The following is a 115,343-nucleotide window of genomic DNA, read 5'->3' as shown; positions in this document are numbered from 1 at the left end:
CGTTTGTTGGAATTTTTAAAGTTCTTCCGGCACGAATATTATTTGATTTCAGATTATTTGCTCTTTTTATTTCGGCTACTGAAATATTGTATTTGTCTGCAATTACCGAAATTGCTTCTCCTTTTTTAATTTTATGTGTAATTACTTTTCGCTCTGTCGACTGAATAATATTGGTTTGAGATGATATTGCCAAATCAAACATATTCTGGTTTTGAGGCGTAATAATATGGATAGAATTAAATTTGTATGCCGCATCTTTTATACTCAATTGTACTGCAAAACCTCCATTATCTCTCCACAATCCAATTCCGCTTAAACCGATGGGTCTGTTTTTTACCGGATAAATATTTCGATAACTTTCCCAGACTCTGTTCGAATAAAATCTTTCGTTATAAGACCCATTTGTTTTTGCCAATTGATACGGAAAAACAAAACCACGGCCTGCATTTCCGAATTGCTGCTGCAAAATTTTTCTAATTTTATTGGTCATTAAATCTCCCTGAATGTGAGAGTCGCCAATATGTACAATATTTATTTTTTGTTTATTATCGCCTTCGTTTTCTTTTAATCTTTTAAAAACACTTTCTAATACTTCTGCATTATAAATGTGATTACCCATGTAAGATTCAATCGTTGCGCTATCGATTTTACTAATCATATTTTTAGTTATTAAAAGTGAGACTGACTTTTGCGCCTGATTATTTATCGAGAAAAAAAGACAACAAAAGAGGATAATAAGTTTATTCATTTACACTATCTTTTTTAACAGATACAGAATCTGCCTTTGCTCTTCTGACTGTTTTGGGTTTAGCGACAACATCGCGTTTTTCGCGCAGCGCTTTATATTGTTCGTATCCTTTGTTTAGCTGATCATACAATAAATTACCAATTGCTTTTGCACCACGTTGATTAAAATGTGTGTAATCTTTATTGGCTTTTGCCGGAGCTTCATCAACCCATTTCACCATCGATCCGTCTCCGCCCATTAGCGTGTATAAATTTACAAATCCCGACTCAGTTTCAAGTGAATATCTTTTTTGTGCCTTCATTAAAGGAACAACGGCCGAATCTGTTTTCATTTCCAAATCATATTTGGTTGATTTATCAGCGGTTGAAACAATTAATATAGAAACTCCCGGAAAAGATTCTTTGATTTTATTTACGGTTTTTTTCATTCCTTTTTCGTACCATGAATAATTTTTGGTTCCGTAATTTAACACATTTGTTCCGTAATGAAGTACAACCAGATCATACTTTAAATGGTTGTTAAAAGCCTGCATCACATTGGCATCAAACATAGAAATTGGCAGCCCGGAATTTCCTCTTTGCGAGAAGTTATCTACATGAACTCCGCTTCCGTTATCAAAATTAAAACCATAAATAGGAATTGAATCTGCCTGAACGAAATTGGCCTTAAAGGCTTTGATACTCCCTGACGTTACTTTTAGGGTATTGACTAAGTTATTGGGAACTAGATTTTTTCGCAATGTATCTTTTCCTATAATAAAATTGACATTTCCTTTTCGATGCGATTTTCCGTAAAACAAAGTTGGATTATCTAATACAGATACGTGTTTATTAAGTCCGGCTTCGTATTGCACCCAGGTTGGATTTGCCTTATCATTTGCAAAGAAAACGTGCCCGTTTACACCAAAAGGGTTTATTGGATGTTTTACATTGAGATACGATTGTGCTTTCCAGTTTTTAGAATAAGACGATTTCACCGAGCCTCTGGACGCAGCAGATTCTGAAGTTATAGAAACGAAACCAACTCCGTTTCCGCCAAAACGTTCCTGATAATTATTTCGAACATCCTGAACAATTAAATCACCATCAGTCATCGAATCACCGTAATAAGCAATTCTTACTTTGGCTTGCGGATTTTTTTCTAACTGATATAATTTCTCGTAAAAAGAGATCAGGTATTGGTATCCTTTATAGTTTTCAAAAGTTTCTGTTGGAAATTCAATTCCTTCTGTTGCATCAAAAACAATTTTTTCCTGAGCTTCCTTTTTCTCAATTTCGGCAATACTGTCGCTTTCTTCAGATAAAGAATCATTTGCAACCGACTCCAGAAGTAAGCTGTCTATAAGTACACTTTTAGAATCGATCTTGCTGTCCGGAAATATCTTATTCGGCAACACTTGTTTAAATCCTATAAAAGCTATAAATGCTAATGCAACAATGGCAAAAGACTGAAAAAAATATGATTTTGTGTTCACTTAGTAATTATAAATTTTGAAGAATAGACTCACAAAAATTTCATCTTAATTTTTGTTAATTCCTTATAAAAAATACCTGCAAAGATAGAATTAAACCTTAATTTATTATTCTTTTTAACAATAAAAAAAGAGGTCAGATAAATCTGACCTCTCTCAAAAAAAATAAAAAAAACAAAGCTAATGATTAACTAGATTTTTGAATGTTGTTTATTATTTTACTACAACAAAATATTTCTTAGAATGTAGTTGTGCTATTAGCCTGGTAAGCAAAATTGAATGTGAAATATCTTGCTACAGCTGTTGCTGGATCTGGATTTGCAGGTGCACCTTGATAGTAGCTTAAAATTTCGAATTTTGCATATTTACCATCATGTGTTTTTACTACAAATACTTTTCCTGCAAGTGGAGAAATAATGTTTGTTGAAGTATTATAGTTGTACCATCCGTTTCCACTACCTGTCGGAATTGCATAAACAGTCGCACCATCTTGTTGGAAAGTTGTTGCTACTGGAAATGCAGTTACACTAGCAAATGTACCAGAAACGATACTTACAGCACCAGATCCTGTTCTTGTTGGTTCATCTGTAATACCAATTTCGTCTCCTCCATTTACAATAATTGTAGTTCCGCGGAAAGCAATATCCCAATTATCGTTTGTCACGATTTTGTTTTCAGAAAAACTGAATTTTGTAAATGCACCACCAACTGCTTGTCCTTGTCCTCCTGTTTGGGGAGCATAAAGATCTGAAACTTTTACAGTTTCAACTGCTGGAATTGTATCGTTTTTATCATCATCACTACTACAAGATGCAGTAAAAATCATTAATGCTAAAAGAGAAAGTTTTAAAAATTTTGTTTTCATGGTAAAGGTGTTTAAATAAATGTTTATTAAAAATTATATTGAATTCGTGCAAAAAGCTGCCTTCCTGCCAGATTAGTAATTTCACCCGGATCTGTAAAATCAAGTAAATTATTAGCTCCGGCCTGAAGTATTAATTTATCGGTAATGTATTTTGAAATTGACAAATTGGTTATAAAATAATCACCAACAAATTGGTCGTACTTGTCAAGAATTTGATTTGCATTACTATCAAACATCCCGTATTTACTTCTATAGAAAATACGCAAATTGATATCTGTTTTTATTTTTGAAATATTGTAATCAAATTTAATGTTGGCCGTATGCTTGGATCTATTGTATAATCCGAAATAATCTGATTTATTAATTTGAATTGTTTGCAATTGGTCATTGCGGATATATTGATAATCTTCAAAATTGTCAATAACAGATTTATCTTTAGCGATTAAATATTGATATCCCAGTGATACTGAAAATTCTTTCGTAAAATCGTAGGTAGAATTATACTCAACACCGTAAGTAAAAATTTTACTAATGTTGAAGTAACTAAAAACATTTTGTCCATTTGTTTTTTGTGCTATTACTCTAGTATCAATTAAATTAGATATTGAATTATAGAAAGCATTTATGTCTAATCTTAATTTATTTTTCTTGTAAAAAGTTCCAAAATTAAAGTTAACAGAACTTTCTGCTTCCAATGGTTTATTAAAACTTATGCCTTCAACTCTATATAAAAGCTGACCTTGCGTATCAAGTTGATTCAGACGGTCTTCAGCAACGTTGTAACCTAATACAGTATATCCCACTGATGGATTTGTAAAATCAAAAAACAGCTGACGGAAATCTGGCGCTTTATAACCATATCCTACCGAACCTTTTAAAGAGAAGTTATTGTTGAATTTATAGTTTACTGCTAATTTCGGACTTAACTGCGATGCGTATTCACTATGACTATCATATCTAAATCCAGCAAGAATATTTATCTTATCTGTTGGATTAAAATCGTATTGTAGAAAAACATATTGAGAATTAAAATTCACATTTTTATCAAAATAGGTTCTATCCAAAGTTTCATAATTTAGCCCAATTCCTCCCGTTAATTTGTCATTTTTAATTGACCATGTAGTTCTAGCTTCTGGTCGAAAAAGCCATTGATTGTAATATGTGTTTTCAAAAAGCACATTGTTTTCATCATTTAAAAAAGCATTATTTTTATAATTTGTAGTGTACAATTCATATTCAGAATAAAACTTAGAATTCCATTTGTGCTCTAACTTAATTTGTGAATTCCACTCATTTTCTTTTGCATCTCCTTTATAATTTGCAGATTCAATAATAGCCACATTATTCATGTTCTGGTTATAAAAACGATTGCTTACTGTTAATTTTAAATTTTCTGAAAAATCATAATACAGTTTTGGCTGAATTGTGGTATTATAATATCTTTCTACGTTTTGTAGTGGAGTACTTTTATCTAAATCATATCCATCAGATGAATAAAAATTTGCGAACAAATTGGCTGCAAACTTCTTCTTTTTCCAAAGTAAATTAGCATTCGCATCATTAGTATTGAATGTACCATAGCGATATGAAAGGCTACCTGAAAACATATCTTTTTTAGGTCTTTTTGTAATTACATTAATTACTCCACCCATAGCTTCTGAACCATATAAAGCAGATGAAGCACCTTTTACAATCTCAATTCTCTCTATATTTCCAACAGAAACTCGTGATAAATCCAAAACTCCTGAACTTCTTCCAACAAGCGGAACTCCATCAATAAGAATCATTGTATACGCCGCATCTAAGCCTTGCATCTGAACCCCTTCAAATCCGCTTTCGTCTGGAATCAAAATAATTCCCGTCTGTTCATTTAGAATTTCATTTAATCTTGTAACACCTGTTTTTGCAATTGCCTCAGATGTAATTACTGTCATCGGTAGTGGTAATGACGAAAGTACCCTCTCAGTTCTTGTTCCTGTAACAACCTTGACTTCTGATAATTCATTTGTGGCAGTACTGTCTTTTTTCTCTTCCTGAGCAACAGAAATCTGACAAAAAAGAAACGCAGCAAAAAGAGTAATTTTAATTTTCATTATTTTTATTCAGTCTTAATAATGGAGCAAATATATAAACTATTTTTATTTGTTCTAAATAAAATGTATATATTTGCGAAAATTAAAAACAAAACAATTTAAGTTATGATTTCAAAAAGTCTTTATTTTTCAGCCGTAATGGCTTTGGCGTGCAGTCTTGGCTTTAGTCAGGATAAAAAGCAACAAGACATTAAATCGATTAAATCGATGTGTGGTTGTTATGAAGTAAAATTCAATTTTACTGAAACTTTTCAATACCCAAAGGATTCTCTTACTTATAAGCCTTCAGAAACTAAACACGAATCTGCATTGGAATGGGTTGAGTTACTTGAAGACACTCCAAACAAAATCGTAATGCAACACTTATTAATTGTAAGTGACGACATGATTATCAAACACTGGAGACAAGACTGGCTTTATGAAAACACAGACTTATATTCATTTGACAAGGGCACCTCTTGGAAATATAAAAAATTAGACAAGAAAGCCGTTAAAGGTCAATGGACTCAAAAAGTATTTCAAGTAGACGATAGTCCAAGATATGAAGGATCTTCAACTTGGGTACATGTTGATGGAGAAAATTACTGGTCAAACGTTGCTGATGCTCCTCTGCCAAGAAGAGAACAAACCAAGCGTAACGACTATAATGTATTAAAAAGAAGAAACATTCACGAAATCACTGCTACAGGTTGGAACCACGAACAAGACAACGCTAAACTCATTAGAGATGAAAGTGGAAAAGATGTTTTATTAGCAGAAGAAAAAGGAATGGATATTTATACTAAAGTTCCGGACATTAAATGTATTGCCGGTCAAAAATGGTGGAAGGAAAATAGTGCCCTTTGGAAAAATGTTCGTGACAAATGGCAAACTCTTTTTGACAGACACCAAGACCTAAACCTGGAAGCTAAAGTGGACAGAAAAGCTCTTTATTCTCTTTTGTTTGATTTGAAACCAAATGCTACAAAAGCAGAAACTGATGCAATCATCAACAAGTTTGTAAAATAAAATATTTGAGTTAGTTGCAAAAAGCCGATAGTTCTGGAACTATCGGCTTTTTTTATTTAATGAAACCTTAGACTTTGCAATCTCAAAATTTAACACATTGCTATTCATCTTCACTAAAACCAGTTCTTCTACTTCCTTCATAAGAATAGAGTACTCCTGGCTCATTACTGAATTCTGCTTTAAAGGAAATCTTATCAACTTTATGACCTCCTTTGGAAACAGCAGCTTCTTTTTCAACTTTACCATTTGTAATAGTTACTGTTACAGAACCATATTCATTTGAAGCAGATGAAGCTGAAAATGAACCTTCTTTCTCAAAAGTAACTTTGATTTTGAATTTTTTAAACGAATTCTGATCGTCTAGCCACAAAGTATTATTGTTGGCTGCCGTATTATAAGTAGAAAATAATTCGTGTTCTGAAACTTTTCCAGATGCATCAGACGCATCAATAAACCATTCACCTGCCAAATTTTTAGCTGATGTTCCTCCCGTAGTAGTTTCACCAACTTCGTCACAAGCCATAAATGAAGAAAGTATAAGTACTGTTGCAATTATGCTTGTTGTAAATTGTTTTATTTTTTTCATTTTAAAAATTTTAATTTGATCGTGTAAATTTTCTATCTGCTGTTCCAAAGGTTGATGAAGCAATAATAGACCATTGCCAATGGTTCGGGTCTGTTATAATTCCGTTGTTGCTTTCTGCAGAAATACCAGATGTAGAAGTTTTTTCCTGATATGGCGCATAAATTTGTTTATCATCTATATTATAGAATTCTAAAGTTATTTTATTATCATTAACATCAAATCCCGTAGCATTATCGCATTTGTACTTTCTATCACCCAGTTTTGTGACAATATTGTTGTTACCGCTTCTCACAAAGGTACCAGACAAATCTATTGTGCTTGGCTTATCACTTAAAACAATTACGGTACGTGTTATATAAGCTGGAAATCCATCACTATTTATTGCAGCGTATTTAATTTTATATACAGCTGGTTTACTTGTATCAACTGTACCATCAATTTTAACATCTAATTTTTCTCCACTAGATTCAGCTTCAGCCCCTTGTTCTGTATATGTTTCGCCTTGCGTTAAAACAACGAGCGCATCACCATTCATGGACATATTTGCGTAATGCGTTATTTGCGATACGTGGTCTGTAGAATCTGTTTCACAAGAAGTAAACAATAGTCCGGAAACTATCATTGCTAGTATAAATATTTTTTTCATTTTTTGCTTTTTTTAGTTAACATTCCACCATACCGGAGCCGTTATTGCCTGTAAAGCCGGTGCATTTGGATTTCTTGATTTTACGATACTAGGCAAAACAATCCTTTTTGGGAATTTCCCTCCTGTTACATTTTCTACAGATACTGCAAATTGTCCGGGAACATAAGATTCGCTAACTTGAGAAACATTAGATATTTTTGGGTATCCGGTTCTATTTTGCTCCAGAAAAGATTCATATCCATTTCCGGGGAAACTTGCAATCCATTTTTGAGTAATAATTGCCTCAATTTGTGCATCAGTCCCTGTTGCGGGAAATTCGTATTTACCTCCGGCAGCAACAAATGTTTCTGCGTTTCCTCCAAATCTTGTTATTGAAGCCTGAACGCCTAAATCGTATTTAGCTTTAGCTCCCGCTCCACCATAATATCTTGTTAGTGCTTCTGCTTGTAAAAAACTGCTCTCTTCCTTACTGATAAAAAATACAGGTGTTAACGGGCTTAATAATACTTGGGAAAGATTGGTTGCTTTATTTTCAAAATCACCTTGATTATTTGGACTTCCGGCTCCATAATATTTATTTAAACGAGGATCAGCGTTAACTTGTAGATAAGAGTACAATGTTTTACTAGCCTTAAGGTTCAAAGTACTATTTAATTTTCTTCTGTCAGACTCATATAATGGGTTACTTTGATCGGCTGCATCTACAAATTGAGTCAATGCGGCATCAACATCTAAAAATTGGGCACCTGAATCGATTAATGCTTTTATTCCTGATTCGGCTAGTGCCGGGTCAGCTGCTGTTAATCTCATGTGTAATTTTAGCAATAAAGTATTACCAAATTTTGTCCAGTTAGCCATTTCACCTTTAAAAAGTAAATCATCAGCTGCAGGTGCAGTTCCCTTAGAAGAACTTAGGTCTTTTGATAGCGCTAATTTTAAATCAGCAATCATAAGATTGTATGTTTCTTTGCCTGTATTGAATTTTGGCTGCAAAATATTTATATTATTTGCTTCAGCGTACGGAATAGCATCATATAAATCGGTCATTACCTGAGAGCCTTCTACTTCAAGAATTGTTGCCATTAAGTAATAATTCCAGTTTTCTTCTGCTAATGCCTGTATTTTTACAACTCTGATATCATTCAAAGCATCGTACATAGCAGTCCATGCTGGTTGATAATCGTTTGTTCCAATAGTATAAGAATCAACATTTTTATATTGATTGGAAGTATTATTTTGTGTCCAAAATTGAGACCAAAATCCGCCAATTAAAGCGTAATAAGATCCTTGCGCACCTGCAAGACCCACTATACCTGCAGGAAGGATAGTACTATTTGCTTGTCCGGAAGGCAAAGTATCGGGATTTCTATTAATATCAAATGTTTCATCACATGAGACTAATAAGAATAGTACTGTAATTAATGTTGCTATTTTTTTCATTTTTCTATATAATTTTAGAATGATAATTTTAAAACTCCACCTAAAGATCTTTGTGAAGGGTTAGATCCAAATTCTCCAAAGTCTGAAAGTACACCAGTTCCATAAGTTCCTACTTCAGGATCTGTATATGGATTATCTCCCGGAGTCCACATGAATAAGTTTCTTCCATAAATACCAAGTGACATTTTGTTTAATCCGATATTTTTGGTAAAATCAGAAGAGAAGTTGTAAGTCAAATTAATTTCTCTTAATCTTATGTATGTTTTATCAATTACATGAGTTGGTTCGATGCCCGGATTATTTGAGGTATTGTAAAAGGTAGATACTTTATCCCAAGCTATAGGAGTTGTGTTTTCTGTATAAGTGATAACTTTTTTTTCTTCATTTGTTACAACATCTTTTACAACATCAATGTGTTCATTAACAGAATTAGGAACAATAAATGGATTTCTGTCATTATAAGTAGTTTCAATACCATTTCCTGTGAAATGAGATAGTCTTTTAGTATATGAATAAAATTCACCCCCTTGTTTCCAGTCTAATGAGAACCCTAGATTAAAGTTTTTGTATTTGAAAGTATTTTGAAGTCCCATTACAAAATCACGTTGCGAATTCCCAATTTTTTGAAGATCACCACTTACTTCATACAATCCTGTATCTGCGTTTACTACATATTGTCCTGCAGCATTAATTTTTGGAACTTGAGAATAAAATGTACCTATTGGCTCTCCTTTAGCAGCCGAATAAGTAATACCATAGGCCGTTGCTAAATCAATTCGGTCAAAACCATCAGCTAATTTAGTAACTTCATTAAGGTTTTTAGTGAAAGTGTAAGTCACGCTCCAGGAGAAATTTGTATTTTTGATTGGACTTGCAGTAATAGAAAGCTCAATACCTTTATTTACAAGATCTCCGGCATTAATCGCCTTAGTTGTAAATCCGGTTGAGGGATCCAAAGGCAAGTTCACAATCAAATCAGAAGTTGTTTTATGATATAAAGCAATATCATAATTGATTCTGTTTTTGAAAAATGATCCTTCTGCTCCAACTTCATATTCAATTGTAGTTTCTGGCTTTAATTCCGAATTACCAAGTTTTCCTGCGGCTTCATAGTAACTAATACCTCCAAGCGGAGATAAAATTTGTCCAAAATTAGCAGAAGCAACCCCTGAAACATATGAGTTTTCAGTTGAATAAGGACTAGTATCATTTGCAATTTTAGAAGCTGAACCTCTTAATTTTAAAAAAGTATCCCCATTATCAATTACGATAGCACCTAAAGATAAAGCTGGGTAAAAATAGGCATTGTTGCCAATCGGTAAAGTAGATGTAATGTCTTCCCTGCCCGTTAATGTAGCAAAATATTTATTTTTGAAAGCAAACTCTGCAGATGCATAAACCGCCCCGGTTTTTCTTAAAGTGTTAGTTTGCAAAATTTTTGCTCTAAATGGAGTGTTTGAAAGCTCATAGTAATTAGCAACTCCAAGATTTGTTATTGAATTTGTTAATTCATCAGATTCCCTTTTGTTATAGTTGAAACCTCCTAAAAGATTAAAATTCCAATTCTCTCCTAAATTAGTATTATAGTTAACATTGAAAAATGTATCAAACTCACTATATTCAGATCTGCCTTCTGTAACTCCACCTACAACTTTATTGGTTTTTGCAATAGCCTGTGGAGTTCCTGGAAGATAATCTACAATAGCTCCGTAACTTTTCAATCTTTCTTGTCTTAAGTTACCGCCCACTTGCCATGAAGCTGTTATTTTATCTGTTATTTTATAACTTAAATTTACGTTTCCAAAAATATTATTTCCATATATTTTTGTACTGTTCTCATTAATTGAGAAATAAGGATTTGAAGAATAAGGAGTGAAATAATAATCAGGAGTATTAAAAACATTTCCTTTGTAATCTCTTAAATCTACCACACTAATATCTCTCGGAATCTGTAATAAATCCTGTTGTAATGTAGATCCTTGGCCAGCATCATCACCTTGTCCTGTGTTTACAGCACTTTGATTTTTGTAAACATAATTCAACGCGGTTCTTAATGTGAATTTTTTCGATTTCAAACCACCATTAAAACCTAACGATTGTTTTCTGTATAAATCAGCATCAGTTGGTATAATTCCATCACTATTTACATTTGAAAACACCAAAGAGAAATCTGAAGCATCTCCTCCACCGCTAAGATTTATCGATTGTGTAGATAATAAACCTGTATCGTAAAAATCTCTAATATTATTTTTTAATCCAACATAAGGTTTAATTTGCTGACTGTTATTATATACTGTTCCCCAAGGTCTCACTTCTCCATTAAATGCAGGTCCCCAAGAACCATTTTCATTACTGTATGTGTTAGTTCCTGAATATCCAACGCCATTCCAGCCTTGTCCAAATTGATTTTGTAAGTGAGAAACTCTTGCTGCTTCGCTTAATTCTGTTGAAGCAAGCATATCAACTTTTATTCCTGAATTAGATTTTCCTTTTTTAGTTGTAATGATAATAACTCCGCCACCTGCTCTTGAACCATATAAGGCAGATGCTGCAGCTCCTTTAAGAACTGTCATGCTTTCTATATTATTAGGATCAATATCACTTACACCATTTCCTGAATCATAAGATCTTTTAGAAGAAGCAACTCCGTCATTACTCGTTCCTGTTGCTGTATTATTAATTGGAGATCCGTCAACAATATATAGAGGACCTGAATTTCCTGTTATGGTATTCAAACCACGAATAACAACTTTAGTAGAAGCTCCAGGCTGCGAGGGTGCAGTAATATCAACCCCGGCAATTTTTCCTGAAAGTGTTTCAAATGGATTTGTATTAACTACAGCCGTAAGCTGTTCTGATTTTAAGGTTGTCGTAGCATAACCCAAAGATTTTTTTTGTCTCTTAATACCAAAAGCAGTTACAACAACGCTTTCAAGTTCTTGTGCGGCAGCATCTGCTAATTTTACATTAATAACCGAGGAACTTGCCGCAATTTCCTGCGTTTTCATTCCAATATAACTAAATATTAAAATTTGATTTGATTCCGCTTTAATTGCATATTTTCCATCAAAATCAGTTTGCGCACCGGTTTGAGTTCCTTTAATTAATACAGTTACCCCCGGCAATGGTATGCCTGTATTGTCTGAAACGGTTCCTGTAATTTTTTTCTCTTGTGCAAATGTAAGCTGCATAGCAAAAGCAAAAAAAAGCATCCCAAATACCTTCATTTTTTGTTTCATTATTTTATCATTTTGATTAATTGAGCGCAACTTATCAAATTAATACAATTTTAACAAGAAAATATTATCATTTAACATTTAAAAAAGTAACCAAAATATTACTTTTAATTCTGAATTTTAAGTGGAGTTTATGGTAACATATTTTCAACAAAACAGTTATGTCATAAATAAGGATTCTGCTTTGTACGAATATTTTTTTAATCAACAAATTCTATTAAAACTAAAAATGATAGTTTTTAAGATTTTTTATGTCGAAAAACAATTAATAATTTTTAGAATCCCATCTTACAAAACTTTAAAAAAAGACATAAAAAAAACCGTTCAAAAATTAATTCAAACGGTGGTCCTTTTATAATCTTCACTAAATAGGGTACTAATTCAAAATAGTTAAAAATAAATATAAGGAGGGTATTTTTAACAGACTGAAATCTGTATTTATTTCTATAATAAAATGCAAAAGTAATATTAGACTGAAAGTATTTGTAGGGATAATACGTTTAAATAATAACAAATAAAGCCGATAGTTTTAAAACTATCGGCTTCTCTATTTAAAAATAAATGTGTTTTATAATGGACTTTGATCAATTAATGGGTTGGCATCTATTTCTGCTTGTGGAACCTGGAATATGAACCTGTTATCTCCAACAGGAATATTAAATTTTCCAAAGGTTGCATGATTTGAGCCTGGATAATCTCTTGTCAGCGGCACCTTTAATCGTTTCATATCAAACCAGGCATATCCTTCACCCCATAGTTCAATCCTTTTTTGAAGTATGATTTCATCTATTAAAGCTGTTCCACTATTGGTAGACAGGACATATGATGGATCTCTTGTTATAGTAATATCATATAAAACTTGTCTTGCACCAGGCTCATTTCCTGATTTTGCAAGAGCTTCAGCTTCTATATAATACATTGCAGCAGATCTTAAATAAATATAATCGCCGGCATCAACCGTTGGATCTCTAAATTTTATATTGGCATATTCCGGTAATGAAGGATATATTGTACTTCCGCCCGGTGCAACAAAAGCAGTTTTTCTATAATCAGTATCTGATATGCTATTATACAGATTTTTGTCAATGTTTTTATAAATTTCTAATCCTCCCGCATATCCATCAGCGTTTGTATTGTCAAAATGAGAAAAGAAACTGGCCACAAAACTACTTTGTGCAGAAGTTATCGTTGCACCCCACATGGTATCTCCGTTAAGTGTAAGATCGTAAAAACCATTTAACCATACACTTTTTGACAACAATGGATAATTTTGTCTGGCGGCGTTAGCAAGTGGTGCAGCTTCAGCATATTTCCCCATTTCCAGGTAAACATCAGCCAAAAATGCTTGTGCAACACTTTGATTTACAGCAGCAACACCTCCACTGGGAATTCCTTCTAATAATTGAATAGATTCTAATAAATCTTTTTCAATGACAGCATACACTTCTGCCACAGTTGATCTTGGTGCACCTTCTAGAGTCACCTGAGTATAAAGCGGCACAGAAAGTTCATCTTCATTTCCAATATATGTTGGTCCATACATGCGGGCTAACATAAAATAAAAATAACCTCTTAATGCCAAAGCCTCTCCTCTAATTTTCTTCAGCTCATCGTCGGTCGCAGCATCGGCCGGAACCGCAGTCAATACCACGTTTACTGTTTTAATTTGTGGATAGTAGATACTCCACGCTAATCTCGATCTGCTGTTTGTTTGTTGTCTTCCCAAATAATTATAAAAAGAACCATACCAGCTTGATTTGGTCATTAGCATATCATTTGACATCATGTCTGTTGCTGCAAGTATTGATTTGTGTCCATAATCTTCATGGTTTCCAGACACCGATAATCCATAAGATCTAAGTGCAGAATAAACTCCGTTTATAATCGCTGCATTTGCAGCAGCAGATGTGGCAAGTTGTTCATCATTGATAGTTGACTCAGGCACTGTATCTAAAAAATCGTCAGAACAACCTGTGAATATGAACAATGACAATGTAAGTATAATTAATTTTCTCATGTTCTTAAAAATTTACTGTTAAACCAAAGGAAATAGTTTTCATAACTCCATATACATTTAAGGATTGCCCATTATTGGTTCTTGACCCCAGATTATTTAACCTTGGATCCATCCCTTTTCTTTCTGACCACAATGCTAAATTGGAACCCATTAAACTAAATTTAGTAGATTGAATTCCGATATCTTCAAGTCTGCTATTTTTAAAATCATATGATATGGAAACATCCTGTATGCTTAGATAATCTGATTTTATTAAGAAATAATCTGAAGCTGACATTTGTAAAGTTGAAATATGATCAATTCTCGGAATATCAGAATTTGGATTATCAACAGACCATGCTTTTTGTACATCTTTGTGATAATTTTGTCCAATATTGTCTGAACCTGAATACATGGCAGTTTGATAAACACCATCAAACATATACCCTCCAAATTGATAAGCAAAACTAGCCTGGAATGTTATGTTTTTATATCTAAAGATTGTTCCAAATCCACCATATACATCCGGGTTTGCATCTTTATCGCTTAAATATTGCGTTGAATTTCCGTAAACATTTGTTGTGGTTCGACCAGTTACGTTTCCGGAAGCATCTTTTACATCCATATACCATAGTGCATCTCCATTTGTTTTATCAACGCCTGCAAATTCTCTCAAATAAAATGCGTAAGCCGGAGCTCCTTCTTCAAAACGAAAAATTCCGTTTGTAAATGGACTTGGCAATGATGTCACTTCATTTTTATAATGAGTCCCGTTAACCCAAATATTAAAGTCAATATCTTCTGTTTTAATGGCATCAATTCCTATATTAACCTCTACACCTTTATTATTCATGTCACCGACATTCTCAGTAACAAATGAAACCCCTGTTGAAGGCGAATTTGGTTTATTATAAATTAAATCACTCACCTTTCTTTCAAAATATTCAGCTTCTATATTCACTCTGTTGAATAATTCAATTTCAAAACCAACATTCATATTGGCAGATTTCTCCCATTTAATATCCCTATTTCCCTGATATACTGTTAGAACACTTGCATTTCCATCAGCGTCTGGTACAATTTCATACTGGGTTTGGTAAGCATAGTAATTTCGTGCACTTCCAAAATAAGAACGATGGCTTATTTGTGATGTTCCCGGATAAAATATATTATCATTTCCTTGTTCACCATAACTACCTTTTATTCTTAAGTTTGTAATCACTTTTGACTTAGGGAAGAAAGATTCCTTCATTATCGACCAGGCTGCCCCAAAACCATAGAAATTACCCCATCGGTTTTCAGGTGCAAATACAGACGATCCGTCTCGTCTGAAACTGGCATTGATAAAATATTTTTCTTTGTAATTATAGTTTAACCTTGAAAAATAACCTTCAACATTATACAAATCGTTATATCCATCTACGTATACATATTTTGTTCCGTTGCTTAAAATAGGCAAATTTGGAATAACCGCACCAGATTTTTGGCCCGCTAACATTTTTGATTTGTAATCAGATGATTCATGTCCGACAAGGATATCCAGTGAATGACTTCCGAATGTTTTTTTCCAGGATAAAAGCTGCTGGTTTGTAATGGTGTAATCGTTTGATGTTGCGGTAGAATTTCGACCATTTACACCTTCATCGTCTCCTCCTTCTCCGGTAGTGATATTTAAATAATACCCGGACAATAAATCATATCCAAGATTATATCTAAAATTAAAATCCTTGAAAAAATCAATCGAAACATATCCTCTCGCTCCAAATTTATTCTCTTCGTTTAAATTTGTATTTAATAATGTTGTGGCATAAGGATTAAGATTTGCTCCATATGGACGATCTCCTGAATCATTAAAATCATAAGCCCTATTTCCATCCTGGTCATTTACAAAATTTCCGCTGGCGTCTCTTTCCCAAACAGGATAAATTGGCGCAATATTTCTCGCCCAGCTAAATAAATTGCTATAAGTAGCAGATCCAACCTGAGATATTGGTGCGTTTTGATCTGTATTGGCAAAGTTTAAATTTGTTCCCACTTTTATTTTGCTGGTAACATTGTAATCGACATTTGCTCTAACTGTTGCACGTTTAAAATTTGAATTAATTGTATATCCTTCATCTTTAAGATAGCCCACAGATAAATAGGAACTAAGATTATCTGTGCTGGATGATAAACTTAAAAAATGTTCTGTTCTTGTAGCGTCTCTAAACAATTCTTTGGCCCAGTCATCGTGATATAATAATCTGGCATTAGGATTAAGTTGTCCTGTGGCAGGATCTATTACCTGATCATTAGGCACATTGTAATTGTTATATCCTAAAGAATAAGTATCCCCAGTAATTAAGGTTTGTGCTGCGATTGTTGATGCATCGGCAGCTGTTTCACCGTCGTAAATCAAACCATTTCTAATACGGTTATAGACTGTTTTATAATAATCTCCTGGATCTGTAATCATATTGTATTCAGGAACAGCTCTTGAGTTAACTCCTATTTTAGTTTCGTAAGTAACTTTTAATTTCCCTTTTTTTCCTTTTTTTGTTGTAACAATAATAACTCCGTTTGCTCCTCTGCTACCATATAATGCGTTTGATGAGGCATCTTTCAGGAAACTGATAGATTCGATATCCTGAGTGGCTATGGCATTTATATCTCCGTTGTACGGAAAACCATCTACAACGTACAATGGCGTATTTGAGGAAGAAATTGATCCGATACCTCTAAAACGTACCTGAGGCGGATCTCCGGGTTGTCCTGAGTTTGCACTAATTTGCACCCCCGAAACTTTACCGGTTAAAGATTGAATTGCATTTGAGGCCTGAGTATTTTCTAAAGCTGCGGCATCAATTTTAGTAACCGCACCGGTAATCTCAGATTTTTTTTGAGTTCCGAAAGCTACTACAACCACGCCTTCGAGTTCCATAGCGTCTCCAAGTAGTTTTGCATTCACTGTAGTAGATGATGCAGGTTCTTCATTTGCTTTCATACCGATGTAGGTAAATAACAAAATTTGATCTGGTGAAGCCTTTATAGAGTACTTACCATCAAAATCAGTTTGTGTTGCATTATTTGTTCCCTTAACTGATACGGTAACACCCGGAATTGGCATACCTGCATTATCAGAAACGGTTCCCGAAACAGTTCTTTCTTGTGAAAATGCTAATTGAGATAGCATTAAAAGAAATACTATAAATCCTTTTAATTGTTGTTTCATCATTAATATTGTTTAAGGTTATTCATGCAAATTATTAAAAAATAACAATTTTAACAATATTTTAGCAGCGTTTAACAAATTAAAACGATGAATTTACTTATTTAATTAGGATAATCAATTTGTGTTAACAGAATTTACGGGAAGAATTTATGAATATTCGATGTTTCAAAAAAATAAAAAAAACCGTCTAAAATCCCTATTTCAGACGGTTTCACCTTTTATTTTTACTAAAAGCTTACTAATTCAAAATAGATAAAAATAAAAAATAAGTTCCCTATCATAGAACTATTTAGTCATATAATAAAATTACTACAAAAAAAATAGATTTACAAAATTAATCTACTAATTAACAGTATTTTACAAATAACACTTTAAATTATTAAACATAAAAAAGCCGATAGTTTTTCAACTATCGGCTTCAAATAAAATTATTTTATTTCTACATTCTTTCCGGAACTTCGATTCCTAGCAAAGTAAATGCTGCTTTAATTACCTCAGCCACTTTTTGAGAAAGCTGTACTCTGAATATTTTTTTTGTTAAATCTGTTTCACCTAAAATATGAACTGACTGATAGAATGAGTTATATTCCTTTACCAAATCATACGTGTAATTTGCAATTAAGGCCGGACTATGATTTTGCGCCGCATTTTGAATTACTTCCGGGAAAAGTTCAATTTGTTTTACCAATTCTTTTTCTTTTTCATGAAGCTCTTCTATTGCTGTTTTAGCTGAAAAATCAAAATCAGCTTTACGAATAATGGATTGGATTCTCGCGTATGTATATTGTATAAACGGGCCTGTATTTCCGGCAAAATCAACAGATTCTTCAGGATTAAATAAAATACGTTTTTTTGGATCTACTTTTAAAATATAATATTTCAAAGCACCAAGACCAATCGTTTTATATAGTTTTGCTTTTTCTTCTGCAGAATAACTATCCAGTTTTCCTAACCCTTCAGAAATTTGTTTGGCTGTATCTGTCATATCCTGCATCAAATCATCGGCATCTACAACAGTTCCTTCACGGCTTTTCATTTTTCCTGATGGTAAATCCACCATTCCGTATGATAAATGATATAAACTTGAAGCCCAGTCAAAACCAAGTTTTTTCAGGATTAAAAACAAAACTTTAAAGTGGTAATCCTGTTCGTTTCCAACCGTATAAACCATACCACCAACATCCGGCATATCTTTTACACGCTGAATTGCTGTTCCAATATCCTGAGTCATGTAAACTGCAGTTCCGTCTGAACGCAATACAATTTTACGGTCTAAACCTTCATCGGTTAAATCAATCCAAACTGAACCATCCGGATCTTTTTCGAAAACACCTTTATCAAGCCCAACCTGAACAACATCTTTTCCTAATAAATAAGTATTGCTTTCGTAGTAATATTTATCAAAATTAACTCCAAGATTGGTATAAGTGGTAGCAAAACCATCATAAACCCATTGGTTCATCATTTTCCAAAGATCTATTACTTTTTCATCACCAGCTTCCCATTTTTTCAGCATATCTTGTGCTTCAACAATAATTGGCGCTTGTTTTTTTGCTTCTTCTTCGGTTTTACCTGCTTGTACTAATTGATTGATTTCGGCTTTATAAGCTTTATCAAATTCAACATAATACTTACCAACTAATTTATCACCTTTTAAATTTGAACTTTCTGGAGTTTCTCCGTTTCCGAATTTTTCCCAGGCAAGCATTGATTTACAAATATGAATTCCACGATCATTGATAATTTGGGTTTTATAGACTTTTTTACCCGACGCTTTAATAATTTCAGCAACAGAATATCCTAATAAATTATTACGAACGTGACCTAAATGCAAAGGCTTATTAGTATTTGGCGAAGAGTATTCCACCATAATTGCTTTTTCATTCGGATTCGGCGCTACATATCCAAATTTTAAATTGTCTTTGATTTCATTAAAGAAATTCAAATAATAACTATCAGAAATTACAATATTCAAAAAGCCAGACACAACATTAAAGCGCGCCACTTCGGTTACATTTTCAACCAGATAATTCCCAATTTTATTTCCTAATTCAGCAGGATTGCTTTTAGTCATTTTTAACAAAGGAAAAATTACCATTGTAATATCGCCTTCAAACTCTTTTCTGGTAGTTTGAAATTCGATTTTATCAACAGTAACATCAAATAGTGCTTGTATTGATTTTTGTATAGAAGGTGTAAGAATTTGTGATAATGACATGTAAACTTATTTTTAAAGTGAGCAAAGATACTGCTTATTCACCAATTACAGAAAACGAAAAAGATATAAAATAACATATCCCGATTCGAATTTCTCAAAAAACGAATTGTTTTAGTTGTTAAAATTATCAAAAAATTAAAACGCTAATCTCTTATAAAATAGAGTATCTACGAAAATTTTAATTTTTAATTAATATTTTCCTGTAACAAATCGTTAAGGAAAGAGTCTTACTTAGAAAATCAAAAATAATTATACAAAGAAAATTACAAACAAAAATCATCATCAATCAATCAAAATAATCATTTACTAAACTATGAAATTAAAATTCTTTCTGTTCGTATTACTAGGGGTAATAACAACAGCACAAGCCCAAAATTCAGGAACAGTCTCGGGAAAAATTATCGAAAAATCGACTAACACACCAATTTCTTATGCTACAGTTTCGATTAAAGATAACGGAAAAGTAGTTTCCGGAGTTAATACCGATGACAATGGAGATTTCAGTATTAAAAACTTAGCTTTAAAAAGTTATACTATCGAAATTCAGTACATTGGATTTAGAAAATATATTGGCTCTGTTATTTTAAGTGATAACAAAAAAACAGCAACAGTAAATATCTCTCTTGAGGAAGAAGCAACTCAGCTAAAAGGCGTGAACATCGTTAGTGAACGCTCAACAATTGAACAAAAAATCGACAGAAAAGTAATTACTGTTGGTAAAGATCTGACTACTGCGGGAGCTTCAGCATCAGACATTATGAACAATATTCCTTCTGTTAATGTTGATCAGGACGGAAAACTTTCACTTCGTGGAAATGATAATGTGCGTGTTTTAATTGACGGAAGACCATCAAATATTGATCCGGCACAATTGCTAAAACAAATTCCGTCAACTTCAATCAAAAAAATTGAATTGATTACAAACCCTAGTGCTAAATACAATCCGGAAGGAATGTCCGGAATTATCAATATCATATTACACAAGAATGCAAATACCGGATTTAACGGAAGTTATAGCGGCGGAATCACTTTTGGGGAAACTGCAAAATACAATCAATCGTTAGATTTGAATTACAAAACAGGTAAAGTAAACTTCTTCGGAAATGTGGGGCAAAATTTCGGAACATATTATAATGATGGATTTATAAAAAGAGCAGATCAGGATATCGTTCAAAAAATTGATGTTGTAAATGATAATGATTCTTACCTGTATAAAATTGGAATGGACTATTTGATCAACGACCATAATACGCTTTCAATTTATACGAATCAAAATAAATCGAATGGAAAAGGTTTTGTAAACACCGATATTGATTACAATAATGTAACGGATACTGATATATCAAATATTTATCAAAAATCAAAATATACAGGTCCTGATCAGGTAGGAACTTATAATTTAGCTTTCAAACACATCTTTAAAAAAGAAGGTCATACTTTAGATTTTGAAGCAAATTACAGCGACAATAAAGAAACTCAAAATGCTTCTTTTGATACGCAGTCAACAAAAATTGACAATACTGTCAATAGCGTAATTTATGATGATTATATTAAAGGAACTCGTAAATTAAGCACTGTGAATATTGATTATGTAAATCCGTTAAACGAAAAAACTACTCTTGAAGCCGGTGCCGAAGCCAGAATTACAAGAACAGGTAATGATTATATTACCGGAAACCCACTTGCTGCACTTGCGGTTTCTGACTACACTTACGATACTGATATTTATTCTGCATACGTAACATTTGGTCAGAAATACAAAAAATTCAGTTATCAGTTAGGTGCTCGTTTTGAAAGTTATAAAGTAGCCGCCAATTTAAATCATGGTCTTGAAAAATTTGATGATGACTACATTACTTTATATCCATCAGCCTATTTTACTTATAACCTGAACGAGAAAAACACACTTCAATTTAGCTATAGCCGTCGTGTAGATCGCCCAAGCTTAGAGCAGACAAAACCTATTCGTGAGTTTTCTACACCACTTGTAACTTCATTAGGAAATCCTGAGTTAAGACCTCAGTTTACAAACTCTGTGGAAGTAAATTATACTAAAACTTTAGAAAAAGGAAGTTTTACTGCAGGTGTTTTCGTTAGAAGTATCAATGATCAGATTAGCAGAATATTATACCCTGATGAAACAGATCCTAGCCAGGAAAAACAGATTATGACCTTCACCAATTATGATCATAATACAGCTTATGGTTTTGAGGTTTCATTTAATTATAAAATTACAAAATGGTGGGATATACAGCCATCTATTGATTTCTCAAGCATTAACCAACAAGGTGTTGTGTTTTTATATGATCCTCTGACAAAAACAAGTAGTCCTTTAGAAAGAAAAATTACTGTGTCTGCTTTTAACGGGCGTATGAACTCAAACTTTAAAGTAAATAAACGTTTAAGCTTTTTATTATTCGGTTTTTACAGAGGTGCTGTTGACGGATTGCAAAATAATAGCCATGAAATGTACAAAATGGACATTGGTTCACGTTATACATTGTTAGACAACAAGATGAATATCAGTTTACGTTTCAATGACGTATTTAATACAATGAAATATGCGTTTGACACTATGTATCCTTATCCACAATCTGGACAATTTAAATGGGAGAGTCAAACTGTTTATTTAGGATTAACATACAACTTTGGAGGTGCAACAATCAAAAACCTGCAACGTAAACAAAGAGAAGATAACACTAATAAAGGTGGTGGTGGAATGTTTTAAATCCGTCTTTTATTAGTAGATTTTAATAGTTCTTGTAGAAAAGAAAAGCCTGGAGTATGCCAACTCCAGGCTTTTCTTGTTTTACTAATCGCCTTATAAAAAATTCTTCAGTTCTTTTATTTCTTCCGGATTGGCGGTTTCAGTCTTTCCGGTAATGGCAGATGAATGATAAAATGTAGGTTCTAATTGTTCCTGCAATAATTCAATATTTGAAGATCGCAAACCTCCTCCAGGCATGATTTCAATTCTGTCTTTTGCTAATTGCTGAATTTTGGCCAAAGTAAAAATCCCCTCTTCTACATTTATTCCCTGTCCTGAAGTTAAAATTGTTTTAAAACCACAATCAATTACATCTTCCAACGATTTTTCAATATCCTTAACTACATCAAAAGCCCGATGAAAAGTACAGGAAAGTGGATGTGCTAAATGCACTAATTCTTTATTTTGTTTTTTGTTGACACTTCCATCCTCTTTTAAAATTCCAAAAACAAAACCATCAACGCCTAGTTTTTTATACTGTTTAATGTCTTGCTTCATCTCTGTAAGTTCCTCATCAGAATAAACGAAATTTCCACCGCGAGGTCTTATAATCACATGCATTTTAATACTCAGATTTTCACGTACTTTGACTACCAAAATTGAATTTGGAGTTGTTCCGCCAAGTTGCATGTTTTCGCATAACTCAATTCGATCTGCCCCGTTTTCCTGAGCAATTAACGCTGATTCATAATTAAAGCACGCTATTTCTAGTTGATTTTTTTTCATTTTATTAAACACTCTAAATTAGTTTGTCATTTCTGTAAAACTCCATAACAAAATACTAAATTATAAAAAAACCTGCTCCATTCCAGAGCAGGTTTTAAATATTATTTCAAACGAATCAAACTACCATTTAATAATAGCACTTGCCCACGTAAATCCACTACCAAAAGCAGCTAAAACAACGGTATCTCCAGATTTGATTTTTCCTTGTTCCCAAGCTTCTGTTAAAGCAATCGGAATAGAGGCTGCAGTCGTATTTCCATACTTTTGAATATTATTGTGTACCTGATCATCCGATAATTTGAACTTATTTTGAATGAACTGAGAAATTCTCAAATTTGCCTGGTGCGGAATCAACATATCAATATCTGAAACCTGTAAGCCATTTGCTTCTAAACCTTCGTTAATTACCTCAGCAAAACGAACTACAGCATTTTTAAATACAAACTGACCGTTCATATAAGGATAATAACTTTCGTCATTTGGGTCATTATCAGCCAAAATATCAGTTACCCAGCGCGCTCCCATTCCTGGTGCCTGCAACGCCAATTCTTCGGCATGCTGTCCTTCTGAATGCAAGTGTGTAGATAGAATCCCTTTTGTTAAATCTTCTTCACGGCTTAAAACGGCTGCTCCTGCTCCATCTCCAAAAATTACCGAAACACCGCGTCCACGGGTTGTCATATCTAGTCCTGTTGAATGAACCTCTGAACCAATTACCAAAATATTTTTATACATTCCGGTTTTAATGTATTGATCAGCAACTGAAATTGCATAAACAAAACCTGAACATTGGTTTCTAACATCTAATGCTCCTACAGTTCTTAATCCTAAATCACGTTGCACTAAAACTCCGGGGCCAGGAAAATAATAATCAGGGCTTAATGTGGCAAAAACTACAAAATCAATATCTTCTTTGGCAACGCCAGAACGTTCTATTGCAATTTTAGCTGCTTTTACACCCATTGAAGTCGTAGTATCTTCTCCACGAATAATATGTCTTCGCTCCTGAATTCCGGTTCTTTCCTGAATCCATTCATCATTGGTATCAATTAACTTAGACAAATCATCATTGGTGACAACATTTGAAGGAACATAATATCCTAAGCCCGCTATTTTTGAATGATACATATTCTTTTTATTATTTGTTAAAAATTTGGATTGCAAATTTAAGTATACTTTAAAACATAAGCGTACAAATTACTATTTTTTTCGTTATTAGCAATTTAATTAAGTTTAATTATAAAGTAGATACTATTCTTTTATTGAAAGAATAGCAGATTTTGGGACAAAAAACAGCAATAAATTAAAAAAGCCACAAACACCTTTTAATGTTTATGGCTTTTGTTTCTTATAAATAATTTAAGGCTAGAAAAACATTCTCTTCAAGCGGTAAATCAATTTCACTTTCAAAAAATACTAATTGTCTTTTATAAACTGATTCTATCAAATAATGATTTCCTCTAAAGTAAGTTCTTCGAATTTTTACAGGTAATTTAGATTCCGGAACCATTTTAAATTGGTGCGGATAAACCAGCGTTTTATGCGTTTCATCTTCGTAAGAAACTAACAAATGAGTTGCAATTTCGTTTACCTCTCCAAAAAGGGAGGCTACGTATTTAGTTTCGGGATTTTCGTAAATTTTTGTTGGATTGTCTTTTATGACAACTTCACCGTTTCGCATTACAATTGCTTCATCAGCAAACGATAAAGCATCTGTACTATCGTGAGTTGCAATAATAACAGTAATTCCTTTTTGTTTTAAATATCGAAATAAATTTCTTCGTAAAGCATTTTTACGAAAAGCATCTATTTGACTAAATGGTTCATCGAGTAGAATAACTTCCGGCTCTAAAGCCAAAACACGAACCAATGCTACTCTTTGCTGTTGTCCACCACTTAAAAACTTTGCTTTTACATTAGAGAATTGATCCATTTCAACCATTTCCAATAATTCCTGAACACGAAGTTTTTTCATATTTGCAAAACCATTCGAAAGAAACTTTCCAACATTTTCTGCTACGGTTTCAAACGGAGACAAATCAAAATCCTGCGCCAGATATTTCATGAATGGCATTCCCGGAACTAAATTATATTTTGGACCTAAAATAGGTTTTTCATTATAGAAAATCTCACCTTCATCAAGATCATATAAACCATACATAAGTTTAAGCAGCGTACTTTTTCCGCAGCCACTTTCGCCAATAATAGCAATATTCTGACCTTTTTCTATGGTAAAAGAAACGTTATTAATAACCGATTTATCTGTATACGAAAAAGAAATATTTTTTATGTCGAGCATGAGTTATAATTGAGAGAGCAAATTTACAATGTTTAATTTCTAATGTCAAAAAAAAGCTGCTTCAATTGAAACAGCTTTTTTAAAATTATATTGTGATGGAAATTATTTTCCAGCTTCTGCTTTTGCATCATTTACCATCTTGTCGTTTGCAGTAATTGAAAACTCAACTCGACGGTTTTGAGATCTTCCTTCCGGAGTATCATTTGTTGCAATAGGATCTGCTATTCCTAAACCTGAAGTTTTGAAACGGCTTGATTTTAAACCTTTTGAAACCAAATAAGCCTGTACAGACGCAGCTCTTTGTCCAGAAAGTGTCAAGTTATATTCTGGTTTACCAGTATTATCAGTATAACCAAAAATTTGAATATCAGTATCTCCGTAATCATTAAATACAGGAACTAATTTATCTAAATTTGCCTTTGCCTGAGTAGTCAAAGTAGATTTATTTGTATCAAAACGTACAGCATTTTCATTAAGAGTTAAGTGAATCCCTTCTCCTACTCTTTCAACATCTGCACCTGGTAAAGCCTGATCGATTTCACGGGCTTGTTTGTCCATTTTGTTTCCAATAAGAGCTCCTGTTCCACCACCAACGGCAGCACCAATTGCAGCACCTAAAGCAGCGTTACCGCCTTTTCCTAAATTATTTCCTAAAATACCACCAATAAGTCCACCGGCTACTACACCAATTCCTGCACCTTTTTGGGTATTATTTGCATTTTTAACTGAATCGCAACTTGCAAAAAAACTAACTAACACAAGTAAACTGCTCAATCCTAAAACTGTTATCTTTTTCATCTTTTATTCTTTTTAATATTAATTAGCTCTTTGAAATTGGTAAGTTACATCTTTAGTTTGTCCGCCAACGTTAATGTTGTCTATTAACTGAAAAGAGTTGTCAGTTAATCCTGCTACTTTTAGCAAATATCCAGATTTTACATTTTTTGCTTTTAATCCCGGATCTACAATTTTAAGAACAAAAAGTCCCTGATTGTTAATACTCCATACAATTGGAGATGTAAATGCAGTACAACTTGGAGCATTTAATGTCATCGTACCTTTATTATTATTTGAAATAAAATTCCAGGTACTACCAATGAAACATTTAGAATCTGCAAGATCAAAAGAATTTACCTTGATATAATCAGAACCTGGGTAAGAAACATTGGTAAGAACCCAATTTCCTTTAAGCGCTACCTGAGTGGGCCTGTCAAGTTTAGTCGAAAGCGTAGTCGCCTCATTTGAAGCAGTTGACGAAGATGATTTACACGCAAAAAACATCGTGGCGATCATGCAAATGAAAATGATTTTCTTCATTTTGTACATATTTTTTAAGTTAATACTTACACATTTAACAATTATTGTACCACAAAGATACAATTCATTGAAATAAGTTGGGTTTTAAAATCTAATTATTTTCTTTCAAAATTAACACTTACGCCATTTTGTCATCTTAAAAACAATTGGTATTCTATTTGAAGAAATGAAAATCATCACGTTAAACTAAATTTATAAAATATGACAACAGGTAAAATTAATGTTTCAGTAGAAAACATCTTTCCCTTAATCAAAAAGTTCTTATACAGCGATCACGAGATTTTCTTACGTGAATTGGTTTCAAATGGAACCGATGCTACTTTAAAACTAAAACACCTAATAAGCATTGGTGAAGCTAAAGTAGAATACGGAAATCCTACTATTGAAATCAAAGTTGATAAAGAAGGTAAAAAGATCCACATTATCGACCAGGGTTTGGGTATGACTGCTGATGAAGTAGAAAAATACATCAATCAGGTTGCGTTTTCAGGAGCCGAAGAGTTTCTTGATAAATACAAAGATTCTGCTAAAGATTCTGGAATTATCGGACACTTTGGTCTTGGTTTCTATTCTGCTTTTATGGTTGCTGAAAAAGTAGAAATTATTACAAAATCATACAAAGACGAGCCAGCTGCACATTGGACATGCGACGGAAGTCCTGAATTTACTTTAGAGCCAGCTGACAAAACTTCACGCGGAACTGAAATCATATTACATGTTGCCGAAGATTCTTTAGAATTTTTAGAAGATTCTAAAATCAGTGGTTTATTAAATAAGTACAATAAATTTATGCCTATTCCGATTAAATTCGGAACAAGAACAGAAACACTTCCTAAACCGGAAGATGCTCCTGAGGACTACGTAAACGAAACTGTTGAAACAGATAATATCATCAATAATCCAAACCCGGCGTGGACAAAACAACCAACTGAATTATCTGACGAAGATTATAAAAACTTCTACAGAGAGTTGTATCCAATGCAGTTTGAAGATCCGTTATTCAACATTCACTTAAATGTAGATTATCCGTTTAACTTAACCGGAATTTTATATTTCCCTAAGTTAGGTTCTGACATGCAAATTCAGAAAGATAAAATTCAATTGTACCAAAACCAGGTTTACGTTACAGATAATGTAGAAGGAATTGTACCTGAATTTTTGACAATGCTAAAAGGGGTAATCGATTCTCCGGATATTCCATTGAACGTTTCTCGTTCTGGCTTACAAGCGGATGGTGCGGTTAAGAAAATCTCAAACTACATTACCCGTAAAGTTGCTGACAAATTAAAAGCATTATTCAACGAAAACCGTGCTGATTTTGAAGCAAAATGGAACGATATTAAAATCGTTTTAGAATACGGAATGCTTTCTGAAGATAAATTCTATGAAAAAGCAGGTGCATTTGTTTTATACCCAACTGTAGATGATACTTACTTTACTCTTGAAGAATTAAAAGAGAAATTAAAAGAAAAACAAACCGACAAAGACGGAAAATTAGTAGTTCTTTATGCAGGAAATAAAGATGCTCAGCACTCTTATATCGAAACTGCAAAAGATAAAGGATATGAAGTATTGCTTTTAGATTCTCCGATTATTTCGCACTTGATTCAAAAAATTGAAGGTGATAATAAAGATGTAACTTTTGTACGTGTTGACTCTGATCATATTGATAATTTGATCAAAAAAGACGAAAACACAATTTCTAAGTTATCTGACGAAGAAAAAGAAACGTTAAAAACTTCATTAGAAGCTTATATTCCAAAAGCATATTCTGTACAGTTAGAAGCTATGGACAGCCAGGCAGCTCCCTTTATTATTACGCAACCTGAATTTATGCGTAGAATGAAAGAAATGAGCCAATCTGGTGGCGGCGGAATGTTCGGAATGGGTAATATGCCTGAAATGTATAATTTAGTAGTTAATACCAATTCTGATTTGGCTACCAGTATTTTGAATACGGAAGACAAAACACATCAGGAACATTTGGTAAAACAAGCTTTAGATTTAGCTAAATTATCGCAAAATTTACTAAAAGGAGAAGCTTTAACAGCTTTCGTAAAAAGAAGTTTTGAAATGATTAAATAAGATTTTTTAAATCTACTTTAAATACAAAACCTGCAAGTAATATACTTGCAGGTTTTTTTTATTTATAAAAAACTTACAATCAATTATTTAACAATAATTCACCTCTGAAAAAAGGGTGTTTATACTCTATTTTTTAAATAACTATTTCTCTAATTTTATTTCTTCAAAAAATCGCAAGTTACTGATTATCAATATTTAAATAAAAATATTATGGATAAGAGAAAATTTACTGAAAATGGAGAAGTCTTAGCAATATTAAGGGATTTGAGAAAGGAAATAAATGGTAAAAAATTTTCAGATATTATCGATCTCAACAACAACCAATATGTTGATCTGGTTCAGGAAGGAGGTGGCGTATTAGGAATTGCTTTAGTTGGCTATGTTTATGTTTTAGAACAAATGGGTATTCGGTTTTTAAGTCTGGCCGGCACTTCTGCCGGAAGCATTAACACCATGCTTATGGCCGCTGCCGGAACTTGCGATATCGAAAAATCAGAATGGATATTAGACTGTTTATGTAATAAAAACTTAAATGATTTTGTAGATGGAGATCACGATGCCCGCGAATTTATTGATGCTTTACTAAGTGATTCGGGAAACTTAAAATTAATTATGAAAGGATGTCAGGTAGTGGATAATTTTAAAGATGATCTTGGATTAAATCCCGGCAATAATTTCTATCAATGGATTTCGAATCTTCTTTCACAAAAAGGAATAAAAAATTATGCCGATTTAAAGGCTTTACGTTTGAAAGGTGTTTCAGATCAAAATAAATTGTACTTAATCAATAAGGTTCAACAAGGCGACAGAGAAGAATACACCAGAGCGGATCATTGGAGTAATATGGCAATAATTACTGCTGATATTACTACCGAAAGTAAAATTGTGTTCCCTAAAATGATTGATTTGTTTTACTCAAACCCTGATGTTCAAAACCCTGCCGATTTTGTGAGAGCCTCCATGTCAATACCTCTGTTTTTTAGTCCGTTTAGAATTAAAAACATTCCGACAGGCGTTGAATCCTGGGAAAAATGGAATGAAGCCACAGGGTTACGAACTTCTGTGCCATCTGAAGTTATTTTTATGGATGGCGGTATCATTTCAAATTTTCCGATTGATATTTTTCATGAAAATTTAACTGTGCCGGCCTCACCTACTTTTGGCGTAAAACTGGGTTATGACAAAAATGAAGTTAATAAAAATGAAAAAATAACCAATATAATTAGTTCCATGTTTGACACAGCAAGATATGGTTATGATTCAGAATTTTTAATAAAAAATCCCGATTTTAGAAACCTGATAGGATACATTGATACGGGCGGTCATAATTGGCTTAATTTCAATATGACCGAAGATGCTAAAATTGATCTCTTCATTCGAGGTGCCCAAAAAGCCTCAGAATTCTTAACCAAATTTGACTGGGAGAAATATAAAGATATACGAAAAGCAAAGAGCAAATACTATAGAACTGTTTAATTTTCAACCAGATAGCAAAATTTGGTTGAAAATGATTTGCAATTTTCCTGAAACCTGAAGTTTTCATAAACTTAAAACAAATCCAATGTCAAACAAAATAGGAATTTATATTACAGGTCTCGGTCAATCTATTGACAACGAAACAGTCGAAAAATATGTGGAAAGACTTAAAAATGAATTAAGTTTTAAAACAGATGGCACTTTTTATTATCTTAAAATTGAAAAAAAAATCTATCCCATAGATAAAGAATGTACAGTTGTTAATCTTTACAGAAAAAGTAGAAAGGATAAAGACAACAAAAACGTTGAGGGGCAACTAATTTATAAAATGTATGATTTTCAGTACCATCAAATTCTAACTAATAGATTTGAACGTCACAATATCATTATAAAAAATCTACTCTTATTTACGTTAATTATAAAAAAACTCCCTCAGATCACGTTGCGATTATTCAATGGAGATGGTTTTAGCAGACCATATCAAACCTTGTATGCTTTTCTAATGTTATTTACAATCTCATTATGTATCCTTTTTTTAGTCCCGGCATGCATTGAAATAATTTTAAACAGCACAAATAATGGCTCCGGTTTAATAGAAAAAACTAATGCAGCTCTTCGCTTCTTTAATATAAAAAAAATAATTTGTGTTACTGAAAGCAATAAAACCCTGAGCGCTATTGGAAAGACAATACTTTCAATAACAACTTTAGTACTTTTGTTTGCACCAAAATCTAAAACAATACTAACTTCACTTGCCACCGAATTTTCCTGTGTCGACAGTTATATTACAAACGGAGATCAAAGTCAGATATTATTAGGAAATCTGGATCAGTTAATTGAATACATCGCAGAGAATGAACCTAATCCTGAAATTCATTTTCACACCTATAGTTTTGGATGCATACTTGCCATTGATGCCCTTTTTCCAATTGCAGAAATTCCTCCATCTGATAATATTCAAAAATTAACGAAACTCCTTATCACGATCGGAAATCCATTCGAATTTATTAATGCTTACTACCCAATATTTTACGAAAGAAGGTGCAGCGTAATGAAAGATAAACTGAATTGGATAAATGTTTATTCTATTTTGGACGTTTTCTCAACCAATTTCAGAAGGGATGACAAACGAGGTGAAGCCGAATTTGGTATAAAAGACATTCCGCGTACTCCGGAAAACATCAATTATGAAATCACATCAGACCGTTCTGGGTTAGTAACTTTTTTTTCATTAAATAGCATTAAAATGCATAAATGTTATTGGGATTACAGCACAATAGGACAAAGCTGTATGAAAGTAATATTACCTAGTTTGTTAGAAAAAAAATCAATTTCTTTATAAAATATTTTTACATAAATATCTATATATAATCCTGTAAATAAGCCAACAGGATTTTTTTTAGGCTAATTTCTTTTTTTTCTTATTTTTGATGGCCCTTATTTCTAACTTAAACCAAAATCATTATGAGGAAAATTATTCTTTTAACCCTAACTATTTGTACAACAGCACTGATTTATGTTTCCTGTTCCAGCAGTGATGATATTGTTAATCAAACAGATCCATCTGCCGTTGGTGCTTCTGTTGCAATTGACGCAGCAAACGAAATGGATGTTAAAACGGGTTTATCTGTAACTGTTTCTGCCGAAACCGCAAAAACCACTGAAACCGGACCAATAACCTGCGCTACAATTACAGTAGCAATGCCAAACGGAACAGCCTATCCAAAAGTATTTACAGTAGATTACGGCACAGGCTGTACTATCAATCAGCTTGAAAGAAAGGGAAAACTAAAAATTACTCTTACTGGCCCGATTATTACGCCTGGAAGCAAAATGACAATCGAAAGAATCAATTACTCTATTGCAGGTTTAAAACTTGAAGGAACAATTGAGTATACCAACACAACAACTATTGCCACAGTACCACAATGGACAAGAAAAGTAACTAACGGAAAATTTACGGATTTACAAGGAAGAGTTTTTTTAAATTCAGGAACGTTTACCACAAAACAAACAGCAGGTGTTGATACGCCATACGTATTAGAAGATAATATTTATGAAATACCTGATGGAACCCACACAGTAACCACCGAAAAAGGAGGAACTTTGACATTGACCGTTAAAGAAACATTAGTTAAAAAATACTCCTGCGAGTTTATTTCAAAAGGAGAATTGCAAGTTGTGGGAGGTTATTTGAATGGAATTGTAGATTACGGAAACAACGAATGTGACAATAAATACACTTACTATCACGAGAATGGAACTGCCTATAATTTATCTATGTAACAGATTCATTTTTAAAAAAATAAACAAATCCCAATTTAGAAATAGATTGGGATTTTATTTTTATTAAAAATTAAACAGCTACATCTTCACATTCAAACTATTTTCTTTATTTTGCAGCAAAATCTAAAAACCAATGAAAAAATCAATTATTGCCTTTGCTGCGATTGCACTTTTAGCATCATGCAGCAAAAAAGAATCTACTGACGGTTTACACTTAACAGGAAATATTAAAGGATTAAAAAACGGAACTTTATATATCCAAAGAGTTGTTGATACTTCACTTATTGCAATTGACTCTATTAAAATAGACGGAAACTCGTCTTTTGAAAGTAATATTAAATTAGAATCACCAGAAGTACTATATTTATTCCTTGATCGCGGAGTAACCAATTCATTAGACAATAATATTTTATTCTTTGCTGAACCAGGCGATATGAATATTGATACCAACCTTGACAATTTCATTTACGGAGCTAAAATTACAGGATCTAAAAATCAGGAATTATACGAAGAATACAAAAAAATCAATTCACGCTTTAATGACGAAAACCTTTCTTTGGTTGAATCAAAATTTAATGCAATAAAAAGACAAGACCAGAAAGCAGTTGATAGTATAGACACAAAACAACAGTCTAATATCAAAAGAAGATATCTATACGCTACCAACTTTGCAATAAACCATAAAGATCACGAAATAGCACCTTATATTGCTTTGGCAGAAATTTATGACATCAATGTAAAGTTTCTTGATACCATTCAAAAATCAATGACTCCAAAAGTTGCACAGTCACTTTACGGTAAAAAATTAACCAAGTTTGTTGCTGAAATAAAAAAAGAAGAACAAAAATAATTTTGCACAACCTTAAAAATCAGCAATTTAACTAAAAAATAGCTGTTTTATTTATACCTTTTCATCCTGTTCTTATTAATAGAACAGGATTTTTTTATTGCCTTTTTTTCATATTTTAATAGAAAAATCATAAATACCTGATAATTAAATAATTATATGTTAAAAAGTAAAAATCAATAATTATTTTATTTTTATTTTGTAGTAACTTAGCTTCATAAAATAATAAATTATGAAGAATCCACTTAGTATTATCAGTTATGGAAAATATGATTTTATTAATTCATTAGCTATTGAAAAACTAGAATCCTATCATCCACAATCTAATTTAGAATTAGAAAAAGTTCCTATACAGGATCCGTACTCAAAAAACGGACAAGAATTACGTTTAAATTTTATTCGGCAGCACTTAAAATCAAATGTTGATTATTTGTCTGGAGAAAAAACATTTAACGACAATCAAAGCTTAAAAGGCAATATTGAGAATTATATCGGCATGAGCCAGATTCCTACAGGAATTATTGGTCCATTATTAATAAATGGAAGTTCTGCTCAAGGCCCGTTTTATGTTCCTCTTGCCACTACCGAAGGAGCTTTAATTGCATCCTATAACAGAGGCACAAAAGCTTGCAGAGAATCTGGAACAATTACTGTAATTACATTACAAGAAGGTGTACAAAGAACACCGACATTCAAATTTAAAAATTTAATTGATCTGGCAAAATTTGTTGCCTGGGTATCAGAAAACAAAGAAATATTCTCTATTTTAACCCGCGAAACCAGTAATTATGCAGTCCTTAACGATTTGGGGATAAGCATAGAAGGAAATATTTTAATTCTCAAATTTGAATATACTTCAGGAGATGCATCAGGTCAAAATATGGTTACTATTTGTACAGATAAAATTTGCAAGTATATTCTAAGTAATTGCCCAATTGAACCTGTTTATTGGACCATTGAAGGAAATACATCGGGAGATAAAAAAGTAACTCCATTAACCACAAAAGTTCGAGGAAAAAAAGTCACTGCCGAAATCACATTAAAAAGAGATGTCATTGAATCTGTACTTAAGACAACTGCAGAACTATTATGCCAACAATGGAAAATAAGCTCATCTGGGTGTTTAAAAGTTGGCGCAAGTGGTATTGCAACACAGACTGCTAATGCACTTGCTGCTTTATTTATAGCATGCGGACAAGATGTTGCCTGTACCGGCGAGGCTGCTACTGCAATTACAAGAATGGAGATCGATGAAAATAACGATTTGTACTGTTCAATTACCATGTCTAACATAATTGTAGGCAGTGTTGGCGGTGGAACTTCGTTTCCGACACAAAAAGAATGTCTTGAATTAATGGATTGCTATGGTCCCGGAAAAAGCGGGAAACTTGCCGAAATAGCAGTTGCTGTATGCCTGGCAGGTGAAATTTCAATTTTATCAGCAATGTCATCGGGGCATTTTACATCTGCGCATCAAACACTTGGAAGATAAAAAACAGATATAGATTTTAGTAACAAACTACCTTAAAATCCTTTTACAACTTTTATCACAAGCTTGCAATACAAATATAAAAGCAGCACAATTAAACAAACAAACCAAAAAGCAGCAAACACAAGTGCAAAATAGTTTACCAGCCCGGGTAGTGCAACAATTTCTGTAGATGATGTCAGAGTTTCGATTAAAGGTCCTTGCAGCATTAAAATAAGTGCAGTAAAAATCATGATTCCGAAACCTGTAAAACCAACAATAGCAAGAATATTACGCTTTTTAGGCAATACTTTTACATATTCATTGACAGAGTTATCAATCTTAAATTCACTTTTCTCAAAAACCGAAACATTCCCCATTTGTATATCTGCATAAAAATACAAATGTAAGAATTTTATTTCAAATAAAAATTATCTAGAATTGTAAAAAATAAAAATCCCTTGTAGTATTTAAACAAAAAAACCATCACTTTTCAGTGATGGTTTTATGTTGAGCCGGCGGAGGGACTCGAACCCACGACCTGCTGATTACAAATCAGCTGCTCTAGCCAACTGAGCTACGCTGGCGACTCATTACGGGTGCAAAGATAAAATGGTTTTTTATATTTCCAAAATAAATTTACAAGTATTTTAAAGAAAAAACCACCACTAAAAGTGATGGTTTTGTTGAGCCGGCGGAGGGACTCGAACCCACGACCTGCTGATTACAAATCAGCTGCTCTAGCCAACTGAGCTACGCTGGCGACTCATTACGGGTGCAAAGATAAGCCTGTTTTTCGTTTTTCCAAATAAAAAATCAAACTTTTTATACTTTTTTTTGCTTACAATTCGTTGATTTTAGCAATCAATTGATTAGCAGTTTCTTCCAATTCAACATTTATTTGTTTGAAGTGTGCTTTTTTGTTTTCAACGTTCTTTGCATTCACTTTTGTGATCAAAGTATCAAAAGCAGCTATAGCCTGGTCGATCAAAGCATTCGTTTCCGGAGTAGGATTTCCTGTTGTAGACATTTCAAATAAGTAAATTGCCTCAATAATATCCCCTAATACGAAATTGATGTCTTTCTTTAAATTCTTAACGTTTGCCATTTTTATTTTAATTTTAATTTGCGACTGCAAAAGTACATATAATCTTTTTATTACGTGCTATGAAATGTAAATTTCTAAAATTGAAGCATTTCCACTCAAAATAAATGCATTAATCTCAGCAGGAACCAAAATAGTATCTCCTTTTATATAAGTTTGTTTAAAACCATTGTATTCAATTTCAAAACTTCCTTCAATACACATATAAACAGTAAAACTTGCTCCAGATTTAGAAACTTCCAATTTATTTTCTAAAGGAAGAAAATTGGTCGTAAAATAAGGACAATCAACTACAACATTTGATGTATTTGTTTTTGTCTCGTATTTTTTCTGTGTATTTACTTTATTATAATTAATAGCATCAAGTGCTAAATCTACGTGAAGTTCTCTCGTGTTTCCCTGCGCATCTTTACGATCAAAATCGTACAAACGATACGTAATATCAGATGTTTGCTGAATTTCGGCAACAACCAAACCTGCACCAATCGCGTGAACGGTTCCTGTTTCTAAAAAGAAAACATCTCCCGGCTTTGCTTTTACAGTATCTAAAATCGAAACTAACGTTTTATCATTTAAGTGTTTTAAATATTCTTCTTTGCTTGAATCTTCTTTAAATCCAACAATAATTCTTGCATCGGCATCAGCTTGCGTTACATACCACATTTCGGTTTTACCAAAAGAATTATGACGCTCTTTTGCTAATTTATCGTTTGGATGAACTTGTATCGAAAGATCTTCTCTTGCGTCTAAATATTTAAAAAGCAACGGAAATTGTTTTCCAAAACGGTTGTAAACTTCTGTTCCCAGAATTTCATTTGGTGATTCGTCAATAAGTTCCATTAACGACTTGCCTTTTAACTCACCATTCGCCACAACACTCACGTCTCCTTCTACAGTTGATAATTCCCAGCTTTCGCCAGTTATTTTAGAAGTAATTGGTTTGTTAAGAATAGTTTTTAGTTTTTCTCCTCCCCAGATTCTTTCTTTTAAAATTGGTTCAAATTGTAAAGGGTACATTTTTGGTTCCATAAGTTTTCTTTTTTGGCAAATATTTTAATTAATTATTGTTGTGTTCTAATTGTATTTTATGATACTAATTCTTTAATGGTCTCTAATGCTTTCGGAATGTGTTTTGCTGCATTCATATTATCAAAAATATAAATTACAACCCCATTTCTGTCAATAATATAAGTAACTCTTCCCGGCAACAAACCAAATAAATTATTCTTTACTCCAAAAAGCTGTCTTAATCTTTTATCCTGATCAGACAACAAAATGAATGGCAATTCATGTTTTTTGGCAAATTTGTGATGTGATTTTACACTATCACTGCTTATTCCGATTACTTCGGCACCTAAATCTTTAAAATCTTCGTATTGGTCTCTAAAGCTGCAAGCCTCAGTAGTACAACCCGGCGTATTATCTTTTGGGTAAAAATAAATCACAAGTGGCTTTCTTCCTAAAACATTTCGGCTTTCAAAAAGTTCTCCGTGACTATCTTTTGCAGTAAAATTCGGAACTATATCTCCTATTTTTAATGACATTTATTATTCTCCTTTATAAGTTACAAAATTGCGGTCCGTTTCATTCAAAACGATTTCTAAGTCAAAATCAGGCTGAATTCTTTTTCTAATTTTATTCCATATCACAACGGCAATATTTTCTGCTGTTGGATTCAAATCCTGAAATTCCGGAACATCCAGATTCAGGTTTTTGTGATCAAACGGAATTTCTACCTCTTCCAGTATAATATCCGCTAATACTTTCACATCTAAAACAAAACCAGTTTCGGGGTCAATTTTCCCTGTAACACTTACTGTTAAACCATAATTATGACCATGAAAATTGGCGTTATTGCATTTTCCAAAAACAGCATCGTTTTTTTCAAATGTCCAATCTTTTCTGTGCAATCGATGTGCAGCATTAAAATGTGCTTTTCTTGATATGGTTACTCTCATTTAGGTTTGGTTGGTATAATTAAATTTTATGGTCTTCTAAATAATGATAAAATTCATCAAAAATTATTTTAAACCATACAGTATAAATTTCAGGCTTTTGTTCAATATCTGCTTTAATATCTTCAATTTTCATCCATTTCCAATCTTCGACTTCCTCTAAATTGATGGCAGGATTGTCATTATAATAGCCTATCATAACATGATCGAGTTCGTGTTCAGTCAAACCATTATCAAAAGGTGCTTTATAAATAAAATGAAAAAGTTCTTTCAACTCTGCTTTAAAACCCATTTCCTCAAACAATCTTCTGCTTCCGGCTTCTATATTTGTTTCGCCTTCACGTTGATGACTGCAACATGTATTCGTCCAGAGTAAAGGAGAATGATATTTTTGATGCGCACGCTGCTGCAACATGATTTCATTTTTACTATTTAAAATAAAAACCGAAAATGCACGGTGTAAAAGTGCTTTTTCATGCGCTTCTAATTTTGGCATTAAGCCAATTTGTTCATCGTTTTGATTGACTAATATTACGTTTTCTTCTATCATATGTAGTTTTGTACAAACAAAAATACGAAAAAAGAAATGGCTTGAAAATCCTAAAAAAGATTGTGAAAAGTTTAACGAGCTGCCATTCTTTACAAGCATTTCATATTCAAAACTTTATAAATATATTTTAATTTTAAAACACCTTAAAAATAAGTCTAAAAAACTAAACCGATTGCTTTTACGTAAATAAAAAAAAGTTAAAACATACTTAAAAAAAACTCAATTGTAAATTAGCCGACATTTCTAAGCCAACTCTCGTCGTATCTTTGATTTACAATTAAAAAGCCTCATAAAACATGAAAACAAGAACTCAATTTTTTAGCCTTTGCCTTTTGCTTCCGCTCTTTATTTTTCAGGCATGCGGGCAATCATCAAAAAAACAAAATACAAAAACTGTTGTTATGGAAAATAAAATCGATAAACCCGGAAATCCTTATTATTCAAATACAGATACCACAAAACTAAACGTAAGTGATGCCGAATGGAAAAAAGTGCTTCCGGAAGATGTTTATGCTGTTATGCGTCAAGCGGATACGGAGAGACCTTTTACAGGAAAATACTGGAACACCGATGAAAAAGGAACTTATTACTGCGCGTCATGCGGAAACCTGCTTTTTAGATCAGGAGCCAAATTTTCAAGCAGCTGCGGATGGCCAAGCTTTTTTGAACAGGACAATAAAAAAAGTGTCGTTTATAAAAATGATAATTCATTGGGAATGGAAAGAATCGAAGCACTTTGCGGACGTTGCGGAGGGCATTTAGGTCATTTATTTGATGATGGTCCTGCACCAACCGGAAAACGTTATTGCATGAACTCGATTGCTCTTGATTTTATTCCTGATTCACAAAATAAATAATTCTTAAAATGAAAAATACAATTTTAATTTGCCTTTTTGCATTATCCCTTAACGGATTTGCGCAAACAAAAAAAACTTCAAATCTTGAAACCATTACCGTTGGCGGTGGCTGTTATTGGTGTGTAGAAGCCGTTTATGAAAATTTAAACGGGGTAAAATCTGTAGTTTCGGGATTTTCTGGAGGAAAAGTAGCTAACCCAACTTATGAAGAAGTTTGCACAGGAACAACTGGTCACGCCGAAGTGGTACAAATTACGTATGACAAAAACGTGACAGACCTCAACGAAATTTTCAAAGTATTTTTTACCGTTCACGATCCTACAACTTTAAACAGACAAGGAGCTGATGTTGGTACACAATATCGTTCTGTGATTTTTTATAAAAACGAAGAGCAAAAAAAAGCCGCTCAAAGTATTATCGCCGAGCTAAATAAAGCAAAAGTTTACGATAGTCCAATTGTTACCAAAGTAGAACCTTTTACAAAGTTTTATAAAGCCGAAGATTATCATCAAAATTATTATGCAAACAATAAAAATCAGCCGTATTGCAAAATGGTGATTCAGCCGAAAATAGAAAAATTCGAAAAAGTCTTTAAAGACAAATTAAAAAAGAGTAAAGCATAAAAAAATAGCGAAATGAATTAAATCATTTCGCTATTTTTTTTAAGTCAATTTTTGAATTTAAATTATTTCGCTGCTTTTTTAAATCTCATCATCGGCACATCGCCTTGAATTAAATTTAGTTTTCCGTCTTTGTCAATAGAATAACTTGTGATTTTTTTCATCTGCTGTAAAAATTGCGCTTCTCCTCCACCATCACAAAACATCATTGTAGTTGGTCCCGGCTCTCCAAAAGTCAGAGAATTTCCATTTAAAGTAAATGGCGCGCTGTAGCCATTACATCCGTTATTACCAAAAACATTTTTTTCTTTCTGATCAAAAGTAATTTGTGGTTTTTTATTCGGATACAATCCTTCAAAAGCAATTCTTGGTCCTGAAATATATTCTAATTCCCAAGTTGTATCATAAATACCGGCAGCGCTTTTATTTTCTTTTGATGCCATACATGAAGCAAGTAATAAGGTTAAAACCGAAACGATTGCGATGGTATGTTTTTTCATAATTTGTTTTTTTTTGAATTAAACATTTTGTTTTTTTTGAAGATTAAAATTAGTCTCTAACATTCCTTTCTCAATATTCATGCCCGTTTTTAAGTTTTAAATAGAAAAACTTTAACCATTAAGTTGACATATTTTCATCTCTAAGTTACATATTTTTCTTAAAAACAATATTAATACAAGATTTAAATTCCATTACGTAATTGTATTTTTTTGTAATTTGCATCACATAAAAAACAAATTCATCATCAAAAAATCAAAAAAATGAAGCGACTGCTCTTACTTTTTGCCTTCTTAATTACAATCAATCAAGTACAATCTCAGGAAAATTTACCAACCGATTATCTTTCCAAAGAATTTCATAAAGGCAGAAGAGAAGCTTTTAGAGCTTTAATGCCTGCAAATTCTGTAGCGGTTATTTTTTCATATCCTGAAAGAGTTTTTTCAAAAGACATAAATTATAATTATCATCAAAATCCAGATTTGTTTTATTTAGCAGGTTATAAGGAACCAGATGGTGTTTTATTGCTTTTTAAAGAAAATCAGGGAAGTGACGAAAAATACAACGAAGTTCTTTTTGTGAGAGAAAAAAATGCCAATCGCGAAATGTGGACAGGAAGACGTTTAGGAACCGATGGAGCAAAATCTAAATTAGGTTTTTCAACAGCTTACAACGGCAAGGATTTTAAGGATTTCGCTATTGATTTTCAAAAATTTGACAAAATTATTTACGACAAAATCTCAACAGATCTTGGAAAAGACAAAAGCGGTTTTGATCTTTTTGGCTTATTAGAAACTTTTAAAACTAAAGCAGGAATTACTACTGAAAACGAAGCTTCATTAGAACTTTTCAGAACAATTACAAACTCGCTTAGAGAAATAAAAACGCCGGAAGAAATGGTTTTAATGCGTAAAACCGTAAAACTTTCCTGCGTTGCCCACAACGAAGTCATGAAAGCAGTTGGTCCAGATATGAGCGAAAACGAAGCTGACGGAATTCATGCTTACATTCACAAACATTATGGTGCCGAAGGCGAAGGTTATCCGCCAATTATAGGCGCCGGAGCAAACGGATGTATTTTACATTACGGAGAAAATAATGCCACAAAAATTGACAATCAATTGTTGTTGATGGATGTTGGTTCTGAGTATCACGGTTATTCTGCCGACGTTACAAGAACAATTCCGGCAAACGGAAAATTTACCGAAGAGCAAAAAGCCATTTATCAATTGGTTTACGACGCGCAGGAAGAGGTTTTTAAAATCTGTAAAGAAGGAACACCAATTCAGGATTTAAATAAAAAATCGAAAGAAGTTATTGCTGCCGGATTAATTAAACTGGGAATTATCACAGATCCTGCAGATGTAAAAATCTACTATCCGCATGGCTGTTCGCATTTTCTTGGTTTAGATGTTCACGATAAAGGAAATTATATGGGCAGCTTAAAAGAAAATATGATCCTGACTGTTGAACCTGGAATCTATATTCCGGCAAACAGTAAATGTGATAAAAAATGGTGGAATATTGGAGTTCGTATCGAAGATGATATTCTCATCAAAAAAAATTCATATGAAAATCTATCAGCTGAATCTCCAAGAAAATGGGATGAAATTGAAAAATTGGCAGCTCAAAAAAGCACTTTCAATGAAATGAAATTCCCTAAAATATAATTTTATTTTTGCCACAGATTATAAGATTAAAATGATTTTAAAATCTGGGGCAGTTTGCCACGAATTTCACGAATCTACACTAATTAATTCGTGCTCATTCGTGAAATTCGTGGCGAAAAAATCATTTTAATCTTATAATCTGTGGCTATAAAACTAAAACCTCGTTTCATCTGAAGCGAGGTTTTTTATTCACTTTTAAGACAAGCTTTTATATCTACAGCTGATTTTTCACGTACTTTGTATTTCTAAAAATATAAAAAAATGAAAGCACTTACCTTCTCTACTTTCGGAGATTCGGATGTTTTAGAATATATAGAAATTCCAAATCCGGAATTAAAAAGCGATGAAATTTTAGTCGAAATGAAAGCCATCGGATTAAATTTTGCCGATGTTTACAGACGAAAAGGAAATTATCATTTAAAAGGAAATCCACCTTTTATCGCCGGTTATGAAGGTGCAGGAATTATTGTCGATGCTAACAATCATCCGGAATATAAAGTGGGCGATCGTGTGGCTTTCGCCGATGTTCCTTTTGCAAATGCAGAATTCGTTGCTGTGAATACCAATCATGTTTTGCCTTTGCCTGAAGCGATCTCTTTTGAAACCGCGGCTTCTATTTTACTTCAGGGTTTAACAGCTCATTATTTAGCAACCGACAGTCATAAAACAGCAAAAGGTGAAACAATTTTAATTCACGCCGTTGCGGGTGGAGTTGGCCAGATTTTAACTCAAATAAGTAAATTGTTAGGCGCCAATGTTATTGGTTTAACCTCATCTTCAGACAAAGCAAAGGTTGCTTTTGAACAAGGCGCAGATCATGTTTTTCTATATAATAACGATTGGAAATCAGATGTTTTAAAAATAATCCCAAATGGCGTTGATGTCGTTTACGATAGTATCGGAAGCACATTAATGGACAGTTTTGAGATCACAAAAGAATGCGGACAAGTTGTTTTCTTCGGAATGGCGGGCGGTGATCCGGCACCTGTAGATCCGAGAATGTTAATGGATGGTTCTAAAACTTTGACCGGAGGTGATTTATGGAGCTATCTAAATTCAAAAGAAGAAAGAATCAAAAGAGCCAATCAATTATTTCAATGGATTATAGAAGGAAAAATAACCCTTTCAACACCAACATCTTTCAAATTATCAGAAGGAAAATTGGCGCATGATTATATTGAAAGCAGAAAAAGTACAGGAAAAATAATTTTGATTCCGTAAATTAAAGATTTATATAAAGTTTTTCGCCACAAATTCAAGAATTAGTTTTGAAATAATTCGTGAATTCGTGGCGATTATTTTTTTTTAAGCCTTATTCTACAACTGATTAACCTCAATTTTCGTCAACTCAGACAATGCTAAAATTCTGCCTACATCACTTTTATTTGCCACAAAAAACAAATAATTATCACCATGTGTATCATAAGTCATTAGTTCCAAATCTAATTTCTCTAATGCTGATTGAATGTACGGAAACAAATTATGACTATAGGTTTCTTCCGGATAGGCAAAATTAAGATCCTGGCCAATCATTTCCGAAATGAAATATTCAGCATCTTCGGGATCAAATTTCCAATCGCTGTTCCAGCAATCCACGCTATCAAAAATGCCCCAATGTGCTTCAATCGATTCGGGATAATTATCCGGTCCTTTTTTAAAATTCTTTAAAAGCTTTTTTGATTGTTTTTTAACCAGTTTATCATCTGCATTTCCTCTTGAAACAAGATTAATAAATTCTTCAAAAGTTTCTGCTGTAACCTCTTCATCAACTAATAAATTTTCTTGAGAAGGAAGTTCTACACCTTCCGGAATTTCAATATTTACATATTGGCAAATTCCCTGTAAAATTGTCTTAAACTCATTAAAACCTATTTCTTGAATGTCGTTTTTAGGTGTATTTATATCAATAAATTCAGCTTCCAGAATCCCTTTTATATAATCAAAAAAATGACCAAACTTGTACATAATCCTGAAATCATTAGTTTCCAAACTATTTGTACAGCAAAAAAAGATGTAAAAATTATGAAAAATATATTTCATTTCTTTTTTGATACGCTCCGGTGGTTTGGTATAAAACTGAATATGCAAATAATCAAATTCTAATTCCTGCTCAATCTTATCTGGAGTAATTGGATCGATATTTATTTTTTTGTAAAGCTCATTTAAAACTTCATACGAGTTTTTAAACCCATTTTTTTCAAGTTCTTTTTGAGTTTCTTCATAACCATCAAAGGAGGTTGGAAAAGTAAACAAATTGACAGAAACTGCGTTGTGTACATTTTTCATTTCAAACTCAAATTGACTTTCGACATAGTATAAATGCGAATAAAGTGCATCCATAACATCAAAAGAAACAATTGATTTTGGATCGTTGTTTCTACCAAACAAATTAGAAAAGAAATTTTTCATAGGCTTATATTATTTTAGTGTTTCGGCAATCATTAAAGCGCATTTTTCGCCATCGATAGCAGCAGATATAATTCCGCCGGCATAACCAGCGCCTTCTCCACACGGATACAAACCTTTTATTTGCAAATGTTCATACGTTAAAGGATCTCTCGGAATTCTAACCGGTGATGAAGTTCTGCTCTCCGGAGCATGCAAAATAGCTTCGTTGGTTAAATAACCTCGCATTGATTTTCCAAATTCCTTAAAACCTTCGCGCAAAATCTGCGATAAAAATCCGGGAAAAACCTGTCCCATTTCTACCGAAGTCGTTCCGGGAACGTAAGATGTTTTTGGAATATCTGCTGAAACTTTATTTTGTGTAAAATCGATCATTCGCTGTGCCGGAACTTTTTGAGTTTCTCCAGCCAAATGCCACGCTTTTTGCTCTATACTTTTTTGAAATTCCATTCCGGCCAAAGCACCAAATTTTGCAAAAGGTTTAAAATCTTCCAATTTTAATTCAATTACAATTCCTGAATTTGCCGTAACCTGATCCCGTTTTGATGGCGACCAGCCGTTTGTAACTACTTCACCCGGACTTGTCGCACAAGGTGCTATTACACCACCAGGACACATACAGAAAGAATACATTCCGCGCCCGTTAACTTGTTTTACAATCGAATATGGTGCCGGTGGCAAATGTTCACCACGATAATCACAGCTGTATTGAATACTGTCTATTAATTCCTGTGAATGCTCTGCACGAACTCCTAATGCAAAAGGTTTTGCCTCGATTAGAATTTTCTTTTTATCTAATAATTCAAAAATATCACGCGCCGAATGCCCTGTTGCTAAGATTAATTTATTAGCAAGAATGGTATCTCCATTTTGAGTTACGATTCCTTCAACTTCATTATTTTTTACTAAAATATCAGTTACTCTGGTATCAAACAAAACCTGACCACCAAATTCGATTATCTTGTTTCGAATGTCTTCAATGATTTTTGGCAATTTATTTGTTCCGATGTGTGGATGGGCTTCTACCAATATATCTTCTGAAGCTCCAAAAGCTACTAAAAGCTCTAAAATTCTGGTAACATCGCCACGTTTTTTAGAACGTGTGTATAATTTTCCGTCAGAATAGGTTCCTGCTCCTCCTTCACCAAAACAGTAATTAGAATCTTCGTTTACCAAATGATCTACGTTGATTGCTTTTAAGTCACGACGGCGTCCGCGAACATCTTTTCCGCGTTCGATTACAATTGGCTTTAAGCCTAATTCTATCAATTGCAAAGCTGCAAAAAGTCCGGCTGGGCCAGCACCAACAACAATCACTTCCTGCGCCGATGAAACGTCCTTATATATAGGTAGCTCAATTTTGGTTTCCTGAAAAGGTTCGCCTTTTAAATATATAGTAACTTTCAAATTGATTTTTATTGCTTTTTGGCGGGCATCAATTGAACGTTTTAAAATGGTAATATGCTGAATTTCCTGTGGAGAAACTTTTATTTGTTTAGACAAATAGTCTTTAAGCAGCGATTCGTTTGCTGCAATATCGGGAGAAACTTGTAATAGAAGTTCTTTTGGCATTGTATATTATTTATCAATTAGCTTTTCTATTTATGAAAAGAACATGCAAAAATAACATTTTGAAATGAGATTACATCAATTGCAAATCTTATATATGACATCATTACATTCGTTTTGCTCAGGATAAACCTATGCCGAAATACAAATGCGGTTCTCGACTCCGCTCGAACTGACAATAGAATAACTTCAGAGTAAAATTTCAAAGTAACCTTTGTACCTTTGCAACTCTGAACCTTTGCACCTTTAAAAAAATGTCTAGAAAAATAAAACTAATTTGGGATTTTCGTGGTCCGACTTCGGCAAAAACTGCTGAACATCATGAAATTCATTTGAAAGAATATATCGCCATAGAAAAACTTCCGTTGAATATTACGGGGTTTAAAATTATAAACGACATGCAGGCAATTGCTTTTATGGTTGTTACCGATGAAAATATGATTCAGGTAAGAGATGCTTTGAAACCGCATCGTGGGGAAATTTTTGAAGGGTAAATTCCAATAAAAAAAATTCCAAATTCCAAACTATCGCTAGAAATTGGAATTTGGAATTTATATTTTACTATTTGTTTTGGAATTTGGAATTTGGGTTTTAAAAAATTGGAATTTATTTTTAATTCGCAACCTCGCTGATAAATTTAATTCTCATTAACCGCAATTCATCAATATCATAATCGCCATCGAATTCCTTAAGAGCATCTTCGATTTTGTCTGATTCTGATTCCATGAAATAATCGTGAATTTCTTCCTGCTGATCGTCATCAAGTAAATCGTCGACCCAATATTTAATATTTAATTTAGTACCGGCATAAACGATCTGCTCCATCTCTTTAATCAAAGCATCCATCGTAAGTCCTTTGGCAGAAGCAATATCATTTAAAGATAATTTTCTGTCAATGTTTTGAATAATATATAATTTATTGGCAGAATTTACTCCTGTAGATTTTACAACTAAATCGTCTGGGCGAATAATATCATTATCCTCAACATAACGATTAATCAGAGTAACAAAATCGCCACCATATTTTTTGGCTTTACCTTCACCAACACCGTGAATATTGTACAATTCTGTTAAACTAATTGGGTATTTTAAAGCCATGTCTTCAAGAGAAGGATCCTGAAAAACAACAAACGGAGGAACTCCTAATTTTTTGGCTACTTTTTTGCGCAGTTCACGTAACATTCCCATTAAAACTTCATCTGCAGTTCCTGATGATTTTGATGCTGTTACGATTGCTTCATCTTCAGATTCGTTATATTCATGATCTTCAGACATCATGAATGAAACCGGATTTTTAATATAATCTAATCCTTCCTGAGTAATTTTTATGATTCCATACGTTTCAATATCTTTTGATAAATAACCAGTAACTAAAACTTGTCGAAGTAAAGCCATCCAGTATTTTTCGTCATGATCTGAACCTGAACCAAAAAACGGCTGTATATCAGTTTTATGTGCCTTAATTACAGCATTTATACGACCAATTAAAGTAAAGACAATTTCTTTTGATTTGTAAATATGTTTGGTATCGCGAACAATTTCCAGCAATTTAACAACCTGTTCTTTAGCTTCAATTTTATTTTTAGGATTACGAACATTATCATCCATATCTGCACCTTCTCCAGTTTCGCTGTCAAATTCTTCACCAAAATAATGCAATAAGAATTTTCGACGTGACATTGAGGTTTCGGCGTAAGCCACAACTTCCTGCAGGAGAGCAAATCCAATTTCCTGTTCTGCAACCGGCTTTCCTGACATAAATTTCTCCAGCTTTTCTACATCTTTATAGGAGTAATAAGCCAAACAATGTCCTTCTCCTCCATCACGACCGGCACGACCGGTTTCCTGATAATAACTTTCGAGTGATTTTGGAATATCATGATGAATTACAAAACGAACGTCTGGTTTATCAATTCCCATTCCGAAAGCGATTGTTGCCACTACAACATCTACATCTTCCATCAAAAACATATCCTGATGTTTTGCTCGGGTTTTGGCATCTAAACCTGCATGATAAGGTACGGCACTAATTCCGTTAACTTGTAAAACTTCGGCAATTGACTCTACCTTTTTACGGCTAAGACAATATATAATTCCTGATTTTCCTTTGTGTTGTTTGATAAATCGAATAATATCCGATTCTATATTTTTAGTTTTTGTACGAACTTCGTAGTATAAATTTGGTCTGTTAAACGATGCTTTAAAAGTACTTGCATCAGACATATCCAGGTTTTTAAGAATATCTTCCTGAACTTTTGGGGTTGCAGTTGCGGTAAGTCCTATAATAGGAACCTGTCCCAATTGTTTAATAATATTTTTCAGGTTTCTGTACTCCGGCCTAAAATCATGACCCCATTCTGAAATACAATGCGCTTCATCAATAGCAACAAATGAAATTGGTACGCTTTGCAAAAACGCGACATACTCCTCTTTTGTTAAAGATTCTGGCGCAACATACAAAAGTTTTGTTAGTCCAGAAGTTATGTCTTTTTTTACTTGTGCAATTTCTGTTTTGGTAAGAGAGGAATTCAGTACGTGCGCAATTCCGTTTTCTGAAGAAAGGCTTCGAATGGCATCAACCTGATTTTTCATCAAAGCAATTAAAGGAGAAACAACAATAGCTGTTCCGTCCTGAATTAAAGCGGGTAATTGATAACAAAGAGACTTTCCACCGCCAGTTGGCATAATTACAAAAGTATTCTTTTTACCTAAGATACTCGTAATGACTTGCTCCTGCAAGCCTTTAAATTGGCTAAAGCCGAAATACTTCTTTAATTCCTTGTGTATTTCAATTTCGTTTGAATTCATTCTTTATATTAATGGATATTTTGTATAAATTTGCAACACATAAAGATACAACTTTCTTTTATACATACAAATTTTAAATATTCTGTTTTGATCACAAAAGAAAATATATTGGCAATCGCCAAAAAAACAATACTCTCTGAAAGTGAAGCAATTACAAAGCTAATTGATTTTCTTGATGAAAATTTCTTCGAAGCAACCCAACGCATTTACGAAACCAAAGGCAGATTGATCGTTACAGGTATCGGAAAAAGTGCAATTATCGCACAAAAAATGGTCGCTACTTTTAACTCAACCGGAACACCTTCTATGTTCCTTCATGCCTCAGAAGCCATTCATGGCGATTTGGGAATGATTCAGAAAGAAGACATTATTATTTGCATTTCAAAAAGCGGAAACAGCCCTGAAATAAAAGTTTTGGTTCCGTTATTGAAACGTTTTGGGAATATCTTAATTGCTATTACAGGAAACATAACTTCATCATTGGCCAAAGGTTCTGATTATGTTTTAAACACAACAGTAGACATGGAAGCGTGTCCGATAAACCTGGCACCAACAAACAGCACAACTGCACAACTTGTTATGGGTGATGCTCTTGCAGTTTGTTTAATGGAAATGCGTGATTTTAAACCTGAGGATTTTGCAGTTTATCATCCGGGCGGAGCTTTAGGAAAAAAATTATTGCTTCGCGTAAAAGATATGATCGAACACTCTTTAAAACCAATGGTTACGCCAGATACCTCTGTTAAAAAAGTTATTTTTGAGATCTCTGAAAAAAGATTAGGTGTTACAGCAGTAATTGAAGACAATAAAATAATTGGAATTATCACTGACGGAGACATCCGAAGAATGCTAAATGACGTAGATACTATTGCTGACTTAACTGCAAAAGATATTATGTCAAAAAATCCTAAATTAGTATCATCTGAAACTATGGCTGTTGATGCCTTAAATATTTTGGAAGATTTTTCAATAACACAGTTAATCGTTGCTGATAATGGCGAGTACAAGGGAGTACTACATTTACATGACATTTTAAAAGAAGGAATCGTATAATGGCAAAAAAGAACCTTGGCGAGATGTCATTTTTAGACCATCTTGAAGAACTAAGATGGTTATTAGTAAGAAGTACAATTGCAATATGCATTATGGCATTTGTTACTTATTTTATAAGTGATTATTTGTTTGACCAAATTATTTTAGGTCCAATCAGACCCACCTTTTTTACTTACGTCTGGTTTTGTGATCTATCTCATCAATTAGGTTTTGCTGATAGCATTTGTATTACCGAGCTAAATTTCATTATTCAAAATACGGAAATGGAAGGCCAGGTAAACATTTTTGTATGGATGTGTCTTTTGGCAGGTTTCATCTTGAGTTTTCCTTATATTCTATGGGAACTTTGGAAATTTATTAGCCCTGCCCTTTATGAGAAAGAAAGAAAAAATGCTAAAGTATTCATTTTCACTTCTTCATTACTTTTTTTCTTAGGAGTATTGTTCGGGTATTATATCGTAATTCCGATGTCGGTAAATTTCGTCGCTACTTTTTCCATTAGTGATGTTGTAAAAAATCAATTTACCCTTGAATCTTATATGGGAATGGTAAAAACAAGTATTCTTGCCAGTGGATTGTTTTTTGAATTGCCTATTATCATTTATTTCCTAACTAAACTGGGACTTGTAACTCCTATATTTTTAAGAAAATATTGGAAATATGCGGTAATACTTATTTTAATTATTGCGGCAATCGTAACACCACCCGATGTTGTAAGTCAAACAATTGTAGCAATTCCAATGTTGATTATTTACGAAGTGAGTATCCTGATTTCAAGAGTTGTTTATAAAAATAAATTAAAAGAAAATGTCTGATATCATACAAGAATTTAACGACTATCGTTCTAAAATGAACGAAAAATTATTAGCTGACAATAACAAAATTGTAAAGCGAATATTTAACCTTGACACTAACGCATACGCCCCGGGCGCTCTTGATGTAAAAACAAAAGAGCTTTTAGGATTGGTTGCATCGGCAGTTTTACGTTGTGATGATTGTGTAAAATATCACTTGGAAACAAGTCATAAAGAAGGCGTTACAAAAGAAGAAATGATGGAAGCTATGGGAATCGCAACTTTGGTTGGAGGAACAATTGTAATTCCACATTTAAGAAGAGCTTACGAATTTTGGGAAGCTTTGGAAGAAGAAGCTGCAAATTAGAAAATGGGTCAATTAGATAATTAGATAATTGCTTAAATTGTAATTATCTGATTGTGAAAGCGCAATATTTTGTTAATTCATTTATCTGATTGATTATTTTACTTTTAATTTGTTTCTTCTAATAAATTTTAAAATTGAATGTGAGTTAGTTTTTCAATTATCTCATTTTCTAATTATCTAATTATCTAATTAAAATAATGAAGCTAAGAGCCGATAATTTAATCAAAACCTATAAAGGGCGAAGTGTTGTAAAAGGGATTTCTGTTGAAGTAAATCAGGGAGAAATCGTTGGGCTTTTGGGTCCGAATGGTGCCGGAAAAACAACTTCTTTTTATATGATTGTGGGATTGGTAAAACCAAATCAGGGAAATATTTACCTTGATGATTTAAATATTACTGATTATCCGATGTACAAACGTGCTCAGCAAGGAATTGGTTATCTGGCACAGGAAGCTTCTGTTTTTAGAAAATTAAGCATTGAAGACAACATTCTGAGTGTTTTGCAATTGACTAAACTTTCTAAAGAAGAACAAATTGCCAAAATGGAAAGTTTGATCGAAGAATTCAGCTTAGAACATATTCGCACCAACCGAGGTGATTTACTTTCGGGAGGAGAACGTCGTCGTACTGAAATTGCGCGTGCCCTGGCAACAGATCCAAAATTTATTTTATTGGATGAGCCTTTCGCCGGAGTTGACCCTGTTGCTGTTGAAGATATTCAGAGAATTGTAGCTCAGTTGAAAAATAAAAATATCGGAATTTTAATTACCGATCACAACGTTCAGGAAACCTTAGCTATTACCGATAAAACCTACTTAATGTTTGAAGGTGGGATTTTGAAAGCCGGAGTTCCGGAAGAACTGGTTGAAGATGAAATGGTTCGCCGTGTTTATCTTGGACAAAATTTCGAACTTCGTAAAAAGAAACTTGAATTTTAATAAAGTTATATGTGAATGGTAAAAAGTTAAATGTTAATACTTTTTACCATTTTTCTTTTACATCTTATATTAATTCTACATGAAGTCAGAAGAACCAACTCAGGAAGACTACGACAATTGGCACAAAGACCCAAATAATTGGTATTTGGGATGCTTTTATTATAATCCGAAGGATAAACGATTACTTCCCCCAAAAAGAATTCAATGGATGGGTTACACGGTAAATTTTGCTAATCCTTACTCTGTTTTAATTTTGATAGCGCTTTTATCTTTAATTCCGATTGCTCTTTTATCAAAATAAGATTCAAAACTTCCAGATTTAAATATTAAAACTGAAAACTGGATTCTACTCAACTGTTATAAACTGCAATTGCTCTAAATCGCCATTGTAGATATTCACATCAACACGATGGTTTATTCCTGGCAAAGATGCTTTCTCTGTAAATTGCCAAAAAAGCCAATCGTCTTCAATTTTTTCTCTGTAGAAATTATAGTTTGCTATCCAAAATAAATATTCGCCGAATTCTTCTTTTAGAAAATCACTATAATAACGTTCACCTGTATAAATTATGGGACGAACCTGATAATGTGCCTCAACTTTAGTCAGCCAGCGTTTTAACCCTTTTTTCAAACTATCCAACGATTGATTTTTTGGTAGTCTTTCGATATCTAAAACGGGTGGTAAATCACCTTTTTGCAATTTTACCGTTTTAATAAAAAGGTTCGCTTGTTCTATAGAATTTTCATTCGGGCGGTAGTAGTGATAAGCGCCACGCATGATTTTGTTTTCTTTGGCCCCAGCCCAATTTTGAGTAAATTGCCTGTCTACTCTATCGTTTCCGGCAGTTGCGCGAATAAAAACAAAACTTACAGGATATTTTTCTTCTAAAATTTCAACTTCTTCCCAATCCACTTTTCCCTGAAATTCAGATACGTCAATACCAATCACTTTTCCTTTGTGATTTTCTAAAACCTGAATATTTCTAACGTCAGAAAGGTGTTTGTCTACCTCATCTTCTTCTAAAACTTTCCCTGATTTAAAACCAAGATAAAAAGCTAATCCTGCACGATAATGATAAATCGTACCTAAAAAAATCAGCACTAAGCAAGAATAAAAAATAAAGCGAATGGCGCTGCCAAAAACAGATCTTTTAGGTTTTGCTTTAGAATAAGAATTTCTTCGTGTAGTGGTTTTTCTTGCCATTCAAATAAACTACTTTTTCAAAAACATATTATTCACAACCGATAACAGCACGTAAAAAATGATAATTAACGGAATTGCAATATATTGAAGCAATACTACCAAAGCTAAAGAAACTAATAAAAACACGATTTGAAGTGCATTATCTTTCAGATTGAATTTTTTAACTTTTAATGCAAACAACGGAATTTCAGCATTTAAAATATAAGCACTGCATAAAGTAATTACCAACAAAACCCATTGGTTCGTTAAAATCTCTAACATCAGCAATGAATCTGAAAATTTTAAAACCAAAGGCAGACTTAAAATAAAAAGTGCATTTGCAGGAGTTGGTAAACCTATAAACGAATCGGTTTGACGGGTATCTATATTGAAATTCGCTAATCTATAGCAAGATCCTAATGTTACAATAAATCCTAAAAAAGGAATCGCGGGATTTGTTCCTAATTCATGTGCGCTGTTTGTAAACAAACTGTACATTACATAACCCGGAGCGACTCCACTGGTTACCATATCCGCCAAAGAATCTAACTGTAATCCAAGCGGACTTGAAACTTTAAATAATCTGGCAAAAAAGCCATCAAAAAAATCAAAAAAGATTCCTAAACAAACCATGTAAAAAGCCATTTCGTAATTAGCTTCTGAAATGAAAACAACTGCGATACAACCACAAAATAGATTAATTAATGTAATTAGGTTTGGAATGTGTTTTTTGATATTCATGTTTTATAAATTTGATTATGGTTAGCGCAAATTTCGCATAATATGTGACAATTTACATCATTAGTTTAAAAAATTTACATTAAAATTAAATGAACAATTTACTTTATTGCAATTTCATTTAAAATCAATTTACAAAAGTTTTTTTATTTCAAAATCTCTCTTTTGCAATATTTATTAAAAGGAAGAAATTAGATGAGTAAAATATTATATTTTTGATGAAAATTAAAACAGACTTCGGTTTGCAAAAAAAAATCCGTTGAAGAAACTTTTTGGGCTTTTATTATTTTGGAGTTTTACACAATATGCACAAACTGTTCGAAAATATTCGAATGAGTTTATGAACATTGGTGTTGACGCCGCAGCATTAGGAATGTCGAGCGCTGTAGTTGCTTCTACAGAAGACGTAAATTCAGTTTATTGGAATCCGGCAGGTTTGACACATCTTGAAGATCATCAGATTTCATTAATGCACGCCAATTACTTTGCTAATATTGCACAATATGATTATATAGGATATGCAAGCCCGATTGATGAGAGAAGTGCCTGGGGAATTTCGATGATTCGTTTTGGTGTTGATGATATTATGGACACAACCGAATTGATCGACAGTCAGGGAAATATTGACTATAATAGAATTAGCTTGTTTTCGACCGCTGATTATGGTTTTACTTTTTCATACGCAAGAAAATTGCCTGTTGAAGGTTTTCAATATGGCGTAAATGCAAAAATAATTCGACGTGTTATTGGAAAATTTGCCAATTCATGGGGATTTGGTTTTGATTTTGGTTTGCAGTTTGAAAAGAACGATTGGAAATTTGGTTTAATGCTTCGTGATATTACAACGACTTATAATGTTTGGAATATTGATGAAGAAGAATACGAAAAAATTGCCAATGCAATACCGGGAGAAAATACTGAACTACCGGAAAGTACTGAAATTACCTTACCAAAAGCACAATTAGGAGTTTCAAAAAAGATAGAATTTCATAACGATTACAGTCTTTTGGTTGCTACAAATTTGAATATGCGTTTTGAACAAACAAACGATATTATCTCATCAAAAGTTGTGAGCATTGATCCGGCTGTAGGTTTTGAATTTGGATATACTGAGCTTGTTTTTTTAAGAGCCGGAGCGGGAAATTTCCAAAATGTTACACAATTGGATAATACTGAAAAAATAAATTTCCAACCCAATATTGGTTTGGGTTTTAAATACAAAGGCATTCAGGTTGATTATGCCCTGACTGATTTAGGAAACCAAAGTACTGCTTTGTATTCGAATATTTTTTCTTTGAAAGTAGATTTAGGTATCTTTAGATAAAAATTAAAAACCATCAAACTTCTTAAAATTTTTAATCATGAAAAAAGTCAATTTTAAAACACTTTTTAATTTATTAGTATTACTAAGTTTCAGTATTGGTTTTGGCCAAAGTGTTCCTCTATCAAAAGATGCAAAAATTAGCGTTATTACTTGTGGTTTAGGGAATGAAACCTATTCCTATTTCGGACATACGGCGATTAGGGTTTCTGATCCGGCAAATAATCTTGATGTTGTTTATAATTACGGTGCTTTTGATTTTAGGACTCCAAATTTCGTTGCAAAATTCACCAAGGGAGACTTACAATACTTTGTAATCACACACTCTTTCTCTGAATTTATGGAGGAATATAATATTGAAAAAAGAAGTGTTTTTGAGCAGGAATTGCTTATTTCGCAGGATTTAAAACAAAAGCTTTTTGATAAATTAAATGCCACTTTGCTTTCTGAAGATCGCTATTACACCTATAAATTTATTGATAAAAATTGCACTTCGATGGTTGTCGATATTATCAATAACACTTTGAATGAAAATGTAATTGTGAAAAAAGGCGACACAGACATTACTTACAGATCTATTTTATACCCTTATTTTGATGGTCATTTTTACGAAAAATTAGGCACAAGCATTATTTTCGGAACAAAAGTAGACCAATTGGGGACGAGAATATTTTTGCCATTTGAATTAAAAAACAGTTTAGAGAAAGTAAGTTTTCAAAATAAACCTTTAGCTTCCAAAAGCAAAACGCTTCTTTTTTTCGAAAAAGAAACACCGGCTTCATGGTGGAACAATATTTATTCTTACCTCATCATTTTGGCTTTTATAGTGTTAGCTCACAATAAAACTGTAGACAAAATTTATCTTTTAGTTTTATCTTTAATGGGAATCTTTTTTGTTTGTGTTGGGTTCTATTCTTTCCACCTGGAATTATCAATGAACTACAATGTGCTTTTATTTAGTCCGCTATTGCTTATTTTGATTTTTCTCTCCATTGCAAAAAACAAAAAATGGACGTATCGATTTGCTGTTTTACATTTGATTTTCTTAGTAATCTATAGCATCTTTATGATCAATAAAGCTCATTTTATAATTGTTTTACCAATGATAATTACAAGTGGTTTTGTTTTGGTAAGAGTAGCAATACGAAACAAAAAACGTATTCCTATCATTATCTAACTATTGTCCGCGATAAAAAACAATTGTTGTAATTGTCTTGAAGGTGATGCTTAAATCCAGAAATATACTTCGGTGTTTGATATAGTATAAATCATACTGCAATTTTATCAAGCTCTCTTCTATTGATTCACCATAAGAGTAATTTACCTGTGCCCAGCCTGTGAGTCCTGGTTTTATGACGTGTCTTGTTTCGTAAAATGGCATTATCTGTGCAATTTCAGTAACAAAAAACGGACGTTCGGGTCTTGGCCCAATTACTGCCATATCGCCTCTTAAAACATTAAAAAATTGTGGTAATTCGTCAATTCTCGATTTACGCATAAACTTGCCAAATGGTGTAATACGTTTATCTGAAGCTGTTGCAAAAACGGCTCCGTTTGCTTCAGAGTTTTCGACCATCGTTCTAAATTTGTAGATTTTAAAAACATCACCATTTTTACCTACTCTCTCTTGTGTGTAAAATAACTTTCCTTTGTTTCCCAAAAGATTTGCAAAAGATATAAACGGTATCAAAACCATGCATATCAACAAACCTACAGACGAGAAAAAGAACTCAAGCACTCGCGCCAGCAACAGATACAATTTATTATTATTGCTACGGCTAAAAGGGAAAAAACGGTAAAAATCTCTGGCAATATACTGAACCGGGATACGCTGTGTTTTACTTTCGTATACTTGCGTATACTCCCGAATAATATTTCCTGATTGCAGCAAATGGAGTAATTGCTGGTATAAATCGGCTGTAATTCCGTCTGTTTTTTGAGAAGCAATGACAATCTCGGCAACATTATGGTTGATTACAAAATCTTCCAGATTTTCCTTTTTAATTTCTTTTACATAATGAAAATCTAAATCTTTTTCACAAACAGAATCTGAATTTACAAAACCAATTATTTTATAATGCGGATCAACATTTTCGAGTCCTAAAACCAGTTCTTCAACCTGGTTCTTATCACATATCAAAACTACATTTTGAACAAAACGATGAGAAGCCAGAAAAAAAACATATATGTATCTCCATGCTAATAAGGCAAACAAAACAGCAAAATAAAATATTACAATTGCAATTCTGCTTTTGGGTAATTCCGGAGATAAAACAGGTGTTAACAGATAAACTGACACAGTAGTTGTTGCGGTAAAAACAGTACTTTTAAGAATTTGAAACTGATTACTTGCAACCTGCAGGTTATACATCTCGAAAATGGAACCGAAAATGTATATATAGGATATTAGAACAATCTCTCTGTAATAATTTGTAATTGAAAATTGGAAATACTGAAAATCAAAAAGCAGATTTAAGAGATATAGCGTAAACAGGACAAAAAAAGCATCGAAAGCATGTAGCAACACTTTTCTTTCCGATATCTCGAAATGAATTTTATTTTTTGTAAACATTGGTTTATTTGGTTTTGGTTTGGGGCTAAAACGTAGAACAAATGTATTATAAAAAAAAGAATATAAACTACCTAATCTTCAGGTTTTTCAGGAATCTTCACTTTGACCGATAGTAATGTCAAAGCATAAACGAAAGCTGGGGCTGCCGTACGCATGGCAGCGTGGTTTATAGTAAGAAGCCAAAAAACATAAAAGGAAAGAAAATATAAATGCTGTTTGTTATCGAAGTAAAGAATAAATGGTGTAACAAATAATATAAAAAGCCCCATAACACCAAATAAACCATGCTCACTTAACATACGTGAAATTTCATTATGAGATGCAGCTTCCATACCAAAAGATTCCTCTCGCGCCTGTTTTCCCATACCTGCGCCTACCCCAAGAACAGGATTATCTACAAAAAGTTTCAATTCTGTATCTATAATTTCTTCTCTTCCTCCCAAACGATCTTTTTTGGTTCGCCCTTTGGCATCTTTATTTGCGTAACGTTTCTCTATCAACCCGCCAGTTTGCAAATAACTGTAGGTCCAGAGTCCAATTCCCATTAAAATCGTTACGATGAAGACTGTTGTAAATTTACTTTTGCCTCTTGGACTTGAAAAATAGTACAACAAGAACAATAAACACATAATCATAACAACTGCAGTAATTACACCACCTCTCGAAAAAGTAACTATGGCTCTAAAGCTAATTAACAGTAACAAAGCCCCATTTAAAAACATTAGTTTTTTTGATTTTGAAAATAAAAGCAGCTGTGCAAAAAAGATAAATATTCCTAATCCCAAAACTGTAGAAACCTGATTAGGACCAAATCCCCCCGAGGTTGCAAAATTAGATTGCGTTCCCGTTACTACATCTTTCACACTTGGGTTGTATAGAAATAAGTAAATTGCAGTTGTAAATATTGGAAAACCCATTGCCAGGATTATATTTTGCAGATCTGAAAACAAAACATTTCGTTTAAACATATAAACAGCACAAATCGCTAAGCAAACAGGGCCAGACAAATTAAAAACCAATGCTTTTCTGATGTCTGTATTAAAATTAGCAACTGCAACAGCCATCAATATACCCGGAATTAAGAGTATTAAAAAAAACCAAAAGACAAAGGCCTTTGTTGAAAAATTACTATAAATCATTCCCAAAAGCATGAAACCAATAATATTAAATTTAATGAATTCATTATTAAAGTTCCCTCCTGTCATTCGCAAAAAAACCTCAACTCCAACCATATAGGCTGTTACTAAAAGAACTTCATTATTTTTATTTTGCTTTTTTACAACAATTAAAAAACCAACTACCGGTACTACAATGGCATAAATTTTTGATAAAAAAGGAAGTGCAAAAACTGCTAAAGCAATTAATGCATGGATCAAAATTATATAACCATATGATAGTGAGGTTTTCTTCATCTATTTTTAAATACTATATTAAATCTCAAAATTAGTCAAAGAATGCAACCATAAAACATAATCTTCAAGAATTACTTCCTGACTGTAATTTAAAAGTATTTTTTTATTTAAATTCATTCCCATTTCTATTCGATAGCTTTCATTATTTATCAATTTTTGAATACAATCTGCAAATTGGTTCAAATCGTTGGACTTTGCAATTAATCCTTCTTTTTCATTACTAATTACCTTTGAAATTTCGCCAACATTTGTTGCAACAACTGGTAATTTATGTAATCCATATTCTAAAACAGCTAATGGAAGTCCTTCTGATAATGATGCTAAAACACCAATCTGACATTGTTTTAATGCCGAACTTACATTATTCGTTGTTCCGTAAAAATAAACGGTATTTTCAAGTTTTAAATCAATATTTTTTTTCTTTAAATCCTCAGAATAGGCATCTTTAAAATCTTTCCCAAATAAATGAAAACTCCAATCAGGAAATTTATCTTTAAATAAATTCGCAGTATCTACTATTAAATTATGATTTTTTTGGGGACGTAAATTGGCTACACAAATAATTCTTTTTCCTTCAATTCCTTTTAAAACCAACTCTTCGTTTGAACTAAAAGAGTCTTCAATAAAATTTGGAAAATAAATAACATTAGAACACGATAAACTATTTATTGCCCATTCTTTTAAAGCTGAATTCACAGAAATAATACCCAAAAAAAAGAATGACCCCAACTTTAAACCTGTTTTTTTCCTGGAAGACAAATCCTGGGAAATGCCATAGTGATCGTGCCAAATAATTTTTATTTTGGGATACGTTAATTTTACTAAAACAGCTGTAAAAAAAGAAGAACTATGTGCCTGAATAAGATCAATCTTATTCTTTTTAATATAACTTCTTAAACGAAAAACAGACTGAAAATCAACAGCTTTTTTCTTTTCTAAAAAGAGGTAAGAAACCTTCGAATCGATTTGACTTCTTAATGTTCCTTCTTTTCTTGTGGCTATTAAACCTGAAAAAGATATTTTTTTAGCTAAAGCATTTGCGTAATTTACCGCCATTCTTTCAGCTCCACCAGCTTCTAGGGAATCTATAATTTGTACAATTCTCATTTTTCTAAAAGCTTTTTAATTTCAGATTCGAAAACATCTGTCGTATATTTTTGTGACCATGCTGTAGCTGATTTACTTTTATTAAAAAATGCTGCTTCATTCATCAATATTTCTTCCATATCAACCACATCCTTATCCAAATCCATGTTTAACAAAACTCCTCTGTCTCCATTATCAAGCATAAAGGGAACGCATGAAACTTTTGTTGCAACAGGAACACATCCCCAAAACATAGCTTCGGCAACAGCTTTTGGCCAGCCTTCGCTTTTAGAAGGCAATAGTACAAAATGGCTCTTTTGATAAGCCTTTTTTATTGTTTCCTTATCCTGATTACCATGTAGAATGATATTTTTCGACAATTGGTTTTCTTGAATATATTGTTCCAAAACACTTCTTTCAATTCCTTCTCCGTACAAGTTCAAAACCACGTTTTGTTCTTTTTTAATTAGTTGTTTCACTAATTTTATGGCGTAAATCGGATTTTTACCGGCAACTAAACTTCCAACAAAAACAAATTCTATAGTTTCCTCAAATCCTGTTTTTTGAAAAGTCTCTTTCTCAGATTCTGAATATGTCGCGGTAAAAAAGGGCTTTATGTTTTTGGATTGGTTTTCCCAATTACCATAAACCAAAACCTGCATGTTTCGAGTTAGAAAAGTGTTGCTCAAAATCCATTTTTGCAGTTTGTATGTCCAGGGCTGCTTACTTTTTGGATCCCAATTTCCGGCATATTTAGCCGTTTTTATTTTATTTGGGAAAAATATTTGCGCAATACACCCCACTAAACCAATATTTCCCGGACAACGCAAATGAATATGATCTGCATCTTTCATTGCTCCGAATATTCTCCAAAAAATTACCGGTAATTTAAAAATTGAAATTAAATTATTTTTTAAACTGGTAAAACTAAAACTTGGAACGCTGACAAAATCAATTTTTTGATGCTTGTATGCTATATCAATTACTGTTGGAGTTTTTTTTATTAATGATCCAACAATTTTTACTTCATCAACGTATTTTAGCCAAATATTCATTTCAGAAACATAAGGGCCATAGCCCAAATACTGATTTTCGTCCTGAATATGTATGACGTGTGTTATTATTACAAATTTCATTTTTATATCTTTTCTAACAATCTTGTAATAACTTTTTCGGGAGCCAAATATTTATCAAAATATTCTCTGCTTTCAAGTTCTAAATTTCTTTTTAAACCAACATCTGTTGTTAATTTATTAATTGCTTCTTTTATATCATCGCTATTATTCACATACAGTACATGTTTATTATCCAGCAAATCTGCCGGTAATTTATTGTAATGATGTGTTGTAATTATTGCTTTTCCTAAGGCTAGAAATTCGGCCAATTTCCAACCGTGACATGAAAGTACAGCAGGTGTATTAAACACAAATGCAGATTTTTTAATTTTTTTAAGATACACTTTTAAAGAAATACGTTGGGAGTAAACTAAATCATCTAATCCTAAATTATTCCCATCTTTTCGAGCCGCAAACCCGCCTTCAAAAGATACTTTTCTATTGTCTTTACAGGACTTTATAAACAATGCACGATTATTATTCGTTTCAGGTTCTTGTTTCCAAATACTATTCATAAAAAAAACATAATTATCTGAAGACGAATCATTTTTATATTCTTTTAAAGAAAATCTTTTATACTGCCTCCAATAATTGGCAATAAAACCACGCTTATAAGGAATTGAATCTCTAAACCTGCTAAAATTTAAAATTAAATAATAAATTGTTTCTACGAAATTCCAAATTTTAATACCAAAGCTTGGACCAATTGCTATAACTTTATCCTTGTTGATACTCTCTACATTTTTGATATTATAGTTTACTTTGCCATAAACAGAACACCAATCCAAAGCTTTTTTATCAATTTGGGATGAATCTTTGGAATCTATTATTACGTTTTTAACAGCCCCATTACCATCTTCAATTATAAAAGCAAAAGTTCCCTGCGTGAATCGTGGAAACTTTGAAATGCTATATTGTACTTTTCCAAATACTTCGCTTAAACCTTTAATATAGTATCCGTCATAAAAAACATCACACAGGCCGTAAATATAAACTTTAGGTTTCATTTCGTAAATTTTGGTTTATTAAACAGCAAACTCCACCAGCCAACGATTCTGCCCATTGCTTCTGTAAACGCTTCTTTTTTCTTTGCTTCTGTAATTACATTACTCAATCTAATAACAGTTAATAATATTATAATGGCATTCCATTTAAAACGATCATTAAAACCGGGTGTTGGGTTTTTTATTCTCCAAACATACCAGCCGTTTCTTACTACCATTATACCATATTTATATTTATTTGGTCTTCCTGATTCGGCATGAAAATGTGACAAATGTGCTTTTGTATTAATTACATTTTTACCAAATTCCAAAGCTCTTAAACTAAAATCTGCATCTTCGTATAAACCGTAACCTTCAAAAAATCTCGAAAAATTAATCTTATCAAAAACACTCTTTCTAAAAGACATCGACATCCCAATCAGCAAATCTACTTCATACGTTTTTCCCGTCATCGGAAACCCGCATGTTCTGCCATGTGAATAATCCGGCATTTTTCCGGGTCCTAAATTTGAGGCAAGGCCAAGATAATTTCTCATTACATTACGCAGGCCTTCTTTATAATAGTAACCTTCAAATAAATAAAATTTGTTTTTATTATATAAAATATTTTGTTCCTGAAGTTTCCATTTATATTCATTAATAGCAACTCCACCAACTCCTGAAACATCATTATTTGTTTGAAATGTTTTTATAATTTCCGCAAAATAATCTGATTCTAAAACAGTATCATCGTCTAAAAAACAAACAATTTCTGAATCTTCTGCCACTTTAGAAATTCCGAAATTTCGTTGTTTTGTAAGCCCTCTGTGCATATCAGAAACTAAGAAATATTTTAGGTTCTGAAATTCTTTATTATTTAAAGCCTTTTGTGTTTCTCCATTTACAGAACCATCAATAATTAGTATTTCATCGGGATGCAGGATTTGATTCTGAACCGAATGCAATAAATTAAGCAACGGCTCCGGACGCATATATGTGCAAATAATTAACGAAAATTTCATTTTTTATTATTTAATTCATTAGCCCAATATACACTTTGCTTCCACTGTTTATTGAAAGTAGAGAAGTATAAAAATGGATTTTTAATGGTTTGTGCTTTATAAAACTTAAAAAACAACACAGTTCTATATCCATTAATTTGCTGCTTACTCAGATTTAATATTTTGTACAACATCACTGTTGGAGATGGCTTAGGCTGAATCGCATCTTTTTGCCAAGCTAAAACCGGTTTTGTTCTAAAACCTCCCATAGGAGCTTTAAGATGAAGAATTTCCGGATTTGGCGCATAAAGGATATCAAAACCTGAATTTCTTAGCTGCATTCCAAAATCGGTATCTTCACCATATCCAAATTCAAAACCAATGTTATAAAGTATGTCTTTTATATTTTTTGATTTTACAATACTGCAGCCGGAACCAAAATTTGGCCATTGAAATTTTTGCCCTATTTTTTTATTCTGAGGATATCCCGGAGCATAACATCCAAACGTAACTTGTTCTGCAGCAAAATTTTCTATAAAGGAAAAACAAAGTTCTAAAAAGTTTTTTTCCAGTCGAATATCATCATCTGCCATAAAAACCCACTCATTTTTTATTTCGGCTATAGCCAAATTCCTTGCGTTACAAGCGCCAGGCTGATGCGTGAAAATGTGTTTTATAGAAAATGGCCACGATTGACTGGTAAGATAATCGAGTTCTGATACACTTTCGGGTTCTGGGTTTTGCTCGACAATTATAATGTTTTTAGGTAAATGTGTTTGTAAGGACAAATCTATCAATACGTCTTTCAGGTATTTTTCTCTTCCAATAGTCGGTATTATAACATCTATATTTCCAGTCTCAATTACTTTTCTGGCAGATTGAATTTTAATATCATTCAGCAAATTTTCATTTATTTTTATTCTGGAATAAAAGAAACTAAAAATAAGCGGCAGGAACTTTATTTTTTTCTCGTACAACAAAAAATTCAGGAAAAGCAAAAAAATCCAACTTGTTTTATAATGTTGTTTTACAAATCGAAATAATAGAAATGTGCTGTTTTTCTGTTTCTGACTTATCTCTGAAAAAGCTATCAGTAAATCAGGCTCAGAATAACACAATAAGCCTTTTGGCATTAGTAATTTTGCTATTGAATGCAAGAAATAATCAAAATCTTTGATTGTATAAAAATTACCTTGTAAAGCTGTTAAAACTGAAGCGTGAATACCACCAACGCAACTACTCATTTGCCAGGTTGGATATGCTGCTTTTTTATTGACTTTTATAAACGGTGATTCTTCAACATAACCAATCGCTCCCGGTAAATACGAATTTTGAAAAGGATTATAAGACGCCATTATTTTTGAATGGTGAAATATATCCTGAATCTTAGAAAAATTCAGATTTGATTTAAAATCGATATGACACCAAATTAGTATGTCGCCAGGATATTGTGAAGCAACCTCAAAGAGCGTTTTAACAATACTAGCTTGAGAAAAAGCAATACTTTTTCCTTCACGTTCAATTGTGACAACTTTATTGTATTGATGATAAATAACAATCATTAGTGCTTTCTGTTTTGATCGATTATTTTTTCATAAAAAGCTATATTCTCAAGCACTACCTTATTAATATCAAATTTGGTTTCGACTCTTGTTAAGGCTTGCTGACCAATTTTTAAACAATAAGTATCATCTTTTAACAGCTGTATAATTCTTTCGGCGTATAAATTATGATTTTCCGGATGTACTAAAAAACCACTTTCTTCATCAATAATAAGTTCTTGTGCCCAGCCAATATTGCTATTAACAACGGCTTTTTGCATGGCCATTGATTCTATGGTAACCATTCCTAAAGTTTCTGCAAAAGTTGGAAAAACACAAATATTTGCTTTTCTAATATGGTTTTGAACTTCGTTATATGGAATTTTTCCCAAATAACTTACATGTTCTAAATCATCAGCTTTAAACTGACTTTGCATTAACTGCCATGTAGAACCTGAGTTTGTTTTTATATCAGAAGCATCGCTGCCAATTAATACCAGTTTTGCTTCCGGAAATTCTTTTCGCACTTTATTAAAAATTTCGGGTAATTCTAAAACTCCTTTTTTTCTAATTAATGTGCCTACATAGAGAATAATCCCTTTTTCATAAATTAAAGGAGAATCGTTTGTGAATTTTTTTAATTCTAATCCGTAATGAATCGTTTTTATCTCTTTATTTTTTATTTTAAATAGTTCTTTTGACACTTCACCGGCAAAGCTTGTTGGGGCAATAAAAGCTTTTGCTCCATTTATGGCTAATTTTTCAAACCAGAAATTTTTAGGCTTTTGTTTTCTGTTTTCGAGATGGCAAAAGTAAGCATCACTTCCGTGAAAACGAATTACAAGCGGAATCTTAAAATTCATAAAAGCGGTAATTCCTGTCCAATCGGGAGCTTCAATAATATTGATATCCTTTTCCTGAATTTTATTATTGATAAACTTTTCTATCTTTTTTCTGTTAAAATAGAACTTAAGCAATTTCACTTTACTATCAGTAAGACTATAAATCGTTACATTATTTTCTTCCAGAACAAACTCATTCTTTTGTCCGTATACAAAAACAGAAACCTGAACATCGCTCATTCTAAGTTTTTCAACTAAGTTGTAAACGCTGGTTCCTAATCCGCCATCGTGGCCAAAAGCTTTATGAGGATAATGAGAAACAATGTATGCGACATGTAGCTTTGCTGCCATATTATTTTATTGAAAGTATTTTTTTAATAGTTCTTTTTAATTCTATTTCTTTTCTTTTCGCTAACTTTTTAAAACTATAACCATACGCTCCGATTGCACAAAATTGTCCTGCTGAAAAATATAATATCGATTCTTTTGGCTCAAAAACTGTATTGTTATTTCTTTTTAAATAAATGTCAGGATTTTGAGTCTTTAAGTTTTCTTTAGTTTTCGAAAATGAAAAAATAGTCGAAAACAAACCGAAGTCTTTTTGTAAAAGAAAATCTTTATAGTTTAATGGCTTAGAAACTTTAAAGGATCTAACTACGTTATTGAGAACTAAAGTATTTGAATCTTCTTTCAATTTTAAATAAGACGAATAAATTACCAAAGGAGGTAAAAAATAATCTTTCTTTAAAGCATAAGTGTTTTTGGAGGATTCAGTTTCATTCTGGTTTAGATTCATTTCCACATCAAAATAGGTCGAAATATATGCTGCAACTTCTTGGCTATTTTTTTTGCTTTTGATATCAAAAACGACATCTTCAAGTTTAATTCTCTCTTCTGTATGATTGTATTTTATCCATCTTTCCGGGAAATAATCTTTATCATTAAGTTCCTGACTTTTTGCGCCATCAAAATTCTTTAATGGTCTTATTACTTTGGAGTCTTCTTTTTCCCCCAGCCAGGCTGTCCACCACGAAAAAGTAGAATTACTTATTATAAAATCATCGCACAATGAACCCAGGCAAAGCTGCTCTATACCATTTAAATCTTCTCCAAAAAAGGCATTTTCTAAAAAAGAAAAATGAAATTTACAATATTTAATATCGTCACTTAAAATGATCAAATTGCAGGACTTCCAATTTGGAAAAAATTGCGCTAAACTATTCAAATAGTAGTTAATTGGCAATTGAAAATAATCCGGATGATTTACGAAATCGCCTCTTCTTATTGAAAGTAGAATAGTTCGTTTCGTAAAAGCACTTTCATATTTTTTTTTAATATGATTAGTTAAAGAATCAGAGAACTCAAAATGATGTTTGGTTAATTCTTTGTCAAAATATTTTTCAGTTTGAAGCCAACCGGAAAGATCATAATCTCCATCTTTTATATCCCATTCATGAAAATTATATTTCTTCTCTTCAGCATTTATAAAGTTTGAAAAATCTGATGTTAAAAGTGGTAATTTATTTTTAAAATACTGCTGAAATTTCCAATCTAAAAAAGCATATTGCTGCTTATTTGAAACGCTCAAACCGATAGTAGAAGCAATCTGAAAAAGCTGATTTCCCAAATTTCCTTTCTTTCCTATTTTAGAGTATGTTATCATCTTAAAAAGATCTTTTTACTTACGTTATTTATTAAAAAAATCTTTTAGAATTCTGGCTGTAAAGATTTTGGCTCCCTCATCACTCATGTGGCCACAAGAAGAAAAATATTTATCATCCGTTACTGCGTTTTCATAATTGTGAATTTCAGGATATGCTTTTTTTACTTTATCAAAATAATCCATCCCCTTAACATTCTCGCACATAGGAGTCATTACAGCAATCAGATTAATGTTATTAGCTTTACATATACTTTTAATTTCTTCGTAAGATTTATTGTGAGGCAAAGGATTTAATTTGACAATATTGTTTTTCATATTACCATTTTTATTTTTTTGCAACGGATAAAAACCAAGATTTTCTAAAGCGTTAGTTCTTTTATGAATGAGCGTAAAAAACGCCTCTCTAAAACCTATTTTAGAATCGTATTTTATATATCTGTAAAATGGCAGATAATACATTTCATTAAAGCTTTCCTCATCCTGAAAATGATCTCTTATTACAGTTGAATTATGAATGTAAGGCAAAAACTTTGATGAAATTGGTTTAGACCTATGACCAATTGCAAGATTAAGATCTGCTTCAACAATAACATTTTTGATTTTCCATTTTCTTTCCACCATTAATTTTAACATCAGGGAAGCTTCAAATAAATGCGCGGCACTCATTCCATAATTAAACGTTTTTAGGCCTTTATCCTGAAACATTTGTGGTATAAAATGATTATTTGCTCTTGATGAACCTAAAATAACCACATCATAGTTTTCAGCCTTTGAATTAAAAACGGTTTCAATTTTTCCACGATCCTTAGATCGCATAAAAATTGCTGTATAAATTCCGTCTAATACAACTGAAATCAAAATTGTAATAAGAATTATTTTACCTGTAAAAATTAAAAACCGTTTCATAAATTACTATTTATTAAAAAAATCTTTTAAAATTCTGGCAGTAAACATTCTGGCTCCTGTATCATTCATGTGTCCGCAAGACGAAAAATATTTATTCTCGACTACTGCATTTTCATAATTATGGATTTCAGGATATGCTTTTTTTACCTTTTCAAAATAATTCATGCCCTTTACGTTTTCACACATTGGCGTCATTACAACAATCAGGTTTATGTTATTTGCTTTGCAGATACTTTTAATTTCTTCATAGTATTTGTTATGCGGCAAGGGATTTAATTTGACAATATTGTTTTTCATATTACCATTCTCAACTCCATCCAGAGGATTATATCCCAAATTATTTAAATGAATTGTTTTTTTATGAATTGCATTAAAAAACATTTCTCTAAATCCTATTCTTATTTCATATTTAATATATCTGTAAAATGGAATATAATACAATTCATTAAAATGTTCTTGTGTTTGAAAATGCTCTTTAATAACATTTGAATTATGAATATAAGGCAAAAATCTTGAAGCGATTCCTTCAGATTGATCACTGCCGGAAAGGTTTAAATCAGCTTCAAGAATTACATTCTTAATTTGATATTTTCTCTCTATCATCAATTTTAGCATTAGAGCCGTTTCAAATAAATGAGAACCGCTCATGCCGTAATTAAAGGTTTTTAATCCTTTTTCTTCAAACATTGGAGCTACAAAATGATTGTTTGCTCTTGATGAACCCAAAATCACTACATCATATTTCCTTCCTTCTGAATTATAAATCTGATCTATCTTTCCCCGGTTTTTACATTGTATGAACATCGCACTATAAAGTCCGTCTAAAACAATAGCCAGTAAGATTGTTACAAGAATAATCTTGGCTATATAAATTAAAAAATTCTTCATTAGAATTGAAAATATATGAATTCTTTATAATCTGAATAAGTTCCGAATGCAAGTATTGCCGCAATAGCAAGGCTCAATTTCAATAAACTTTTTTTACCCGAAAGAGGTTCGACTTTGTTACGATTATTCCATTCAACCAAAACAAAAACGCCAATTAATAGTAATAATTCATAATTATAACGTTCATTTTCCAGGTATTGAGAACCAAAATGCCTGTCTGTAATAATACGTTTTAAATATGAAAAAGCATCAGTGATTGTGCTGGCTCTAAAAAAGACCCAGGCTATACAGGTTAATAAAAATGTGTACAAAATGCTCATTATTACTTTTGCAGAATCAAAATTCCACTTCAAAACAATGGCATCCATATTGTTTCTATTGCTATTTGACAACAGTAAAGGCAAAAAGTAAACTGCGTTTATAAAACCCCAGACAACATATGTCCAATTGGCTCCATGCCAAAATCCGGACACCACAAAAATGATAAAGGTATTTCTGATTTTCATCCAAAGTCCTCCTTTGCTTCCTCCCAACGGAATATACAAATAATCGCGAAACCAGGATGAAAGCGAAATATGCCAACGTCTCCAAAACTCGGCAATATCTCTTGAAAAATAAGGATAATTGAAGTTTCGCAATAAGTCTAAACCAAAGAGTTTTGAAACTCCTAACGCGATATCAGAATATCCTGAAAAATCGCCATAAATTTGGAATGCAAAATAGATGGCTCCCATAATTAATGAAAACGAGTTCATTGATGTATAATGATCAAAAATGGCATTGGCATAAGTTGCACAAGTATCAGCAATGACCACTTTTTTTACTAATCCCCATATAATTTGATAAACTCCTTCTTTTGCCGTTTCAAAATTAAATTCTCTTTTAACTTTTACCTGTGGCAATAAATGGGTTGCTCTCTCAATTGGTCCGGCAACTAAAAGTGGAAAGTAACTTACGAACAAGGAATAATCGACAAAGTTATATTCTGCTTTTATTCGTTTGTAATAAATATCAATGACGTATGATAAACCGTGAAATGTATAAAATGAAATTCCGACCGGCAGAATCACATTTAATAAAATTGGGCTGGCTTTTATTCCTGCTGAATTTAATAAATCAGAGAAAGAAGAGGCAAAAAAGTTATAGTATTTAAATATTCCTAAGAATCCTAAATTGACTATAATACTAAGCCAAAACCAAAATTTTCGGCTTTTTTCAGATTTACCTTTTTCAATCTGGATTCCGGTGTAATAATCCAGAAACGTAGAGAATACTAATAGAAACAGAAATCTCCAATCCCAACAAGAATAAAAGTAATAACTCGCTATAATTAGTAAAGCGTTTTGAGTGCTTTTTGTTTTATTAAAAACGAACCAATACAGAAAAAATACAATTGGCAGAAAAATAGCAAATGCTATAGAATTGAAAAACATATTATTTATTTATACATTGATTGATTGTATCCCAAATTGCCAAAGATGCTTGTGTTGGATTTTTTCCCACTACAATTTCGTACCATTTTTTGCCATCTGAGACATTCGATAATTTTTTATCTAAAATTTGTTTTACCTGATCTTCCAAAGTTGTCTTATCTGTACAAAATACTGCCGCTTCCTGAGAAGGCATGCTTCTAAAATGAACATATTTATAATTCTGACCGATATCTCTGATTCCTTTTTTTAGTTGTGGCTGTTCGTAATTGAAGTAAATACAAGGTTTATCATGTGCAACAAAATCAAAAACGGTAGAAGAGCATACATTTGTAACGAACTCTGAATGTGCACAAACGTTATGTAATAATCCCAAATCTTCTTTGGTTGGTAAAATTTCATTCCAATTTTTACCTGCAGGTTTCCATAATGGGTCAAGAACAGTTATTACATCTTTATTAGCATCAATAACTGCGTCATATCTTGTGCTGACATCTACAGGACATTTACGATAAATAATAGCCGCATTTTCGCCTTTTGCATTTAAATTTCGTACTGCTTTTGCCAGATCTTCCAGATAATATTGATCTAGCGGAGAAGTCGTTTCGTCATCGCCAGAGAAACAAATATATCTTTTAGAAGTATCTAAATTGTTTTCATTAAAAAACTCTTCTCTGCTTTTAAACAAATTTTGGTCGTAATGAGGTTCAAACTGAGGCGTACCAGTTACAAAAACCTGAGATTCTTGTACAAAAGGATAATATTTCAGGACTTCTTCTTTCATTAAATCACTCCACACAAAATAAAAATCAGCTTCGACAACCTGCATTGCTTTTGGCACATTATCCCATGAATAAACAAAAGACACTACGGGAATACCCAGATCTTTGGCTGCTAATAAAGCACTAATAGATTGTGTTGCTCTTTGTGTGGTGCAAAAAACTAAATCAGGTTTATGTTCTTGTAATTGTGCTTTACAATATTGATATTTTGTAGTGGAACGCTCCAGGGCATTGATACGCTTTCTGATCCTTACAATTCCTTTTTCTGAAGAATTAAAACCAATCAGCAATTTAGTGTATAAGGTTTTTAAAGTGTTTTTGAGACCTTTGTAACTAAATGGAAATTTATAGGTTTCGTAGACTTTATCATTGAATTTTTTTTGAGAAACATTTAATTCAATATGTTTTCTTATTCTCGAATAAACAGGCGTTAAAGGATGCGTCGTATGATTTTCGATTTTAACCTCATCATATCCTAACTCCTCTTTTAAAGAAAAAACAGTATTATTCCAGTAAACGATTTCATACCCTTTTTCTTCTCCTATTTCTTTAAATTTTGTAAAAGCAAAATTGCGTAGTCCTACACCATCCGGAAAAAAAACAAATACTTTTTTACTCATAACCTAAACACTAAGTGGTATTTTAAAATAATATTTTCTATTCTTAAACTAATTCTTAAAAGGACAAACTGCCATTAAACCTTTTTTCAGTGACTCTATAACTTCTTTATCAGGCAAACTAACATTCTCTACAAATAATTTCTCTAATTCTATCTCTGAGAATTCGTTTGTTCGAATTGATGGATTATATGAAGGTATTTTTACCGACTCAAAATAATCCTGATATTTGATATCATCACCAAAAACACCATTCGAAAACGGCTGCCAAACTGCCGGAATAGCATATGTATGTGCTATAATGACTCCGTGCAAAGAAGACGAAACCACTTTTTTACATTCTAAAAATTCAATAGTTTTAGACTCGATATCATTGGTCATCATATCTATAATTTTGATATGATTTTGTCCCTGAAACCAGCTTTGAACTATTTTATAATCATTGTAATGCGGTACAATGCCGTACTCGTACTTTTTAGTAACTTCAGGATTAAAATAATCCGGCAAGAGTAAAGCCGGATCTCCATATATTTCGGGAACTTTATATCCAAGACTTAACAAATATTTTCGAGTTTGAGGCCCGCGAACAGCTAAAAAAACAGCATTTTTTATTTTAGAATCTTTACTGATAATTCCGCTGCCCCAAACAATACATTTATGATTTACATTGGTTAAAATACTTCCTATCGTTACATAAATTGGTAAAAACCAATCTAAAAAAGAGAATTTTTTAGGCCATGCAAAAACAACTTTTTTATTAGAGATTTTTTCAACAAGGTATCTACCCAAAACATCTCCATAGTTTTCTTTAGACTTACCCTGGATAATTTTTTCGTTCCACCAAAAAACTCTAATTCTGTTTGAAAAAAGCATTCGTCTTAGACTTTTTTGTTCTTTAATTTATCTCTTTGGACTTGCTCAATTGGCAATATATCAGTCGATTTGAAAGTTAATGCCTGATAAACAGCGTCTAAATCACGAGATAATTTGCGTAAACCCATTGGTTCTAAAGATGCTGCATGGTCAGTTCCTTTCCAGGTTCTGTCGATAGTATAATGTCTTTCTATAATGTTTGCTCCCAAAGTATAAGCCGCAATATCAACAGCAATTCCTAAGTGGTGACCAGAGAAACCAATATGTTTTACCTTATCTGCGTATTTTTGTTTTAACAAATTGATATCCAACAAACAAACATCTTCAAATGGAACCGGATATCCTGAAGTACAATTGTATAATACTAAATCTTTGTTTCTACCTTTTTCAGTAAAATAGTTTACTAAAATATCAGTCTCATCTTTAGTAGTCATACCTGTAGAAATATGAATTTCGCCAGAATAATTTTCGCATAACCACCCTAACATATCAAAGTTATTGTTGCATGCAGAAGGAATTTTAATGAATTCCGGATTTAATGATGTAATTTCTTTTGCAGAAGTAGTATCCCAAACTGATGTTGAATAAACAATACCAATTTCTTCGCAATATTCTTTTAATTCGCGGTGTTGGTTAACATCAAATTCTAAAAATTCACGATGCGCACCATAAGTATCTCCATAAGAGTTTAATGCATTTGGATGGGGAGCGTGGTATTGTTCCTCTGTTAAAAGTTCTTTATTATTTCGTTTTTGAAATTTAACTGCGTCTGCATTTCCAAAAATCTTAGCAATTTTAATTAATTCCTTTGCTATTGACATTTCGCCTTTATGATTACATCCAATTTCGGCAATCACATAAGGTTTTTTATATTCCTTCATAACGTTTATTATATTTTATTAAAATTTCACAAGTTTCTCTTATTGCTCCGGATGCAGATGCATGGGTTAAAATATAATCAGCATTTGCTTTTACGGTAATGGTTGCATTTGCCGGTGCAAAAGACCATCCAACACTACAAATATTTGCCAAATCATTTACATCATCTCCTACGTACGCAACGGCGCCAAAACTACTATTTCTATCTAAAAGAAAATGTGTTAAAAACGAAAATTTATCCTTTACCCCCAAAAATGTGTCGTTTATCTGCAATTTTTTCATTCGTTGCGCAACTAAATCAGAATTTTCGGATGTTATTGCAATGACCTGAATCTGATTTTGCCTGATAATTTCCAATCCCATTCCATCTCGCATATCAAATCTTTTGGCCATTTCTCCATCAGCATTATAATAAACACTTCCATCGGTAAAAACACCATCGACATCGAGTATTAAGTATTCAATTTTTTGGTGTGTTTTACTTTTCTTCTGGCGTTCTGCCAATAAATTTTCAACGATATGCCAATCAGATGTACTATCTATTTCAACAAGAGATTCTTCAGGCATTTTTACCAAACCAATTGAACCGCTTATTCTGTTTTTTGAATTTAAAAAAGCTTCTTTTGTTGTGGTATAAACTGCACCATTTTCGATTAACAAACCATCAAAATCCTGGCGTCTCGGTCTTTTAAAAACGTCATAATTTTGAGATGTTCCATCAGAATTCCATATAAAGCGATGCGTATTTACAACCGTTAATGCAGATTGTTTTTTATTATCGATAATTTCATTTAACGTGGCATTTATATCAACTGCCTTTGTCATTGGAGAAGTTGCCTGTAATAAGCACAGAATATCAAAATCGTATTTAATAGTTTCGGCAAACTCCAGCATCACACTTTCTGTCGAGGCTGTATCAGATGCATTTTCATCATTACGCAAAAGCGCTTTTACTTTTGGCGACCAATGGTATTCTTTATTTATATAATCGATTATTTCCTGATCATCTGTAAAAATGTAAACTTCATCTAATTCCGAAAAAATAGCTTCTGTCAGAACCCATGAAAAAAGCGGGCGGCCTAACATTTTTTTCTTGTTTTTTCCTGGAATTCCCTTAGAATTTTTACGAAGCGGAATAATGGCTGTTTTTTTCATAAGTAATACTTTTTAATGCCTCAAAAGTAATTTTAAAAGTTAAAAAAAGGCACTTTGTAATAATAAAGTTTATGTTTATTAAAGTTTCATTTAAATAAAAAGAGAATTAGCCTGAAATGTAAGATCCAGTCTTATTTGTATTTATTATTTTTATAATGAGGGTTGAAATACTAAGGCATAAAAAAACTGTAATTGGAGTTCCTATTACTGGATTAATAAATGATGCGTTTATGCCAAAACTATCTAATATTGATAAAACCAAAACGTGGATTAAGTAAATACCATAGCTCAAATTGCTAATTTGAACCAAAACAACATTGGTTTTGCTATTTAAAAAATTAGACAATCTAAAAAATATAAAAATTCCTATTGAGGCAAGAAGGACATTAAAACTAAAAAAATCATATAATGAACTATCGATTTTACCTTTTGAAACAGAAAACCAATAGGTACTAAAAAAGGTAATAAGTGAACCTAAAATAAAAACCAATATTGCTATTATTCTCCATTTTTTTATATTCTTAATCTCTATTACAGACAAATAATATCCTAATACCAAATAACCAACATATCCCGAAAAATACGACAAATCTATTGCAGGTTTGTAGTTTTCAAAGCCAAAATTCTTAAATAGCAGCGTTATGGACCATAGCAACAAAAAATAATGAATTTCACTTTTTTTGGCTTTGCTAATCCAGACATTCAAAATTGGGATAATTAATATTAATCCGAAAAGCATGTATACGTACCAAAGATGATAAGCGCTTCCGAAATAAACAGATCTGATTAGTTTTTTAATGATTCCAAAAAAATGCAGCTTTTTGTAGTCATCTGTTTTTATAAATATCGAATATAAAACATAACAAATACTCCAGAACAAGAAAGGCAAGCCAATCCTTATAAAACGTTTAATAAAAAAAGTTCTAAATTCATATTCTTTATTCAGCAATAATGCTCCCGATATCATAACAAATACAGGAACACAAAAGCGAAATATCGCATCATAAAAATTGGCATAATTCCACAATTGATTTGACAACACACCAAATTTCATTACTAACGGCGATGCTGTATGTACAAAAATAACTGCTATAACAGCAATAACACGAAGGTTAGAAATCCACAAAAAATTTTCTTTTGTATTCAAAATTCAATATTAATTAACATCCTAACAATTAAATTATGCTAAGGGATTATAAACTTCTAACGCTGTATTCACCGTGCTATTTCGTCCTATATTTTCAATAAGAATAGAAAAATCTGATTCGAAATTTGATTCCTTTTGATCAATAAAAAACACTTTTTTATCATCAATATATAAATTAAACATTTCTTTCCCCATATTATGAATTAACAATGATGGGATTCCCATTAAATAAGCTTCAATTAAACAACCGGAATAATTTGTAACATGCAAGAAAGAACGAACAAGTGATTCTGGTAAGGGAGTTTGAAATGCATCCTGAGCTACGGCTTTATCATTAATATTATTTAAAATTAAAAAATCATTTAGCTCCTGCAGACTTATGTTAGTTCTTGGATGCAATCTAAAAATCCATTTCAATTCTGTTTTTTTTATCAGTGAAATAATTTTAGGAGTAATCATATCCTCAATAGAAAATGGAGTGGTTTGTAAGCTATAAAAAATTTGTTTTTCATCACTTTTCTCTATTGTTTTGTATTTGTTTAGATAATACGAAACAAAGGGCTGCCCCACCAATATTGACTTAACGTTTTGTGTTGTAGATGCCCATTCTTCAATATTGCTTTTTGATCTTGAATCCCAGTTCCAAAATTCAACAGGCATTATATTGAAACCCTCTTTTGGCACTTTTGTCCAGCTTGTATAAGCCATGTGAATATTAGTTTGTGGTCCGTGCTGAAAATCTATTGTTGTAATTTTCAAATCATTTCCTACTAACAGGGCTGCTGTTAAATCATCCAATCCATAATATCCAAGAAAAACTATTTTAGACGGTTTTACTATTTTATAGAATAATCTATAAAATGGTTTAAGCGATTTTATTTTATTGGTCCAATTAATTAATTCTTTCTCTGAAATCCTTACTCTTTTCAATTCAAAAAAATGTGATGACAGCCATAAGTGAAACTCCTCATACCCCTCTAAATGCACAGTATTTTTATTTTTTCTGAAACCAGAAAACAACTTGGATAATAAAGTAAAATCATTCAAATGCTTTTTTAATTCTATTACAGCATTCGCATTGTACATCTTGTCATAGGTTTTTTGATATTCGACCATATAAACCTCATCCTCCAATTTATGATGCTCAATCATTGAATCATAAAATCTATTAAAATAAGCATCATCATTTAAAACCCTATGAATATGTGAACCAAAAAATAAAATCTTTTTGTTTCTCAACCTTAAAAAAAATGCAATTAATCTCACGAAAGCCCCCGTTATTTTTAAAATCATTAAAAAAATACGGACTATGAAATTAGATTTTTTCTTCTCAGTTTGTTTATTGCTGTCAGTTGATACGTTTGATTTATTCATTTGAACTAAGAAATCTATATATATCTTAATTCTAACATAAGGCCAAATATCAATGCCGTTAATATTCCATAAATCTACAGGCCATTTTTGCTCAATATCAATAATTAATTGTTTAATATCTTCTTGAGTTGAAATACTTTTTTGCACTTAAATTAATTTTTAATTTCTATTGACTTAGCGTTTAAGCTATTATAGCTGTCTTTTACTTTTTCTTTTAAATAATTGTATTCTAATTGTAACAGATCATTTTTTAAGTAATCTGTTTCAGGCAGGCGGTAAATAGCATCTAGAATTTTAGATTTGATTTCAGAAACATCTTCGCAATTTTCGATTAGCAAGCCATTAACGCCATGATTTATAACTTCAGCGGTTGCGCCACCCGGATTTGACTGAATAGGATAAACTTCCATGCAAATGGCTTCGAGTAAAGTATTCGGAATTCCGTCTGAATTACTATTACCAATGTAGATTTTAGATTTTCCCATAAGCTCTATAACTTCCTGATGCGAAACTTTTCCTATTATTTGGAAATTGGGCCAATCTTTTAGTATCGACTTTTTTGCATAATCTAAAGTTTCCTTATCCGAACCAAAAACAACTATCGAATAATCGGAAAGTTCGTTTTTAAGAAATTCCATTGCTTTTAAAACCGAAATAGCCCTACCCGATCTTCCTTGAAAACCTTTGAGCAGAATGACATTTCGTTGGTCGACAGGTAATTTAAATTGTTCCATATGAGCCAAATCAAATCCGCCTCCGCCAGGAAAAACACCAAGAAAATCACCCGAAAAACCATATTTTTTTGCTATTTCATAATCTCTTTTGCAATCTGTAAACAAATAATTGACTCTTGGCAAAACCCGTTTGATATCTTTTAAATATTTATTATCATTTTGAAAATAAAACAAATCACTTCCCCAGGAAGAATATATCCATTTTTGATTTGATTTTTTTTCCATTACAGAAATAATGGGAGTACATGACAGATATAAAGCAAAACTATGAACAACATCGGGCTTAATTTCATTTAAATATTTTTCAAAAACCGATGCCGTTTTGTACTCATTAAAATATTGAAGAAATTGATAGACTTTTGGAAATTTTTTCTTTACAAACAATCTTCCGGGGTAATTCCATTTTAATTTCCAGCCTACTTTTTGAGATACCCAATTTAGCCTTTCAGACTTTTCACTCATTCCGGTAATGTCAAACCAATATACTTCATGTCCAGAATCCTGAAGCTGACTTGTCCATCTAAAAAAATGGAGTGATGGAATTGAAACCATAAGTATCTTCATTATCGAAAATAAATTTTAAGGGTAATTAGATTTGTATTTTGGTCGAATGAATATTGATATGGCAGATTCCTGTAATGCATTACAATTTCCTGTAATATCGCATTATTTACACTTTTCATCGGTAAAAATTTCAGATACTTTTTTCCTAATATTCTTTTTGCAAATTGTTTTCTCTTATTGCTGTCAGATGTGTCTTTAACTATTATTGAAACCATTTTATTCTCAAAATTATCCAGTTGTGCTAATAATGCATTTACTTTTGAAGTTTCTGGTTCGATCTCAATTGTAAAATCCGGCTGATCTGATAATTTAGAATATTCTTTTTCTTCCGGTAAAACTCCCCACTGCTGGTTAATATTTGCTTTTGTTTGTTTGCTGGTTTGAGAAATCTGAATATAGGAATGATTTATTCTTTCCAATTCAAAATGATATGGATCTGTGCTTAAATTAGTTCGGTATGTTTTTGGATGCCATTGGTGTTTTAACAGAACTTCTTTTTCAAAAAAATCAATTTTAATTCCGAGATTGTGTAGTCGAATGTGCACATCTGTATCTTCGGCGCCCCAGCCATGATAAAACTCATTGTAACCATTTATTTCTTTCAACAATTGAGTTGGATACAAGGTCATTCCGGTAGCTTCTTTTCTTGAAGTAAAATCTACCGTTGCATTATGAAAATCTCTTTGAAGTGCAGTTTCTTTTTGACTTAAAAAACCAACTTGAAAGTAGGTTGCTTTATCTTTATTTTTAAGTTCATGCAATTTATTTATAAAATCAGGGTGAAAAAGCATGTCGATATCTCCAACAAAAAAATAAGGTGTATTGCATTTTTTCAATACAATATTTATGGCTCTGCATTTATTCCATAACTGCCCGGAAACCGGAGAAATTATAGATTTGATTTTAGGATATTTTGCGATCAATTGTTTTAAATCATCGACATAATTTTGATCTGATCCATAATCTACAAAAAACAATTCGAAATCGTCATTTGATTGCTCTGCGAGAGAATCAAAACAATTCTTTACAGTCTGTAAATCACGGTTACGATTGGTTAGAACTATTGTTATCATTGTAGTAAATCATTTAATTGTTTTTCTGAAAGCCCTTTTCTTTTTAATATATATCTGCAAAGCACTGGATATCTAAGAAACTTTTTAAAAACTTTTTCAGTAAAAAAATAATAAAATGGCCTGGCACTTAATACTTTTAAGGTTTCAATATTTTGAGTTTTTTTGACTTCTTCTTTTAACCCAATGTGCTTTTCAGTCATCCAGTCTTCTAAAACATTTCCTAAATGGTACGCATAATTACCATAAGTCGCCAAACGATATCCTCCTAATTTAAGAACTGGTAGATCTGTGTACAAATGCTCACTATCACCACCTAATTTATAGATCGTATTTTCTTTAGGTATTTTAGAAAAAACTTCTCTTTTATAGGTACATACAAAATGAGAGCTTCCTAAAACTGCGATAGTTTCTTCTTTACTTTTTAAAGTTGCAATAACATCTTTATACTTGAGATCAAGCCATGGCCATCCTATGCTATTAGCAAACAATGTCATGCTTTCCGGATCTTTTACCGGACGAAATTTTAATCGTGATGAAAATAAATTATCAAACCAGATATTGTATGTTAATCTAAAATGGGTTCTGAAAACAGGAACAGGACTTACCGATCCCGCTTTGGGAAAAGTATTAAAAACATCTAAAACTTCTTTTTCCCAATCATTATCAAACAAAACATCTGCATCTGTAATTGTTACTAAACGTTCTTCGGCTGTACGCAATGCTTTTAAAATACTGTTTACTTTGCCAATACTTTCTTTTTCAATTATTAGTTCATCAATGTACTTTTCTTCTTGTAACTGAAATAATTTAGCATTTACGCTACTGCAAGAACCATTGCTTATTACCGAAACTTTTATATTTGAAATTGAAGTTTTATGAATTGAAGTCAGACAATAGGTAAAGATGGTAAAAGCATCTTTATAATAATCTTCTTCATTTGGTATATACAAAGGAATTATTACTCGGTGATTTGAATCCGAAACCGGTAATAAAATATCTTTTGAAATATTTTTTCCTTTTCTCATTATATGGCCATTACTTTTTCTATTACTTCTAAGTATCGTGCATTAATATTTTCTTTCGAAAAACGTGAAGTATATCTTTCTCTAATTTCGATCGATAATTTTTCAGCCTGATCTGCATCAATGTTTTTGATTTTCATCATTTCTTCAGATAAATCTTCTACTGTATTATTAAACCAGGAGATATTAATTCCTTTGAATCGCTCCTCCATGGCACCGGTTTTTGCTGACAAAATTAATCTTGCGCTTGCCATAGCTTCAATACCTGTTAAAGGACCAGTTTCAAAATCGTAATGCGAAATAATAATACAATCTGCCTGTTTAAAAAAATCAGCTGTTTTATGATTCGCTATAAATCCCGTAAAAACAACATTCTCATTATTTTTCGCTAGTTTTTTCAGATTATTATATTCAGATCCTTCACCAATAATAATTAATTTATCATTGTCGGAAACCTTTAAAAAAGCTTTTATAACGATATCAATGTTTTTTTCTTTTTCTAAACGTGCGATGGTCAAAAATGTTTTCACTTTATTTTTTACTACAGGAATTTTCAATAATTCTTCTTCATTAAAAGCACATTGATCAATTACTGTATAGTTATGGGCATTTATTTTAAGACCATTTGCATTGTTTGCAGAATGATGAATAAATAAATCAACATAATTTAAATAATCATAATTCTGATAATCTAAAATTTTACCTGTTGTTCTAAAAACAAATTTGATTTTATTATGATGACAAATTTCGATAATCTCTTTTATGTAATTCGATGATAACTGACCAAAAAAAATAACCAAATTATATTTAGGGATCAGGGTATTTAAAACTTTTAAGGCTTTAGCATCATAACTATAATGCTTTTTGGCCCATTCGTTATTGGCATAATCCGGAACTGACCCTTTAAAATTGTTCTTTAAATAACTAATAAAGGCTAGAAATTTAATCACCCCGAAGTTTTTAAATACTTTACTTTTTAAAGAAAAAACGGGAAGACTTTTACTAAAATCTAAAACCTGAGTATTTTTTGAAATAGTCACAGTAGAACATACCTCAACTTGATATTTTGATGACAATACATTAGAAACAAAGCCTACTTCTAACTCTCTTCCTCCAAAATCCGTAATTGGGCCTATTATAAGTATTTTTGATTTCAATTTCTCTTATTTAAGTAACATTCTTTTTAGATCTAAAACCAAGTTAAAACCAAGTTTAGATTTAAATCCAAACATTAGTGTTTTATAAATTATAAATAGAATTCGATACCCATTCACGACTTTGGAATAACGTATTAAATTTAAATATGCTTTATACAAATAAAGATTTACTTCGAATATATTCAGGGCGTTCAAGTTCTGGTAAATCAATTCCCAACTCATTAAAAGTTTATCTAATTCTGATTTTTTAAATAAAGAACTTGTATTTTCATCATGAATTCTATACCCTGCATAAGTTTCAGAAACCATTATTATTTCAGGATTTTGTTTTAATATGCCTGATAAAAAAACAGCATCATCATTCGGACTGTCTATCCATTTGATATTGTCAATTGAAACTTTAGGAATTAACCATGATCCAGTGGCAATAAAACCTCCATTAACTGATAATTTCCGAATTAATTTTCGGGCATCAATTTTCTCTTCTTCAAATATGTTATTATATGGAAAATTATAACTTTCGTTTAATTCATTTTTAAACTTTTTCCATTTTGTAATAGAAATTGCTTTCTTACTCTCTGTAGTTTCTAATAGCGAAACTTGGGTTTCAATTTTTTCTAAAAATAACAAATCGTCATAGTCTAAAAATTGAATATATTTTCCTTTAGCCACTAATAATGCTTCATTTCTCGCATTATGTCGACCGGGGTTTGTTTTTAAATAAATAAGTCTTGTGTCATTTATATTTAAAAAATCCTTGCAAGTTTGAATTTCCAATTCTCCATTGCAAGCTATAAGTACTTCAATATGGCTGTATGATTGCAATAGCGCACTTTCTACACAACTTTTAAAGTAATCTATAGTTTTGTGAACGGGAATTATTATTGAGACTAACATTATTTAATATAAATCATTCTTATTATTAAAAATTGTAAAACCAAAAAAAGTATTACAAAAAACATCAATAACGAATTTTTTGCTTTTAAGTTTTCGCCTATAATCGTTCCTGGTTTGTTCTAAATCATTGTTTAGTTCTATAGATGAGCCTAATTGGTTTACAAAAAAATCAGCGTGTTTGATGCACATGTATTCAACTGTATTTTTTTCTGTTTTTTCATCAAACTGTTTATGTCTGGATATCTTTTTTATGCGATAATAAAATCCAATAAAATCTAAACGCTTTACATTACCCCCATCTTTTAATATAGCAATCCAAAACTCCCAATCTTCAATTCCCCTATCCATTTTAACATCATATCCTCCTACTCTTTTCCAATCACTTTTTTTGTAAATAGCAGAGCAAAAAATCATGTTTTTCTTGCTTAAGTTATAAAGGGAAAAAGGTTTCAAATTCCATAATCCAAGCTCATCTCCAAATTTTTCAGCTTTGCAATAAACTACTTTTAAAGAACTTTCATTATTAAAAGCGTTTAATGCTAAGTCAATATATTCCGGAGCAATTTTATCATCTGCATCTAGTGGTAGTATGAACTCTCCTTTTGCTTGTTCTATAGCAGAATTACGAGCAACGCTTGGACCTGCATTTTTTTGAAAAATATATTTAAAACGGATATCCTTTGCACACCATTTTTGTGCAACAAATTCTGTATTATCGGGACTTCCATCATTAACAATTATACATTCCCAATTCTCATACGTTTGATTAAGCACTGAATTGAGAGCTTCATCTAAATATTGAGCCTGATTATAACATGGAACTATGACGGAAATTACAGGAAGAGGCATAATTGATGAAGCATTTTTTAAAATTTGTTTATTAAACCTAATTTTATTAGAAAATTAAGTTTCTTTGATTTTCGCAAACTATAAATTAGATTTTGATATTTTTCAAGCTCATAAATATCACTCATAAAAGCACTAAATTCTTCTTTTAGAATTTTTATTCTTTCTAATTTAATTTGCTTCTTATTTTCTGGAACAGAACTTAATCCATCTAAATAAAAGGTTGACAAAACAGAGTCTATCCTCACATAGGAATGATTAAATTTACATATACTTAAAATAAAGAATTTCCAATCAGATACAAATATCAAATTTTCATCGTAAAGCCCCATTATACTAAAAAGTTCCTTTCTAATTAGTGTTGCTTGATGACATAATGTTCTTTCGTAAAAGAAAGAAAAAGTTAATTTTTCCGGATATGAAATTGTTTTTGCAGATTTTTTATCTATTAATAAAACATTAAAATAAATCAAATCATAATCACTTATTTTAGATAAATTTTCCGACAAAACCATGTCTGAAAAAAAATGATCTCCACTATTTAAAAATAATAAGTATTCACCATTTGCTTTAGTAATTCCCTTATTCATGGCATTATAAATTCCAGAATCCTTTTCACTCACCCAATAGTCAATCTTATCATTTTTAGATTCAATAAAAGCAGCGCTGCCATCGGTCGATCCCCCGTCAATAACAATATACTCAAACTCCTGCCAGGTTTGATTAATAACACTGTTCATAGTCTTTTTTAGACCTTCGAGGTTATTATAATTAATGGTGATGATTGAAATTAACGCCATTTTTATTATCTTATTTTTAAAATTTAAAGAATTATTTATTTCATCTTATTGATAAATTCTTCTACTTCGAAAAAGTATTTTTCGACTAAAGGCAAATCTTCTTTTGCAAAATCCCACCATTTAATTTTCAAAAGCTGATTAATTTTTGCATCATCAAATCTATATTTAATGATTCTAATAGGATTTCCAACTGCTATTGCATAGGCCGGTATATCTTTAGAAACTATTGCACCAGCACCTATAACAGCACCATCCCCAATTTTAACTCCATCCAAAATAGTCACATTCATGCCTATAAATACATCATTGCCAATAATAATATTTTTTGTTTCCTCAATTTTATCAATTTCACTTAAAGATGTGCCATTTTGTTTTTTTGTCGAGTAAAACATTGGATGTGTTGATAAGGCATTAGTTGGATGTATTCCCCAGCCACAAATCAAATTAGGACCTATTGAACAAAATTTACCAATAATTGTATTACTAATAATTGAATTTTCTGCTACATATGTGTAACTTCCAATTATTGAATTAAACAATCTGTATTTAGAATAAATTTTACAGTGATCACCTGTGTAAGAATTATTAATTATCCCAGTAGCCTCAATTCTTTCGTCTAAAGCTTTTTTTATATCAGGAAATATTTTAAAAAACAATCTTCTAATCTTATACTTTAGTCTTGTTTTTAATTTTATATTCTTTTGAACTGAAACAGGATTTAATAATTTATTATAAAACATTTTTACAACTCTTTCAGCATCTTGATTCTCATTAAAATCTATGGGACCAATATTAATTTGTTCTGCCAAGGTCAAATTTTGAAATTGTGTTGTTTGTTTATTATGAACTCCTGTATTATCAAATCCTATATTATCTACTAAAGATTTATTAGGATAAAGTGTATAACCATTATTTAGCAGTACAGAGGCATGCCATTTTATGAACCATGTTTTTAATTTTCCAGATATATTATGCGCTAATTGACTACTAAGATAGTCTCCGCCAAACTTATCTAACTCTTTAAATTTGTTTTCATATTTAAGATCTTGCCACAATTTTAAAGAATCATTATCGAAATAATTCCACGCTCTCTTCCAAGTAGCCCACCCCCAACAAAGTGGAACATTAAAAAAGAATGTTTCTGGCAATTTCTCCTCATGAGGGTACATAAAGCCTGAAATATGCATCACTTTTTCATTATTGTGATAAAATGTCAAAGCTTCATTCATATACTTTAAAAAACCATTTGACGTTACAATATCATCTTCTAAGACAATAACTTTGTCATGAATGTTAACAATATCTGTTACGCCATCAATAATAGAATTTGCTAATCCTTTATTTTTATCTTGGACTTTTATAATAACTTCTTTAAATCTATCTTCATTATTGATTAGATTTCTTACTTCATTTATTTTAGATAAATTATCACTCGTTTCTTCATTCTTGGCACCATCACAAAAAACATATAAAATGCTGTTTTTTGCTTCTTCATTTAGAGCAAGAGCATCTAGTACTTGTTTTGTATGATCAGGCCGATTATAAGTAAATAAAACGATAGGTGAAAGCATATCATTCATTTATAAAGATGTTGCAAATTTATATTTGTTTGTAGCTAAAACTGTGTTCGTTTTATTTCCAACATAGTTACCTACAAAAATATTTATTTTTTTATTCTTTAAAATTCTAATAATTTCTTTTAAAGTATCTTTTTCCCCTCTTCTATCAGTGTCGTCAAATAAAATAATAAATTCATCTTCTGAATTTAATTCTTCTATTTTAGATATTATATCATATCTCGAATATCTTTCACTGCCAAATGGACCATCAATAATATATAAATCAAACTTTCCTTTTATTTTCTCGTCAAATCCATCATATGAATTGCTTTTATATCCATTGATTTCTCTTGTCGTAATGGGACAATAAACAATATTTGAGCTTTTGGCAAGCGAAACTCTTAATTGAAATTCTTTAGCCCATTCTTCGTCTTGTTCTACTATAGTATGTTTTGAATCTAAAAGATAGTTTTCTAAATAAGCTGAAATAAATTTACTAGACTCTCCTAAGCCTAAATCTAATATTGCTTTTGGTTTATAATCCGACAATATTCTATTTAAAACATAAAAAAAGGAATAATTACCAGCCCATCGCCCTATATTCAAAGGTAAAAGTTCAATCCACTTTTTTCCTCTAATACTATCATGGTAGATATGTGCCCACTCCAATTCTTTAGCCTGGTATATCTGTTCTTCTTGCCTGACTTTATTTTCTGCAATTATTTTTTTAATCTTTGAAACCATAAACATATTATTTAATATTATAATTAAGTAAAATAGAACCCTGATTTGATGGAATCAATTTGCCTGATTTATAATAATCTTTTTCTATAACTGTGAATGGCATAACAGAAATAAGCCAATCGGAAACTTCATTGTTAATTTCAGCATAAATATTGCAAGCGTATTCACCTGGAGCTAGTGGAGAATTAGTAATTTTAAACACTATTTCTCCTTTTTTCATATCAAAATCATGAATAATGTTACTTGACGAAACCCAAGCTACCCTATCTCCCATATAATTATTAATACCAATATCAATTCGATTATTTAGTACTAAAACATTTGGGTCCAAATTATAATTTAGTTTTATTTCGAAATCAGAAAATGTTTCAATACTATTTATTGGATTAATGTTGTCTTTAATTATTCCTTCTGTAAAATTTAAGACTCCATTACCTTTTCTTTCTTTTATCTCAGATAATTTAGTCGAGACTACCTTTTGATTAGACAAATAGTATGATATAACATCTGGCGTACTACCTGTAAATACTACAAATCCATGTTCTAATAAAATACATTTTGTACATAAATTTTCAACTGCTGCCATATTATGACTAACAAACAAAACAGTTCTCCCCCCCTGCCTAGAAATATCCTGCATCTTACCAATAGCCTTTTTCTGAAATTCAGCATCTCCAACTGCCAAAACCTCATCAATAACTAAAATTTCAGGTTCAAGAAATGCAGCTACAGCAAAAGCCAAACGAACTGTCATTCCAGAACTATATCTTTTTACCGGAGTATCTATATAACGTTCGCAACCTGAGAATTCAATAATTTCATCTATTTTTGAAGTGATTTCCTTTTTGGTCATTCCTAAAATAGCTCCATTCAAATAGACATTTTCTCGTCCGGTCATTTCACCATGAAAACCAGTTCCTACCTCAAGAAGAGATGCAATTCGCCCGCGCGATTTTATACTTCCCGTGGTTGGAGCCGTGACTTTTGACAATATCTTTAAAAGGGTTGATTTTCCGGCACCATTCTTCCCTATAATCCCTAAAACATCTCCTCGCTCAACTTCAAAATTAATATCCTGCAAAGCCCAAACATAGTCTGATTCTCCTTTTGTCGAACGGTCGTTAGTGTCCCCAATTTTTAAATATGGATTTTCTTTTCCCCTAACCTGATGCCACCATCTGTTTAAATCATGGCTTAATGTACCTGTTCCTACTTGCCCCAAACGATATTGTTTAGAGATATTTTCAGCTTTTAAAATAATATCTTTTTCCAATTATAATATATTATTAATTGTAAATTTTAAATTTATTCTCCTGATCAAAAATTAGCTTTAAACTGTATCTATAAAACTCTTTTCGGTTTTATTAAAAACTAAAAGACCAATAAAAAATACTGCAATTGTGAATACCAAAGTATAAAGTAATCCTGGAATTGAAATTTTACCAACATCTAGAAGCATATAACGAGCAGTCTCAATTATATATGCTAAAGGGTTATATTCAACAAGCCATCCATATTTTGGCAATTTATCTTTTAGCAATTCCATTGGATACATTACTGCAGATAAATACATTAGTAACTGTATTCCAAAACCAACTAAATAACTAAAATCCCTATATTTTGTAACCATTGACGATATTAGCATTCCTAATCCTAACCCAAGAATTCCCATAATGATGATCAGAACAGGAAAAAATAAAACAAGACCATTTAAACTCAGGTCTGTTCCTATGAGGTAGTAATAACAATAGAAAGCTATAAAAATAAGAAATTGAATTCCGAATTTTATTAAATTAGAAATTACAACTGATAAAGGTGTTATAATTCTTGGAAAATAAACTTTCCCGAATATTCCAGCATTAGACTTGAAAGTATCAGAAGTTCCGTTAAGGCAGGCTGTAAAGTAATTCCATACGGTAATCCCGGCTAAATTGAATAAAAAAGGAGGTACTGTACCCGTATTTATACCAGCAACGTTATTAAAAATTATTGTAAAAGTTACCGAAGTGAATAAAGGCTGAATTAAGTACCAAAGCGGTCCTAAAACGGTTTGTTTGTATACTGTAATTACATCACGTTTTACAAATAAGAAAAGTAAATCACGATATTGCCAAACCTCTTTAAGATTGAGTGAGAAAAATTTGTTTTTTGGTGTTATTTCAAAGAGCCAATCATTTGAAACATTATTATTTTTCATTTTATTTTGATTACAATTTGGAGTGCAATAATAGGCATTTAAAAATTATAAAAAAGTTTTTTTTAGTCCCTTAAAAATTATAATTAAAAAACGATTCAGCCCAATAAAATTAACAAGATTTTTACTTAAATACAAAAAGTATAAAAAGCAAAAAAGGCGTTTTATTAAAACACCTTTTTAAATATTTGATTTAGAATTTCTCGTATGTATTAAGCAAATTATTTGTCTAAAACTTCGAAAGCTGAATTCATGCTTTTAAATTCCGGAACTATTTTTTTCATTTTAGATACAATGTCATCATTATCATAAAAATCAGCAATTCCTATAAGCTCATCGATTTCAGTATGCAGGTTTTCATATTCATCCTGTATCTCTTGTGCAATCATGATTTTATTATGATAAGTCGGTAAAGTCTTAGATGTATCGTTTAATAATTCTTCGTATAATTTTTCACCTGGTCGTAAACCAACAATTTTTATTTTTATTTCCTTATCAGGAATAAAACCTGCCAGCTTAATCATTTTCTTCGCCAAATCTATTATTTTGACTGGTTTACCCATATCAAAAATATAAATTTCGCCTCCGTTACCCATTGCCCCGGCTTCTAAAACCAATTGACACGCTTCCGGAATTGTCATAAAATATCGTATAATATCCTGATGTGTAATTGTTACTGGTCCACCTTCTGCAATTTGTTTGGTAAACAAAGGAACAACTGATCCATTTGATCCCAGAACATTTCCAAAACGAGTAGTAATAAATTTTGTTGCACCTTCTACATTCTCATTTTGGTTTTTCAAAAATAGAGATTGTACATATTTTTCAGCAATTCGTTTGCTGGCGCCCCCATCACATTGCTGGGATTAACAGCTTTATCTGTTGAAACCATCACAAACTTCTTCACAAAGTACTTACATGCTAAATCAGCTAAATTCTTAGTCCCTTTAATATTTGTTAATATTGCCTGTGAAGGATTTTCTTCCATCAATGGCACATGCTTATAAGCAGCAGCATGAAAAACAACATGTGGGCTATGAGTTTTAAAAACTTTTTCTAATGCTTTCTTACTTCTTACATCAGCAATTACAGCAATAATTTTTGTTTCAGAATTCATCCCCAAAGTTTCCAAACATAAATTATGAAGTGGAGTTTCAGCATGATCTAAAATAATTATTTTTTTAGGATTAAACCCAAGTACTTGTCTTACTATCTCGCTTCCTATTGATCCGGCTGCACCTGTGATAAGTATTGTTTTATCTTTTAATTGTTTTGAAATTGATTTACTATCCAGGACTATCGGCTTTCTTTCTAATAAATCTTCAATCTGGATATTTTTTACCTTTTGAGAAATTTCTTTTTGATTTTCCCAGTCAGAAATCAAAGGAACTGTATAAACTCTATAATTAAATTCTAAACATTGATCAACAATAATTAACTGTTCATCTTTAGTTAAACTTTTATCTGCTATAATTACACCTTCTGCAGCAACGGAACGCATTAAGGCTGGTAATTTTTTTCTTAAAATCAAAATTGGTAAATCCAACATTCTCTTAGATGCATTTTGATTGTTCTTATCAACAAAACCAACTATTTTAAAACGAGAAGGGGTTTCAAATTTTAATGCATTGGCTACAGAAATAGCATTGGCATCAGTTCCATAAATGACTGTTCTAATTAATTTAGTGCTTGTTTTCTCTGAAAAATATAATTCAAAAGTCTGTTTTACAATTACACGATATAAAAACAATCCGCAAAAAGACAGAACTAAATTAATAAAGAGAGCTGTATTTAAAAAAGCTTTATGTCCGGCGTATAATTCGAAAACCAGATTAAAAAACAGAAAGAAGACCAAAACTGACATTTGAGAAAACAGTAGTTTGATAGCATCTATATAAGAGGAATGTCTAATAATTCCCGAATAGGTTCTAAACAACCAGAAGAAAAATATATTTACAAAAATTAAGCTCCCAACAAAGTAAAAATGATGTGATGTAACAATATATCCTAACGCTGTTCCTTCAAACAACATGTATGTAAATGTGAACGAAAAAACCAGCACCATTACATCTATAGCAATAATAATCCACCTGGGTAAATAACTCAGGTTGTTAATATTTGCCCTTAAATTTCTCGGTGATAGGAAATTATGAAACAAAGTCCTTATTTTAGCTTGCTCTTCTGTATTCAATTTGGGTTCTGTTTAATTTTGTAAACTTCGTATTACATACAAAAGTACAAATTAAAGGTTTCAAAAAATTGTTTCTCTAACAGAAATTAAACTTTAACAACTTTTTTCTTTTGTTTTAAAAAATCAATTAAATAAGATCCGTATCCAGATTTCACTAAAGGCAATGCAAGTTCCTCTAACTGAGCATCATTTATAAAGCCCTGTCTCCATGCAATTTCTTCGATACAGCCTACTTTTAATCCTTGTCTTTCTTCAAGAACCTGAACAAATTGTCCTGCTTGCATTAAACTATTAAAAGTTCCCGTGTCTAACCATGCCGTCCCTCTGCTCAAAATACCAACTTTTAAAGCTTCTCTTTCTAAATAAACTTTATTTACATCGGTAATTTCATACTCACCCCTGGCACTTGGCTTAATATTTTTAGCAATTTCTACGACTGAATTATCATAAAAATACAATCCCGGAACCGCATAACTTGATTTTGGTTCTTGTGGTTTTTCTTCAATAGAAATCGCTTTGTAATTCTCGTCAAATTCAACTACACCATAACGTTCAGGATCTGAAACATGATAAGCAAAAACTACTCCTCCATTTGGTTTTGTATTTGACTTTAATAGTTCCTGCATGTTAGAACCAAAAAATATATTATCACCAAGTATTAACGCTACATCATCTTTACCTATAAATTCTTCTCCAATTACAAAAGCCTGAGCTAGCCCATTAGGAATTGCTTGTTCTGCATAACTAAATTTACAGCCCAAACTAGAACCATCCCCTAATAATTTTTTAAAATTTGGCAAATCATGTGGAGTAGAAATAATTAATATTTCATTGATCCCAGACATCATCAACGTTGATAAGGGATAATAAATCATTGGTTTATCATAAACAGGCATCATTTGCTTGCTCATTGCAAGTGTTAAGGGATGCAAACGCGTGCCTGAACCTCCGGCTAATATAATTCCTTTCATAGATCTTTATTTTTTATATTTTGGATTAGATTTTCTTCCAATGCTAAAACATTAAAGTCAAATCTTAAAATCATCTTTAATCTATATAAACATTTTTCTTAAGCTATCTTTATAATTGGGAATATTTAAATTATAAATAGCTTTAATTTTTTTCTTATCTAACAATGAAAACTCGGGTCTTTTTGCAGGAGTTGGATATGAAGATGATGGAATTCCACCAACATTACAATTATAACCTCCAAATTCTTTTATGCTCAACGCAAACTCGTACCAACTTATTTCTCCTTCGTTTGAATAATTGTAAATACCCGGAACCCAGTTTGAAGATTCCAAGATATCAATCATCGCCTGAGCCAAATCTGCAGCATAAGTTGGCGAACCAATTTGGTCATTAACGACATTAATCGATTCTCTTTCCTGCATTAATCTTTGTATTGTCTTAACAAAATTATTGCCAAACTTACTATATACCCAAGAAGTTCTAATAATAATTGAATCAGGACAATTATTTAAACATGCTATTTCACCAGCCAACTTACTTTCTCCATAAACATTTATGGGGTTGGTGGGTGCTTCTTCATTTAATGCAATAGCTGAAGATCCATCAAAAACATAATCTGTAGAAATATGAATTAATTTTACATTATTCTCCGAAGCATATTTGGCTATTAATTCAACAGCTAAATTGTTAATTGTAAATGCTAATTCTTTTTCAGCCTCTGCTTTATCAACCGCCGTATAAGCACCACAATTTAAAATTATATTAGGTTGAATACTCTCTAATTGTGTATTCAAAAGATCGAGGTTATCTAGTGTGACTTTCGTTCTGTCTGCAAATATCCATTGATAATTTGGATAATTCATGGATAAAACATTGAGTTCAGATCCTAATTGTCCGTTTGCTCCTGTTACAAGAATTTTTTTCATTAAAATAAACTATTACAATTTTCGATAAAAGGAAGTATCTGATCTTTTTCAGAAACTATTGCATCTTCTAAATTCATACCCCAATCGATATTAAGTGATGGATCATCGTATTTAATTCCGCCTTCAGATGATTTATTATAAAATTGATCACATTTATACATTACAGAAGCTGTTTCGCTAATAACCGAAAAACCGTGTGCAAATCCTTGAGGAACTAGTAATTGTTTTTTGTTTTCTGCTGATAATAAAACACTAAATGATTTCCCGTAAGTGGGAGAATCTTTTCTTAAATCTACTGCAACATCAATTATTTCACCTTCTAAAACACGAACCAATTTTGTTTGCGCAAAAGGTGGATTTTGATAATGCAAACCTCTTAAAGTACCTTTTTTTGAAAAGGACTGATTATCCTGAACAAATTCAATATTAATTCCTAAATTTTCAAATTTAGTTTTGCTATAGGATTCAAAAAAATAACCTCTTTCATCACCAAAAATAGTTGGTTCTACAACCACTAAATCTTTTATAAATGTTTCTTCAATTTTCATATTAAAAATGTAATTCTTATTTCTATTTAATAATCAAAAAAGGTTTTGATAACTTCTTCAATTCTAATTTTATCCTCTTTTGTCAAATTTGATCCGGAAGGCAGACAAAGACCTTTTAAAAATAAGTCCTCAGCAATTTTATTACCGTAATAAGGATATTCCATGAAAATTGGCTGTAGGTGCATTGGTTTCCAAAGTGGCCGACATTCAATATTTGCTTTTTCAAAAGCAAGTCGCAAATTTTCGCTATTTATATTTTTTTCCAAAATTGGCTCAACCAAAATTGCATTTAACCAATAGTTAGAAAAATAATCTTCATGTAATACTTCAAAAAGAGTTACATTTTTAATACTATCAAAAAGATCCTTATAAAAAAAATGTGTTGCTCTTCTTGCTGAAATATTATTTTCAAGCATTTTAATTTGTCCCAATCCAATACCTGCACATACATTACTCATTCTGTAATTATAACCAACTTCACTATGCTGATAATGCACGGCAACATCTTTTGACTGGGTTGCGTAAAAAATCGCTTTTTCTTTTGATTCTTTTGAATTTGAAATTAATGCACCTCCACTGGAAGTTGTAATAATTTTATTTCCATTAAATGAAAGAATTCCAAAAGTTCCAAAAGTTCCACATTTTTTACCTTTATAAGAGCTCCCAAGCGCTTCTGCACTATCTTCAATTATTGGAATATTATAGCGTTTTGCAATAGCATGTATGTCTTCAACCTTATACGGATTTCCATATAAATGAACAGTAATTATTGCTTTGGGTTTCTTTCCTTTTTTGATTCTATCTTTTATAGCAATTTCAAGAAATTCCGGACTAATATTCCAAGTATCAGGTTCACTATCTACAAAAACAGGAATTGCTCCCTGATATAAAACAGGATTGGCTGATGCCGAAAACGTCAGAGTCTGACAAATAACCTCATCTCCGGCTTTTACTCCTAATAAAATTAAAGCCAAATGTATGGCTGAAGTTCCTGAGTTTAAAGCTGTAATGAATGATTCCTCAGAAAAATAATTTTGCAATTTATTTTCAAAATCATCAACATTTGGTCCACCAGAAGTAAGCCAGTTTGTTTCTAGTGCCTTTTGAATATATTCTTGTTCAAAACCACTTTGTTGTGAAAGGGATAAATAAATTCGTTTATTATCCATTTATTTTCCAATAATCTGAATTATAACGAACATCATCATCGCCGACATTTTCTAATGGTAAAGTAGAAAAGGAAATTAATTTTGAATTTGTTTGAAGAGATTCTATTGCATTTGCATAACCAGCCGGTATATGAACAATTTTACTTTCTGAATCAGAAACAAATATTGTTTCTATAACTAAATCTTTTGAAGGGTTTTCCCAATTATCAATTTTTACAAAATGAATTTTAAAAGATCCGTTTAAGCAATAGAAATTTTTAGCATCTAATTTATGTCCTTGCCATGCACGAATTGGATTTTCATCTGAATTACTAATAATGTAAAACCTCTCGATATCTTTAAAACTAAAATCATTTACAAATGAAATAGTTCCTCGATGATCTGAAAAATTTCCACCCTGAATTATTTTAGGAATCATATATTAACTTTCAAATTATTTTTATTTAATAAATAAAATTTTAAAGTATATACTAAAAGCAGAGGAGTAATTATAAATACAAATAAATATAAGTCTTGTGTTTTTTGATAAAAATAAATAACCAAAACAGAGATTACTATTTGTGCCAGTGCATAATATAATGAAACTAATCTATGCTGAATTTTATATTCGTTACTTAATACCTGATAAAGATGTAAACGATGCGCTTCGAAAATATTTTGTTTTAAATATAGTCGATGTAATATGGTACAAATAGCGTCTACCCCATAAACAGCTAAAAATAAAAGCCAGATAACCGAATTTGTTATCAGAATAAGCTTTAACACCAAATAAATTACCCAAAAAGCGATTGCAATACTACCTACATCACCAGCAAAACATTTAGCTTTTTTTCTGTAATTAAAGAACAAGAAAACTACGCTTGCAATCATTGCATATTTTATAAAACTACCATCGGTAAAAAGCTGAATCTTTGTATTTACATATAATAATGAACCCATTACAACTAAAGTATACAAACCTGTAATACCATTAATTCCATCCATGAAATTATAGGCATTAATTAGTCCGATAGCTAAAACATAAGCTATTATTACTCCCCATAAAGGAACGAGATTAAACAATCCCAAGTCGTAAAAAATTAAGGTTATCGAAATAAAATGAACTGAAATTCGAATTTTATTTGAAAGGTTTTGAATATCATCCCAAAAACTAACTAAACTTACCAATGTAATTCCGGTAAAGAAAAAGTAGTTATTCTGAAAATGCTGTACAAAATAAAGCAAGGCAGAGAACCAAAAAATAATTCCTCCACCTCTTAAGGTAATTTCGCTATGTGAACTTCTTTGATTGGGTTTATCAATGATATTAAACTTGTCAGCTACCTTGAAATAGAGTAGCATTATAATCATTAAAAGGATTCCTATTATTGTGTATTCCATTATTATGAAATTATTCCCAATTAGTATTTTTTATTTCATCATACACTTTCTGAATTCCCTCTTCAAGAGTAGTTTTTGCCTTCCAACCAAAACTGCTTAATTTTGAAACATCCATTAATTTACGTGGAGTACCATCTGGCTTAGTGGTATCAGTCAAAATTTCTCCTTCAAAACTAACTATTTTTTTAACCAAAATTGCCAAATCTAAAATTGAAATATCTTCACCAACTCCAATATTAACTAATCCTGACTCATTATAGTTCTCCATTAAAAATACACAAGCCTCTGCAAGATCATCAGCATGTAAAAACTCACGTTTTGGATTACCGGTCCCCCAAATAGTTACGGAAGCATCTCCATTATGTTTAGCTGTGATAAATTTTCTTAACATCGCTGGCAATACATGAGAATTCTTTAGATCGTAATTGTCATTGGGGCCATATAAATTAGTCGGCATAACTGAAATAAAATTACAACCAAACTGATCTCTATATGCATCACACATTTTAATTCCAGCAATTTTTGCAATTGCGTAAGGTTCATTTGTTGTCTCTAATTCTCCAGTTAGCATATATTCTTCTTTTAATGGCTGTGGCGCCATTTTAGGGTATATACAAGAAGAGCCCAAAAACATTAATTTTTTTACTTTGTTTATATACGATTGATGAATAACATTATTTTGAATCATCAAGTTTTCGTAAATAAAATCTCCTCTATAAGTATTATTAGCAATAATTCCTCCAACTTTTGCTGCAGCTAAAAAGACATAATCTGGTTTTTCACTTTGAAAAAAATCAGCTACAGCTTGTTGATTTCTAAGATCAAGCTCTAAAGAAGTTTTTAAAATAAAATTGGTAAAACCTTTGGCTTTTAATTGACGTAAAATAGCCGAACCTACCATTCCTCGGTGTCCAGCTATGTATATTTTATCATTTAAATTCATAATGCTTATTTCTAATTCAAGAATAAAATAATCCTGATTTATCTAAATTAATATTTAATAATCGATCTTACTTCTTTTAGCATCTTTTCTTTTTTAACATTCTGAATATCTGATGCCATCATTTCTTTCACTAGACCAGCTAAATCATATTTAGGCACCCAACCTAATTGAGTTTTCGATTTTGTTGGATCTCCAATAAGCAAGTCCACTTCCGTAGGACGGAAATATTGTGGGTCAACAGCAATAATTTGTTTACCAATCTCAAGTTTATATGCAGGATTACTACAAGAAGCTACATATCCTTTTTCATCTACTCCTTCTCCTCTAAATTCAATTTCTACTCCTACTTCTGCAAATGACATTTTAACAAAATCACGCACGTAAGTAGTCTCTCCCATTGCTATTACATAATCCTCAGCAACTTCCTGCTGCAAGATTCTCCACATTGCTTCTACGTAATCTTTGGCATGTCCCCAGTCACGCTGTGCATCTAAATTTCCTAAGTATAAACAATCTTGTTCTCCTAAAGCAATAGCAGCAGTTGCCATTGTAATTTTACGAGTCACAAATGTTTCCCCTCTTCGTGGTGATTCGTGGTTAAATAAAATTCCATTACAAGCAAACATTCCATAGGCTTCACGGTAATTTTTTGTAATCCAAAAACCATAAATTTTTGCTGCTCCATAAGGTGAGCGTGGATAAAATGGTGAATGCTCATCATAAAGTCCTTTTGCATTTTTATTCTCAGCCAAGCCACCGTATAATTCAGAGGTCGATGCCTGATAAATACGTGTTTTCTTTTCTAATCCTAAAATGCGTACTGCTTCTAAAATTCTTAGTGTCCCAATACCATCAACATTTGCAACATATTCCGGAGAGTCAAAAGAAACTTTCACATGACTCATAGCTCCCAAATTATAGATTTCATCAGGCTGAACTTCTTGAATAATTCGAATGATATTAGTAGAATCTGTCAAATCTCCATAATGCAACTTAAAATTTACATGAACTTCGTGTTGATCTTGATAAATATGATCAATACGTTGTGTGTTAAAAGAAGAAGCTCTTCTTTTAACTCCATGAACCATATAACCTTTCTCTAATAATAATTCTGCCAAATATGATCCATCTTGTCCTGTAATTCCTGTTATAAGTGCAATTTTCATTTTTTTTTATTTTTTTTCTTAAAAGATTCAAAAGTCTTCATTAGTCCAATTTCAGCCGATATTGGTAATGCTTTTCCAATAACCTTAACTATTTTCTCATTACTTACTAGATAATTTTCTGTGAGTTTTTCCAAACGTTCTGAATTCAAGGGTAAACTCAAAAAATCTCCAATTTTTGCTACAGCTTTTATAAATAAAGAATTAACATCCCAGATTAGACTTTTTTTACCTAAGGTTTCACCTAGTAATTTAATTAATTCATTTGTAGATAAAGATTTATCATCAGCTACCTGATAAACTCCTGAAGGGATTCTTTCGTTTTCTAATAACTCTTTAATAACGAAACAAAGATTTTCAATACTTAAAAAGGAACGTTGGTTCTCAAAAGCACCAAGTGGCCATGGCAGACCTTTTGAAACTAATTGATATAACAAATTCAAATTACCTTTATTTCCTGGACCATGAATCATACAGGGCCTAATAATAAGAATCCTTTTCCCTTCGGGAATTTGTTTAGACAAAATATAATCTTCGGCTTGTAGTTTAGATTGTCCGTATGCCGTCTTAGGATTTGGGTGAGTATCTTCATATAATATCTCTAACACTTCATCTGCAACTGCCTTAACGCTGCTGAAATAGATAAAATCTTTAACATCACTTTTTAAAAATTCATCAAATAATTCTTTAGTTAGATTTGTGTTAACTTCAAAATATTCAGATGCCTGACTGGTATTTTTTGTATCGTGTGCCTTTCCCGCTAAATGGATAATTGCATCTCCGGTCAGATTATTTTTCCAATTTAAATCTCGCAAAGAAATTTTTTCAATCGAAAAAAAATTAATTGACAAATAATGAGAAAGATTTTTACCAACAAATCCGGATGAACCTGTAATGTTTATTTTCATCTATATAAATTGAGATAATGCGTTTTTATTAATCTTCTCTCTTTCACTATCTAAAAACCATCCCCATTTATTAAAATAAGTCACTGCAGAATTTAAAAAAATCTTAAATAATCTACTACTTTTATTAGCTCCGGAATCATATCCATGATAAACAGATACTAATGGAAAATATATTGTTTTATATTGTTGATGAATTCTTCTTGACAAATCCCAATCTTCAAAATACATGAAAAATTTATCATCATACATTCCAACTTTTTTAATAGCTTCTAAATTTAATAATGTAAAGCATCCTGAAAGGACGGGAGCATTATAAATCATATTTTTTGCTACTTGCCTTAATTCATATTGATTGATGAATTTGTCATAGGCCTTTTGAGGTTTCTTTAATTTTCTCCACAAAATATCAATTGGGCTTGGCAATAATTTTGGTAAATTTTGAACGGTTCCGTCTAAATTTAATATTTGTGGCATCATCATACCAATTGACGCATCATTTTCCATGAAATCGATCATCGGAGAAATAACATCCTCATCAAAATAAATATCAGGATTAACAATAAAATGATATTTGGCTCCTTGTTCTATTGACTTCTGAATAGCAATATTATGCGAAGCACCAAAACCTGGATTAGAGGGATTATGAATGTATTTTATTTGTGAATTATAATCTAAAAAAACTTTCAGATCATCAGTTAAAGAATTATCAATTAAATATAATGGCAAATTTGTTTTTGTTCTAAAAATACTATCTATTACCCTAGATAATTCACTTTTATCTGTATTATATAATACAATAGAGGCTGAAGCATTGCTTAGTGACAACATTCAGGGTTATTTTTTATAAATATGCTTTGTTTCAACTATTCTCTTTCCTGTAAACTTTCTAACCATTTGTCTTAAAAATGCATCCGCTCTTAAAAAAACATTCTTAACTTGTTCATCAGGCCTACCATAAAATGATGTTACATGAAAATACTCTGATGCTTCAGCTGGTTTTTTTGAAAAATAATAATTTGAAACACAACATCTTTTCCCATCCGCTGTAACTTTACTTACAGAATGGATAGAAGTTTTATTTGTTACCATTAAAACTAAACGATTAAATTTAGAATGAATAACTCTTTGTGGTTTTCCCATCCCATTATCCCAAAGTTCTAAATTCCCTCCATTATTGATATCCCAATCTGGCGTTACATAATACAATAAATTCAAAACACGATAGTTTTCCCTGTCATTATCATGGGAATTATCCAGATGCGGATTTAAAAAATTACCTGTAGCCATCAAACTAATACCACCCGCATAAAGTTTTTCATCAGGAATCATTTCTTTTAAACCAGTAATCTCTTCTACAATTTCTACAATTCTTTCATCTTGAAATGCAAAAACAGCCTCTTCTAATAACGGATTATACAAATCCATTTGTGCCGCAATTCGTTTGTTTTCTCTTAAAGACTTATGCAATGCCATTTCCTCAGGAGAAGGATATGCTTCATATATTTCTTTAGCTATCTCTTCTGGTAAAAGATCATCTATATAACAAGAATTAATCCTGCCTGTTTGATTAAATTCTTCTTTTAATTTCTCTTTTGATAAAACCAATTTATCAAGAATCAAATCTGCCAAATAACTTCTGGTCACTTTCATAATTTTATTTTTTTTATATTTTAATCATTTGTTTATTTCAAAATTATATTTTTTCACAACTTTTCCAGGATTTCGTAATGCTATAGAATATGTAGGTATATCTTTTGGACCATGATAATCCTCCAATGTTACTCCCAGTTCGAGTATTAACTTCAGGTAATACACAAACTGATTCACCGAGTCATACATTATCTTCAGTAGTAAAAGGCTTACGAATTAGTTCTCTTTTAATTGGAATACTCATTAGATGATCTCCAAAATCGTCATAACTTCCGTGGTTATTGGTTATTATCTAAAATATAAATTTAGTATTTGCATCCAGAAAGAATAGGGTATATTATAAATAAAATCTTTTGGTACCTCTCGCAATTCATACTCATTTATAAATTTAAGATACGTGTTTTTAGGCCTTTTAATTTTTCTCCAGACAAAACTAAGTGGAGATGTCAAAAGTTTTGGCAAGTTTTGTATACTTCAATCTTCATTTAAAACTTGTGGCATCATCATACCGATAATTTCATCGTTTGAAATATATTCAACCATAGCTTTAACTATATCTATATCTCCTGTAAAATAAATATCAGCATTAACAATGAAATTGTATTTTGAGCATAAATCGATTGCTTGTTGAATTACTACATATGCAAAGATCCAAGTTCAGGATTGGCTGGATTATGTATATATTCAATTCTTAGGTTCTTATACATTTGTCGGAGAGTTGTCAATTAAATACAATTTTACATGTAAATATGTATTTAAATACGAGTTTATCACCTTTTGTGAAATTTAAATTTCATTTCTGTATAAAACTATCCACAAAGTTTTTTTTGCATTCATTTATTTAATCTTTTCTAATCTTAAAAATTTAGTTTTTTTACACCTTTAATGTTATCAACATGAGTAATTATTGATTTTCCAATTTTTATAAATGGTTTTTCAATGAATATAAATGTTATTAGAGCAAGTATTACAGAAAATATAATTGCTAACAAACAATGAAAACCAATATAAATATGACCAAAAAAATGAAAAATTGTTTGTTGAATTAAAAATCCCCATAGATAAATTCCATATGAAATATCGTATTTTGGTTTTAATTTTAAAATAAAAAACCTTGATGAAAGGTAAACCAAAATATTACAAGAAGCAAAAAGAAACACAAGATCAATATAAACTGTGTTTTTAAAAACAATGTATGCTAACAATGAAAAAATAACGACATAGATGTTTATTTCTATCTTATCTGACATAATTGCAAAGAAAGCTCCATAGGCAAAAGATATAGGAAGTAAATACTTTTCAGGATTATTATCAATGAAACCTAAAATAAATCTAGCAGGCAAGAATGTATCGATAAATATTAAAAGAATTGGAATCAGAATATAGTATTTACTTTTTTTACCTAATAAAACAAATAAAATCAATAAAATAATATAACATCCAACCTCGTATCGTAAGCTCCAAAAAGAGCCGTTTACTATATTTGGATATAAATTTTCAGTAAAAACCCCAGGCAATAAATAATATGAGTAAAATATCAAGTTATGTCTTATATAACGAAGATAATCTAATCTCGCTAAGTAGTCATAGATATCTAGATTAGTCAGTAATAAACCGAATATAAAAACAGTTAATAGCAATACAAATAATAACGCAGGCATTATTCGAAAAATTCGCGAAATAATAAAATATGTTGCGCTTTTTTTAGACAAATAACTATTCGTAACAACCAATCCACTTATAAAAAAAAACAATTTTACCGCAAATGCGCCGGAATACGTAAATTTAAAAAAATGCTGAATAGGATCAATCCAATAACTGCCTGAGCCATTAATTGCATCGCTATGTCCAACTATTACTAAACATGCAAGTATAATACGAACTAAATCCAAATTATTATTATCCTTATTTAAGAATTGAGAAATTTTCATTTATATATTTTATTGTAATCATTTTAAGATTTATAAAAGCTTTGCTCATTTAGAGTTTTCATTAAACTATTAATAAGAGAAAACAATTTCAATAGATTTTAAAAATCAGATATTAGACAACAAATCTTTTAATTTATTCTTCTTGTAAGAAACTTCAAAAGATTTCTTAATCTTTTGTTTAACGTCAATTGAAATTGTTTTAAATGTATTTATTGTTCGTATAAAATCTTTTGCATCATAACATAATGAAAGTGACCCTTCATAAATATTATCAATTCCTTCAAAAGCGACTTCAGTCCCAATTACCGGTGTGCCAGTTGCTAATGCTTCTATAACTTTAACTTTAACCCCAGCTCCTTGAAAGATAGGGGCAATTAAAGCTTGGCATTCAGCAATTTTCATATATGGATCTTCTAAAAAACCCAAATATTGAATATTTTTTTTATCTTTAATTTTATACAAAAACTCTTTATTTATACTTGGCCCAATAATTTCAAATTTAAATTCATCATTAAGATGTGGCAGGACATTCTCTGTAAACCAAATTAATCCATCCATATTTTCAGGCCTATTCCAAGCTCCAAAAAAACAAAACTTAAGACTTAAATCAACCTTATTATAATCAATAAATTTAATTTTATCATTTATAAAAAAATTAATAATACTAGAATCCAATTTATAATTATTCTTTAATAGCTGCTGATCTTTTTTACTGAAGGTAAGAAGTAAATCAGCAGACTTTAAAATATACTTCTCTGTAAAAAATAATAGTGAATTAAATGGATTAAAATAAAAAAAACGTTTTCTTTTTAACTTCTGATAAATCACATCGTGACACATCATTATTTTAAATGATTTCTTTATAAAAAAGGAATAAATAAATATTTGCGAAAAGTCAAAATATAAAAACTTGTAATTTTTAGCATTTTTTATTAAAAACAATAATAGTCTAAATCTAAATCTAAATAAAAAAAAAGGGTGCAAAAAAGGAAAATGACCCCAGCTATAAATTTTAGAAGCTGTCGAAACATTAAAATTTTTTAAAACATTAACTTTCAAATTAACATCAATCTCATGATTTTGATATGAAAAAAAAATCAAATCTATTCTATAATCTTCTGACAACAAACCAAGAAGTTCTTTAGAATAATTTTGACCTGCGGTAAGCTTATTTGGTGGAAATGCAGTGATAAATAAAATTCGATTCATTTATTTTAAAAATAAGGTATTGGCTTTTAATTTAAGAAACTTAATTGTAAGAATATTAGCTTTGCTAGCCAAATATTGTTCTAAATGGTACAAATAATTCAATATAATTTCCAGTAAGCGCAGTATAAAAGCGAGCAAGTAAATAAAAAACAAACATTAGAAACATAAAAAAACGTCCATATAGATTTTCAGTATACTTTAAAACAAAAGGGATTATAATTATTAAAACCATATCATATACAAGGGCAAAACGCACTAATACTATAGATATTGAAACGACACTAAAATAAATAACAATTCCGGCCCAATACAGATTAAAATATCCTCGAAATTCAGGCTCTTTATTTGTTATTTTTCCTAGCATACTGGTGACTATACCAAATATAAAAATCTTGTTTATGATTCCTTTTGCCACTATTTCTGCTACAGAAGTTTTTGAACCAAAAGAATTTTCACTATCACTTAAATATAAATCAATTTTTTGCTGCACAACACCACCGGCGAACTCTCCCAAACTTTCAAATAATTTAGCCAGCAATACTGAAAGAGAAAGACTTATTGCGACATAAATAATTAAAGTAATAGGTTTTAGTCTTAATTTGTATATCCACCATGCGATAATAAAAACAATAGATGTACGATGAAATAACATCGCTAAAAAAATCATTGACAAAAAACTCCAAAATTTCTTTTCCTGTATATACCTTATAGAAAAAAAAAGAAAAACAGTAGCTACTGTCTGCCTAACAAAAAAAACGTTTCCAAAAATAGTACTCCAGAGAACTAAAAGAGACAATATTGGATAAGGACTGAATTTCAGAATAGCAGCACTTTGAAGATAAAAAATAATAGCACCTAATAAAAACAGAAAAAAAGTATAGTTATCAAAATATATTTTTACAAACTCGTTAAATCGTGCAAAACCCCACTCAAAGTCGCCCTCGATAAACCATTCATCACTGGAGTTAAAAAAATTCATATAAGGCTCCCAATCTGTTCCTGTTTCCCATCTAAGAAAGGAGAGCAAAAACAAAAGAAAGGATAAAATGATAAAAAAAAATGTACTATCCTTTTTTTTTAAACCAAAGACCTCTACAAACGAAAAAAAAGTTAAAACTGCGAAAATTAGGAAATAAAATGTCATTATCAGAAATTTAAATAACCTATTCGTCGCAATTCAGTCAACAATTGTACACTAATTGCTTCAGGTGCAAATTTTTCTTGCAATTGTTTAAAATTAAATGTTTTTTTTTCTTTTTCATCAATTAATTTATACAATTGATTAATCATTTCATCAACACTATTTTTGATATAACCAAATTCCCCGAATTTATTAAAAACATAGGCAAAATAATCATTGTCTAAAGCCAAAATAGTCTTTTTTTTAAAAATTGCATCCATAATTGCCCCACTAGCTGTAATTTTGTAACTATTTATGGGATAGAAAAAAAGTAATAGATCTAATTTTTCTACACGTCTATCAAATTCATTTCTTGTAATAGCAGTTTCCTGCTCTATTATATCAATTCCAAAATCTTTTAGAATGGAAACATTATTTTCAACCTTACCTGTAACAGAAATATGGAGTTTTTGCTGGTATACTGGATCAATTTTAGAAACAAAATCAATAAAGTTGTTCATTCCTTTAGTTTCATTTAATAGACCTACAGTTCCGATACAAAATAAATCAAGATATTTCTTATCTTTAAGATCGACTTCATTAAATATATACGAATGATCGATTGATATGAATTTTGAAATTTTATCCTCTGGCAGTAGTTGTGATAGATTTTCTTTTATCATTTCACCCATCACTGAAAAATGAATTTGTTCAGAAATTTTCACTTTAGGATTCAAAAAAAAGTCATGACACAACCAAGTCAATGTTCTATGAAGAAAACCACCAGTTTTTAGATCTGTAACAATCTCTTCCATCTCACCATGGCAAAAAATTAAAATCTTTTTTTTGCAAATTTTATTAAAAAAATTTAAAAGTCTTAATCCGAAGAGATTATTATAGGGATATATTAAAACTGCATCATTCGGAGCCAATATTAGATATCGTAAATTTTGAAGGGCGCTAAATAAATATCTGCAGAGCATTTGAAAACGACCTTTCCCAGTTAATACACAAACTTTTTTAAAATGTATGTTATTTGGAATTTCTTCATTTACCAAATTCTTAAAAACTTTAAATGAACTTGAGCTTAATCTACAATCTACTTCCTCAAAAATTAAAGAACACATTAAAATCAGCGATGAATTAAACATTTCATGGTATGATCCTAAAGCGTAAGTATCTATATAAAAAGCTTTAGTACGAGATATTTTCTTCATCGAAATCAGATGTTAATAAATGTATTTGCGTTTCGAAACGGCTAAATGAGCGCATTAATCGAATCAAAAGAAGGTATCTATCTAATCCAACTAATTTATATAGCCATCTTGTAGCAGTATTAAAAATTTTCAATTTTTTGCCAACGCCTTGCAAATTCTCTTTTGTTGCTTTATCAATATTTATTGCTGAAGTTTTTGTCATCCCTTTTGTTTTTAGCTTTTGATACAAAGAGTCACCAGCAACTGAGAAAGGATTATCAAAAATTAATCCTTTGTTAACTAAAGAACGATAAATGCGACGATGAAATCCTTTTATAATATCTCCATTTTCAAACGTTCCAAACGAATATTTTTCACGTATAAATTTATCAAATATACCACTTTTATTAGAAATTGCGTTTGCGTAAATATTAGTCAAGAGTTTTATATCTTCGTAATTTTTTATCTTAGAAATATTGTTCTGAATTACATTCCCTCTTTTCATTTCAGTATAATTATATCCAGAATAATGCACAAAAATAACCTGATAATCACCATCTAAAGAACTTGCCTCACGATTACGCACTTTTAAACATTCTTTTTCAGAATAAATTTCACGTTCAAAAAAATTCCAGGGAGCGATATTCATCCCCAAATGACGAGAAATATATAATTCATCACTATCAAAATAACAAGGTAAAAAATCCATCCATTTTTGATCCGTAAAATAGGTATCATATGAATCTATAAAACATTTGTCCAATAATCTTTCATGCCACCACGAAATCATTTTTTTTGCAGAATCACTTCTCTTTATCGCGCAAAATCCTAGATTAAAAACCCCAGTACTCATCAATCCACTTTCAGAACGTTCACCTTGGAAAGTATCTTGAATAGTCACGATATGAGGTGTCAATACAATGGAATGACTTTCTAACATTTCATAAATTGGATTCAAACTACCGTATATATAAATATCTGGATCAAGATAAATTATTTTTTCATAATTAGTTTTTTCAATAAAATAAGAAAAAGAAGCAGGTTTGATTGAAGTACAAAACTCCGTTAAATCATATTTAAAGCTCATGTCAACCCATTGTTGGCTTGAAATATTAAGCATATTTTTTGCTACCAATATATTCGATGGTAATTTCTCTATATCAAAGTCTTCTGAAAAATAATCTGCCACTATAATATAAAAATCCGTATTCGCATTATTTTCCTTTAAAGATTCTCCTAATATTTCGGCTAATCCTATATAATTTTTTGCCACAATGGTAAAAACACAATTTTTCATTCAATCATTTATTTTTTAAAACTTCGTAAAATGTAATTTGGATATTCTTATTTTTTTAATATTTTTAATAGCCAAGGTTTTTCTACTTTATTATATTTCAACTGTTCTTCTTTTAAATATATGGTAGGGCTTAAAATTTCAAAATTTAGGGCTTGTTTTCTAGCTTCTTTATAATCTATTTTACTTTCGTCTAATTTGATTTTAAATGCAGTATTATTATCAAAATTAATATCTACGGGAGCAGAAGCACTAACAACATTAAGATAAAAACTTGTTTTGGTTTGTGAAAATAATGAAATAGCACAAACAGATAAAAAAGAAACTCCAATGTTTAAAAACATAAAGCAATAAATACTATAACGCAAGTATTTAAATCTAGAACTTTGCTGATCTGAACATTCACTATACAATAGCATAACAATTGGTATTGTATAAAAAAATGGTACATATCTAGCCCACCATCCTGAAGGCAAAATAAAAATTGACAGAAAAAGAAGTAACAAAGTTCCGTTTAAATAAAACCTTCTCTTTACTTCTTTCACAGATGAAAACACATAGAGTAGCGATGACAAAACTAATATACCACTAAAAAAAACTCCAAAACCTCCTGCTCTTACATCTGGTTGACCAGAATTTTTAACCGCATTTGTTGACAAATAAAATGGAAAAACAACTCTGGCAGATGTCTTTAAAGCATTTGTTTCAGAAAATAAAGAAATAAAGATAGATTCTACTCTAGATTTATCTCTCATATTAATTGGTGTTTGATTAGTCATTATATCGACAGAGTCACCACCTAATAAAGGGTAAAATGGGTTTTTATGATCTATTGTATTCGTTATATATGGATTTATACCTACTGTACAGATTGCCAATAATAAAGCCGAAAAACTTATAAAAAGTGAATTTTTAAATAATACGTAATCTTTGCTCACAAGCAAATAACATAGATAAACAAAAATTACAAATCCAGTAAAAAACAAAATATTAAATTTAATAGCTGTCGAAAGATAGATAACGATGACTATTGTAAAATATTTAAAATAGTTATTAATATTTCTTTGAAGAAATAAAGTCGAAATCAATATAAGTAATAGTGAATATAAGCTCCAATCTATGTAGTAAGTTAAAAATTGACATATAACAACAGGGCTTATCGAAAGTAAAAAAGAAATAAATATTTTCTTTCTTAATTTAAAAAAAGAAAAATATTCATCTAATAAATTAAGTGCAAAGAAAAACGATGCTATAATAATAATAAAATTTACAGCCTTTCCGCATTCAATATTACCGGTAGTAGAATAAATACAAGCTGCAATTGTTTCAACTCCTTTTGCATAGTGGTCTACCCAAAGTGCAATATCTGAAGTTTCAAATCCTGAATGATGATTATATATTGGATTCCATCCATCTTTTAAAACGCATATAATAGTTTGATGATATGATTGCCCATCATATGAATAGTCCCAAAAAAGAAAAGACAATAATAAAGAAAAAAGTATTATTAATAAGAAAACAAAAACTGATTTAAAATGTAAAAATAAATTATTCCTTTTTTTTTCCGAGTAATTATATATCATTATTGATGACAAAAAAATACTTACCGGAAAAACAAAGCTATTTAAAGAAAAACCCAAAATAAATAATATTGAGCTAAGGAACAATATTAAAAAAGGCACTGTTAATAAACCAAAACCTAGTACAAAATAATTATTTTTCATTTATTTTTTAATTACTGTAGGATAAAACAAAAACACCAGATATAATAAGAATTATTGCTAAAATACTCATTAGATTAACAGGTTCATTTAAAAAATAAAACCCAATCATAAGAGTAAATACGTATCCTAAACTAGCAAGGGGGTATGCTTTACTTAAATTAAATTTAGACAACACAAATAGCCAAAAAACAGCACTTAAAAAATACAGCGAAAAACCAATAATTATATAAAAATCGGTAAAAACAATCTTTAAAGTATAAAACAAATTATGATTTTTAAAAGAGTCTAATAGATTAGTTCTTCCAACACCAACTTTTAAAAAATATTGTGCAAAAGCACTCATTGATGTACTTAATAAGATAATTAAATATTTAAACATATAAAATCAATTAAACTTTCTATAAAATGAATAATCTGACAAACCTAGCAATTCTTTATCACCTTTACTATCTCCATAACCATAAAGAATATAATCATTCCGATTTGGATAAAGAGATAAAAATCTTAAAACTTTTTCTTTGCCATAACAGTTTGGGGTAAGAAATCTCCCGGTAATATAGCCGCTGTTATCGATTTCAATTTTAGTTGCAAGTATCGTATTTAGATCATGAGAATCAGCCCATGGTTTAATCCAATTTTCAATCGAAGCACTTATTATTAATACCTCATCCCCATTTTTTCTATGGCTCAGGATTTTACTTAATGCGTCAGAATTAACATTTTTAGTAATACAAAACATAAATTGAGAACAATAGTCATCAAATTCCCTCAATGGCATTCCTTTATAAAAATAAGAAAAAAGCATTTGCTTTGCCTTCCAATTTGAGAACAGATTAAGTTTATATAGTATTAATATCGGACTCAAAACAGTTAAACCAAGAATGAGATTTGGTGTTTTTATACTAAATTTAAGAAAGCTCCACAACGAATCATTTTTTATAATTGTACCATCAAAGTCAAATGCCGCAATAGTTTTTTTCATCACTATAAATATAAAAAATAGACAAATGTTAGTATCCAGCCCAAAATTGATAGTTGAATAAATCTATCATTAAAAAGAATATCAGTAGGACTCCCACTTTTCTCATCAACTATTGTCACTTGTAAATATCTTAATAAACCAAGGACAACAAAAATAGAGGTAATGTAAATATAATCGCTCCCAAAAGCAGTAATAACTTCTGGAGAAACTGTATACATTATATATGAAACTAAAACAATTGCTATTATAACAGATAGGACAGTATTAATATATTCAGAATTATATCTTGCAATATTACTTCTGGCTTTTACACCTGAACGAATAAAAATCTGAAAATCATCCCTTCTTTTTGCAAAAGCTAAAAAGAGAGCTAATAAAAAAGTCATAATTACAATCCAATGAGATAATTTTACATTACCAGCACTAGCACCAACGAATAATCGTAAGACAAAACCAATTGATATAATTATAACATCAACAATGGCAATTTGTTTCAATTTTAGGCAATAAGCAATATTCATCACAAAATATAGTAATATTATACATGCGACTTGAATTGGAAGATTTGCAAAAAATAAAATAGATCCCGAGGCAAAAAATAATAAAAAAATTAAAAATCTGGCCAGATTCTCACTTATTAATCCATTTGCAATTGGTCTTTTACATTTTTTTGGGTGCAATTTATCATCTTCGACATCTAGTAGATCATTTAAGCAATAAATTGAGCTTGCAACAAATGAAAATGCTAAAAATGCTAAAAAAGTATTAATTAGCTCTGGCAAAAAAGTTAGCTTACGTCCAAAAAATAGAGGCAAAAAAATGAATGTATTTTTAGACCATTGTTTAATGCGGAATAAAGCTAGAGCATTTTTTGTTTTTTTTAAAAAAATATTCATTTTCAAGATCAATTTTTGTTTTGAAAGATATGGAACTACAAAAAAATTTAACTAAGGGATTTAGTTCATTTTATTCTGAAACTGTATCAAAATATCTTGATCAGTAATCACTTATTTTTAACCAACTTTGAGGGTAAAAATCTTTGGTTTCTAGATTATTTACGAAGTATTTAGGAGCAATTACTATTTTATCTGAATTTTGATTCAACCATGCTCCCCACCAGCTAAAAGTACTGTTTGAATTAATATGGTGTTTGCAATTACTCATCAAGAAAATATCTTTCCAGGAGTCGTTACCTTTGTTGCACGCTACTAATGTATATTGATCCATTTTAAAATTTTCTTCAACCCATTTAAAATCATTTGAGAAAATAAAAAAATGAGGAGCCTCAATTAATACATTGTTAATCTTATTTATTGCCACATCGAAATACTCTTTTGTACAAACAGAGCCATACATTTCAAAATTAATTCCCTTCATATAATCTCCTCTCCTAACATGTAAGGAAATACTGTTTGTATTCTTAATTTTATATAAAATTTCTAAATTATCTTCGTCTTCAACTTCAAGTTTAAAAACATCCAAAACCTCTACACGGTTAGAACTGAAATATTTTTCTGAATGCCATCCACCATATAGAAAACGAATTCCTCGCGAAGGTTTCAAAAGCATTTGGTCAAAATCGTAATTTTCTTTTTCCTCAACTAAACTAATCCCTATCAAATTAAGAAATTTTAAAATAGGCTTTGTAAAGAAGGGATACTTTTTTACCCACAAAGTCTTAAACAATAAAAACAAAATAGAATTAACTAAAGTATCATAATACTTTATATTAAAAACGCTTTCTAACTCATATCCATTATGAATAGAATGCGAACGTTTATCAAACAAAAACCGTGTTGATTTGTCAATTTTCTTTTTTTGTAAATAAAATGCATATTGAGACATTTGGTTGCCCAAACCGTTAAAAATCACAACTACATCCATTTTTTAGTTTTACACATTTTTTAAAATTTCTTACCTTCCTCCAAAAAGGAATTTATTTGTAACATTAAATTGGCTCAGCAAAATTGTAAAAAAATAAGATAATACTAAAATTGCAAAAGTTTCCACTATGTTTATTAAATAATTTAATTTTAGATCCGGAGTAAACCTAGACAATATTAAGATTAAATATCCCGATATAATATATATCCCTAAAGATTCTTTTCCTAATTTGGAAATCAAATAAACTTTCCTGTATCCATATTTCTTTATTAAAAAATTAATCAACAGTAGTATAAAAACACTACCGAAAAGACCAATAAATAATCTAAACAAATTGATATAAATTTGATTTATCATATTTATTCCAATTATTGTGTAACCACTAGTATAAATAAATGAACTCCTTTCAAAATTAAAAATTAATAAGATGTACAATACAAAAAGACCAATAAGTAAATGTTCAACTTTTACAATCAAAATTTTCTTATCGATTTTTTCTTTGTTTTTGCTATATAAATACCCTCCTACAAAAAAAGGATACATAAATTTATAAACAGAAAAATTTAAAGAGTCCGTAATCACAAAAGTCACGATAAAACCTAATATATACACAAAAATATTGTCTTTAAAAAATCTATTAACAAACAAAACTATCAAGGAACACCAAAAAACTGCCCATAAAAACCATAATGATAATATACTATATTTCACATAACTTATTATCACATTTATTACATTAGATTCCCCCCCTTTACCAATAATAGTAACTACAGTAAACAATCCACCCCAAACAAAAATAGGAACAAGAATTTTATTTATTCTACTCACTATCAATTCTTTAAATGAATTCTTCGTTAAGGTGAAAAAATAAAAATAACCACTAACCATCATGAATAATGGCATATGAAAACTATATATAATCTTAAAAAGCCAATCATCAAAAAAAGTCCCTCTTTCCAAAAATTCTAATCCATTTCCAAATTGAATACAATGCCCAAAAACAACCAGTATAATTGCAATACCTTTAGCAATATCTAATACTTCATTACGCTTTTTTTTAACCATTACTTTGTTCCTATCAATTATAATTTTACCACTAAATAAAAGATTACCTTTTAACTAATTTCAAATAAATCATCGAATTAAAAAACATTGCCCTGGCCTCTTTTGAAAAAATTAAAATCATTATACTATTCATCACAGCTAACAATATCGAATAAATAACAAATAAAATCCAATTATTAATTATTGGTAAAAAATAAAGGATAATAAATGACATAGAAAAAATGATTAAAAAAAAGAAACTTCCAGAAAAAACGAAATTTAATATTTCCTTTCCTTTTAGTTCTATCTTATTTATTAATAGCTTATTTAAAAAATAACCAATTAAAAATGTCGTAGATAAAAATTCAGCTATTGGTAATGCTATATATCCAATATAATTGATTAAACAAAAAATAATAATCAAACGCAATACACCTCCAATTACATCATACATTACCGTTTTTCCAAACACACCCAAAGCGTATAAATTAACACTCAAAAAATTAAATCGTGTATAAAATAGCATATTAATACAAAGAAATAGTGACAAGATATTCCCTCCATATTTATCGGCTCCCAACAGTAATGCAACAAAACTTGAATTAAAAACAAAACTTAATGATAAAATAAAAACAGAAAAGACATTGAACACAAAAAATATCTTAACAATATTTAATTTTATTGCTTCTTTGTTCCCAGTTCCTACAATTTGAGAAATGCTTGAAAAAATTGAAGACCCTACAGGTGCTAAAAAAGAGTCACATACTTGATAAATCCTGCCAGTAATGAAAAAAACCGCAGATGCAGTAGGGTTAATAAAATTTGTAATTATCAACAATTGGCTATTAGTAACTAATGATTTTGCTACTCCTCCTCCAAACATTGGCAATACAGACTTAACCAAAAGTGTACAGTTATTTTTATCTACTTGAATTTTGGGGAATTTTTCTTTTTTTAAAACGCTTATCAATGCTGCAATTAATATAGAAACACCTACAAATGCTCTAGTAAATACTCCTAAAGGAATTGCAACTACTCCTAATCCAAATCTTAATCCAAATAATGTAACGGCTATACCAACTACAATTGAAATAAGATTTGCAAAACCACTTATACTTACTCTTAGCAATGACTGAAATACAGAAGAAACATTATGGAATAATATATTTAAGCCAGCTCCAACGGCAGAAAGAAGAAATGCATATTGAATATTTTTATATTCATTCGGTTCCGCCTTTACCCAATCAGAGATATATGGAAAAAGAATTAGACCTATCGATACTAACAAGGCAAAAATGAAAACTGATATAAAAAGACCAGAACCTAAAATTCTTGAAAACTCGTTAAAATCTTTTTTCGCATAACAACCTGATAATTTTTGAGTCAAAACAAAAGACATCCCCCCCTCTAACAAACCTAACATTCCAACTATGTTACCAGAAGACAAAAAAGATCCATACGTGGCAACTGAAAAATAGCTTAAGTATAAGGGAACTAATATCAATCCATTTATAATAGCAAAAGACGCATTTGCATAATTAAAAAAGAGGTTTATTATTGAAGCTTTTGTTTTAGAAGTTTGAGATGTTTTCAAGCTATTTTGTTTTTAATGAATAACAATTGATTAGTTTCAAATACAATTTATCAGGATTATTGATATCTAACAATGTGTTATATCCGTTTTCTGCTATACTCTTCCGTAATTCTTCATTTGTATCTAATTCTAATACTGCTTTAGTAAATGAATCTAAATCATTCGGTTCTACTACTAATGCGTTAAATCTATCCTTAAAGATATCTTTATGAACACCAACATTAAATACAACAACTGCTTTTTTCATCAACAGGGCCTCACAAAGTGCATACTCTGTAGAAGTCGACCACAATGATGGCATTAAAACAGCTTTAGAATTTACAATAGCATCACTTAATCCATTAGTCCAACTAACTCCATTAATTATTTCAACATTTTCAGGTTTTGAAATATTTTCTGGCAATAAGGCCATTGGATAAATTTTAAGCTTTTGCTCTG

Annotated in this window: 101 protein-coding genes, 2 tRNA genes and 1 pseudogene (2 of these 104 only partly in view); 20 read left to right on the top strand and 84 right to left on the bottom strand. The window is 31.2% G+C overall.

Annotated elements, in window-relative coordinates:
* From BUE22_RS15250 to BUE22_RS15235, 4 genes are all read right to left on the bottom strand, one after another.
* Positions 1-658 carry the beginning of a GDSL-type esterase/lipase family protein gene (locus BUE22_RS15250; RefSeq protein ID WP_243396755.1) on the bottom strand. The gene continues 674 nt to the left of window position 1, outside the view, so the window shows 658 of its 1,332 coding nt (coding positions 1-658); its start codon is at positions 656-658; the stop codon falls past the left edge of the window.
* An 82-nt stretch (positions 659-740) separates the two neighbouring features.
* Positions 741-2,222 carry an SGNH/GDSL hydrolase family protein gene (locus tag BUE22_RS15245; protein ID WP_073396082.1) on the bottom strand — a complete coding sequence of 494 codons (1,482 nt, stop codon included), beginning with the start codon at positions 2,220-2,222 and terminating at the stop codon, positions 741-743.
* A gap of 235 nt (positions 2,223-2,457) precedes the next feature.
* Positions 2,458-3,084: an HmuY family protein gene (locus BUE22_RS15240; RefSeq protein WP_073396079.1), complete on the bottom strand. Its 627-nt coding sequence runs from the start codon at positions 3,082-3,084 to the stop codon at positions 2,458-2,460.
* Between the two features lie 26 nt (positions 3,085-3,110).
* Positions 3,111-5,177 carry a TonB-dependent receptor plug domain-containing protein gene (locus BUE22_RS15235; protein WP_073396076.1) on the bottom strand — a complete coding sequence of 689 codons (2,067 nt, stop codon included), beginning with the start codon at positions 5,175-5,177 and terminating at the stop codon, positions 3,111-3,113.
* Between the two features lie 105 nt (positions 5,178-5,282).
* On the opposite strand from BUE22_RS15235, the gene BUE22_RS15230 reads away from it, so the two are divergent.
* Positions 5,283-6,185 (top strand): DUF6607 family protein, encoded by a 903-nt coding sequence (locus BUE22_RS15230; protein ID WP_073396073.1) that lies wholly within the window; start codon positions 5,283-5,285, stop codon positions 6,183-6,185.
* A gap of 100 nt (positions 6,186-6,285) precedes the next feature.
* Here BUE22_RS15230 and BUE22_RS15225 read toward each other — a convergent pair whose 3' ends face one another.
* The 7 genes from BUE22_RS15225 to argS all read right to left on the bottom strand — a co-directional run bounded on the left by BUE22_RS15225 (position 6,286) and on the right by argS (position 19,518).
* Positions 6,286-6,771 carry a lipid-binding protein gene (locus BUE22_RS15225; protein ID WP_124020477.1) on the bottom strand — a complete coding sequence of 162 codons (486 nt, stop codon included), beginning with the start codon at positions 6,769-6,771 and terminating at the stop codon, positions 6,286-6,288.
* Between the two features lie 10 nt (positions 6,772-6,781).
* Complete coding sequence (locus BUE22_RS15220) at positions 6,782-7,393, bottom strand: DUF5011 domain-containing protein (protein WP_159438478.1); 612 nt, start codon at positions 7,391-7,393, stop codon at positions 6,782-6,784.
* 36 nt (positions 7,394-7,429) lie between these two features.
* The gene (locus BUE22_RS15215) at positions 7,430-8,857 is read right to left on the bottom strand and encodes a SusD/RagB family nutrient-binding outer membrane lipoprotein (RefSeq protein ID WP_073396064.1); all 1,428 of its coding nucleotides are present in this window, start codon (positions 8,855-8,857) and stop codon (positions 7,430-7,432) included.
* Positions 8,858-8,871: 14 nt separating this feature from the next.
* Positions 8,872-12,096 (bottom strand): SusC/RagA family TonB-linked outer membrane protein, encoded by a 3,225-nt coding sequence (locus BUE22_RS15210; protein ID WP_073396061.1) that lies wholly within the window; start codon positions 12,094-12,096, stop codon positions 8,872-8,874.
* A gap of 565 nt (positions 12,097-12,661) precedes the next feature.
* On the bottom strand, positions 12,662-14,110 hold the full coding sequence (locus tag BUE22_RS15200) for a RagB/SusD family nutrient uptake outer membrane protein (protein ID WP_042565978.1): 1,449 nt from the start codon (positions 14,108-14,110) through the stop codon (positions 12,662-12,664).
* Positions 14,111-14,114: 4 nt separating this feature from the next.
* Positions 14,115-17,303 (bottom strand): SusC/RagA family TonB-linked outer membrane protein, encoded by a 3,189-nt coding sequence (locus BUE22_RS15195; RefSeq protein WP_243396754.1) that lies wholly within the window; start codon positions 17,301-17,303, stop codon positions 14,115-14,117.
* Positions 17,304-17,739: 436 nt separating this feature from the next.
* Positions 17,740-19,518, bottom strand: a complete 1,779-nt coding sequence (argS, locus tag BUE22_RS15190; RefSeq protein WP_042565977.1) for an arginine--tRNA ligase — start codon at positions 19,516-19,518, stop codon at positions 17,740-17,742.
* 313 nt (positions 19,519-19,831) lie between these two features.
* Here argS and BUE22_RS15185 point away from each other — a divergent pair, with 313 nt between their 5' ends.
* Positions 19,832-22,246, top strand: a complete 2,415-nt coding sequence (locus BUE22_RS15185) for a TonB-dependent receptor (RefSeq protein ID WP_073396054.1) — start codon at positions 19,832-19,834, stop codon at positions 22,244-22,246.
* A 93-nt stretch (positions 22,247-22,339) separates the two neighbouring features.
* Here BUE22_RS15185 and BUE22_RS15180 read toward each other — a convergent pair whose 3' ends face one another.
* The 5 genes from BUE22_RS15180 to BUE22_RS15160 all read right to left on the bottom strand — a co-directional run bounded on the left by BUE22_RS15180 (position 22,340) and on the right by BUE22_RS15160 (position 26,627).
* A complete protein-coding gene (locus tag BUE22_RS15180; RefSeq protein WP_042565975.1) occupies positions 22,340-23,011 on the bottom strand; it encodes a copper homeostasis protein CutC in 672 nt (223 codons plus the stop codon).
* A 120-nt stretch (positions 23,012-23,131) separates the two neighbouring features.
* Positions 23,132-24,139 carry a 3-oxoacyl-ACP synthase III family protein gene (locus BUE22_RS15175; protein WP_042565974.1) on the bottom strand — a complete coding sequence of 336 codons (1,008 nt, stop codon included), beginning with the start codon at positions 24,137-24,139 and terminating at the stop codon, positions 23,132-23,134.
* 220 nt (positions 24,140-24,359) lie between these two features.
* Entirely contained in the window at positions 24,360-25,310 is a 951-nt protein-coding gene (locus BUE22_RS15170; protein ID WP_042565973.1) for an ABC transporter ATP-binding protein, read from the bottom strand.
* Between the two features lie 102 nt (positions 25,311-25,412).
* Positions 25,413-26,108: a YiaD family glycine zipper/OmpA-like lipoprotein gene (locus BUE22_RS15165; RefSeq protein WP_042565972.1), complete on the bottom strand. Its 696-nt coding sequence runs from the start codon at positions 26,106-26,108 to the stop codon at positions 25,413-25,415.
* Between the two features lie 18 nt (positions 26,109-26,126).
* Entirely contained in the window at positions 26,127-26,627 is a 501-nt protein-coding gene (locus BUE22_RS15160; RefSeq protein ID WP_073396713.1) for a lipocalin family protein, read from the bottom strand.
* A gap of 201 nt (positions 26,628-26,828) precedes the next feature.
* Here BUE22_RS15160 and htpG point away from each other — a divergent pair, with 201 nt between their 5' ends.
* The 6 genes from htpG to BUE22_RS15130 all read left to right on the top strand — a co-directional run bounded on the left by htpG (position 26,829) and on the right by BUE22_RS15130 (position 34,813).
* On the top strand, positions 26,829-28,712 hold the full coding sequence (gene htpG / locus BUE22_RS15155; protein WP_073396051.1) for a molecular chaperone HtpG: 1,884 nt from the start codon (positions 26,829-26,831) through the stop codon (positions 28,710-28,712).
* 210 nt (positions 28,713-28,922) lie between these two features.
* A complete protein-coding gene (locus BUE22_RS15150; protein ID WP_042565970.1) occupies positions 28,923-30,188 on the top strand; it encodes a patatin-like phospholipase family protein in 1,266 nt (421 codons plus the stop codon).
* Positions 30,189-30,273: 85 nt separating this feature from the next.
* Complete coding sequence (locus tag BUE22_RS15145) at positions 30,274-31,530, top strand: hypothetical protein (protein WP_073396048.1); 1,257 nt, start codon at positions 30,274-30,276, stop codon at positions 31,528-31,530.
* A 122-nt stretch (positions 31,531-31,652) separates the two neighbouring features.
* Entirely contained in the window at positions 31,653-32,474 is an 822-nt protein-coding gene (locus BUE22_RS15140) for a hypothetical protein (RefSeq protein WP_073396045.1), read from the top strand.
* A 133-nt stretch (positions 32,475-32,607) separates the two neighbouring features.
* Complete coding sequence (locus BUE22_RS15135) at positions 32,608-33,324, top strand: DUF4369 domain-containing protein (protein WP_042565967.1); 717 nt, start codon at positions 32,608-32,610, stop codon at positions 33,322-33,324.
* 229 nt (positions 33,325-33,553) lie between these two features.
* Entirely contained in the window at positions 33,554-34,813 is a 1,260-nt protein-coding gene (locus BUE22_RS15130; protein WP_073396042.1) for a hydroxymethylglutaryl-CoA reductase, read from the top strand.
* Between the two features lie 32 nt (positions 34,814-34,845).
* Here BUE22_RS15130 and BUE22_RS15125 read toward each other — a convergent pair whose 3' ends face one another.
* From BUE22_RS15125 to idi, 8 genes are all read right to left on the bottom strand, one after another.
* Entirely contained in the window at positions 34,846-35,193 is a 348-nt protein-coding gene (locus BUE22_RS15125) for a hypothetical protein (RefSeq protein WP_124020476.1), read from the bottom strand.
* Positions 35,194-35,302: 109 nt separating this feature from the next.
* Positions 35,303-35,376 (bottom strand) — tRNA-Thr (locus BUE22_RS15120).
* A 102-nt stretch (positions 35,377-35,478) separates the two neighbouring features.
* Positions 35,479-35,552, bottom strand: a tRNA-Thr gene (locus BUE22_RS15115).
* 78 nt (positions 35,553-35,630) lie between these two features.
* Positions 35,631-35,897, bottom strand: coding sequence for a hypothetical protein (locus tag BUE22_RS15110; protein WP_026982865.1), 267 nt, complete (start codon positions 35,895-35,897; stop codon positions 35,631-35,633).
* A gap of 57 nt (positions 35,898-35,954) precedes the next feature.
* Positions 35,955-36,923 (bottom strand): type I phosphomannose isomerase catalytic subunit, encoded by a 969-nt coding sequence (locus BUE22_RS15105; protein WP_073396039.1) that lies wholly within the window; start codon positions 36,921-36,923, stop codon positions 35,955-35,957.
* Positions 36,924-36,979: 56 nt separating this feature from the next.
* Complete coding sequence (locus BUE22_RS15100) at positions 36,980-37,438, bottom strand: peroxiredoxin (protein ID WP_073396035.1); 459 nt, start codon at positions 37,436-37,438, stop codon at positions 36,980-36,982.
* 3 nt (positions 37,439-37,441) lie between these two features.
* Positions 37,442-37,852, bottom strand: coding sequence for a 6-carboxytetrahydropterin synthase (locus tag BUE22_RS15095; RefSeq protein ID WP_042565962.1), 411 nt, complete (start codon positions 37,850-37,852; stop codon positions 37,442-37,444).
* 19 nt (positions 37,853-37,871) lie between these two features.
* Positions 37,872-38,399, bottom strand: coding sequence for an isopentenyl-diphosphate Delta-isomerase (gene idi / locus BUE22_RS15090; RefSeq protein ID WP_073396032.1), 528 nt, complete (start codon positions 38,397-38,399; stop codon positions 37,872-37,874).
* Positions 38,400-38,695: 296 nt separating this feature from the next.
* Here idi and msrB point away from each other — a divergent pair, with 296 nt between their 5' ends.
* Together msrB and msrA are read left to right on the top strand one after the other, a co-directional pair.
* Positions 38,696-39,256 (top strand): peptide-methionine (R)-S-oxide reductase MsrB, encoded by a 561-nt coding sequence (gene msrB, locus BUE22_RS15085; protein WP_073396029.1) that lies wholly within the window; start codon positions 38,696-38,698, stop codon positions 39,254-39,256.
* Between the two features lie 8 nt (positions 39,257-39,264).
* Positions 39,265-39,879, top strand: a complete 615-nt coding sequence (gene msrA / locus BUE22_RS15080; RefSeq protein ID WP_073396027.1) for a peptide-methionine (S)-S-oxide reductase MsrA — start codon at positions 39,265-39,267, stop codon at positions 39,877-39,879.
* Positions 39,880-39,941: 62 nt separating this feature from the next.
* On the opposite strand, the gene BUE22_RS15075 is transcribed toward msrA, so the two are convergent.
* Positions 39,942-40,376: an META domain-containing protein gene (locus BUE22_RS15075; RefSeq protein WP_073396024.1), complete on the bottom strand. Its 435-nt coding sequence runs from the start codon at positions 40,374-40,376 to the stop codon at positions 39,942-39,944.
* 261 nt (positions 40,377-40,637) lie between these two features.
* On the opposite strand from BUE22_RS15075, the gene BUE22_RS15070 reads away from it, so the two are divergent.
* Positions 40,638-42,044 (top strand): aminopeptidase P N-terminal domain-containing protein, encoded by a 1,407-nt coding sequence (locus BUE22_RS15070; protein WP_073396021.1) that lies wholly within the window; start codon positions 40,638-40,640, stop codon positions 42,042-42,044.
* Positions 42,045-42,305: 261 nt separating this feature from the next.
* Positions 42,306-43,265 carry a quinone oxidoreductase family protein gene (locus BUE22_RS15065; RefSeq protein WP_073396018.1) on the top strand — a complete coding sequence of 320 codons (960 nt, stop codon included), beginning with the start codon at positions 42,306-42,308 and terminating at the stop codon, positions 43,263-43,265.
* Between the two features lie 96 nt (positions 43,266-43,361).
* On the opposite strand, the gene BUE22_RS15060 is transcribed toward BUE22_RS15065, so the two are convergent.
* Positions 43,362-44,453 carry a DUF6630 family protein gene (locus BUE22_RS15060; protein ID WP_073396015.1) on the bottom strand — a complete coding sequence of 364 codons (1,092 nt, stop codon included), beginning with the start codon at positions 44,451-44,453 and terminating at the stop codon, positions 43,362-43,364.
* A 9-nt stretch (positions 44,454-44,462) separates the two neighbouring features.
* Complete coding sequence (locus BUE22_RS15055) at positions 44,463-46,022, bottom strand: NAD(P)/FAD-dependent oxidoreductase (RefSeq protein WP_073396012.1); 1,560 nt, start codon at positions 46,020-46,022, stop codon at positions 44,463-44,465.
* Between the two features lie 251 nt (positions 46,023-46,273).
* Between BUE22_RS15055 and BUE22_RS15050 the strand changes: the two genes are divergently transcribed.
* Positions 46,274-46,513, top strand: coding sequence for a hypothetical protein (locus BUE22_RS15050; RefSeq protein WP_073396009.1), 240 nt, complete (start codon positions 46,274-46,276; stop codon positions 46,511-46,513).
* A 118-nt stretch (positions 46,514-46,631) separates the two neighbouring features.
* Here the strand turns inward: BUE22_RS15050 and recQ are convergent, their stop codons facing one another.
* Complete coding sequence (recQ, locus tag BUE22_RS15045) at positions 46,632-48,827, bottom strand: DNA helicase RecQ (protein WP_073396007.1); 2,196 nt, start codon at positions 48,825-48,827, stop codon at positions 46,632-46,634.
* Positions 48,828-48,914: 87 nt separating this feature from the next.
* Between recQ and BUE22_RS15040 the strand changes: the two genes are divergently transcribed.
* The 5 genes from BUE22_RS15040 to BUE22_RS15020 all read left to right on the top strand — a co-directional run bounded on the left by BUE22_RS15040 (position 48,915) and on the right by BUE22_RS15020 (position 52,280).
* Positions 48,915-49,880, top strand: coding sequence for a KpsF/GutQ family sugar-phosphate isomerase (locus BUE22_RS15040; RefSeq protein ID WP_073396004.1), 966 nt, complete (start codon positions 48,915-48,917; stop codon positions 49,878-49,880).
* Positions 49,880-50,695, top strand: coding sequence for a twin-arginine translocase subunit TatC (gene tatC, locus BUE22_RS15035; protein ID WP_073396001.1), 816 nt, complete (start codon positions 49,880-49,882; stop codon positions 50,693-50,695). The genes BUE22_RS15040 and tatC overlap by 1 nt, the downstream gene beginning before the upstream one ends.
* Positions 50,688-51,041 (top strand): carboxymuconolactone decarboxylase family protein, encoded by a 354-nt coding sequence (locus tag BUE22_RS15030; protein ID WP_007803834.1) that lies wholly within the window; start codon positions 50,688-50,690, stop codon positions 51,039-51,041. The genes tatC and BUE22_RS15030 overlap by 8 nt, the downstream gene beginning before the upstream one ends.
* 197 nt (positions 51,042-51,238) lie before the next feature.
* Positions 51,239-51,979 (top strand): LPS export ABC transporter ATP-binding protein, encoded by a 741-nt coding sequence (lptB, locus tag BUE22_RS15025; RefSeq protein ID WP_029272155.1) that lies wholly within the window; start codon positions 51,239-51,241, stop codon positions 51,977-51,979.
* A gap of 79 nt (positions 51,980-52,058) precedes the next feature.
* Positions 52,059-52,280 (top strand): DUF5808 domain-containing protein, encoded by a 222-nt coding sequence (locus tag BUE22_RS15020; protein WP_073395998.1) that lies wholly within the window; start codon positions 52,059-52,061, stop codon positions 52,278-52,280.
* 45 nt (positions 52,281-52,325) lie between these two features.
* Here the strand turns inward: BUE22_RS15020 and BUE22_RS15015 are convergent, their stop codons facing one another.
* The gene (locus BUE22_RS15015; protein ID WP_073395995.1) at positions 52,326-53,183 is read right to left on the bottom strand and encodes a glycoside hydrolase family 25 protein; all 858 of its coding nucleotides are present in this window, start codon (positions 53,181-53,183) and stop codon (positions 52,326-52,328) included.
* A gap of 9 nt (positions 53,184-53,192) precedes the next feature.
* Entirely contained in the window at positions 53,193-53,903 is a 711-nt protein-coding gene (locus BUE22_RS15010) for a CDP-alcohol phosphatidyltransferase family protein (RefSeq protein ID WP_042565947.1), read from the bottom strand.
* A 256-nt stretch (positions 53,904-54,159) separates the two neighbouring features.
* Between BUE22_RS15010 and BUE22_RS15005 the strand changes: the two genes are divergently transcribed.
* Together BUE22_RS15005 and BUE22_RS15000 are read left to right on the top strand one after the other, a co-directional pair.
* Complete coding sequence (locus BUE22_RS15005; RefSeq protein ID WP_262489596.1) at positions 54,160-55,224, top strand: putative type IX sorting system protein PorV2; 1,065 nt, start codon at positions 54,160-54,162, stop codon at positions 55,222-55,224.
* 37 nt (positions 55,225-55,261) lie between these two features.
* Positions 55,262-56,398, top strand: a complete 1,137-nt coding sequence (locus tag BUE22_RS15000) for a lipoprotein N-acyltransferase Lnb domain-containing protein (RefSeq protein WP_073395992.1) — start codon at positions 55,262-55,264, stop codon at positions 56,396-56,398.
* On the opposite strand, the gene BUE22_RS14995 is transcribed toward BUE22_RS15000, so the two are convergent.
* The 54 genes and pseudogenes from BUE22_RS14995 to BUE22_RS14730 form a co-directional block, all read right to left on the bottom strand.
* Positions 56,399-57,793 (bottom strand): exopolysaccharide biosynthesis polyprenyl glycosylphosphotransferase, encoded by a 1,395-nt coding sequence (locus tag BUE22_RS14995; RefSeq protein ID WP_073395989.1) that lies wholly within the window; start codon positions 57,791-57,793, stop codon positions 56,399-56,401.
* Positions 57,794-57,864: 71 nt separating this feature from the next.
* Positions 57,865-59,205, bottom strand: coding sequence for an O-antigen ligase family protein (locus tag BUE22_RS14990; protein WP_073395988.1), 1,341 nt, complete (start codon positions 59,203-59,205; stop codon positions 57,865-57,867).
* Positions 59,206-59,223: 18 nt separating this feature from the next.
* On the bottom strand, positions 59,224-60,312 hold the full coding sequence (locus tag BUE22_RS14985) for a glycosyltransferase (RefSeq protein ID WP_073395987.1): 1,089 nt from the start codon (positions 60,310-60,312) through the stop codon (positions 59,224-59,226).
* Positions 60,309-61,427 carry a glycosyltransferase family 4 protein gene (locus BUE22_RS14980; RefSeq protein ID WP_073395986.1) on the bottom strand — a complete coding sequence of 373 codons (1,119 nt, stop codon included), beginning with the start codon at positions 61,425-61,427 and terminating at the stop codon, positions 60,309-60,311. The genes BUE22_RS14985 and BUE22_RS14980 overlap by 4 nt, the downstream gene beginning before the upstream one ends.
* Before the next feature lie 2 nt (positions 61,428-61,429).
* The gene (locus tag BUE22_RS14975) at positions 61,430-62,413 is read right to left on the bottom strand and encodes a glycosyltransferase (RefSeq protein ID WP_073395983.1); all 984 of its coding nucleotides are present in this window, start codon (positions 62,411-62,413) and stop codon (positions 61,430-61,432) included.
* Positions 62,410-63,411 carry a glycosyltransferase family 2 protein gene (locus tag BUE22_RS14970; RefSeq protein ID WP_073395980.1) on the bottom strand — a complete coding sequence of 334 codons (1,002 nt, stop codon included), beginning with the start codon at positions 63,409-63,411 and terminating at the stop codon, positions 62,410-62,412. The genes BUE22_RS14975 and BUE22_RS14970 overlap by 4 nt, the downstream gene beginning before the upstream one ends.
* Entirely contained in the window at positions 63,408-64,952 is a 1,545-nt protein-coding gene (locus BUE22_RS14965; protein ID WP_073395977.1) for a glycosyltransferase family 2 protein, read from the bottom strand. Before BUE22_RS14965 ends, BUE22_RS14970 begins: the two co-directional genes overlap by 4 nt.
* A complete protein-coding gene (locus BUE22_RS14960; RefSeq protein ID WP_073395974.1) occupies positions 64,952-66,124 on the bottom strand; it encodes a glycosyltransferase family 4 protein in 1,173 nt (390 codons plus the stop codon). Before BUE22_RS14960 ends, BUE22_RS14965 begins: the two co-directional genes overlap by 1 nt.
* A gap of 1 nt (position 66,125) precedes the next feature.
* Entirely contained in the window at positions 66,126-67,436 is a 1,311-nt protein-coding gene (locus BUE22_RS14955) for an alpha-1,2-fucosyltransferase (RefSeq protein WP_073395971.1), read from the bottom strand.
* A gap of 24 nt (positions 67,437-67,460) precedes the next feature.
* The gene (locus BUE22_RS14950) at positions 67,461-68,342 is read right to left on the bottom strand and encodes a hypothetical protein (protein ID WP_073395968.1); all 882 of its coding nucleotides are present in this window, start codon (positions 68,340-68,342) and stop codon (positions 67,461-67,463) included.
* A gap of 6 nt (positions 68,343-68,348) precedes the next feature.
* On the bottom strand, positions 68,349-69,230 hold the full coding sequence (locus BUE22_RS14945; protein WP_073395965.1) for a hypothetical protein: 882 nt from the start codon (positions 69,228-69,230) through the stop codon (positions 68,349-68,351).
* On the bottom strand, positions 69,230-70,663 hold the full coding sequence (locus BUE22_RS14940; RefSeq protein ID WP_073395963.1) for an MBOAT family O-acyltransferase: 1,434 nt from the start codon (positions 70,661-70,663) through the stop codon (positions 69,230-69,232). Before BUE22_RS14940 ends, BUE22_RS14945 begins: the two co-directional genes overlap by 1 nt.
* A gap of 1 nt (position 70,664) precedes the next feature.
* On the bottom strand, positions 70,665-72,062 hold the full coding sequence (locus tag BUE22_RS14935; protein WP_073395960.1) for a glycosyltransferase family protein: 1,398 nt from the start codon (positions 72,060-72,062) through the stop codon (positions 70,665-70,667).
* 48 nt (positions 72,063-72,110) lie between these two features.
* Entirely contained in the window at positions 72,111-72,932 is an 822-nt protein-coding gene (locus tag BUE22_RS14930; protein WP_073395957.1) for a polysaccharide pyruvyl transferase family protein, read from the bottom strand.
* Between the two features lie 5 nt (positions 72,933-72,937).
* Entirely contained in the window at positions 72,938-73,813 is an 876-nt protein-coding gene (locus BUE22_RS14925) for an N-acetylneuraminate synthase family protein (protein ID WP_042565931.1), read from the bottom strand.
* On the bottom strand, positions 73,800-74,966 hold the full coding sequence (locus BUE22_RS14920) for an acylneuraminate cytidylyltransferase (RefSeq protein ID WP_073395955.1): 1,167 nt from the start codon (positions 74,964-74,966) through the stop codon (positions 73,800-73,802). The genes BUE22_RS14925 and BUE22_RS14920 overlap by 14 nt, the downstream gene beginning before the upstream one ends.
* A 106-nt stretch (positions 74,967-75,072) precedes the next feature.
* Complete coding sequence (locus BUE22_RS14915) at positions 75,073-76,113, bottom strand: acyltransferase (protein ID WP_073395952.1); 1,041 nt, start codon at positions 76,111-76,113, stop codon at positions 75,073-75,075.
* Positions 76,114-76,146: 33 nt separating this feature from the next.
* On the bottom strand, positions 76,147-77,634 hold the full coding sequence (locus BUE22_RS14910; RefSeq protein ID WP_073395949.1) for a hypothetical protein: 1,488 nt from the start codon (positions 77,632-77,634) through the stop codon (positions 76,147-76,149).
* 5 nt (positions 77,635-77,639) lie between these two features.
* A complete protein-coding gene (locus BUE22_RS14905) occupies positions 77,640-78,785 on the bottom strand; it encodes a glycosyltransferase family 4 protein (protein ID WP_073395946.1) in 1,146 nt (381 codons plus the stop codon).
* On the bottom strand, positions 78,785-79,858 hold the full coding sequence (locus BUE22_RS14900; RefSeq protein ID WP_073395943.1) for a glycosyltransferase family 2 protein: 1,074 nt from the start codon (positions 79,856-79,858) through the stop codon (positions 78,785-78,787). The genes BUE22_RS14905 and BUE22_RS14900 overlap by 1 nt, the downstream gene beginning before the upstream one ends.
* Positions 79,855-80,883, bottom strand: a complete 1,029-nt coding sequence (locus BUE22_RS14895; protein ID WP_073395940.1) for a glycosyltransferase family A protein — start codon at positions 80,881-80,883, stop codon at positions 79,855-79,857. The genes BUE22_RS14900 and BUE22_RS14895 overlap by 4 nt, the downstream gene beginning before the upstream one ends.
* Positions 80,883-82,037, bottom strand: a complete 1,155-nt coding sequence (locus tag BUE22_RS14890; protein WP_073395937.1) for a glycosyltransferase family 4 protein — start codon at positions 82,035-82,037, stop codon at positions 80,883-80,885. The genes BUE22_RS14895 and BUE22_RS14890 overlap by 1 nt, the downstream gene beginning before the upstream one ends.
* Positions 82,038-82,043: 6 nt before the next feature.
* Complete coding sequence (locus BUE22_RS14885; protein ID WP_073395934.1) at positions 82,044-82,934, bottom strand: glycosyltransferase family A protein; 891 nt, start codon at positions 82,932-82,934, stop codon at positions 82,044-82,046.
* A gap of 3 nt (positions 82,935-82,937) precedes the next feature.
* Complete coding sequence (locus BUE22_RS14880) at positions 82,938-83,783, bottom strand: glycosyltransferase family 2 protein (protein WP_073395931.1); 846 nt, start codon at positions 83,781-83,783, stop codon at positions 82,938-82,940.
* 17 nt (positions 83,784-83,800) lie between these two features.
* Positions 83,801-84,580, bottom strand: coding sequence for a glycosyltransferase family 2 protein (locus BUE22_RS14875; RefSeq protein ID WP_073395928.1), 780 nt, complete (start codon positions 84,578-84,580; stop codon positions 83,801-83,803).
* Positions 84,581-84,615: 35 nt separating this feature from the next.
* Positions 84,616-86,160, bottom strand: a complete 1,545-nt coding sequence (locus BUE22_RS24035) for a DapH/DapD/GlmU-related protein (RefSeq protein WP_317043540.1) — start codon at positions 86,158-86,160, stop codon at positions 84,616-84,618.
* Positions 86,161-86,883, bottom strand: a complete 723-nt coding sequence (locus tag BUE22_RS14865; protein WP_124020475.1) for a GTPase domain-containing protein — start codon at positions 86,881-86,883, stop codon at positions 86,161-86,163. It lies immediately after the preceding gene.
* A gap of 7 nt (positions 86,884-86,890) precedes the next feature.
* The gene (locus BUE22_RS14860; protein ID WP_073395921.1) at positions 86,891-88,156 is read right to left on the bottom strand and encodes an ABC transporter ATP-binding protein; all 1,266 of its coding nucleotides are present in this window, start codon (positions 88,154-88,156) and stop codon (positions 86,891-86,893) included.
* Positions 88,157-88,213: 57 nt separating this feature from the next.
* Positions 88,214-89,080, bottom strand: a complete 867-nt coding sequence (locus tag BUE22_RS14855) for an ABC transporter permease (RefSeq protein WP_073395918.1) — start codon at positions 89,078-89,080, stop codon at positions 88,214-88,216.
* A 218-nt stretch (positions 89,081-89,298) separates the two neighbouring features.
* Positions 89,299-91,268, bottom strand: a pseudogene (locus BUE22_RS14850) (polysaccharide biosynthesis protein).
* An 86-nt stretch (positions 91,269-91,354) separates the two neighbouring features.
* Positions 91,355-92,239: a glucose-1-phosphate thymidylyltransferase RfbA gene (rfbA, locus tag BUE22_RS14845; RefSeq protein ID WP_073395915.1), complete on the bottom strand. Its 885-nt coding sequence runs from the start codon at positions 92,237-92,239 to the stop codon at positions 91,355-91,357.
* An 81-nt stretch (positions 92,240-92,320) separates the two neighbouring features.
* Positions 92,321-93,166, bottom strand: coding sequence for a dTDP-4-dehydrorhamnose reductase (rfbD, locus tag BUE22_RS14840; protein ID WP_073395912.1), 846 nt, complete (start codon positions 93,164-93,166; stop codon positions 92,321-92,323).
* Positions 93,166-93,714, bottom strand: a complete 549-nt coding sequence (gene rfbC / locus BUE22_RS14835; protein ID WP_073395909.1) for a dTDP-4-dehydrorhamnose 3,5-epimerase — start codon at positions 93,712-93,714, stop codon at positions 93,166-93,168. Before rfbC ends, rfbD begins: the two co-directional genes overlap by 1 nt.
* A 26-nt stretch (positions 93,715-93,740) precedes the next feature.
* Positions 93,741-94,883 (bottom strand): DegT/DnrJ/EryC1/StrS family aminotransferase, encoded by a 1,143-nt coding sequence (locus BUE22_RS14830; protein ID WP_073395906.1) that lies wholly within the window; start codon positions 94,881-94,883, stop codon positions 93,741-93,743.
* Positions 94,876-95,301, bottom strand: coding sequence for a WxcM-like domain-containing protein (locus BUE22_RS14825; protein WP_073395903.1), 426 nt, complete (start codon positions 95,299-95,301; stop codon positions 94,876-94,878). The genes BUE22_RS14830 and BUE22_RS14825 overlap by 8 nt, the downstream gene beginning before the upstream one ends.
* Positions 95,298-96,263, bottom strand: a complete 966-nt coding sequence (locus tag BUE22_RS14820; protein WP_073395900.1) for an MraY family glycosyltransferase — start codon at positions 96,261-96,263, stop codon at positions 95,298-95,300. The genes BUE22_RS14825 and BUE22_RS14820 overlap by 4 nt, the downstream gene beginning before the upstream one ends.
* A 10-nt stretch (positions 96,264-96,273) precedes the next feature.
* The gene (locus BUE22_RS14815; protein ID WP_073395897.1) at positions 96,274-97,206 is read right to left on the bottom strand and encodes a GDP-L-fucose synthase family protein; all 933 of its coding nucleotides are present in this window, start codon (positions 97,204-97,206) and stop codon (positions 96,274-96,276) included.
* A 47-nt stretch (positions 97,207-97,253) separates the two neighbouring features.
* A complete protein-coding gene (gene gmd, locus BUE22_RS14810; protein ID WP_073395894.1) occupies positions 97,254-98,372 on the bottom strand; it encodes a GDP-mannose 4,6-dehydratase in 1,119 nt (372 codons plus the stop codon).
* On the bottom strand, positions 98,369-99,277 hold the full coding sequence (locus BUE22_RS14805; protein WP_073395891.1) for an NAD-dependent epimerase/dehydratase family protein: 909 nt from the start codon (positions 99,275-99,277) through the stop codon (positions 98,369-98,371). Before BUE22_RS14805 ends, gmd begins: the two co-directional genes overlap by 4 nt.
* Positions 99,278-100,105, bottom strand: coding sequence for a glycosyltransferase (locus tag BUE22_RS14800; protein WP_073395888.1), 828 nt, complete (start codon positions 100,103-100,105; stop codon positions 99,278-99,280).
* Positions 100,106-100,111: 6 nt separating this feature from the next.
* A complete protein-coding gene (locus BUE22_RS14795; RefSeq protein WP_073395885.1) occupies positions 100,112-100,927 on the bottom strand; it encodes a 2OG-Fe(II) oxygenase in 816 nt (271 codons plus the stop codon).
* A gap of 857 nt (positions 100,928-101,784) precedes the next feature.
* Positions 101,785-102,858 carry an acyltransferase family protein gene (locus BUE22_RS14790; protein ID WP_073395882.1) on the bottom strand — a complete coding sequence of 358 codons (1,074 nt, stop codon included), beginning with the start codon at positions 102,856-102,858 and terminating at the stop codon, positions 101,785-101,787.
* A gap of 105 nt (positions 102,859-102,963) precedes the next feature.
* A complete protein-coding gene (locus tag BUE22_RS14785; RefSeq protein ID WP_073395879.1) occupies positions 102,964-104,067 on the bottom strand; it encodes a glycosyltransferase in 1,104 nt (367 codons plus the stop codon).
* Positions 104,068-104,131: 64 nt separating this feature from the next.
* Positions 104,132-105,211, bottom strand: a complete 1,080-nt coding sequence (locus BUE22_RS14780) for an EpsG family protein (RefSeq protein ID WP_073395876.1) — start codon at positions 105,209-105,211, stop codon at positions 104,132-104,134.
* Positions 105,212-105,213: 2 nt separating this feature from the next.
* Positions 105,214-106,404 (bottom strand): glycosyltransferase, encoded by a 1,191-nt coding sequence (locus tag BUE22_RS14775; RefSeq protein ID WP_073395872.1) that lies wholly within the window; start codon positions 106,402-106,404, stop codon positions 105,214-105,216.
* Positions 106,382-107,680, bottom strand: a complete 1,299-nt coding sequence (locus tag BUE22_RS14770) for a glycosyltransferase (RefSeq protein ID WP_073395869.1) — start codon at positions 107,678-107,680, stop codon at positions 106,382-106,384. The genes BUE22_RS14775 and BUE22_RS14770 overlap by 23 nt, the downstream gene beginning before the upstream one ends.
* 47 nt (positions 107,681-107,727) lie before the next feature.
* Positions 107,728-109,401 (bottom strand): hypothetical protein, encoded by a 1,674-nt coding sequence (locus tag BUE22_RS14765; RefSeq protein WP_073395866.1) that lies wholly within the window; start codon positions 109,399-109,401, stop codon positions 107,728-107,730.
* A 7-nt stretch (positions 109,402-109,408) separates the two neighbouring features.
* On the bottom strand, positions 109,409-109,780 hold the full coding sequence (locus BUE22_RS14760) for an EamA family transporter (protein WP_073395863.1): 372 nt from the start codon (positions 109,778-109,780) through the stop codon (positions 109,409-109,411).
* A 6-nt stretch (positions 109,781-109,786) separates the two neighbouring features.
* Positions 109,787-110,383, bottom strand: a complete 597-nt coding sequence (locus BUE22_RS14755; protein WP_073395860.1) for an HAD-IB family hydrolase — start codon at positions 110,381-110,383, stop codon at positions 109,787-109,789.
* Positions 110,384-110,385: 2 nt separating this feature from the next.
* Entirely contained in the window at positions 110,386-111,279 is an 894-nt protein-coding gene (locus BUE22_RS14750) for a UbiA prenyltransferase family protein (RefSeq protein ID WP_073395857.1), read from the bottom strand.
* Positions 111,280-111,379: 100 nt separating this feature from the next.
* Complete coding sequence (locus BUE22_RS14745; RefSeq protein WP_073395854.1) at positions 111,380-112,267, bottom strand: alpha-1,2-fucosyltransferase; 888 nt, start codon at positions 112,265-112,267, stop codon at positions 111,380-111,382.
* Between the two features lie 30 nt (positions 112,268-112,297).
* Positions 112,298-113,332, bottom strand: coding sequence for an acyltransferase family protein (locus BUE22_RS14740; protein WP_073395851.1), 1,035 nt, complete (start codon positions 113,330-113,332; stop codon positions 112,298-112,300).
* Positions 113,333-113,375: 43 nt separating this feature from the next.
* The gene (locus BUE22_RS14735; RefSeq protein WP_073395848.1) at positions 113,376-114,905 is read right to left on the bottom strand and encodes a lipopolysaccharide biosynthesis protein; all 1,530 of its coding nucleotides are present in this window, start codon (positions 114,903-114,905) and stop codon (positions 113,376-113,378) included.
* Between the two features lies 1 nt (position 114,906).
* On the bottom strand, positions 114,907-115,343 hold the 3' end of the coding sequence (locus BUE22_RS14730; protein ID WP_073395846.1) for a glycosyltransferase family 4 protein. The gene runs 748 nt beyond the window's last position; only the last 437 of its 1,185 coding nucleotides appear in the window; the start codon falls outside the window, past its right edge; the stop codon is at positions 114,907-114,909.

Origin of the sequence: Flavobacterium pectinovorum (genome assembly GCF_900142715.1) — a bacterium.
Lineage (GTDB): Bacteria > Bacteroidota > Bacteroidia > Flavobacteriales > Flavobacteriaceae > Flavobacterium > Flavobacterium pectinovorum.
Note: the sequence above shows the minus strand (reverse complement) of the source record. Positions and strands in the feature narration are given on the sequence as shown.

Coding starts and splice junctions, on each gene's coding strand:
- BUE22_RS15240 (WP_073396079.1), bottom strand. CDS start 3,084: ATGAAAACAAAATTTTTAAAACTTTCTCTTTTAGCATTAATGATTTTT.
- BUE22_RS15235 (WP_073396076.1), bottom strand. CDS start 5,177: ATGAAAATTAAAATTACTCTTTTTGCTGCGTTTCTTTTTTGTCAGATT.
- BUE22_RS15230 (WP_073396073.1), top strand. CDS start 5,283: ATGATTTCAAAAAGTCTTTATTTTTCAGCCGTAATGGCTTTGGCGTGC.
- BUE22_RS15225 (WP_124020477.1), bottom strand. CDS start 6,771: ATGAAAAAAATAAAACAATTTACAACAAGCATAATTGCAACAGTACTT.
- BUE22_RS15220 (WP_159438478.1), bottom strand. CDS start 7,393: ATGATAGTTTCCGGACTATTGTTTACTTCTTGTGAAACAGATTCTACA.
- BUE22_RS15215 (WP_073396064.1), bottom strand. CDS start 8,857: ATGAAAAAAATAGCAACATTAATTACAGTACTATTCTTATTAGTCTCA.
- BUE22_RS15210 (WP_073396061.1), bottom strand. CDS start 12,096: ATGAAACAAAAAATGAAGGTATTTGGGATGCTTTTTTTTGCTTTTGCT.
- BUE22_RS15200 (WP_042565978.1), bottom strand. CDS start 14,110: ATGAGAAAATTAATTATACTTACATTGTCATTGTTCATATTCACAGGT.
- BUE22_RS15195 (WP_243396754.1), bottom strand. CDS start 17,303: ATGATGAAACAACAATTAAAAGGATTTATAGTATTTCTTTTAATGCTA.
- argS (WP_042565977.1), bottom strand. CDS start 19,518: ATGTCATTATCACAAATTCTTACACCTTCTATACAAAAATCAATACAA.
- BUE22_RS15185 (WP_073396054.1), top strand. CDS start 19,832: ATGAAATTAAAATTCTTTCTGTTCGTATTACTAGGGGTAATAACAACA.
- BUE22_RS15180 (WP_042565975.1), bottom strand. CDS start 23,011: ATGAAAAAAAATCAACTAGAAATAGCGTGCTTTAATTATGAATCAGCG.
- BUE22_RS15175 (WP_042565974.1), bottom strand. CDS start 24,139: ATGTATCATTCAAAAATAGCGGGCTTAGGATATTATGTTCCTTCAAAT.
- BUE22_RS15170 (WP_042565973.1), bottom strand. CDS start 25,310: ATGCTCGACATAAAAAATATTTCTTTTTCGTATACAGATAAATCGGTT.
- BUE22_RS15165 (WP_042565972.1), bottom strand. CDS start 26,108: ATGAAAAAGATAACAGTTTTAGGATTGAGCAGTTTACTTGTGTTAGTT.
- BUE22_RS15160 (WP_073396713.1), bottom strand. CDS start 26,627: ATGAAGAAAATCATTTTCATTTGCATGATCGCCACGATGTTTTTTGCG.
- htpG (WP_073396051.1), top strand. CDS start 26,829: ATGACAACAGGTAAAATTAATGTTTCAGTAGAAAACATCTTTCCCTTA.
- BUE22_RS15150 (WP_042565970.1), top strand. CDS start 28,923: ATGGATAAGAGAAAATTTACTGAAAATGGAGAAGTCTTAGCAATATTA.
- BUE22_RS15145 (WP_073396048.1), top strand. CDS start 30,274: ATGTCAAACAAAATAGGAATTTATATTACAGGTCTCGGTCAATCTATT.
- BUE22_RS15140 (WP_073396045.1), top strand. CDS start 31,653: ATGAGGAAAATTATTCTTTTAACCCTAACTATTTGTACAACAGCACTG.
- BUE22_RS15135 (WP_042565967.1), top strand. CDS start 32,608: ATGAAAAAATCAATTATTGCCTTTGCTGCGATTGCACTTTTAGCATCA.
- BUE22_RS15130 (WP_073396042.1), top strand. CDS start 33,554: ATGAAGAATCCACTTAGTATTATCAGTTATGGAAAATATGATTTTATT.
- BUE22_RS15110 (WP_026982865.1), bottom strand. CDS start 35,897: ATGGCAAACGTTAAGAATTTAAAGAAAGACATCAATTTCGTATTAGGG.
- BUE22_RS15105 (WP_073396039.1), bottom strand. CDS start 36,923: ATGGAACCAAAAATGTACCCTTTACAATTTGAACCAATTTTAAAAGAA.
- BUE22_RS15100 (WP_073396035.1), bottom strand. CDS start 37,438: ATGTCATTAAAAATAGGAGATATAGTTCCGAATTTTACTGCAAAAGAT.
- BUE22_RS15095 (WP_042565962.1), bottom strand. CDS start 37,852: ATGAGAGTAACCATATCAAGAAAAGCACATTTTAATGCTGCACATCGA.
- idi (WP_073396032.1), bottom strand. CDS start 38,399: ATGATAGAAGAAAACGTAATATTAGTCAATCAAAACGATGAACAAATT.
- msrB (WP_073396029.1), top strand. CDS start 38,696: ATGAAAACAAGAACTCAATTTTTTAGCCTTTGCCTTTTGCTTCCGCTC.
- msrA (WP_073396027.1), top strand. CDS start 39,265: ATGAAAAATACAATTTTAATTTGCCTTTTTGCATTATCCCTTAACGGA.
- BUE22_RS15075 (WP_073396024.1), bottom strand. CDS start 40,376: ATGAAAAAACATACCATCGCAATCGTTTCGGTTTTAACCTTATTACTT.
- BUE22_RS15070 (WP_073396021.1), top strand. CDS start 40,638: ATGAAGCGACTGCTCTTACTTTTTGCCTTCTTAATTACAATCAATCAA.
- BUE22_RS15065 (WP_073396018.1), top strand. CDS start 42,306: ATGAAAGCACTTACCTTCTCTACTTTCGGAGATTCGGATGTTTTAGAA.
- BUE22_RS15060 (WP_073396015.1), bottom strand. CDS start 44,453: ATGAAAAATTTCTTTTCTAATTTGTTTGGTAGAAACAACGATCCAAAA.
- BUE22_RS15055 (WP_073396012.1), bottom strand. CDS start 46,022: ATGCCAAAAGAACTTCTATTACAAGTTTCTCCCGATATTGCAGCAAAC.
- BUE22_RS15050 (WP_073396009.1), top strand. CDS start 46,274: ATGTCTAGAAAAATAAAACTAATTTGGGATTTTCGTGGTCCGACTTCG.
- recQ (WP_073396007.1), bottom strand. CDS start 48,827: ATGAATTCAAACGAAATTGAAATACACAAGGAATTAAAGAAGTATTTC.
- tatC (WP_073396001.1), top strand. CDS start 49,880: ATGGCAAAAAAGAACCTTGGCGAGATGTCATTTTTAGACCATCTTGAA.
- BUE22_RS15030 (WP_007803834.1), top strand. CDS start 50,688: ATGTCTGATATCATACAAGAATTTAACGACTATCGTTCTAAAATGAAC.
- lptB (WP_029272155.1), top strand. CDS start 51,239: ATGAAGCTAAGAGCCGATAATTTAATCAAAACCTATAAAGGGCGAAGT.
- BUE22_RS15020 (WP_073395998.1), top strand. CDS start 52,059: ATGAAGTCAGAAGAACCAACTCAGGAAGACTACGACAATTGGCACAAA.
- BUE22_RS15015 (WP_073395995.1), bottom strand. CDS start 53,183: ATGGCAAGAAAAACCACTACACGAAGAAATTCTTATTCTAAAGCAAAA.
- BUE22_RS15010 (WP_042565947.1), bottom strand. CDS start 53,903: ATGAATATCAAAAAACACATTCCAAACCTAATTACATTAATTAATCTA.
- BUE22_RS15000 (WP_073395992.1), top strand. CDS start 55,262: ATGAAAAAAGTCAATTTTAAAACACTTTTTAATTTATTAGTATTACTA.
- BUE22_RS14995 (WP_073395989.1), bottom strand. CDS start 57,793: ATGTTTACAAAAAATAAAATTCATTTCGAGATATCGGAAAGAAAAGTG.
- BUE22_RS14990 (WP_073395988.1), bottom strand. CDS start 59,205: ATGAAGAAAACCTCACTATCATATGGTTATATAATTTTGATCCATGCA.
- BUE22_RS14985 (WP_073395987.1), bottom strand. CDS start 60,312: ATGAGAATTGTACAAATTATAGATTCCCTAGAAGCTGGTGGAGCTGAA.
- BUE22_RS14980 (WP_073395986.1), bottom strand. CDS start 61,427: ATGAAATTTGTAATAATAACACACGTCATACATATTCAGGACGAAAAT.
- BUE22_RS14975 (WP_073395983.1), bottom strand. CDS start 62,413: ATGAAACCTAAAGTTTATATTTACGGCCTGTGTGATGTTTTTTATGAC.
- BUE22_RS14970 (WP_073395980.1), bottom strand. CDS start 63,411: ATGAAATTTTCGTTAATTATTTGCACATATATGCGTCCGGAGCCGTTG.
- BUE22_RS14965 (WP_073395977.1), bottom strand. CDS start 64,952: ATGATTGTTATTTATCATCAATACAATAAAGTTGTCACAATTGAACGT.
- BUE22_RS14960 (WP_073395974.1), bottom strand. CDS start 66,124: ATGGCAGCAAAGCTACATGTCGCATACATTGTTTCTCATTATCCTCAT.
- BUE22_RS14955 (WP_073395971.1), bottom strand. CDS start 67,436: ATGATAACATACTCTAAAATAGGAAAGAAAGGAAATTTGGGAAATCAG.
- BUE22_RS14950 (WP_073395968.1), bottom strand. CDS start 68,342: ATGAAACGGTTTTTAATTTTTACAGGTAAAATAATTCTTATTACAATT.
- BUE22_RS14945 (WP_073395965.1), bottom strand. CDS start 69,230: ATGAAGAATTTTTTAATTTATATAGCCAAGATTATTCTTGTAACAATC.
- BUE22_RS14940 (WP_073395963.1), bottom strand. CDS start 70,663: ATGTTTTTCAATTCTATAGCATTTGCTATTTTTCTGCCAATTGTATTT.
- BUE22_RS14935 (WP_073395960.1), bottom strand. CDS start 72,062: ATGAGTAAAAAAGTATTTGTTTTTTTTCCGGATGGTGTAGGACTACGC.
- BUE22_RS14930 (WP_073395957.1), bottom strand. CDS start 72,932: ATGCTTTTTTCAAACAGAATTAGAGTTTTTTGGTGGAACGAAAAAATT.
- BUE22_RS14925 (WP_042565931.1), bottom strand. CDS start 73,813: ATGAAGGAATATAAAAAACCTTATGTGATTGCCGAAATTGGATGTAAT.
- BUE22_RS14920 (WP_073395955.1), bottom strand. CDS start 74,966: ATGAAAAAAACAGCCATTATTCCGCTTCGTAAAAATTCTAAGGGAATT.
- BUE22_RS14905 (WP_073395946.1), bottom strand. CDS start 78,785: ATGAAGATACTTATGGTTTCAATTCCATCACTCCATTTTTTTAGATGG.
- BUE22_RS14900 (WP_073395943.1), bottom strand. CDS start 79,858: ATGATAACAATAGTTCTAACCAATCGTAACCGTGATTTACAGACTGTA.
- BUE22_RS14895 (WP_073395940.1), bottom strand. CDS start 80,883: ATGAGAAAAGGAAAAAATATTTCAAAAGATATTTTATTACCGGTTTCG.
- BUE22_RS14885 (WP_073395934.1), bottom strand. CDS start 82,934: ATGTTAGTCTCAATAATAATTCCCGTTCACAAAACTATAGATTACTTT.
- BUE22_RS14880 (WP_073395931.1), bottom strand. CDS start 83,783: ATGCCTCTTCCTGTAATTTCCGTCATAGTTCCATGTTATAATCAGGCT.
- BUE22_RS14875 (WP_073395928.1), bottom strand. CDS start 84,580: ATGGCGTTAATTTCAATCATCACCATTAATTATAATAACCTCGAAGGT.
- BUE22_RS24035 (WP_317043540.1), bottom strand. CDS start 86,160: ATGAATGATATGCTTTCACCTATCGTTTTATTTACTTATAATCGGCCT.
- BUE22_RS14865 (WP_124020475.1), bottom strand. CDS start 86,883: ATGGTTTCAAAGATTAAAAAAATAATTGCAGAAAATAAAGTCAGGCAA.
- BUE22_RS14855 (WP_073395918.1), bottom strand. CDS start 89,080: ATGAAAAATAATAATGTTTCAAATGATTGGCTCTTTGAAATAACACCA.
- rfbA (WP_073395915.1), bottom strand. CDS start 92,239: ATGAAAGGAATTATATTAGCCGGAGGTTCAGGCACGCGTTTGCATCCC.
- rfbD (WP_073395912.1), bottom strand. CDS start 93,166: ATGAAAAAAATTCTTGTAACAGGAGCAAACGGACAATTAGGATCTGAA.
- rfbC (WP_073395909.1), bottom strand. CDS start 93,714: ATGAAAATTGAAGAAACATTTATAAAAGATTTAGTGGTTGTAGAACCA.
- BUE22_RS14830 (WP_073395906.1), bottom strand. CDS start 94,883: ATGGATAATAAACGAATTTATTTATCCCTTTCACAACAAAGTGGTTTT.
- BUE22_RS14825 (WP_073395903.1), bottom strand. CDS start 95,301: ATGATTCCTAAAATAATTCAGGGTGGAAATTTTTCAGATCATCGAGGA.
- BUE22_RS14820 (WP_073395900.1), bottom strand. CDS start 96,263: ATGGAATACACAATAATAGGAATCCTTTTAATGATTATAATGCTACTC.
- BUE22_RS14815 (WP_073395897.1), bottom strand. CDS start 97,206: ATGAATTTAAATGATAAAATATACATAGCTGGACACCGAGGAATGGTA.
- gmd (WP_073395894.1), bottom strand. CDS start 98,372: ATGAAAATTGCACTTATAACAGGAATTACAGGACAAGATGGATCATAT.
- BUE22_RS14805 (WP_073395891.1), bottom strand. CDS start 99,277: ATGAAAATAAACATTACAGGTTCATCCGGATTTGTTGGTAAAAATCTT.
- BUE22_RS14800 (WP_073395888.1), bottom strand. CDS start 100,105: ATGTTGTCACTAAGCAATGCTTCAGCCTCTATTGTATTATATAATACA.
- BUE22_RS14795 (WP_073395885.1), bottom strand. CDS start 100,927: ATGAAAGTGACCAGAAGTTATTTGGCAGATTTGATTCTTGATAAATTG.
- BUE22_RS14790 (WP_073395882.1), bottom strand. CDS start 102,858: ATGAAAATTTCTCAATTCTTAAATAAGGATAATAATAATTTGGATTTA.
- BUE22_RS14785 (WP_073395879.1), bottom strand. CDS start 104,067: ATGAATCGAATTTTATTTATCACTGCATTTCCACCAAATAAGCTTACC.
- BUE22_RS14780 (WP_073395876.1), bottom strand. CDS start 105,211: ATGACATTTTATTTCCTAATTTTCGCAGTTTTAACTTTTTTTTCGTTT.
- BUE22_RS14775 (WP_073395872.1), bottom strand. CDS start 106,404: ATGAAGAAAATATCTCGTACTAAAGCTTTTTATATAGATACTTACGCT.
- BUE22_RS14770 (WP_073395869.1), bottom strand. CDS start 107,680: ATGAAAAATTGTGTTTTTACCATTGTGGCAAAAAATTATATAGGATTA.
- BUE22_RS14765 (WP_073395866.1), bottom strand. CDS start 109,401: ATGAAAAATAATTATTTTGTACTAGGTTTTGGTTTATTAACAGTGCCT.
- BUE22_RS14760 (WP_073395863.1), bottom strand. CDS start 109,780: ATGTTTAAATATTTAATTATCTTATTAAGTACATCAATGAGTGCTTTT.
- BUE22_RS14755 (WP_073395860.1), bottom strand. CDS start 110,383: ATGAAAAAAACTATTGCGGCATTTGACTTTGATGGTACAATTATAAAA.
- BUE22_RS14750 (WP_073395857.1), bottom strand. CDS start 111,279: ATGAATATTTTTTTAAAAAAAACAAAAAATGCTCTAGCTTTATTCCGC.
- BUE22_RS14745 (WP_073395854.1), bottom strand. CDS start 112,267: ATGGATGTAGTTGTGATTTTTAACGGTTTGGGCAACCAAATGTCTCAA.
- BUE22_RS14740 (WP_073395851.1), bottom strand. CDS start 113,332: ATGGTTAAAAAAAAGCGTAATGAAGTATTAGATATTGCTAAAGGTATT.